The 113,813-nt window shown below is 68.5% G+C and carries 102 protein-coding genes, 2 tRNA genes, 1 pseudogene and 1 riboswitch (1 of these 106 running past the window's edge); of the genes and pseudogenes, 50 read left to right on the top strand and 55 right to left on the bottom strand.

The features are described 5' to 3' along the window. The 5 genes and pseudogenes from IEX50_RS08405 to IEX50_RS08385 all read left to right on the top strand — a co-directional run. Nucleotides 1-553: the 3' portion of a DUF4230 domain-containing protein gene (locus IEX50_RS08405; RefSeq protein ID WP_157174757.1), read on the top strand. The gene continues 167 nt to the left of window position 1, outside the view; the window shows 553 of its 720 coding nt (coding positions 168-720); its start codon lies off the left edge, out of view; its stop codon occupies nt 551-553. A gap of 72 nt (nt 554-625) precedes the next feature. Further along, nucleotides 626-1,627 (top strand): quinolinate synthase NadA, encoded by a 1,002-nt coding sequence (gene nadA / locus IEX50_RS08400; RefSeq protein ID WP_157174758.1) that lies wholly within the window; start codon nt 626-628, stop codon nt 1,625-1,627. A 153-nt stretch (nt 1,628-1,780) separates the two neighbouring features. Continuing rightward, entirely contained in the window at nt 1,781-2,623 is an 843-nt protein-coding gene (gene nadC / locus IEX50_RS08395; protein ID WP_157174759.1) for a carboxylating nicotinate-nucleotide diphosphorylase, read from the top strand. 58 nt (nt 2,624-2,681) lie between these two features. Then, nucleotides 2,682-3,083, top strand: a complete 402-nt coding sequence (locus IEX50_RS08390; protein ID WP_157174760.1) for a hypothetical protein — start codon at nt 2,682-2,684, stop codon at nt 3,081-3,083. Then, a pseudogene (locus IEX50_RS08385) lies at nt 3,083-3,814 on the top strand (ribonuclease T2 family protein). Before IEX50_RS08390 ends, IEX50_RS08385 begins: the two are co-directional and overlap by 1 nt. A 35-nt stretch (nt 3,815-3,849) precedes the next feature. Here the strand turns inward: IEX50_RS08385 and IEX50_RS08380 are convergent. From IEX50_RS08380 to aroA, 9 genes are all read right to left on the bottom strand, one after another. Next, nucleotides 3,850-4,290 (bottom strand): DUF4112 domain-containing protein, encoded by a 441-nt coding sequence (locus tag IEX50_RS08380; protein ID WP_157174761.1) that lies wholly within the window; start codon nt 4,288-4,290, stop codon nt 3,850-3,852. An 8-nt stretch (nt 4,291-4,298) separates the two neighbouring features. After that, entirely contained in the window at nt 4,299-5,780 is a 1,482-nt protein-coding gene (locus IEX50_RS08375; protein WP_157174762.1) for an ABC transporter substrate-binding protein, read from the bottom strand. 184 nt (nt 5,781-5,964) lie between these two features. After that, the gene (locus IEX50_RS08370) at nt 5,965-6,822 is read right to left on the bottom strand and encodes a ferredoxin--NADP reductase (protein WP_157174763.1); all 858 of its coding nucleotides are present in this window, start codon (nt 6,820-6,822) and stop codon (nt 5,965-5,967) included. 337 nt (nt 6,823-7,159) lie between these two features. After that, nucleotides 7,160-7,241: transfer RNA gene (locus IEX50_RS08365), tRNA-Leu, on the bottom strand. 59 nt (nt 7,242-7,300) lie between these two features. After that, on the bottom strand, nt 7,301-7,579 hold the full coding sequence (locus tag IEX50_RS08360) for an integration host factor subunit beta (protein ID WP_157174764.1): 279 nt from the start codon (nt 7,577-7,579) through the stop codon (nt 7,301-7,303). A 215-nt stretch (nt 7,580-7,794) separates the two neighbouring features. Continuing rightward, nucleotides 7,795-9,558 (bottom strand): 30S ribosomal protein S1, encoded by a 1,764-nt coding sequence (gene rpsA, locus IEX50_RS08355; protein ID WP_157174765.1) that lies wholly within the window; start codon nt 9,556-9,558, stop codon nt 7,795-7,797. A 219-nt stretch (nt 9,559-9,777) separates the two neighbouring features. After that, the gene (locus IEX50_RS08350; protein ID WP_157174766.1) at nt 9,778-10,404 is read right to left on the bottom strand and encodes a (d)CMP kinase; all 627 of its coding nucleotides are present in this window, start codon (nt 10,402-10,404) and stop codon (nt 9,778-9,780) included. Next, nucleotides 10,401-11,342, bottom strand: a complete 942-nt coding sequence (locus IEX50_RS08345) for a proline iminopeptidase-family hydrolase (protein WP_157174767.1) — start codon at nt 11,340-11,342, stop codon at nt 10,401-10,403. Before IEX50_RS08345 ends, IEX50_RS08350 begins: the two co-directional genes overlap by 4 nt. Then, nucleotides 11,339-12,709 carry a 3-phosphoshikimate 1-carboxyvinyltransferase gene (aroA, locus tag IEX50_RS08340; RefSeq protein WP_229673822.1) on the bottom strand — a complete coding sequence of 457 codons (1,371 nt, stop codon included), beginning with the start codon at nt 12,707-12,709 and terminating at the stop codon, nt 11,339-11,341. The genes IEX50_RS08345 and aroA overlap by 4 nt, the downstream gene beginning before the upstream one ends. A 106-nt stretch (nt 12,710-12,815) precedes the next feature. Between aroA and IEX50_RS08335 the strand changes: the two genes are divergently transcribed. From IEX50_RS08335 to IEX50_RS08325, 3 genes are all read left to right on the top strand, one after another. Then, a complete protein-coding gene (locus IEX50_RS08335; protein WP_076071971.1) occupies nt 12,816-13,127 on the top strand; it encodes a TIGR02300 family protein in 312 nt (103 codons plus the stop codon). Nucleotides 13,128-13,199: 72 nt separating this feature from the next. Continuing rightward, nucleotides 13,200-13,275: transfer RNA gene (locus IEX50_RS08330), tRNA-Ala, on the top strand. 331 nt (nt 13,276-13,606) lie between these two features. Then, nucleotides 13,607-15,196 (top strand): DUF5597 domain-containing protein, encoded by a 1,590-nt coding sequence (locus tag IEX50_RS08325; protein ID WP_229673821.1) that lies wholly within the window; start codon nt 13,607-13,609, stop codon nt 15,194-15,196. Between the two features lie 5 nt (nt 15,197-15,201). Here the strand turns inward: IEX50_RS08325 and IEX50_RS08320 are convergent, their stop codons facing one another. The 5 genes from IEX50_RS08320 to IEX50_RS08300 all read right to left on the bottom strand — a co-directional run bounded on the left by IEX50_RS08320 (nt 15,202) and on the right by IEX50_RS08300 (nt 19,646). Continuing rightward, the gene (locus IEX50_RS08320; RefSeq protein WP_229673820.1) at nt 15,202-16,458 is read right to left on the bottom strand and encodes a multidrug effflux MFS transporter; all 1,257 of its coding nucleotides are present in this window, start codon (nt 16,456-16,458) and stop codon (nt 15,202-15,204) included. Nucleotides 16,459-16,526: 68 nt separating this feature from the next. Continuing rightward, nucleotides 16,527-16,991, bottom strand: a complete 465-nt coding sequence (locus IEX50_RS08315; RefSeq protein WP_157174770.1) for a hypothetical protein — start codon at nt 16,989-16,991, stop codon at nt 16,527-16,529. Nucleotides 16,992-17,050: 59 nt separating this feature from the next. Then, entirely contained in the window at nt 17,051-18,433 is a 1,383-nt protein-coding gene (pgmG, locus tag IEX50_RS08310) for a phosphoglucomutase/phosphomannomutase PgmG (RefSeq protein ID WP_157175777.1), read from the bottom strand. Beyond that, a complete protein-coding gene (locus IEX50_RS08305; RefSeq protein ID WP_157174771.1) occupies nt 18,430-18,840 on the bottom strand; it encodes a J domain-containing protein in 411 nt (136 codons plus the stop codon). The genes pgmG and IEX50_RS08305 overlap by 4 nt, the downstream gene beginning before the upstream one ends. Next, a complete protein-coding gene (locus tag IEX50_RS08300) occupies nt 18,840-19,646 on the bottom strand; it encodes a division plane positioning ATPase MipZ (RefSeq protein ID WP_157174772.1) in 807 nt (268 codons plus the stop codon). The genes IEX50_RS08305 and IEX50_RS08300 overlap by 1 nt, the downstream gene beginning before the upstream one ends. Before the next feature lie 89 nt (nt 19,647-19,735). Here IEX50_RS08300 and panC point away from each other — a divergent pair, with 89 nt between their 5' ends. Together panC and IEX50_RS08290 are read left to right on the top strand one after the other, a co-directional pair. Next, nucleotides 19,736-20,584, top strand: a complete 849-nt coding sequence (panC, locus tag IEX50_RS08295; protein ID WP_157174773.1) for a pantoate--beta-alanine ligase — start codon at nt 19,736-19,738, stop codon at nt 20,582-20,584. A 99-nt stretch (nt 20,585-20,683) separates the two neighbouring features. After that, a complete protein-coding gene (locus tag IEX50_RS08290) occupies nt 20,684-20,980 on the top strand; it encodes a hypothetical protein (RefSeq protein WP_157174774.1) in 297 nt (98 codons plus the stop codon). Nucleotides 20,981-21,196: 216 nt separating this feature from the next. On the opposite strand, the gene IEX50_RS08285 is transcribed toward IEX50_RS08290, so the two are convergent. From IEX50_RS08285 to IEX50_RS08265, 5 genes are all read right to left on the bottom strand, one after another. Then, nucleotides 21,197-22,333 (bottom strand): GNAT family N-acetyltransferase, encoded by a 1,137-nt coding sequence (locus IEX50_RS08285; protein ID WP_157174775.1) that lies wholly within the window; start codon nt 22,331-22,333, stop codon nt 21,197-21,199. Next, a complete protein-coding gene (locus IEX50_RS08280) occupies nt 22,330-23,058 on the bottom strand; it encodes a glycerophosphodiester phosphodiesterase family protein (RefSeq protein ID WP_229673819.1) in 729 nt (242 codons plus the stop codon). Before IEX50_RS08280 ends, IEX50_RS08285 begins: the two co-directional genes overlap by 4 nt. A gap of 10 nt (nt 23,059-23,068) precedes the next feature. Next, nucleotides 23,069-23,530, bottom strand: a complete 462-nt coding sequence (locus IEX50_RS08275) for a RidA family protein (protein ID WP_157174777.1) — start codon at nt 23,528-23,530, stop codon at nt 23,069-23,071. Nucleotides 23,531-23,723: 193 nt separating this feature from the next. Beyond that, nucleotides 23,724-24,347 carry an HAD family hydrolase gene (locus tag IEX50_RS08270; RefSeq protein WP_157174778.1) on the bottom strand — a complete coding sequence of 208 codons (624 nt, stop codon included), beginning with the start codon at nt 24,345-24,347 and terminating at the stop codon, nt 23,724-23,726. Beyond that, nucleotides 24,344-24,619, bottom strand: a complete 276-nt coding sequence (locus IEX50_RS08265; protein WP_157174779.1) for a DUF3572 domain-containing protein — start codon at nt 24,617-24,619, stop codon at nt 24,344-24,346. Before IEX50_RS08265 ends, IEX50_RS08270 begins: the two co-directional genes overlap by 4 nt. 33 nt (nt 24,620-24,652) lie before the next feature. Here IEX50_RS08265 and IEX50_RS08260 point away from each other — a divergent pair, with 33 nt between their 5' ends. Next, the gene (locus IEX50_RS08260; protein ID WP_157174780.1) at nt 24,653-25,015 is read left to right on the top strand and encodes a response regulator; all 363 of its coding nucleotides are present in this window, start codon (nt 24,653-24,655) and stop codon (nt 25,013-25,015) included. A 153-nt stretch (nt 25,016-25,168) separates the two neighbouring features. Here IEX50_RS08260 and rpmG read toward each other — a convergent pair whose 3' ends face one another. Continuing rightward, complete coding sequence (gene rpmG / locus IEX50_RS08255) at nt 25,169-25,336, bottom strand: 50S ribosomal protein L33 (RefSeq protein WP_157174781.1); 168 nt, start codon at nt 25,334-25,336, stop codon at nt 25,169-25,171. Nucleotides 25,337-25,525: 189 nt separating this feature from the next. On the opposite strand from rpmG, the gene IEX50_RS08250 reads away from it, so the two are divergent. The 8 genes from IEX50_RS08250 to IEX50_RS08215 all read left to right on the top strand — a co-directional run bounded on the left by IEX50_RS08250 (nt 25,526) and on the right by IEX50_RS08215 (nt 31,046). Beyond that, nucleotides 25,526-25,861, top strand: a complete 336-nt coding sequence (locus IEX50_RS08250; protein WP_157174782.1) for a hypothetical protein — start codon at nt 25,526-25,528, stop codon at nt 25,859-25,861. Nucleotides 25,862-25,887: 26 nt separating this feature from the next. Then, nucleotides 25,888-26,457 carry a TMEM165/GDT1 family protein gene (locus tag IEX50_RS08245; RefSeq protein ID WP_157174783.1) on the top strand — a complete coding sequence of 190 codons (570 nt, stop codon included), beginning with the start codon at nt 25,888-25,890 and terminating at the stop codon, nt 26,455-26,457. A gap of 88 nt (nt 26,458-26,545) precedes the next feature. Further along, nucleotides 26,546-27,046 carry a Dps family protein gene (locus IEX50_RS08240; RefSeq protein WP_157174784.1) on the top strand — a complete coding sequence of 167 codons (501 nt, stop codon included), beginning with the start codon at nt 26,546-26,548 and terminating at the stop codon, nt 27,044-27,046. A 97-nt stretch (nt 27,047-27,143) separates the two neighbouring features. Then, on the top strand, nt 27,144-27,806 hold the full coding sequence (hisG, locus tag IEX50_RS08235) for an ATP phosphoribosyltransferase (protein WP_157174785.1): 663 nt from the start codon (nt 27,144-27,146) through the stop codon (nt 27,804-27,806). Between the two features lie 21 nt (nt 27,807-27,827). After that, nucleotides 27,828-29,120 (top strand): histidinol dehydrogenase, encoded by a 1,293-nt coding sequence (hisD, locus tag IEX50_RS08230; RefSeq protein ID WP_157174786.1) that lies wholly within the window; start codon nt 27,828-27,830, stop codon nt 29,118-29,120. Between the two features lie 3 nt (nt 29,121-29,123). Further along, nucleotides 29,124-29,579 (top strand): transcription antitermination factor NusB, encoded by a 456-nt coding sequence (gene nusB / locus IEX50_RS08225; RefSeq protein ID WP_184075128.1) that lies wholly within the window; start codon nt 29,124-29,126, stop codon nt 29,577-29,579. Between the two features lie 152 nt (nt 29,580-29,731). Continuing rightward, the gene (thiL, locus tag IEX50_RS08220; protein WP_157174787.1) at nt 29,732-30,706 is read left to right on the top strand and encodes a thiamine-phosphate kinase; all 975 of its coding nucleotides are present in this window, start codon (nt 29,732-29,734) and stop codon (nt 30,704-30,706) included. Nucleotides 30,707-30,788: 82 nt separating this feature from the next. Beyond that, nucleotides 30,789-31,046 carry a GlsB/YeaQ/YmgE family stress response membrane protein gene (locus IEX50_RS08215; protein ID WP_157174788.1) on the top strand — a complete coding sequence of 86 codons (258 nt, stop codon included), beginning with the start codon at nt 30,789-30,791 and terminating at the stop codon, nt 31,044-31,046. An 84-nt stretch (nt 31,047-31,130) separates the two neighbouring features. Here IEX50_RS08215 and IEX50_RS08210 read toward each other — a convergent pair whose 3' ends face one another. Beyond that, complete coding sequence (locus IEX50_RS08210; RefSeq protein WP_184075131.1) at nt 31,131-31,874, bottom strand: SIMPL domain-containing protein; 744 nt, start codon at nt 31,872-31,874, stop codon at nt 31,131-31,133. Here IEX50_RS08210 and IEX50_RS08205 point away from each other — a divergent pair. The 5 genes from IEX50_RS08205 to IEX50_RS08185 all read left to right on the top strand — a co-directional run bounded on the left by IEX50_RS08205 (nt 31,873) and on the right by IEX50_RS08185 (nt 38,573). Then, nucleotides 31,873-32,043, top strand: a complete 171-nt coding sequence (locus IEX50_RS08205) for a hypothetical protein (protein ID WP_157174789.1) — start codon at nt 31,873-31,875, stop codon at nt 32,041-32,043. The genes IEX50_RS08210 and IEX50_RS08205 overlap by 2 nt on opposite strands. 56 nt (nt 32,044-32,099) lie before the next feature. After that, a complete protein-coding gene (locus IEX50_RS08200) occupies nt 32,100-33,320 on the top strand; it encodes an efflux RND transporter periplasmic adaptor subunit (RefSeq protein WP_157174790.1) in 1,221 nt (406 codons plus the stop codon). A 10-nt stretch (nt 33,321-33,330) separates the two neighbouring features. Continuing rightward, nucleotides 33,331-36,468 carry an efflux RND transporter permease subunit gene (locus IEX50_RS08195; RefSeq protein WP_157174791.1) on the top strand — a complete coding sequence of 1,046 codons (3,138 nt, stop codon included), beginning with the start codon at nt 33,331-33,333 and terminating at the stop codon, nt 36,466-36,468. Nucleotides 36,469-36,776: 308 nt separating this feature from the next. After that, on the top strand, nt 36,777-38,027 hold the full coding sequence (locus IEX50_RS08190; RefSeq protein ID WP_229673817.1) for a DUF445 domain-containing protein: 1,251 nt from the start codon (nt 36,777-36,779) through the stop codon (nt 38,025-38,027). Between the two features lie 72 nt (nt 38,028-38,099). After that, entirely contained in the window at nt 38,100-38,573 is a 474-nt protein-coding gene (locus IEX50_RS08185) for a hypothetical protein (RefSeq protein WP_157174792.1), read from the top strand. Nucleotides 38,574-38,582: 9 nt separating this feature from the next. Here the strand turns inward: IEX50_RS08185 and murA are convergent, their stop codons facing one another. The 4 genes from murA to IEX50_RS08165 form a co-directional block, all read right to left on the bottom strand. Further along, nucleotides 38,583-39,866, bottom strand: coding sequence for a UDP-N-acetylglucosamine 1-carboxyvinyltransferase (murA, locus tag IEX50_RS08180; protein ID WP_157174793.1), 1,284 nt, complete (start codon nt 39,864-39,866; stop codon nt 38,583-38,585). A gap of 314 nt (nt 39,867-40,180) precedes the next feature. After that, nucleotides 40,181-40,510, bottom strand: coding sequence for an ATP-dependent Clp protease adapter ClpS (clpS, locus tag IEX50_RS08175; protein WP_157175781.1), 330 nt, complete (start codon nt 40,508-40,510; stop codon nt 40,181-40,183). A 203-nt stretch (nt 40,511-40,713) separates the two neighbouring features. Then, complete coding sequence (locus IEX50_RS08170) at nt 40,714-41,541, bottom strand: phasin family protein (RefSeq protein ID WP_157174794.1); 828 nt, start codon at nt 41,539-41,541, stop codon at nt 40,714-40,716. An 88-nt stretch (nt 41,542-41,629) separates the two neighbouring features. Then, nucleotides 41,630-43,297: a PHA/PHB synthase family protein gene (locus IEX50_RS08165; protein ID WP_229673897.1), complete on the bottom strand. Its 1,668-nt coding sequence runs from the start codon at nt 43,295-43,297 to the stop codon at nt 41,630-41,632. 302 nt (nt 43,298-43,599) lie between these two features. Here IEX50_RS08165 and IEX50_RS08160 point away from each other — a divergent pair, with 302 nt between their 5' ends. The 5 genes from IEX50_RS08160 to IEX50_RS08140 all read left to right on the top strand — a co-directional run bounded on the left by IEX50_RS08160 (nt 43,600) and on the right by IEX50_RS08140 (nt 49,457). After that, entirely contained in the window at nt 43,600-44,805 is a 1,206-nt protein-coding gene (locus IEX50_RS08160; protein ID WP_157174796.1) for an LL-diaminopimelate aminotransferase, read from the top strand. A gap of 265 nt (nt 44,806-45,070) precedes the next feature. Then, nucleotides 45,071-46,138, top strand: coding sequence for a GDP-mannose 4,6-dehydratase (gene gmd / locus IEX50_RS08155; RefSeq protein ID WP_373285294.1), 1,068 nt, complete (start codon nt 45,071-45,073; stop codon nt 46,136-46,138). Between the two features lie 2 nt (nt 46,139-46,140). Continuing rightward, nucleotides 46,141-47,100: a GDP-L-fucose synthase gene (gene fcl / locus IEX50_RS08150; RefSeq protein ID WP_269769271.1), complete on the top strand. Its 960-nt coding sequence runs from the start codon at nt 46,141-46,143 to the stop codon at nt 47,098-47,100. Nucleotides 47,101-47,205: 105 nt separating this feature from the next. Further along, nucleotides 47,206-48,510, top strand: a complete 1,305-nt coding sequence (locus IEX50_RS08145; RefSeq protein ID WP_157174797.1) for a UDP-glucose dehydrogenase family protein — start codon at nt 47,206-47,208, stop codon at nt 48,508-48,510. A gap of 44 nt (nt 48,511-48,554) precedes the next feature. After that, nucleotides 48,555-49,457, top strand: coding sequence for a glucosamine inositolphosphorylceramide transferase family protein (locus tag IEX50_RS08140; protein ID WP_157174798.1), 903 nt, complete (start codon nt 48,555-48,557; stop codon nt 49,455-49,457). 16 nt (nt 49,458-49,473) lie between these two features. Here the strand turns inward: IEX50_RS08140 and IEX50_RS08135 are convergent, their stop codons facing one another. From IEX50_RS08135 to IEX50_RS08120, 4 genes are all read right to left on the bottom strand, one after another. Continuing rightward, nucleotides 49,474-50,250 carry a WecB/TagA/CpsF family glycosyltransferase gene (locus IEX50_RS08135; RefSeq protein ID WP_198350598.1) on the bottom strand — a complete coding sequence of 259 codons (777 nt, stop codon included), beginning with the start codon at nt 50,248-50,250 and terminating at the stop codon, nt 49,474-49,476. A 202-nt stretch (nt 50,251-50,452) separates the two neighbouring features. Continuing rightward, the gene (locus IEX50_RS08130) at nt 50,453-52,591 is read right to left on the bottom strand and encodes a GumC family protein (protein ID WP_157174799.1); all 2,139 of its coding nucleotides are present in this window, start codon (nt 52,589-52,591) and stop codon (nt 50,453-50,455) included. A gap of 54 nt (nt 52,592-52,645) precedes the next feature. Continuing rightward, nucleotides 52,646-54,082 (bottom strand): outer membrane beta-barrel protein, encoded by a 1,437-nt coding sequence (locus IEX50_RS08125; RefSeq protein ID WP_157174800.1) that lies wholly within the window; start codon nt 54,080-54,082, stop codon nt 52,646-52,648. 94 nt (nt 54,083-54,176) lie between these two features. Further along, nucleotides 54,177-54,737 carry a polysaccharide biosynthesis/export family protein gene (locus tag IEX50_RS08120; RefSeq protein WP_188699447.1) on the bottom strand — a complete coding sequence of 187 codons (561 nt, stop codon included), beginning with the start codon at nt 54,735-54,737 and terminating at the stop codon, nt 54,177-54,179. 274 nt (nt 54,738-55,011) lie between these two features. Between IEX50_RS08120 and IEX50_RS08115 the strand changes: the two genes are divergently transcribed. Both IEX50_RS08115 and IEX50_RS08110 read left to right on the top strand, forming a co-directional pair. Then, entirely contained in the window at nt 55,012-56,301 is a 1,290-nt protein-coding gene (locus tag IEX50_RS08115; protein WP_157174802.1) for a polysaccharide biosynthesis protein, read from the top strand. Further along, a complete protein-coding gene (locus IEX50_RS08110; protein ID WP_157174803.1) occupies nt 56,298-57,299 on the top strand; it encodes a glycosyltransferase family 2 protein in 1,002 nt (333 codons plus the stop codon). Before IEX50_RS08115 ends, IEX50_RS08110 begins: the two co-directional genes overlap by 4 nt. Here the strand turns inward: IEX50_RS08110 and IEX50_RS08105 are convergent. Next, complete coding sequence (locus IEX50_RS08105; protein WP_157174804.1) at nt 57,277-58,362, bottom strand: glycosyltransferase family 4 protein; 1,086 nt, start codon at nt 58,360-58,362, stop codon at nt 57,277-57,279. The genes IEX50_RS08110 and IEX50_RS08105 overlap by 23 nt on opposite strands. An 821-nt stretch (nt 58,363-59,183) precedes the next feature. Here IEX50_RS08105 and IEX50_RS08100 point away from each other — a divergent pair. Beyond that, nucleotides 59,184-59,510, top strand: coding sequence for a hypothetical protein (locus tag IEX50_RS08100; RefSeq protein ID WP_157174805.1), 327 nt, complete (start codon nt 59,184-59,186; stop codon nt 59,508-59,510). On the opposite strand, the gene IEX50_RS08095 is transcribed toward IEX50_RS08100, so the two are convergent. Further along, nucleotides 59,507-61,357, bottom strand: coding sequence for a right-handed parallel beta-helix repeat-containing protein (locus tag IEX50_RS08095; protein ID WP_188699446.1), 1,851 nt, complete (start codon nt 61,355-61,357; stop codon nt 59,507-59,509). The two genes, IEX50_RS08100 and IEX50_RS08095, sit on opposite strands and share 4 nt — an antisense overlap. A 1,322-nt stretch (nt 61,358-62,679) precedes the next feature. Continuing rightward, complete coding sequence (locus IEX50_RS08090) at nt 62,680-64,800, bottom strand: acyltransferase family protein (RefSeq protein WP_157174807.1); 2,121 nt, start codon at nt 64,798-64,800, stop codon at nt 62,680-62,682. Between the two features lie 160 nt (nt 64,801-64,960). Here IEX50_RS08090 and IEX50_RS08085 point away from each other — a divergent pair, with 160 nt between their 5' ends. Together IEX50_RS08085 and IEX50_RS08080 are read left to right on the top strand one after the other, a co-directional pair. Continuing rightward, the gene (locus IEX50_RS08085; protein WP_157174808.1) at nt 64,961-66,457 is read left to right on the top strand and encodes a lipopolysaccharide biosynthesis protein; all 1,497 of its coding nucleotides are present in this window, start codon (nt 64,961-64,963) and stop codon (nt 66,455-66,457) included. Between the two features lie 66 nt (nt 66,458-66,523). Further along, the gene (locus IEX50_RS08080; RefSeq protein ID WP_157174809.1) at nt 66,524-67,813 is read left to right on the top strand and encodes a polysaccharide pyruvyl transferase family protein; all 1,290 of its coding nucleotides are present in this window, start codon (nt 66,524-66,526) and stop codon (nt 67,811-67,813) included. Nucleotides 67,814-67,816: 3 nt separating this feature from the next. Here IEX50_RS08080 and IEX50_RS08075 read toward each other — a convergent pair whose 3' ends face one another. Continuing rightward, nucleotides 67,817-68,701, bottom strand: a complete 885-nt coding sequence (locus IEX50_RS08075; protein WP_157174810.1) for an N-acetylneuraminate synthase family protein — start codon at nt 68,699-68,701, stop codon at nt 67,817-67,819. 144 nt (nt 68,702-68,845) lie between these two features. Between IEX50_RS08075 and IEX50_RS08070 the strand changes: the two genes are divergently transcribed. Further along, on the top strand, nt 68,846-70,075 hold the full coding sequence (locus IEX50_RS08070) for a CDP-glycerol glycerophosphotransferase family protein (protein WP_157174811.1): 1,230 nt from the start codon (nt 68,846-68,848) through the stop codon (nt 70,073-70,075). A 429-nt stretch (nt 70,076-70,504) separates the two neighbouring features. Here IEX50_RS08070 and IEX50_RS08065 read toward each other — a convergent pair whose 3' ends face one another. Both IEX50_RS08065 and IEX50_RS08060 read right to left on the bottom strand, forming a co-directional pair. Next, complete coding sequence (locus IEX50_RS08065; protein WP_184075133.1) at nt 70,505-71,485, bottom strand: hypothetical protein; 981 nt, start codon at nt 71,483-71,485, stop codon at nt 70,505-70,507. Continuing rightward, nucleotides 71,478-72,650, bottom strand: a complete 1,173-nt coding sequence (locus tag IEX50_RS08060) for an acylneuraminate cytidylyltransferase (RefSeq protein ID WP_157174813.1) — start codon at nt 72,648-72,650, stop codon at nt 71,478-71,480. The genes IEX50_RS08065 and IEX50_RS08060 overlap by 8 nt, the downstream gene beginning before the upstream one ends. A gap of 238 nt (nt 72,651-72,888) precedes the next feature. On the opposite strand from IEX50_RS08060, the gene IEX50_RS08055 reads away from it, so the two are divergent. Together IEX50_RS08055 and IEX50_RS08050 are read left to right on the top strand one after the other, a co-directional pair. Beyond that, nucleotides 72,889-73,638, top strand: a complete 750-nt coding sequence (locus IEX50_RS08055) for a polysaccharide biosynthesis/export family protein (protein ID WP_184075135.1) — start codon at nt 72,889-72,891, stop codon at nt 73,636-73,638. A 54-nt stretch (nt 73,639-73,692) separates the two neighbouring features. Beyond that, complete coding sequence (locus IEX50_RS08050; RefSeq protein ID WP_157174815.1) at nt 73,693-75,954, top strand: GumC family protein; 2,262 nt, start codon at nt 73,693-73,695, stop codon at nt 75,952-75,954. 12 nt (nt 75,955-75,966) lie between these two features. Here IEX50_RS08050 and IEX50_RS08045 read toward each other — a convergent pair whose 3' ends face one another. From IEX50_RS08045 to IEX50_RS08035, 3 genes are read right to left on the bottom strand one after another with little or no spacing between them, the layout of a single operon-like run. After that, nucleotides 75,967-77,079: a glycosyltransferase gene (locus tag IEX50_RS08045; protein WP_157174816.1), complete on the bottom strand. Its 1,113-nt coding sequence runs from the start codon at nt 77,077-77,079 to the stop codon at nt 75,967-75,969. A gap of 20 nt (nt 77,080-77,099) precedes the next feature. Beyond that, complete coding sequence (locus IEX50_RS08040; RefSeq protein WP_157174817.1) at nt 77,100-78,311, bottom strand: serine/threonine-protein kinase; 1,212 nt, start codon at nt 78,309-78,311, stop codon at nt 77,100-77,102. Next, nucleotides 78,308-79,681: an O-antigen ligase family protein gene (locus IEX50_RS08035; RefSeq protein ID WP_157174818.1), complete on the bottom strand. Its 1,374-nt coding sequence runs from the start codon at nt 79,679-79,681 to the stop codon at nt 78,308-78,310. Before IEX50_RS08035 ends, IEX50_RS08040 begins: the two co-directional genes overlap by 4 nt. A 154-nt stretch (nt 79,682-79,835) precedes the next feature. Between IEX50_RS08035 and IEX50_RS17450 the strand changes: the two genes are divergently transcribed. Together IEX50_RS17450 and IEX50_RS08020 are read left to right on the top strand one after the other, a co-directional pair. Beyond that, nucleotides 79,836-81,572 carry a DUF6065 family protein gene (locus IEX50_RS17450; protein WP_221237558.1) on the top strand — a complete coding sequence of 579 codons (1,737 nt, stop codon included), beginning with the start codon at nt 79,836-79,838 and terminating at the stop codon, nt 81,570-81,572. A gap of 92 nt (nt 81,573-81,664) precedes the next feature. Beyond that, the gene (locus tag IEX50_RS08020; protein ID WP_157174819.1) at nt 81,665-83,062 is read left to right on the top strand and encodes an exopolysaccharide biosynthesis polyprenyl glycosylphosphotransferase; all 1,398 of its coding nucleotides are present in this window, start codon (nt 81,665-81,667) and stop codon (nt 83,060-83,062) included. A gap of 28 nt (nt 83,063-83,090) precedes the next feature. Here the strand turns inward: IEX50_RS08020 and IEX50_RS08015 are convergent, their stop codons facing one another. The 3 genes from IEX50_RS08015 to IEX50_RS08005 all read right to left on the bottom strand — a co-directional run bounded on the left by IEX50_RS08015 (nt 83,091) and on the right by IEX50_RS08005 (nt 86,309). Further along, entirely contained in the window at nt 83,091-83,858 is a 768-nt protein-coding gene (locus IEX50_RS08015; RefSeq protein WP_229673815.1) for a metallophosphoesterase family protein, read from the bottom strand. 69 nt (nt 83,859-83,927) lie between these two features. Beyond that, complete coding sequence (locus tag IEX50_RS08010) at nt 83,928-85,856, bottom strand: acyltransferase family protein (protein ID WP_268237788.1); 1,929 nt, start codon at nt 85,854-85,856, stop codon at nt 83,928-83,930. 45 nt (nt 85,857-85,901) lie between these two features. Further along, the gene (locus tag IEX50_RS08005) at nt 85,902-86,309 is read right to left on the bottom strand and encodes an SGNH/GDSL hydrolase family protein (RefSeq protein ID WP_188699444.1); all 408 of its coding nucleotides are present in this window, start codon (nt 86,307-86,309) and stop codon (nt 85,902-85,904) included. 24 nt (nt 86,310-86,333) lie between these two features. On the opposite strand from IEX50_RS08005, the gene IEX50_RS08000 reads away from it, so the two are divergent. From IEX50_RS08000 to IEX50_RS07975, 6 genes are all read left to right on the top strand, one after another. Beyond that, nucleotides 86,334-86,687, top strand: a complete 354-nt coding sequence (locus IEX50_RS08000; RefSeq protein WP_157174822.1) for a hypothetical protein — start codon at nt 86,334-86,336, stop codon at nt 86,685-86,687. A 395-nt stretch (nt 86,688-87,082) separates the two neighbouring features. Continuing rightward, nucleotides 87,083-88,522: a lipopolysaccharide biosynthesis protein gene (locus tag IEX50_RS07995; RefSeq protein ID WP_157174823.1), complete on the top strand. Its 1,440-nt coding sequence runs from the start codon at nt 87,083-87,085 to the stop codon at nt 88,520-88,522. Next, on the top strand, nt 88,512-89,123 hold the full coding sequence (locus IEX50_RS17735; protein ID WP_184075137.1) for an acyltransferase: 612 nt from the start codon (nt 88,512-88,514) through the stop codon (nt 89,121-89,123). Before IEX50_RS07995 ends, IEX50_RS17735 begins: the two co-directional genes overlap by 11 nt. Beyond that, a complete protein-coding gene (locus IEX50_RS07985; protein WP_157174825.1) occupies nt 89,120-89,866 on the top strand; it encodes an acyltransferase in 747 nt (248 codons plus the stop codon). The genes IEX50_RS17735 and IEX50_RS07985 overlap by 4 nt, the downstream gene beginning before the upstream one ends. A 35-nt stretch (nt 89,867-89,901) precedes the next feature. Then, nucleotides 89,902-90,798, top strand: a complete 897-nt coding sequence (locus IEX50_RS07980; protein ID WP_221237559.1) for an NAD-dependent epimerase/dehydratase family protein — start codon at nt 89,902-89,904, stop codon at nt 90,796-90,798. Next, nucleotides 90,795-91,964 (top strand): glycosyltransferase family 4 protein, encoded by a 1,170-nt coding sequence (locus IEX50_RS07975; RefSeq protein WP_157174827.1) that lies wholly within the window; start codon nt 90,795-90,797, stop codon nt 91,962-91,964. Before IEX50_RS07980 ends, IEX50_RS07975 begins: the two co-directional genes overlap by 4 nt. 18 nt (nt 91,965-91,982) lie before the next feature. Here the strand turns inward: IEX50_RS07975 and IEX50_RS07970 are convergent, their stop codons facing one another. The 7 genes from IEX50_RS07970 to IEX50_RS07940 all read right to left on the bottom strand — a co-directional run bounded on the left by IEX50_RS07970 (nt 91,983) and on the right by IEX50_RS07940 (nt 98,742). Next, complete coding sequence (locus IEX50_RS07970; RefSeq protein ID WP_157174828.1) at nt 91,983-93,194, bottom strand: SGNH/GDSL hydrolase family protein; 1,212 nt, start codon at nt 93,192-93,194, stop codon at nt 91,983-91,985. Next, entirely contained in the window at nt 93,191-93,619 is a 429-nt protein-coding gene (locus IEX50_RS07965) for a hypothetical protein (RefSeq protein WP_157174829.1), read from the bottom strand. Before IEX50_RS07965 ends, IEX50_RS07970 begins: the two co-directional genes overlap by 4 nt. Before the next feature lie 85 nt (nt 93,620-93,704). Next, on the bottom strand, nt 93,705-94,889 hold the full coding sequence (locus IEX50_RS07960; protein WP_157174830.1) for a glycosyltransferase: 1,185 nt from the start codon (nt 94,887-94,889) through the stop codon (nt 93,705-93,707). Next, the gene (locus IEX50_RS07955) at nt 94,886-95,866 is read right to left on the bottom strand and encodes a glycosyltransferase family 2 protein (protein WP_157174831.1); all 981 of its coding nucleotides are present in this window, start codon (nt 95,864-95,866) and stop codon (nt 94,886-94,888) included. Before IEX50_RS07955 ends, IEX50_RS07960 begins: the two co-directional genes overlap by 4 nt. Before the next feature lie 8 nt (nt 95,867-95,874). Continuing rightward, a complete protein-coding gene (locus IEX50_RS07950) occupies nt 95,875-96,483 on the bottom strand; it encodes a putative colanic acid biosynthesis acetyltransferase (RefSeq protein WP_157174832.1) in 609 nt (202 codons plus the stop codon). Nucleotides 96,484-96,488: 5 nt separating this feature from the next. Beyond that, nucleotides 96,489-97,346, bottom strand: coding sequence for a glycosyltransferase family 2 protein (locus IEX50_RS07945; protein WP_157174833.1), 858 nt, complete (start codon nt 97,344-97,346; stop codon nt 96,489-96,491). A 43-nt stretch (nt 97,347-97,389) separates the two neighbouring features. Next, the gene (locus IEX50_RS07940; protein WP_188699442.1) at nt 97,390-98,742 is read right to left on the bottom strand and encodes an O-antigen ligase family protein; all 1,353 of its coding nucleotides are present in this window, start codon (nt 98,740-98,742) and stop codon (nt 97,390-97,392) included. Between the two features lie 82 nt (nt 98,743-98,824). On the opposite strand from IEX50_RS07940, the gene IEX50_RS07935 reads away from it, so the two are divergent. Further along, entirely contained in the window at nt 98,825-100,780 is a 1,956-nt protein-coding gene (locus IEX50_RS07935; protein WP_157174835.1) for a right-handed parallel beta-helix repeat-containing protein, read from the top strand. A 6-nt stretch (nt 100,781-100,786) separates the two neighbouring features. Here the strand turns inward: IEX50_RS07935 and IEX50_RS07930 are convergent, their stop codons facing one another. Further along, nucleotides 100,787-102,103, bottom strand: a complete 1,317-nt coding sequence (locus tag IEX50_RS07930; RefSeq protein WP_157174836.1) for a WcaI family glycosyltransferase — start codon at nt 102,101-102,103, stop codon at nt 100,787-100,789. Nucleotides 102,104-102,417: 314 nt separating this feature from the next. Here IEX50_RS07930 and IEX50_RS07925 point away from each other — a divergent pair, with 314 nt between their 5' ends. Next, complete coding sequence (locus IEX50_RS07925) at nt 102,418-103,767, top strand: O-antigen ligase family protein (RefSeq protein ID WP_157174837.1); 1,350 nt, start codon at nt 102,418-102,420, stop codon at nt 103,765-103,767. Between the two features lie 8 nt (nt 103,768-103,775). Then, complete coding sequence (locus tag IEX50_RS07920; protein ID WP_184075139.1) at nt 103,776-105,284, top strand: hypothetical protein; 1,509 nt, start codon at nt 103,776-103,778, stop codon at nt 105,282-105,284. Between the two features lie 308 nt (nt 105,285-105,592). On the opposite strand, the gene IEX50_RS07915 is transcribed toward IEX50_RS07920, so the two are convergent. Beyond that, nucleotides 105,593-106,576, bottom strand: coding sequence for a class I SAM-dependent methyltransferase (locus IEX50_RS07915; protein ID WP_157174839.1), 984 nt, complete (start codon nt 106,574-106,576; stop codon nt 105,593-105,595). A 129-nt stretch (nt 106,577-106,705) separates the two neighbouring features. On the opposite strand from IEX50_RS07915, the gene IEX50_RS07910 reads away from it, so the two are divergent. Next, entirely contained in the window at nt 106,706-107,668 is a 963-nt protein-coding gene (locus IEX50_RS07910) for a M48 family metalloprotease (protein ID WP_184075141.1), read from the top strand. Between the two features lie 124 nt (nt 107,669-107,792). Next, nucleotides 107,793-108,410, top strand: coding sequence for a general stress protein (locus IEX50_RS07905; protein ID WP_157174841.1), 618 nt, complete (start codon nt 107,793-107,795; stop codon nt 108,408-108,410). A gap of 391 nt (nt 108,411-108,801) precedes the next feature. Here IEX50_RS07905 and thiC read toward each other — a convergent pair whose 3' ends face one another. The 5 genes from thiC to IEX50_RS07880 form a co-directional block, all read right to left on the bottom strand. Beyond that, nucleotides 108,802-110,685 carry a phosphomethylpyrimidine synthase ThiC gene (gene thiC / locus IEX50_RS07900; protein ID WP_157174842.1) on the bottom strand — a complete coding sequence of 628 codons (1,884 nt, stop codon included), beginning with the start codon at nt 110,683-110,685 and terminating at the stop codon, nt 108,802-108,804. A 42-nt stretch (nt 110,686-110,727) separates the two neighbouring features. Further along, nucleotides 110,728-110,836: riboswitch (TPP riboswitch) on the bottom strand. Nucleotides 110,837-110,862: 26 nt separating this feature from the next. Then, entirely contained in the window at nt 110,863-111,255 is a 393-nt protein-coding gene (locus IEX50_RS07895) for a DUF2141 domain-containing protein (protein WP_308419289.1), read from the bottom strand. Beyond that, on the bottom strand, nt 111,221-112,021 hold the full coding sequence (locus IEX50_RS07890; protein ID WP_157175787.1) for a sterol desaturase family protein: 801 nt from the start codon (nt 112,019-112,021) through the stop codon (nt 111,221-111,223). The genes IEX50_RS07895 and IEX50_RS07890 overlap by 35 nt, the downstream gene beginning before the upstream one ends. Before the next feature lie 37 nt (nt 112,022-112,058). Continuing rightward, a complete protein-coding gene (locus IEX50_RS07885; RefSeq protein WP_157174843.1) occupies nt 112,059-113,114 on the bottom strand; it encodes a hypothetical protein in 1,056 nt (351 codons plus the stop codon). Beyond that, entirely contained in the window at nt 113,111-113,605 is a 495-nt protein-coding gene (locus tag IEX50_RS07880; protein WP_157174844.1) for a glycosyltransferase family protein, read from the bottom strand. Before IEX50_RS07880 ends, IEX50_RS07885 begins: the two co-directional genes overlap by 4 nt. Nucleotides 113,606-113,813: the final 208 nt, after the last annotated feature.

Genomic DNA, 113,813 nt, shown 5'->3' with positions numbered 1-113,813 from the left:
GGTGGTGACGTCGTTCACGCCGATGGGCGACCTGCGCGTGTCGCGGATTGGCGGGATCGCGCAGAGCGTGGCGTCCGATACGCGGATGGGCGGGATGCTGGTGTCGAACCGCGTGATGAAGGCGCCGTTCGAGGCGAGCTACTTCGTCGACCTGTCGCGGCTCGACCGGCGGGATTATCGGTGGGATGCGCGGAGCCGCACGCTGATCGTGACCGTGCCCGACGTGCGGGTCGATGCGGTGAATGTCGACGAATCGCGTATGACGGTGGACCGGACGAGCGGGTTGTTCGTGTCGCGTGCGGCGATGGCGGCGTTGCAGAAGCAGGCATCGGCCGGCGCGCAGGCGGTGGCGCGGCGCGAGGCGAACAAGCCCGAACGGCTGGCGGCGGCGCGGCGCAACGGGCGCGCGCAGATCGCGGCGCTGCTGGTGCGGCCGCTGCGCATCGCGGGCGTCGATGCGACGGTGCGCGTGCGGTACGAGGGCGAGCCGGGCGGGGACGATGCGCAGTTGGACCGGAGCCGGTCCATCGCGGAGATCCTCGCGCTGCCGTGATCGACACGGCGCAATCCGGCACCTGACAAGACCGTTCGGACCTACTATCTGCTTCTCCCGAGGAGAAGCGGGATGAATGCACCGACCACCAGCCTGGCAGGACTGGACCTGCGGGCCGAGATCGATCGGTTGCGCAAGGACCGCAACGCCGTGATCCTGGCGCATTATTACCAGGATCCGGAGATCCAGGACCTGGCGGACTTCGTCGGGGACAGTCTGGACCTGTCGTCCAAGGCGGCGTCGACCGATGCGGACGTCATCGCGTTCTGCGGCGTGCGGTTCATGGCGGAGGTCGCCAAGATCCTGAGCCCGCAGAAGACCGTGATCCTGCCCGACATGGATGCCGGGTGCAGCCTGGAGGACAGCTGCCCGCCCGAGCAGTTCGCGGCGTTCCGCGCGGCGCATCCCGACCATATCGCGCTGACGTACATCAACTGTTCGGCGGCGGTGAAGGCGCACAGCGACATCATCGTGACGTCGTCGTCGGCGGAAAAGATCCTGGCGCAGCTGCCGATGGACCAGAAGATCATCTTCGCGCCCGACAAGAACCTGGGCGCGTATTTCAACCGCAAGACCGGGCGCGACATGCTGTTGTGGCCGGGCGCGTGCATCGTGCACGAGGCGTTTTCCGAGACCGAACTGCTGAAGCTGAAGGCGCTGAACCCCGGTGCGCCGGTGGCGGCGCATCCGGAATGCCCGGCCTATATCCTCGACCATGCCGACCAGGTCGGGTCGACGCGCGCGATCCTGGAGTTCGCGCTGTCGAGCCCGGCGCAGACGATCATCGTCGCGACCGAACCGCATATCATCCACCAGATGCAGAAGGCGGCGCCGCACAAGACGTTCATCGGGGCGCCGGGGGCGGACGGGAACTGCAACTGCAATATGTGCCCGTACATGGCGCTGAATACGCTGGAGAAGCTGTACGTCGCGCTGCGTGACCTTGAGCCGCGGATCGAGATCGACGAGGCGACGCGGTTGCGGGCGAAGGCGCCGCTGGACCGGATGCTGGCGATGGCCGCTGGATCTGTGGGGCGCGGGGATCTGGGGATTGCGCGGGTGACGGGGGACTGAGCGTACCCCCCTCTTTTTCAAGGGAGGGGTTGGGGGTGGGTGGTCGCTGGTCGTTGTCGCGACGTTGCATTTGGGGTGCTGTTGCACCCACCCCCAACCCCCTCCCTTGAAAAGGAGGGGGCTTTTCTGTTCCTCTTGTTGCGGACGTTGCGCATGACCTTTTCCCTTTCCGGTTTCGATCTCGATGCGTTCGTCGCGGCGACGTTGGCGGAGGATGTTGGGTCGGGGGACGTGACGTCGGCGGCGGTGATTCCGGCGGAGGCGCAGTTCTCCGGCGTGATGGCGGCGCGGGATCCGGTCACTGTGGCGGGATTGCCGATCGCGGCGGCGTTTTTCCGGGCGCTGGATCCGGATGTGACGATCGAGATCGTTGCCGAGGAGGGCGCGCAGGTCGAGGCGGGCGCGGTGCTGATGCGGTTGCAGGGCCGTGCGCGGGCGCTGCTGACGGCGGAGCGGGCGGCGTTGAATACGGTGCAGCATCTGTCGGGAATCGCGACGATGACGCGCGGTTATGTCGATGCGATCCGGGGAACCGGCGCGACGTTGCTCGATACGCGCAAGACGATCCCGGGGCTGCGTGTTCTGGAGAAGTACGCGACGCGGACGGGGGGGGCGACCAACCACCGCATGGGCCTGTGGGACGCGGCGATGATCAAGGACAATCATGTCGCGGTGGCGGGCGACATCGGGGAGGCGGTGCGGCGCGCGGTGGCGGCCGGGATCGCGCGGATCATCGTGGAGGTGGACCGCGCCGAGCAGATCGAACCGGCGCTGGCGGCGGGCGCGACGCACCTGCTGCTCGACAATATGGACCCGGCGACGTTGCGCGCGGCGGTGGGGCAGGTGGCAGGGCGCGTGCCCACCGAGGCATCGGGCGGCGTGCGGCTGGACACGATCGCGGCGATCGCGGCGTCGGGCGTCGACTATGTCTCGGTCGGGCGGCTGACGCAGTCGGCACCGGCGGCGGATATCGGGCTGGACTTCACCGCGGTCTGAGCCCCTTGCGGGTGGGGGCGTGTGCGTTAAGCTGCGCCCCGATCCAAGGGGGGAAGACATGCGACCGAAATCCATCGTGCAGTTCGAATATGTGTACATCGCCGCGCTGCTGCTCGGCATCGTGGCGACCTATCTGATGGCGGGGCAGACCGCGGCGTTGATGCAGATGAACGGCATGCCGGTGTCGGAAGGCGCGCTGATCACGATCCAGTGGGTGATGGCCGCGATCCTGGCAGGCATCGCGCTGCTGGCGTCGCGCAAGGCGAGCAACGTGGCGCGCTGGATCGTCATCGTGCTGTGTGGCCTTGCGGTCGTGTCGTTCCTGTTCTCGGTGCAGAACCTGTCGGCGATGGGGTCGGTCTCGATCCTGGCGGTGTCGCAGTTCGTGCTGTCGATCGTGGTGATCTACCTGCTGTTCCGGCCGGATGCGAAGGCGTGGTTTGCGGGCGTGCGCGGGTGATGCGGCGGGCGTTGCTTGCGGTTGCGATCGCCCTGATGCCCGGCGTGGCGGCGGCGCAGGCGGTGTCGTGCCGCGTGCCGGCGGAGGTGGAGACGCCGCGGCCGGACTTGCCATCCGAAAGCCAGCCGCAGCGGCTGCTGCCGATCGCGAGCTATACGCTGGCGATCACCTGGTCGCCGGAATATTGCCGCGCGAAGAAGTCGAGCGCGCGCGATGCGTTCCAGTGTGGGGGCACGCGGCCGAAGTTCGGCTTCACGCTGCACGGCCTGTGGCCGGACGGGGCGGGCAAGGAATGGCCGCAATATTGCCGGGCGACGGCGGTGCTGCCGAAGCCGGTGGTGCGCGCCAACCTGTGCGCGACGCCGTCGGCGCAGCTGTTGCAGCATGAATGAGCCAAGCACGGGACGTGCATGACGACGCGGCCGACGGATTATTTCGCGCAGTCGGGGCGGTTGTACGGCGCGCTGCGCTATCCGGACATGAACGCGCTGTCGCGGCGGAGCCTGACCGCGGGCGGGTTTGCGCAGGCGTTTGCGGCGGTCAATCCGGGGATGCGGGCGGAGATGATGCGCGTGACGGCCACGCGGAACGGGTGGCTGGACGAGGTGTGGATCTGCCTGTCGCGTGCGTACCGGCCGGTGGCGTGTCCGGCGCATCAGGGCGGGCTGGCGATGAACGCGCCGCTGCGGATCTGGCGCGGCGGGGGCGGTAGGGCGCGTCAGGGGGCGTGAGTTCGTACGGGGCGGCTTCGCTGCCCCGGCCCGTGTCAGGATTTCGAAAGCGGCGCTGCGTCGACCACCACGGTGGCCGGGTGATGCTTGTCGAGATGGCGGCGAATGATGGCCAGGTTGCGCGTGTTGGAGCGGAAGGCGAAATCGAACAGGTCGCCGACCACCGGGATCGCGCCGATCGCGGTGTCGAAGCCGACATTGCCCATCATGCGCGCAAGCTGCCATTTCGACATGCCGAGGTTGCGGGCCTCCCACACAATCCAGGCGCCCATCGCAGCGGTGGCGATGTCACCGACGACGGGCACGAGGCCGAGCAGCGCGTCCATGCCGACCTTGCGGTTGATGCCGGGGATGGTGAAGGCGCGTTCGAGCAGATGTTCGAGCGTTTCCACGCGCAATCGGACGGCGGCGGGATCGCGCCCCATGCCGGGCAGGCCGGACGCCAGCTGATCGATCTGTTCGGGCGAAATTCGCATGGGGCGTCCTAGTCCGGGCTGCGCAACGCATCCAGCGCGTGGATGGCGCGCGGATTGTCGCGGTAGCCGTTGAGGTTGGGGGCGACGAGCGCCCAGCGCAAGGGCGAGGCGATCGCGATGAACACCGCGATATCGGCGAGGCTGCGGTCTGCATCGGCCAGCCGGGCGGCGCGCGTGACGGGATCGCGCGCGGCGCGGGCGGCGGCCAGTGCGGCGTCGGCGCGCTCGCTGCACAGGGGGCTGCGGTCACAGGTGAAGCGGTGGAGGTACCACGCCGCGCTGCCCGACGGGGCGACGCGGTCGACCAGCCGCAGGTCGGCGGGGGCGTCGGTGGCGACCGCGATCGTGTCGATTCCGATGCGCCGCCAGTCCTGCGCGGCGAGCGCGAAGAGCATCCGCCCGCCGGGGCCGGCGGGGATGGCGATGCGGAGTGGGACGGGCTGGACGGCGGGGTTCTGTGCACGCCAGCGGGCGATGGTGTCGGTCGCGAACGCGATCCGTTGAGCCAGCGGTGCTGCGGACCAATCGGGTACGACCGGGTCGGGCAGGTCGTCGCTACCGGTCGGCACGATGCCGGTGCGCGCCGTCCAGCCATCCGCGAACAGCCGGACGATGCGGTCGCGATCGAGCGCGACGGCGAGCGCGAGGCGATTTTCCGGCGCGGACAGGATGCCCTGGTTCGAGACGATGGCGAAGCCGAACAGGCCGGTGGTGGGATCGATGTGGAGCGTGGTCGCCGCGCCACCGTCCGCCCGCGCGATGGCGATGTCGGTGAAGCGGCCGCCGAGCACGACGCCGGCACCGCCCGCCTTGAACCGCGCGACCGCCTTTGCCGCGCGTTCGCCGCGGAGCAGGATGTCGGTGGCGGGGTCGTTGGGTTCGGCCGGGACATCGGCGGGGTCATCGTCCGGCGATGCGGGGGCGTCGGCCGGGCGGACGAGGGTGAGGCGGTCGCCGTCGCGGGTGCGGCGCAGGACGCGGAACGGGCCGGTGCCGCCGGGCGCGCCCTTGTCGAACAACGCGAGCGCCGGCTGGGCGAGGAGGAGCAGCAGGTCCGGGCGCGGGGCGGCGAGGCGGATCTCGACGACCTCGTCGGTGACCGCGACGATTTCGGCGATGGCGGTCAGTTCGGACGCGAGCGGGTTGTCGCTGGCGGGCGCGATCGCGGCGCGGAGCCGGCGTGCGACGGCGGCGGCATCGAGCGCGGCGTCGGAATTGATGCGGAAAGTGTAATAAAGCCCGTCGTCCGAAACGTCCCAGCGAATCGCGAGGCCGGGTTCGATCTGACCCGCCGCGTCGAGCCGGACGAGCCCCTGCGCCACCGCGCCGAGCAGGACCGCATCGGGCGGGGTGTAGCCGCGCCGGCTGGGATCGACGAGCCGGGGGCGTGGACCAATGACGCTGACCGCGACGGGTTCGTCATTCGGCACGTCGCCGCTGGTATCGCACGCGGCCGGCAGCAGCAGGAGGAGCAGGGGGAAATACCGCATTGCCGCTTAACCTAGAGCATCCCGCTGATGGGGCTAGGCTTCTTTTGGTCTGCGACTTCGCGGTTCGTCGACGGGCGTGACGCACGGTGTCTCGAAACGCGCCCTCGGTACGCGCCAGGCGGCGCTAATCGGTCGCTACTCAGCACGAACGGGTGTCGGGTGGGAGGGGGGCCCACCCGCATCCTCACCCCACGAAGGCGCGTTCGATGACGTAGTGGCCGGGGGCGGCGTTGGAGCCTTCGGTGAAGCCGAGGCCGTCGAGGAAGCCGGCGAAGTCCTTTATCATCGCCATGCTGCCGCAAAGCATGATGCGATCCTCGGCGGGGTCGAATTCGCGGCCGCCGGTGAGCGGAGGCACGAACAGCTTGCCCGAGGCGACGAGCGCGTCGATGCGGCCGGTGGTGTGGAAGTCCTCACGCGTGACGGTGGGCACGTAGCCGAGCTGGTCCTGCGCCTGTTCGCCGATCAGCGGGTCGTCGGCGAAAGCAGCTTCCAGTTCGGTGCGGTAGGCGAGGTCGGCGACGCGCCGCACGCTGTGGACGATCACGATTTCTTGGAACTGGTCGTAGATGTCGGGATCGCGCGCGACCGACAGGAACGGCGCGAGGCCCGTGCCGGTCGAGATCAGGAACAGCCGGCGGCCGGGGAGCAACGCGTCGGAGACGAGCGTGCCGGTGGGCTTGCGGCCGAGATAGATCTGGTCGCCGGCCTGAACGTGGCGGAGCTGCGACGTCAGCGGGCCGTCCTCGACCGCGATCGAAAGGAATTCGAGCTCGTCGCTATAGGCCGGGCTGGCGATCGAATAGGCGCGGAGCAACGGCTTGCCCTTCGGCCCCGGCAGCCCGATCATCACGAATTCGCCGGAGCGGAAGCGGAAGCTGGCCGGGCGGCTGATCGCGAAGCTGAACAGATGCTCGTTCCAGTGGCGCACCCACAGGATGTTTTCGACCGACAGCGCGGTGGTGGGTTCGAGCCCGGTCGCCGCAGGGGCGGCAGCGGCGGTGGCGAGGGGGATCGCGGACGGGGCCACGGGATCGGTCATGTCGGTCCTTTTGCCGCAGCGGCGGCGTCGATTGGGTTGGTGGTCCCTTAACGGACGATCCGCGCTTTTGCACCCGAGATGAGGTTGGGGTGGGGAAAGCTGGGGCGTTAGTGTTTCGAACGCCTTGCGGTTTTGAGACCGACAGCACCCGCAGCCGTTTGTCCTGAGTAGGGGCTGAGGCTGCCGAAGACCCGTATTGAAGCATCGGTCCGGACCCATGCTTCGATACGAGCCCTCGTTACGCGCCGAGGGGCGCTACTCGGTCTCTACTCGGCACGAACGGGATTTGGTTTGACAGAGTTGTGTCATGCTGGGCTGCAGCCACAAAGACAGAGGGTGCGGACGGCGGGACTCGAACCCGCACTCCCGAAAGAAACGGATTTTAAGTCCGTCGCGGCTACCGGTTTCGCCACGTCCGCCCGGAAACGCTCCGGCCCCTCGCAGGGATGACCGCATCCGGCGGCCGGGGTCAAGCCCGTCAGACGTTGAGGCGGGTGCGCATGTCCTTGCCGGGTTTGAAATAGGGGACGCGTTTGGCGTCGACCTCGACCGCGTCGCCGGTGCGCGGGTTGCGGCCCTGGCGGGCGGCGCGGGCGCGGGTGGAAAAGGTCCCGAACCCGCGCAGTTCGACGCGGCCGCCGGCGGCGAGCTTGTCCACGATGGCGTCGAACACCAACGTCACGATGCGTTCGATCTCCTGCGTTCCCAGATCCGGATTGGCCTCGTGAAGGCGGGCAACAAGTTCGGACCTGATCATGCGATCTCCCTGGGCCGCGCACGGCATGCAGGGATGCGGAGCGGCGGAACGGGCGGTTCGGACCACCCTGTCTACTTGATCCACGTTATGATCGAAGCCCGGAACGGTCAACGCTGCGGGATCATACGGGCATGTTCGATTTGTACGAAAAAACGAAAAGGGGCGCGGACCTTTCGATCCGCGCCCCCGATCCGCCCGTTCGGGCAATGACGCGATCAGCTGTCTTCGTTGCGCGCCTTGAGAGCGGCACCGAGGATGTCGCCGAGCGAGGCACCCGAGTCGGACGACCCGTACTGCGCCACGGCCTGCTTCTCTTCGGCCATCTGCATGGCCTTGATCGAGAAGTTCGGCTTCTTCGACCGGTCGAAACCGATGACCATCGCATCGAACTTCTGCCCGACCTGGAAACGCTCCGGACGCTGCTCGTCGCGGTCGCGACCCAGATCCGTGCGCTTGATGAAGCCGGTGACGCCGTCGTCGCCCATCTGGACTTCGAGACCGCCGTCGCGAACCTCGAGCACCGTGACCGTGGTCACGACGTTCTTGTTCACGCCGCCCTGCGACGAACCGCCGCCGCTGCTGCCCGAAATCGTACCGGCAGCCGCTGCTGCACCGGCAGCACCGCCGACCGCGACACCGCCGCGCTCGAGCTGCTTGATGCCGAGCGAGATGCGCTCCTTCTCCGGATCGATGTCGAGCACGACAGCCTGGATCGTCTCGCCCTTGTGATGAAGCGCGAGCGCCTCTTCGCCGGTGACGCCCCATGCGATGTCGGACATGTGGACCATGCCGTCGACGTCGCCATCGAGGCCGACGAACAGACCGAATTCGGTGGCGTTCTTGACTTCACCCTCGACGGTCGAACCGACGGGGTGCTGTTCCATGAACGCATCCCACGGGTTGTTGATCGCCTGCTTGAGGCCGAGCGAGATGCGCCGCTTGTCCTGATCGACCTCGAGGATGACCACGTCGACTTCCTGGGAGGTCGAGACGATCTTGCCCGGGTGGACGTTCTTCTTGGTCCAGGACATTTCGGACACGTGGACGAGGCCCTCGATGCCCGGCTCCAGCTCGACGAACGCACCATATTCGGTGATGTTCGTGACGCGGCCGGTGAACTTGCCCTCGATCGGGTACTTGGCGGAGGCACCCTCCCACGGATCGCTTTCGAGCTGCTTCATGCCGAGCGAGATGCGCTGCGTGTCCTTGTTGATGCGGATGATCTGGACCTTCAGCGTATCGCCGATGTTGATCATCTCGCTCGGGTGGCCGACGCGCTTGTAGCTGAGATCGGTCACGTGGAGCAGGCCGTCGATGCCGCCGAGGTCGACGAACGCACCGTAATCGGTGATGTTCTTCACGACGCCTTCGATCACCTGACCCTCGGCCAGCGACTGGATGAGGCCGGTGCGCTGTTCGGCGCGGGTCTCTTCCAGGATGGCGCGACGCGACACGACGATGTTGCCGCGGCGACGATCCATCTTGAGGATCTGGAACGGCTGCGGAATGTCCATCAGCGGGGTGACGTCGCGCACGGGGCGGATGTCGACCTGCGAACCGGGCAGGAAGGCCACGGCACCGGACAGGTCGACCGTGAAGCCGCCCTTGACCCGACCGAAGATGACACCTTCGACGCGCGCGGTGGTGGAGAATTCGGCTTCCAGCTTGTCCCAGGCGGCTTCGCGGCGGGCGCGGTCACGCGACAGCATCGCTTCGCCGTGGACGTTCTCGACGCGGTCGACATAGACCTCGACGGTGTCGCCGATCGCGAGTTCGGCCTTCTGGCCCGGTGCGGCGAATTCGCTGAGGCGGACGCGACCTTCGGACTTCAGCCCGACGTCGATGACGGCCATGTCGTTTTCGATGCCGGTGACGGTGCCCTTGACGACGCGGCCTTCGAAGCCTTCGTTCTCGCCGCCGAGCGTTTCGTTGAGGAGCGCCGCGAAATCATCGCGTGTCGGGTTTGCCGCAGTGGCCATAAAGAGGAATTTCCTGAGTCTAGGTTCGGCCGTCCGGGAAGAATCCGGAGGACTTTGGAAGGCCGTATTGCCGCGACGACCCCATGCCGGCACAGCATCCGACGGTCGAGACGTACGCGTGAATGCGGGGAGCCGGAGCGGGGTGGCTCCATGGCAAAAGGGCACGCCAGACGCGCCGGTCCGTGGACCGGAGCCTGGCGCGCCTGTCAGCCGGCGCGCTTAGCGCGCGGCCATCCGGGCATCCACGAGCGCGATCGCCCGCTGGACGGCAGTCTCTATACTCAAAAGGCTGGTATCCAGCAAGTCGGCATCCGCGGCCTGCACCAGCGGGGCGGTATCGCGCGTGCTGTCGCGCCGGTCGCGTTCGCGGATCTCGGCGAGGAGCGTGTCGACCGAGACCTGTTGCCCCATGCCGGCCATCTCCGCATGGCGGCGTTGCGCGCGGACGGTGGGGCTGGCGCGGACGAACAGCTTGGCATCGGCATGCGGCGCGATGACGGTGCCGATGTCGCGCCCGTCGAGGATCGCGCCGCCGGGCCGCGCGGCGAAATCGCGCTGCCGCTCGACCAAGGCTTCACGGACTGCCGGATGCGCGGAGACGATCGAGGCGGTGGCGCCGGCGTCTTCGGAGCGGAGCTTGGGATCGCTGAGCAGCAGATCGTCGAACCGGCAGCCGGCGAGCGCATCGTCGGGATCGGACGGGTTGCCGCCGCCGCGCACGACGTTGAGGCCGACCGCGCGGTAGAGCAGCCCGGTGTCGAGATAGGGTAGCCGGTAATGTGCGGCGAGTGCGCGGGCGATGGTGCCCTTGCCCGATGCGGCGGGGCCGTCGACGGCGATGATCATGCGATGTCTCCGTCGTTCAGGCCGTCATGCAGGCGCATCCAGTCGCGCAGATGCATCAGGAACAGGTCGGGCCGGTCGTTCTGCAGACGGTGGGCGGCGCCGGCCACGACGATGGTGGTGCCGCGGTTGTGCGGGACCATGGCGGCGAACTTCAGCGCGGTGGGTTCGGTCACCTCGTCCGAGTCGCCGATCAGGAACAGCGTGGGCGCTTGTAGCTGAGCAAGGAGCGGCGTGCCGTCATAGTCCGCGAGCGTGCCGGTCGCACTGAACTCGCTGGTGCCCCACATCGCCTCGTACATCGCGGGCGTGAAGCAGCGTGGCATCGCCGATGCGTAGGCGGTCACGACCGGGTCGGGATCGCGCGAGCACCAGTAGCGGTCGTAATAGGCGCGGGTCGCGGCGCGGCAGGCCTCCGCGGCAGGCGGGTTCGGCCCCTCGCAGGCGATGAGCGTCGCCTGGACGTCGGCAGGCAACCGCGTGCGGAGCGTGGCGGCGTCGGCGAGCCAGGCGGCGGTCGAGACGAGCGGGCCCATCAGGACGAGGCTGGCGATGCCGGTTGTGCGGGCGGCATGTTCGAGCGCGAGCGTGGCGCCCCAGCTGTGGCCGAACAGGTGGACGCGGTCGAGCCCGAGCGCGGTGCGGATCGCGGCGATCTCGGACGCGAATCGGTCGACGGTCCAGTTCGCGGGGTCGCCGGGGTGGTCCGATCGACCGCAATCGAGCTGGTCGTAGAAGATGACCGCGCGGTCGGTGGCGAGCGGTGCGGCCGGGATTAGCCCGGCATGCGAGCCGCCGGGGCCGCCATGGACGAGCAGCAGCGGGGTGCGGCCGCTGGTGAGGTCGCCGTCGATCCGGACGTGGAGCGTGCCGCCCTCGACCGCCACGCGCTGCGTGCGGGTCGCGGGTGCGGCGACGGCGGTGCTGCCGAGGGGGGTCATGGGGCGGGGGCCGAGCGCGCGCCGAGCGTGGCGAGCAGCGTGGGGAAGGTCGGGAAGCTGGTCGCGATCGGGCTGGTGTCGTCGATCGTGACCGGGCCGGTGGCGGCGAGGCCGGCGACCGCGAAGCTCATCGCGATGCGGTGGTCGAGATGCGTCCGGACGGGCGCCGAGCCGGCGGGGAGGCCGGGGAAGGGGACGCCGTCGCGGCCGTCGATGATGAGGCCGTCGGGCAGTTCCTCGACCACGGCACCGATCGCGCGGAGGCCGGTGGCCATGACGGCGATGCGGTCCGATTCCTTGACGCGCAGCTCCTCCAGCCCGCGTAACGTCGTGCGGCCGCGGGCGAGGGCGGCGGCAACGAACAGGACGGGATATTCGTCGATCATTGACGGAGCGGTCTCGGTCGGAACCTCGATCCCGTGGAGGGTCGATCCGCGCACGACGAGGTCGGCCACCGGTTCGCCGCCGACTTGGCGCTGGTCGTGGAAGGTCAGGTCCGCGCCCATCGCCTGGAGCACGCCGAACAGGCCGGCGCGGGTCGGGTTGATGCCGACATTCTCGATGCGGACCTCCGACCCCGGCACGATCAGCGCGGCGACGACGAGGAATGCGGCGGAGGAGGGGTCGCCGGGGACGTCGATATGCTGCGGCTTGAGGTCCGCCGGGCCGTGGATCGCGATGGTGCGCGTGCCGTCGGCGTCCATGGTGACGTCGACGGTCGCGCCGAAGCCGGCGAGCATCCGTTCGCTATGGTCGCGGGTCGGCACCGGTTCGATCACGCGGGTGATGCCGGGGGTGTTGAGCCCGGCGAGCAGAACCGCGGACTTCACCTGCGCCGAGGCGACGGGGAGCCGGTAGTCGAGCGGGACCGCGGGGTTGAGGCCGCGGACCATGAGCGGGAGCCGGCCGCCGGGGCTGGCGGTGATGTCCGCGCCCATCGCCGACAGCGGATCGATGACGCGCCCCATCGGCCGCTTGCTGAGCGAGGCGTCGCCGGTGAAGGTCGCGGTGATCGGGTGGCTGGCGACGAGGCCCATCAGCAGGCGGGTCGACGTGCCGCTGTTGCCCATGTCGAGCGCAATGGCGGGTTGCAGCAGGCCGCCGACCCCGACGCCGTCGACCGTCCAGCGGCCGTCGTCGGATCGGACGATGGTGGCGCCCATCGCGCGCAGTGCGCCGGCGGTGGCGTGGACGTCCTCGCCCTCCAGCAGGCCGTCGATCGTGCTGCGGCCGACCGCGAGCGCGGACAGCATCAGCGCGCGGTGCGAGATCGACTTGTCGCCCGGCACGCGGACCCGGCCGGACAGCGGGCCGGCGGTGGTGAAGGTGGTGGGGGTCGGGGCGGGCCGAAGGGATGGAGCGTGCATGGGGCGCGGCTTTGACAGGGGCATGGGGCTGTGGCAAGGCGCGCGGCAATTCGCGTCGACGGCTCCCGGCTTTCGGCGCGCTTCCCCTTTTGCGGAGCAACCATCCATGACGAAGCCTGAATGGGGCGCCAAGCGGACCTGCCCGAAGTGCGGCACGCGGTTCTACGACCTGGGCAAGGACGATCCCGTCACGTGCGTCGAGTGCGCGACGCAGTTCGAACCGGAAAGCGTGCTGAAGTCCAAGCAGCCGCTGTCCTATGACGCGCCGAAGAAGGTCGTCGAGGAAAAGGACGATTCGGACCTGAGCGAGGACCTCGAAGTCGACGAGGACGCCGAGCCGAGCCCCGACGACGATGTCGACCTGGGCGGCGACGACGATATCGGTGTGGCCGCACCGGCGGACGAAGACGAGAATTAATGCTTGCAGGGGCGCGCCGGCTTTCGTAGAGCGCGCCTCACCCCGCCGGTTCCCAGCCGGCGGTCAGGGTATGGGGCCGTAGCTCAGCTGGGAGAGCGTCGCGATGGCATTGCGAAGGTCTGGGGTTCGATCCCCCACGGCTCCACCAACCCCCCTAAAAAAGCCCGCAGCGATGCGGGCTTTTTTGCGTTTGGGGTCGGGCGGCATCGCTGCGGCGGCCCATTGCGGTCTGGAATGGGGGCGTCCGTTCGAACCTCGTCTGTCGATCGTCATGCAGGCGGTCTTTAGATCGGCGGTTCCGGTCCGTCGCTCCGGCCCCGGTTCGCGCTCTTGATCAGCAGTATTCATTGCCACGCGTTGGCTCTGGTCCACCCCCGCCATTCGCCGTAGATGCTTGGCCTGCGACGCCGTCACGTGAATGACGGCGCGGGTCGGGGACGAAAATGCCAGCTATTGCACGACGGATTCTCCCCCTGGCGATGGCCGCCGCCATGGCGATCAGCGGCGTCGCATCGGCGAGCGACCTTCCGCGGCTCGTCACGAAGGATGGCCGGCATGCGCTGATGGTCGATGGGGCGCCGTTCCTGATGCTTGGCGTGCAGGCGAATAACTCGGCGAACTACGCCTCGCAGCTTCCGACGGTCTGGCCGGCCGTGAAGGCTGCGTCTGCCAACACGCTGGAAATGCCGATCGCGTGGGAGCAGATCGAACCGGTCGAGGGGCAGTTCGATTTCTCCTTCGTCGACGAATTGCTGACGCAGGCGCGTGCGAACGACGTCAGGCTGGTCCTGCTGTGGTTCGGAACCTGGAAGAACAACAATCCGGATTATGCGCCGGAATGGGTCAAGCTGAACAACAGGCGCTTTCCACGGGTCGTCAATGCGAAGGGCGAGGTGAAGAACTCGCTCTCACCCCATTTCCGCGCGACGCTGGAGGCGGACAAGCGCGCGTTCGTGGCGCTCATGCGGCACCTGAAGGCGGCCGATCCGGATCACAGCGTCATCATGGTCCAGGTCGAGAACGAGGTGGACACGTACAGTGCGGTGCGCGATTTCTCGCCGACGGCCCAGCGGCTGTTCGAACAGCCGGTGCCGGCCGAACTGATCAGGGCGATGCGCGCGAAGCCCGGCACCTGGAAAGCCGCGTTCGGCAAGGATGCCGACGAGTATTTCCATGCCTGGCATATCGCCCGGTACGTGGACGAGATCACGGTGGCCGGCAAACGCGAGCTGGCGCTGCCGATGTATGTCAACGCGGCTTTGCGCGACCCGTTCAAGTATCAGGATCCGTTCACCTATTCCTCGGGCGGGCCGACGTGGAACGTCCTGGACGTGTGGAAGACGGGGGCGCCGGCGGTCGATGCGATCGCGCCGGACATCTATGATCGCGACAGTGCGCGGGTCCGCAAGACGCTGGATCAATATGGGCGGGCGGACAATGCGTTGTTCGTTCCGGAGATCGGCAGCGACAAGGGCTATGCGCGGCACTTCTATGACGTGCTGGGGCGGCAGGGGATCGGTTTTGCGCCGTTCGGCCTCGATTACTCCGGCTTCTCGAATTATCCACTGGGTGCGCGGCAGGTGAACGCCCAGACGGTCGAGACCTTCGCGGTTCATTACCGGCGATTTGCCCCGATGGCGCGGGACTGGGCCAGGCTCTCGTTCGAGAACGAGGTCTGGGGCGCGGGCGAGGCGGACGATCGGAAGCCCGAGACGCTGAAGCTTGGCGATCGCTGGACGGCGACGCTGACCTACGGCGAATGGCAGATGGGGACCGTCGGCGACAGCTGGCTGGGGAAGGCCGACCCGGTGCCCGATCGCGACGTGCCCGACGGCGGGGCGACGATCGCGCAACTGTCGCCGAACGAGTTCCTGCTCGTCGGGCATCGGGTGCGCGTGCGGTTCGATTCGGCGAAGGGCGAGCGGTTCATGATGGCCCGGGTCGAGGAAGGGCATTTCCATGACGGCAAATGGGTCTTCGAGCGCGTCTGGAACGGCGACCAGACCGGCAGCGGGCTCAATCTGACGACGTTGCCGCAGGTCCTGAAGGTGAAGCTGGCGCCTTACTGAACCGGTCAGGCAGGCACCGCGACCGGGGCGTTGCGGGCCTGGAAGAGTTTGCCGCGTTCCACGAGCAACACCATGGCGAGCGACCCGACGCCGGTGAGGAAGAAGCCGGCGGCGACCGGGATCGTGGTGCCGTTGAAGCTCTGCCCGATCAGCAGGCCGACCAGCGCGCCGCCCGTTGTCGACAGGAAGCCCTGGATCGACGAGGCGGTTCCGGCGATGTGGCCGACCGGCTCCATCGCCATCGAGTTGAAGTTGGACGCGGCGAGCGCGAAGCAGCCCATGGTCGCGGCAAGCAGGACGGCAAAGCTCAGCACGGTTTCGTAGCCGGCCGCGGCGACCGCCAGATGGACGCCGCTGATCGCGATGAAGCCGAGCAAAGCGGTGTGCGAGACGAGGCGCGTGCCGAGCCGTTCGACGATCCGCGAGTTGAAGAACGAACCGATCGCCATCGTGCCGGCGGTCGCGGCGAACACGGTGGTGAAGATCGCCGGGCGCTGGAACACGTCGGCGAAGATCTGCTGCACCGAGTTGATGTAGCCCATCAGCCCGCCGAACAGCAGCGAGGTGGCGAGCGTGTAGCCGAGTGCATAGCGGTTGGTGACGACTTCGCGTGCCGCGGACAGGATCGAGGCGACCGAGATCGGGCGGCGATAATCCTCGTGCAGCGTCTCGGGCAGCTTGAACCAGCCCCAGGTGACCACCGCGATTGCGAAGGCGGCGAGGAAGTAGAAGATCCAGGGCCACGGCCCGGCCATCAGGATGAGCTGGCCGATGCTGGGCGCGAGGATCGGCACCGCGAGGAACACGATGAAGCTGAGCGACATGACGCGCGCCATCTGGCGGCCGGAGTAGCAGTCGCGCACGATCGAGACCGCAAGCACGCGCGACGAGGCAGCGACGACCCCCTGGAGCAGGCGGGCGGCGACGATGGTCGTGAAGTCGGTCGAGAAGGTGGCGGCGATGCTGGCGACCGCGAACAGCGAGAGGCTGACGAGCAGGACGGGCTTTCGACCGACGCGGTCGGAGAGCGGGCCGTAGAACAGCTGAGCCGCGCCGAAGCCGAGGACGTAGGCGGCGATGATGAACTGGCGCTGGTTCTCGACCGTGATGCCGAGCGCGCTGGACATGGCCGGGAGCGCGGGCAGCATGATGTCGATGCCGAGCGCGTTGATCGCCATCATCGCGGCGATGAACGCAACGAACTGGCGGAAGCCCATGCCGGGGTGGGCAGGGCCGCCGTGACGGGTGGTGGCTTCGATCATGTCCGGACTTTCGCTGCGTTGCAGCAAGATGGGGCGACCGCGGCGCTACGGCAACCCCCGTTTGGGTGTCAGTTCCCCGAACCGAGCGGCGTGCCGGTGGGCTGACCGGCGTTCGACAGGGTCGTGCCGCCCGACAGGCCGCTGACCGCATTGTTGCCGTTCGAGACGCCGCTGGCGCCCGAACCGGTGTAGCCGGCGCTGCCGGTCGAGAGCCGGTTGTTGAGCCGCGACGCGCTGCTCAAGCCGGCCTGCGCGTTGACGCGCGCGCTGAGCGACGAGTTCGATCCGAGCGGGGTGCCGGGCTGGCCGTAGCCGGTGCCGGCGACGTCGGGGATCGAGCCGGTGGCGGTGGTCGAGGTGCTGCCCGAAAGCGAGCCGCTGCCCAGACCGATGCCGAGGCTGCTGCTCGACGAGCCGGAACCGGTGGTGTTGGACGAAACGCTGCCAGTCGAGGCGGAGTTGCCGGTCGTCAGCTGGGCTGCGGCCGGGGCGGCGACGAGGGCGATGAGGGCGAGGGCGGCGGTGGGACGCATGGTTGGTCTCCGAGTGAGTTGCCGGTGTAACCCGGCGGGACAGGCGGGGGTTCCGCGGGTCAGGTGGCGGGGCTGGCGTTGCTGAGCACGAGTTGCGTGTTGAGTGCGGCGATGAGGCGGTCGCAGCCGGGCTGGTCGCGACCCTCGGCCCGCGCAACGAGCAGGTCCTGTGTGTTGGACGCGCGGAGCAGCCACCAGCCGTCGGGCATGGTGACGCGGACGCCGTCGGTGGTGTCGACGGTGGCGCCAGCTGCAGCAAGCCGGGCGGCGACCTCTGCCACGACGTCGAACTTGCGGTCCTCGGTGGAGGCGAAGCGCAGTTCTGGGGTGGCGGTGCGGGCGGGGAGCGCGTCGGCGAGGTCGGCAAGGGGTTTGTCGGTGAGCGTGCGGATCAGGCGGAGCGCGGCGTAGAGTGCGTCGTCGTAGCCGAGATAGTCGTCGGCGAAGAAGATGTGGCCACTCTGTTCGCCGGCAAGCAGCGCGCCGGTGTCGCGCATCGCGTCCTTCATCGGGGCGTGGCCGGCGCGGCCCATGACGGGGGTGCCGCCGAGTGCGGCGATCCGGTCGAACAGGATCTGCGACATCTTCACGTCGCCGATGATCGTCGCGCCGGGGTGGGCGGCCAGCACCGGTTCGGCGAGGATTGCGAGCAGCCGGTCGGCGGGCAAAGTGCGGCCGCGGTGGTCGATCACGCCGATCCGGTCGCCGTCGCCGTCGAACGCGATGCCCAGGTCGAGTTCCTCACGCAGGACGAGTGCGCGGAGATCGGCGAGGTTGGCGTCGATGGTGGGGTCGGGGTGGTGGTTGGGGAAGCTGCCGTCGATCGCGGTGAACAGCAGATGGTGTTCGCCGGGAAGGCGGGCGGTGAGCTGTTTGACGATCGCGCCGGCCGCGCCGTTGCCGGCGTCCCAGCCAATGCGGAGCGGGGGCAGGTCGGGGCCTTCGATTAGGCGGTCGACGTAGCGGGTGGCGCTGTCGAGGTCGGACACTTGGCCGGGGTGGGGTGCGTCGGTCCAGTCGCCGGCGGCTGCAAGTGCCCCGAGGTCCGTGATCTGGTCGGCGTAGAAGGGGCGGTGGGCGTGGACGAGCTTGAAGCCGTTGTACGAGGGCGGGTTGTGGCTGCCGGTGACCATGACCGCGGCGTCGACGCCGAGCACGGCCTCCGTAAAATAGAGCATCGGGGTGGGGCCGACGCCGATACGCACGACGTCGCAGCCGGCCGCGGTGAGGCCGGTGACGAGCGCGTCCTGGAGCGCCGCGCTATGTGTGCGCCCGTCGCGGCCGACCGCGATGCGGGTGCTGCCGGCGCGGGTGACGAGGGTGGCGAAGGCGCGGCCGACCGCAGTGGCATCGGCCGGGTGGAGCGTGTCGCCGACGATGCCGCGAATGTCGTATTCGCGCAGGATCGATGGCGCGAAGCGGTGTGGCGCTGGCCGGGTCAGCGGTCGATCGGGCGCGACGGGGTGACGGCGAGCAGCGTGTCGCGCGCGAGGTTCACGCGGCGAGCGAGATCGGCAGTGCCGCCGGCGTCGGGGTGGACGCGGGCGATGAGTCGGCGGTGCGCCGCGCGGATCCGGTCGGCATCGGCACCGATCGGCAGTTCGAGCAGGGCGAGCGCCTCGGTCTCGGTCATCAGCGGGCGAGCGGGGACCTGCTTGCGGAACCAGACCCAGGTGCCGGCACCGCCCAGGGCCACGATGCCGAGCGTGGGATTGCCCTTGAACAGCAGGCTGAGCCCGATCAGCGCCGCGACGCCGGCGGCGACATCGGCATAGCGCAGCGTCTTGAGCGAGCCGTCCTTGTACGCCCAATATCCGACCGCGGCGGCGGCAAGGAGCAGCAGGAGCATCAGGCGGCGGCCATCGTCGATGCGGGGGCCGGTTCGGGCTTGCGATCGGGGAGCGCCAGGCCGGCGATCATTTCGCGCAGTTCCTGGCGCGCGGCGATGTGCGCGATGCCGGCGTCGGCACCGATCGCCTTCAGGTCGAGCAGCGTCAGCCCCTTCGGAAACAGTTCGCGGAAGATGACGCGTTCGGACAGGCCGGGGATGACGCGGAAGCCGACCCGCTTGCTGAGTTCGGCGAGGGCGGCGGCGACGCGTTTCATGTTGCGTGCCTCGATATGCTGCAACCGGTTGCGCAGCACGACCCAGTCGACGGTGCCGCCGTCGGTCTTGGCGCGGACCTTGCGCGCGTCCCACACGATCTCCGCGTAGAAGCTGGGGCGCTTGATCTTGTAGCTGTCCGGATCGACCTGCCCGATCAGGTCGAGATCGATGAAGCTGTCGTTGATCGGGGTGACTAGCGTGTCGGCGCGTTCGATCGCGGCGCGGGCCGGACCGTCGTCGCGGCCGGGCGTGTCAACGACGATGATGTCGACCTCAGACCGGAGCGCGTCGATCCGTTCGCCGACCTGCGGGCCCTTGGCGGGATCGAGCGTTTCGACGTGCGGCAGGGGCAGATCGACGCCGAGCCGCTCCATCGTGGCGGTGCGGTTCTCCAGATAACGGGCGAGCGTGCGCTGGCGGTGGTCGAGGTCGATCGTCGCGACCCGGCGGCCGGCCGCGGCCAGCGCGACCGCGGTATGGACCGCGGTGGTGGACTTGCCCGAACCGCCTTTTTCATTGGCGAAGACGATGAGATGCGCTGTCTGCAAAAGCCCTTTGCGGGTATGCCCCGCCCCCTTGAACTCGTCCGGCGCGCCCCCCAAAGACGCTGTTCAGCCCTATCGGAGGCCACCCCAAGGTGCAAATCATTCGTACTGTCGGCGCGTTGCGCGCCATCGTCCGCGCCTGGCGCGCGGCGGGGGAGAGCGTGGCGCTGGTGCCGACGATGGGGGCGCTGCATGCCGGGCACATGGCGCTGGTCGCGGCCGCCCGGTTGCGCGCGGACCATGTGGTGGCGTCGATCTTCGTCAATCCGACGCAGTTCGGGCCGAACGAGGATCTGGTGGCGTACCCCAGGCGCGAGGCGGCGGATGCGGCGATGCTGGATGCGGGCGGCGTGGACGTGCTGTGGGCGCCGGACGTGGCGGCGATGTATCCGGAGGGGTACGCGAGCAACCTGTCGGTCGCCGGGGTGAGCGAGGGGCTTTGCGGTGCGGCGCGGCCGGGCCATTTCGACGGGGTGGCGACGGTGGTCGCCAAGCTACTGAACCAGGTGCAGCCGGACGTCGCGCTGTTCGGCGAGAAGGACTGGCAGCAGCTGGCAGTGATCCGGCGGATGGTGGCGGATATGGATTTCGCGGTCGAGATCGTCGGTGTGCCGACACAGCGTGAGGATGACGGCTTGGCGCTGTCGTCGCGCAACGCCTATCTCGACGACGAGCAGCGGGCGGCGGCGCGGGCGATGCCGCGCGCACTGGGCGAGGCGGCGGCGGCGATCGCGCGCGGCGACGACGTGGCGGGCGTGCTGGCGGCAGCGGAGCGGCGGCTGATCGACGCGGGGTTCGCGAGCGTGGACTATGTGGCGCTGAGCGATGCGGAGAGTTTGGTGCCGGTTGGCGTGGTGGGGGATCGGCCGATGCGGTTGCTGGCGGCCGCGCGGCTGGGGACGACGCGGTTGATCGACAATGTGCCGGTGGTGGTGGGCTGAGGGTTCGACGTCCCTTGGTCGACGACGTTAACCATTTATACTCGCTTGGGGCCCCATCTTTCCAGTCCTGACGACTCGCGTCGGAACAGGGAATGGACCATGGGACAGCAACTTCGTACCGCCGGCAGCATCATCGACGATCGGATCGCGGAGGCGACCCGGGGGGATGTCGACGCACTGCTCGATCTTGGGATGGCCTATTCGTCGGGTGGCGGGGGGATCGGGCTCGATCTGGTCGAGGCGCATAAGTGGTTCAATCTGGCGGCGCTGAACGGCAGCGAGCGCGGGCAGCAGTGTCGCGCGGAGATCGCCGAGGACATGACCGCGCGCGAGATCGCGAACGCGCAGAAGGCGGCGCGGGCTTGGTTGGGGGTGACGGTGCGGGTTGCTGCTTGAGGGAATTGACCACCCACCTCCGTTCGGTTCGAGCTTGTCGAGAACCCTGGCTGGGTTGTGTAGGGGTCTCGACAGGCTCGAACCAAACGGAGTTTGGGGTTCCGAAAGGGATTCTCGACAGGCTCGAACCGAACGGAGTTTGCGGGGTGCTGTTGGCTTCTCGGCTGCGCTCGAAGGGTCCCTCGACTTCGCTCGGGATGGGCGGGGGCTTGAGGCCTACCCCTTCTTGAACGGGGTCATTTCGTCGAGTTCCTCGATGTCCTCGGCCACGGCGGCACGTTCGGCCTCGAGATAGTCGGCGACGGCGCGGCGGAAGGCGGGGTCGGGGATGTAGTGGGCGGACCAGGTGACGGCGGGGGCGTAGCCGCGGGCGAGCTTGTGGGAGCCCTGCGCGCCGGCTTCGACGCGGGAAAGGCCGCGGGCGATGGCGGCGTCGATCGCCTGGTAATAACAGAGTTCGAAATGGAGGAAGGGGACGTCCTCGGTCGAACCCCAGTAGCGGCCGTAGAGCGTGTCGGCGCCGATCAGGTTGAGCGCGCCGGCGATCGGCACGCCGTCGCGCAGCGCGAGCATCAGCAGGACGCGGTTGCCGAGCCGTTCGGACAGGAGCGAGAAGAAGCGCCGGTTGAGGTAGGGGCGGCCCCACTTCCGCGCGCCGGTGTCCTGGTAGAACAGCCAGAACGCGTCCCAGTGCGCCTCGGTGATCTGATCGCCGGTCAGGTGGACGATGTCGAGTCCCTGGACCGCGGCGGCGCGTTCCTTGCGGATCACCTTGCGCTTGCGGCTGGCGAGGGCCGCCAAAAAATCGTCGAAGCTGCCGTAGCCGTCGTTGGTCCAGTGGAACTGGCGGTCGGCGCGGATCAGCCAGCCGGCCGCTTCGAACACTTCGACCTCGTCCTCCGCCACGAAGGTGGCGTGCGCGGAGGAGAGGCCGAGCCGGTCGACGACCGCGGCGATGGCGTTGACCAGCGGCACGCGGAGTGCGGGGTCGCGGGTGAGCAGGCGCGGGCCGGGAACGGGGCTGAACGGGACGGCGATCTGGAGCTTCGGGTAATATTGCCCGCCGGCGCGCTCGAACGCGTCGGCCCAGCCATGGTCGAAGACATATTCGCCCTGGCTGTGGCTCTTGGCATAGGCTGGCGCGATCGCGGCGGGGCGGCCGTCGGGACCGTCGATGACGATCGGCACGGGCTGCCAACCAGCGCGGGGCTGCGCGCAGCCGGCATCCTCCAGCGCGGACAGGAAGGCGTGGCCGACGAACGGGTTGTCGGTGCCGGCGCAGGCGTCCCAGTCCGCCGCGCTGAAATCGGCGAGGCCGCCGGCCATGCGGGCGGTGAGGCCGGAATCGCTCATCGGTGCGCGCCTTCGAAGATCACTTCGTCCGCATGGGCGGCGGCGATCCGTTCGGCGGCGGCATCGCGCACGGTCCAGGTCAAGACGGGCATCCCGCGGGCGCGGAACCGCGCGGCGAACGGGCTGGGCAGGCTGCGGATATCATAGGCCAGGAAGTCGGGTTTCGCATGGGCCAGCGCAAGGGTGCGGCGGGCGTCGTGCGTCGGTCCGTGGCGGTCTTCCTCGCTGACGATCAGCCCGCGCGGGATGGCGGGGACGTTGCGGCGGAACCAGCGCGCGACGCCGGGGTGGAACGACATGACGGCGGCCGGCCCGCGATACCCGTCCAACTCGCGCGCGACGGCCCGGCAGATGGGCAGGATGTCGGTCGCGGGCGTCTTGACCTCGATCAGCAGGGGGACGCGGCCGAGCGTGCGGGCGAGCAGCTGGAACAGCGTGGGGATCGTCTCGTCCGTGCCGGTCAGGCGGATGCCGTCGAGTGCCGCGGCGTCGCGCGCGGCAAGCGGGCCGGTCTGGTCGGTCAGCCGGTCGAGATCGGCGTCGTGGAAGACGAACGCCTCGCCGTCGCGGCTGGCCTGGACGTCGCATTCTATGCCGTAGCCCGCGGCGATCGCGGCGACGAACGCGGCGCGGCTGTTTTCCAGTCGGCCGTCGCCGTGGAGGCCGCGGTGCGCGAAAGGTTGCGCGCGGAGAAAGGCGGTGCGCGCCGGATCTGGGGCGGGCACCGCTTTAGGGTCAGGCCTGGCGGACGGCGAAGACCGCGTCGATTTCGACGACCGCGCCGAGCGGCAGGACGGGCACGCCGACCGCGGAACGCGCATGGCGGCCGGCATCGCCGAACACCGCGACCATCAGTTCGGACGCGCCGTTGGCGACCGCGGGCTGGCCGGTGAAGGCGGGGTCGGACGAGACGAACACGCCGAGCTTCACGACGCGCTCCACACGGTCGAGCGTGCCGAGCGCCTTCTTGACCTGGGCCAGCACCATGACGGCGCAGCGTTCGGCGGCTTTCTTGCCATAGTCCGCGTCGCGGTTGCCGCCGACATAGCCGGTCATCAGTGCGCCGTCGTCGAACGGCAGCTGCCCCGACAAGTGCAGCAGGCCGCCGGCCTCGACCGCGGGGACATAGGCCGCGACGGGCGCGGCGGCTTCGGGAAGGGCGATGCCCAGTTCGGTGAGGCGGGTTTCGATGCTCATGCTGTGGTCTTTCGGATGGGGCGCGGGGTGGGTCAAGGGGGATTGGGTTGTAGTGCTTCTGGCCCCCCTCCCTTTCAAGGGAGGGGTTGGGGGTGGGTGGTACCTGTTCGTTTATTAAGACGCTGTGGGTGTGGAGCTGTTGCACCCACCCCCAACCCCTCCCTTGAAAGGGAGGGGGCTTTTCTGATGTGCCCTACCTCCGCGGTCCCTCTTCGAACCGCGCGAGAATCCAGTCCTTGGCTTCGCGCCAGTCGTCGATGCGGGCGTCGGCCTCGGGCGCCGGGGCGACGTCGGGGGCGAGGGTGGGTTCGGAGACCATGTGGAGGCGCCAGACCTCGGGCGTGTGTTCGGCGAGCGATGCGTGGTGGACGGCGAGGTCGTCGACGAACACCGCGGCGGAGGGGGCGAATTCCTCGATCAGCGTGCGCGCGGGGGTGCCCTTGCCGCCCTGGTTGCAGACGACGCGGTGGCGGATGCCGTGCGCGGCGAGTTGCGCGACCCGGCCCGCATGCCAGTCAGGCATGATGTTGGTGAGCACGACGATGTCGGCGACCTCACCGATCTCTGCCAGTGCCTCGGCCGCGTGGGGGACGAGCGTCTGGCGGTGCATCTGCGTTTCGAAGAAGCCGTTGAGCAGCGGCCAGAGCTGTTCGTCGGGGAACAGCGTGCCGTCGCTGCGGCGGCGCGTGCTGGAGGTGAAGTGACCGCCGCGCGGCTGGAAATCGAGCTGATGTTCCGCATCAAGCCAGGCCCCGAAATGGGTGACCATGTGGAGCAGCACCTCGTCGCAGTCGGTGATGAGCAGCGGGCGGCTCATGCGGAGAGCAATGCGTTGGCGCGGACCAGCCGGTCGGGCGCGACGTCGAGGTCGGCGGCGCAGGCGATCAGGTCCGGTTCGTGCGATTCGAGGAAGCCGAGGACCGCGCCGAGCACCGCCGGATCGTTCGCGCGGGTGCGCAGGTCGGTGGGGTCGAGGCCGGTCAGCGCGAGCAGCCGATCGGCGCGCGACGGTTCGCCCAGCGTCCAGACGAGCGCGTTCAACGCGAGGGCTGCGGCGCCGTCCGCGTTCATTGTATCCTTGGCCGCCATCCTCTACTCCCGTGCCAGATGCGAGAGGGTGCGGTGGCGAAGAAAGTCCTGATTGTCGAGGACAACGAGCTTAATCTCAAGCTGTTCTGCGACCTTTTGCGCGCGCACGACTATGATGCGCGGGGCGTCAGCGACGGGCGCGAGGCGCTGGCGACGGCGCGGGAGTTCGCGCCCGACCTGGTCATCATGGACATCCAGTTGCCGCATGTGAGCGGGCTGGACCTGATCGCGGCGATGCGCGCGGACGATGCGTTGCGGGAGATCCCGGTGATGGCGGTGACGGCCTATGCCGCACACGGCGACGAGGCGCGGATCCGCGCGGCAGGGGCGCAGGCCTATGTGTCGAAACCGATTTCGGTGATGCGGTTCGTGGGGTCTGTGGAGGCTTTGCTTTAGGGGCGGTCAGAGCGGTCGTGCCTGGTACGGCGGGGGCTCGACATTCAAAACCCGCAGGGTCTGCGCTCGTGACGAGCGTGGACCCTGCGGGTTTTTTGCTGGATCCCCGCCTGCGCGGGGATAATCTCGGTCCGCCGCCTGGGCGGACCTAGATCACTTGATCTTGGCTTCCTTGAACTCGACATGCTTGCGCACGACGGGGTCGTACTTGCGGAAGGTGAACTTTTCCGTCTGCGTGCGGGGGTTCTTCTTCGTGACGTAGAAGAAACCCGTGTCGGCGGTGCTGACGAGCTTGATCTTGACGGTGGTCGGCTTTGCCATGACCCGGAACCTTTGCGAACGCGAAAAAAAAGAAGGCGACGTTGCCGCCGCCTGTATGCCGGGTCCTTTGAGCGACGCGAGGAGGAGAGTCAAGCCCGTGGACCGTTCTGTCGCCGGCAATGTCGCGGACGCGTCTTAATCGGTGGATAAGGAATGCGGGCGCACAAGGTCGCAAGGGGAGGACGCAAGATGGCGACCGCTTACAGACAGGACGACGAGAACGACATGGCCGCGGCGACCCGCCTGTGCGGGCGGATCGCGGTGCTGGAGGCGGATTTGCCGACGCTGTCGCTCGACCGGCTGATGCAGCGGGTGGTCGAGATTCGCGGAACGGCGCGGTTGCACGGGCTGTCCGCGGTCGTGGGCATCGCCGCCGAACTGGCGACCGCGATCGGGCGTGACGGGCGCGCGGCGTTGATCCGGCCCTATCTGGCGGGTCTGCGCGAGGCGTGCGGGTGCGCGCCGGGCGACGATCATGCGGTCCATGCGTTGCTGGCGTCGATCAGCGTCCGGTTTGCGGACTGATCCTACGCGTGGGGTTCGCTGAATAGATGGATGCATTGCTGAGTGCGTTCGTGGCGTGCGGGCTGGCCGAGATCGGCGACCGCAGCCAGTTGCTGGTCATCCTGCTCTGCCTGAAGTTTCCGGACAGGACCGGCCGCGTGCTGGCTGCGGCGGGGTTGGCGGCGCTGGTCAGCACTGGGATCGGCGCGGCGGGCGGTGCTGTGGTGCATGGTACGGTGCCGTTCCGTGCGCTGTCGCTGATGGCGGCGCTGGCGCTGCTGTCCGCGGGAATCGGGTCGCTTGCGCGGCCCAAGACGCCGAAGCTGACGGTGTCGCCGCGGCTGGGGGCGTTCGGTGGGAGTTTCGGCGTGCTGCTGGCGGCGGGCCTCGGTGACAAGACGCAGTTCCTGGCGTTCGCGCTGTCGGCGCGGACCGCGGCGCCGGTGCTGGCGGCGATCGGCGCGACGCTGGGCGTGCTGGCGGCGGCGGTGCCCGCGGCGATGCTGGGGCGGCGGTTCGTGACGGTGATGCCGCTACGCGCCGTGCGGATCGGGATCGGGGTGGTGTTCATTCTGGTCGCGCTCGGGTTCGGGCTCGATGCCTTGCGGTTGCTCTAGCGTCCGGCGCGAAAATTCTGTGGGCGGGGATGCGACCGAGGCGGGTCTGGGTCGTTGAGGACCCGAACCAAATATCCGGAGACGCATCATGGCCGACACCCCGCAGCCCGAACTGGCAACCCCGACCGATATCGCGACGACCAACGCCAAGACCGTCGCCGACGCGCTGAACGGCGTGCTGGCGGACAGCTTCGCGCTGTACCTGAAGACCAAGAATTTCCATTGGCACGTGTCGGGGCCGCATTTCCGCGACTATCACCTGATGCTCGACGATCAGGCCGCGCAGATCCTGGGCACGACCGACGCGATCGCAGAGCGCGTGCGCAAGACTGGCAACGTCACGCTGCGGTCGATCGGCGACATTTCGCGCCGCCAGACGATTCAGGACAACGACAAGCCGTTCGTGAGTGCGGACGACATGCTGGTCGAGCTGCGCGAGGACAATCTGCATCTGGTGCAGGCGCTGCGCGAGGCAAAGGACATCGTCGACGAAGCCAAGGACAATGCGACCAGCGGCATTCTGGACGACTGGACCGACCAGGCCGAAGAGCGTGCGTGGTTCCTGTTCGAGGCCAGCCGCAAGGTGTGATGCTGTGGGGGCCGGGCGACCGGCCCCGCAATCGCCCCGAGACGTGGGGCAAAGTGGTTTCTTGTGAGGCGTCGGTTGGGCGCGTAAGGCGCGCGGCATGATCGAACCCGTCACCCTGGCCATTCCAAAGGGCCGTATCCTCGACGAAGTGCTGCCGATGCTGGCGCAGGTCGGGATCGTGCCGGAAGCGGCGTTCTCCGACCCGGCGAGCCGCGCGCTGATGTTCGCGACCAGCGATCCCGGCGTGCGGATCATCCGGGTACGGGCGTTCGACGTCGCGACGTTTGTGGCGCACGGCGCGGCGCAGGTCGGTGTCGTCGGGTCCGACGTGCTGATGGAGTTCGACTATTCCGAACTTTACGCGCCGGTCGATCTGGACGTCGGGCATTGCCGGTTGTCGGTGGCGGAACCGGTGGCACTGGCGGCAGGCGACGACCCGCGCGAATGGAGCCACGTCCGTGTGGCGACGAAATATCCGAACATCACGCGGCGCCATTTCGAGGCGCGCGGCGTGCAGGCGGAATGCGTGAAGCTGAACGGCGCGATGGAAATCGCGCCGGTGCTGGGGCTGGCCGACCGGATCGTCGATCTGGTGTCGAGCGGGCGGACGCTGGTCGAGAACGGGCTGGCCGAGGTCGAGGTGATCGCACAGGTGTCGGCCCGGCTGATCGTCAACCGCGCGGCGTTCAAGACGCGCAGCGGGCAGATCGCGGCGCTGATCGACGGGTTCCGGATGGCGGGGGCGCAGCGTGCGGCCTGATTTTACGAGCGGAGGCGGGCGATGACCCAGCGGCTGGATGCGACCGACGCGGGCTTTGCTGCGGCGTTCGAAACCCTGGTGAATGCGCGGCGCGAGTCGGATGCGGGCGTGCGCGAATCGGTCGCGGCGATCGTCGCGGACGTGCGCGCGCGCGGCGATGTGGCGGTGGCCGAACTGACCGCGCGGTTCGACGGGCATGAGCTGGCAACGACCGGGTGGGAGGTGCCGCGGGCGGAGCGGCGTGCGGCGCTGGACGGGTTGGGGAGCGACCTGCGCGATGCGCTGGAACTGGCGGCGGAACGGATCCGGCTGTTCCATGCGGCGCAGGTGCCGGCTGATCGCGATGCGGTCGATGCGCAGGGTGTGCGGCTGGGGTCGCGCTGGCGCGCGGTCGAGGCGGCGGGGCTGTATGTGCCGGGTGGGCGCGCGGCCTATCCGTCGTCGGTGCTCATGAACGCCTTGCCGGCGCGCGCCGCGGGCGTTGATCGGTTGACGATGGTGACGCCGACCCCGAACGGCGAGGTCAATCCGCTGGTGCTGGCCGCGGCGGAGATCGCCGGCGTCGATCAGGTGTTCCGCATCGGCGGGGCGCAAGCGATCGCGGCGCTGGCGTACGGGACGGAGCGGATTGCGGCGACCGACGTGATCGTGGGCCCGGGCAATGCCTGGGTCGCGGAGGCCAAGCGCCAGCTGTACGGCGTGGTGGGGATCGACATGGTCGCCGGCCCGTCCGAGATCGTGGTGGTGGCCGACGGCGCCAACGACCCGGACTGGATCGCGATCGACCTGCTGAGCCAGGCGGAGCATGACCCGGTCAGCCAGTCGATCCTGATCACCGACGACGCGGCGTTCGGCGACGCGGTGATGGCAGCGGTCGAGGCGCGGCTGACGACGCTGGCGACCGAGCGCGTGGCGCGGGCGAGCTGGGCCGATTATGGCGCGATCATCGTGGTGCCGACGCTGGATGCGGCGATCCCGTTGGTAGACCGGCTGGCGCCCGAGCATCTGGAGATCGCGACGGACGATCCGGATGCGATCTTTGCGCGCGTCCGGCATGCCGGGTCGGTGTTCCTGGGGCGGCACACGCCCGAGGCGGTCGGCGACTATGTCGCGGGGCCGAACCATGTGTTGCCGACCGGGCGGCGCGCGCGTTTTTCATCGGGACTGTCGGTCCTGGATTTCATGAAGCGGACCAGTTTCCTGGCGCTGGACCCCGTGTCGCTGCGTGCGATCGGGCCGGCGGCAGTGACGCTGGCGACGGCCGAGGGGTTGCCGGCACATGCGGCGTCGGTCGCGGTCCGGCTGGGGAGTTAATAGATGGCCAAGATCAACGAACGTTCGCGATCGCGCAGTGCCGCGCGGCTGGCAGCGGTGCAGGCGCTGTACCAGCAGGAGATGGAGACGATCACGCTGCCGCGGCTGCTCGACGAATTCCATCGTCACCGGCTGGGCGCGACCGTCGACGATGTCGAATATGCCGATGCGGAGGTCGATTTCTTCGACGATCTGGTGCGCGGCGTGGATGCGCGGCGCGACGAGGTCGATGCGGCGATTTCGGACAAGCTGGCCGCAGGCTGGTCGATGGCGCGGCTGGACAAGCCGATGCGGCAGATCCTGCGCGCGGGCACGTACGAGCTGATCGCGCGGCCGGATGTGCCGACGGGGAGCGTGATTTCCGAGTATGTCGATGTGGCGGCGGCGTTCTACGACAAGCGTGAGAAGGGATTCGTGAACGGGCTTCTCGACGCGGTTGCGAAGGCTGTGCGGGTCTAGTGTTCTTCTAGCCCCCCTCCCTTTCAAGGGAGGGGTTGGGAGTGGGTGGTACCTGCTCGCTATTGCGACGTTGAATTTGGGACGCTGTTGCACCCACCCCCAACCCCCTCCCTTAAAAGGGAGGGGGCGTTTTTTCTGGCTGGAGGGCAGCTGTGTCCGACGAGGCAGCGTTTATCGAGTTGCTGAAGGGCGTCGCGACCGGTGTGGGGGCGCGGGGGTTGCTGGATGATGCGGCTTTGTTCGTGCCGCCTGCCGGGCGAGTGCTGGTCCTCACGCACGACATGCTGGTCGAGGGCGTGCATTATCTGCCCGGCGATCCGCCCGAGGATGTCGCCTGGAAGCTCGTTGCGGTGAACCTGTCCGATCTGGCTGGGAAGGGCGCGCGGCCGGAGGGGGTGTTGCTGGGCTATACGCTGAGCGGCGATCGCGGGTGGGATGCGCGGTTCGTGGCCGGATTGGCGGAGGTCTGTGACGTCTATGCCGTGCCGTTGCTCGGGGGCGATACCGTCGCGGGGCGGGGTGCGCGGACGCTGGGGCTGACGGCGATCGGATCGGTGGCGCCGGGTGGGGCGCCGTCGCGGACCGGGGCGCGGCCGGGGGACGGGTTGTGGGTCACCGGGACGATCGGTGATGCCGGCCTGGGGCTGGAGATCGCGCGCGGGGCGATGGCGGGTTCGGCCGAATTGCTGGCGGCATATCGGCGGCCGCGGGCGCAGGTCGCGGCGGGGCAGGCGCTGGTGCCGTTTGTGCGGGCGTCGGCGGATGTTTCCGACGGGGTGCTGATCGATGCCGGGCGGATCGCGGCCGCCAGCGGGTGTGCGGTGGCTATTACGCTGGATGCCCTGCCGTTGTCCGATGCGCTGATCGCGGCGGCGGGGGGCGATACGCTGGACGTGCGGATCGCGGCGGCGACCGCGGGCGACGATTACCAACTCTTAATGGCGGTGCCGCCGGATGCGGCCGCGGAGATGCAGGCGCGGGCGGCGGCGATCGGCGTGCGGATCGGCCGGATCGGGGCGTTTTCGGCCGGTTCGGGGCTGAGCCTGACTTATCAGGGGGCCGCGGTGCCAGTGCCGGGGCGCACCGGATACCAGCATGGTGCAACCGAAAAGGACCTCGCGCCGTAGGAACCGTATCGTTCCCGGTGCGTATCAACATCCTACTCGACGCAAGGGCTGCACAGGCCATCGTCAAAACAGGGAGGTCGTTATGGGTTTGATCATGTGGTTGATCGTGGGTGGTGTCATCGGCTGGCTGGCGAGCATCATCATGCGCACCGACGCGCAGCAGGGCATCCTGCTCAACATCGTCGTCGGCATCGTGGGTGCCTTCATCGGCGGCCTGATCATCACGGGTGGCTCGATCAACAACGCGCCGCTCAATCTGACGACGTTCCTCGTTTCGCTGCTGGGTGCGATCATCCTGCTCGCGATCGTGAACCTGTTCCGCCGCGGTCGCGTCCGCTAATCGCGACGCACTTCGGTGTAGATTGAGGCCGCCCCGGGAGACCGGGGCGGCCTTTTCTTTGTCTTCGCGGCGGGCGCGGTGCCCTTACTGGAGTTCGAACGTGACGCGGACGGTGACGCCGAGCGTCTGCTCGCCGGCCTGGACGGGGGTCGCGTCCTTTTCCATGCGCGACAGCGCCATGGACACCATCATCGGGCGCGGTTGATTGGTCTGTTCGCCTTCCTCACTGATCGCGACGATGCGGCGGACGGTCATGCCGGCGGCGCGCGCGTAGAGATCCGCCCGGGTGCGGGCGAGCGCCATGGCGGCGGTGCGCGCCTCGTCGAGCGCGGCGGCCGGCTTGTCGAGCGAGAAGGCGGGGCCGTTGATCTGGTTCGCGCCGGCCTGGACCAGTGCGTCGAGGATCGTGCCGGCGCGCTTGATCTCGCGGAACCGGATCGTGACCTGGTTCGACGCCTGGTAGCCTGTCAGCACGGGCGGGACGTTCTCGCCGTAGCGATATTGCGGGCTGAGGTTGATCGCGGCACTCTGGATATCGCGTTCGGCGACGCCGGCGCGGCGCAGCGCGGCGATCGTGGCGGTCATGCGCGTCGCGTTTTCGGCAAGCGCGGCCGACGCGGTCGGCGCCTGCGTCACCACGCCGGCGAAGATGGTGGCGATGTCGGGTGCGCGCGCGACCTCGCCCGTCGCGACGATGTCGAGCCGCGTGCCGCCGAGCGTGGCGACCGGCAGCGGGGCGACCTGCGCCGCGGCGATGGCAGGCATCGCGGCGGCGGTGAACAGCGCGGCAAGCGGGAGGGCGCGGCGGAGCGGATGAAGCGATTGCATGGGTGATCCTCCTGTTGTCGGTGGAGGGCAGGTAAAGCCCGAGCACTGCACGGCGGCTGAACGCGGCTTTATCGATGTGCAAGACGCTTTCGTCGCGCGGCACGAACTTGCCGTCGCCAAAACATGCTACGTCGCGGACAAGGAATCGCGCTTGAGTGAAGTGGTTTAGTTGGATAACACAGCGTCGCCGGGTCGCCCGGTCCCGTACTGAGAGGCACACACCCGATGAAGATGCAGTCCCCCGACACCGACCGATCGTTCGCGATGGCCGATGCGGCGGATGCCCGTCCCCGCAGCCGACGCTGGTTGGTGATTGGGATCGTGCTGATCGTCGTGGCAGTGGGTGCCGCGCTGTTCTTCATGAAGAGCGGTGCCAGCAAGACGGCCGCCGCGACCCAGGCGACGGCCGCGACCGGCAAGGGTACGGCGCAGCGCGTGACGGTCATCGTGCCCGGCCGCAGCGCGTCCTCCTCGACCATCTCGGCCACCGGCACGCTGGCCGCCCGGCGCGACATGCCGGTCGGCGTGGCGGGCGAAGGCGGGCGGGTGACCGCGGTGCTGGCCGAGCAGGGCCAGTGGGTGAAGGCTGGTCAGACGCTGGTCGTGATCGACCGTTCCGTCCAGACGCAGCAGGCGGCGCAGTTGCGCGCTTCGATCACCGTGGCGCAGGCAGATGCCGCGCTGGCGCAGTCCAACCTGGACCGCGCGCGCAGCTTGGTCGGGCGCGGTTTCGTATCGAAGGCGGACCTGGACAGCCGGATCGCGACGCGCGACGCGGCGGTGGCGCGGGTCGCGGTCGCGCGGGCGCAGTTGAACGAATCGCAGGCGCTGATCGGGCGGCTGGACGTGCGCGCGCCGGCCTCGGGGCTGGTGCTGGCGCGGTCGGTCGAAGCCGGGCAGATCGTGAGCGGCGGTGGCGGGACCCCGCTGTTCCGCATCGCGCGCGAAGGGGAGCTGGAATTGCAGGCGCGGCTGGCGGAGCAGGACCTGACCAGCCTGTCGGTCGGTCGTCCGGCGCAGGTGACGCCGGTGGGCGGCACGCGGACGTTCAACGGCCGGATCTGGCAATTGTCGCCGATCATCGACCCGACATCGCGTCAGGGGCTGGTGCGGATTGCCCTCCCATATGATCCCGCACTGCGCCCGGGCGGGTTCGCCAGCGTGGTGATCACCAGCGGGTCGGTCGACCAGCCGTTGCTGCCGCAGTCGGCGGTGCTGGCCGACGGCAAGACCAATTTCGTCTACATCATCGGGCCGGACAATGTGGTGGTGCGCCGCGTCGTGACGGTGGGCGAGGTGACCGACGGCGGCGTTTCGATCGCATCGGGCTTGAACGGCACCGAGCAGGTCGTGGTGTCGGCCGGCGCGTTCCTGAACCCCGGCGACAAGGTGATCCCCGAACGGCGTTCCGCCGCGGCCGCCGCCGCCGCCGCGTCGGCACGCTGAAGGACCGCGCATGCGTAACATCTCCGCCTGGTCGATCCGCAACCCCATACCCGCGCTGGTGCTGTTCGCGGCGCTGACGCTGGCGGGCATCATCTCGTTCATGCGGATGGACGTGAACCAGCAGCCGGACATCGCGTTTCCGGGCGCGAACATCATCGTGTCGCAGCCGGGCGCCGCGCCCAGCGAGATGGAAACGCAAGTCACGCAGCGGATCGAGGCGGCGGTTCGCGGCATCAACGGGATCGACGAGATCCAGTCGACCGTGACCGAAGGCAGTTCGCAGACCTTCGTCCAGTTCGTGCTCGGCACGCCGATCGATCGCGCGGTCACCGACGTGCGCGAGGCGGTGCAGCGGGTGCGCAGCGACCTGCCCGAAGGGATCCAGGAGCCGCAGGTGACGCGGATCGACATCGATGGCGATGCGATCGTGTCCTATTCGGTCGCCGCGACCGACATGACGCTGGAACAGCTGAGCTGGTTCGTCGACAACCAGGTGACCAAACGGTTGCTCGCCGTATCGGGCGTGGCGTCGGTCGAGCGCGAAGGCGGCGTGACGCGCGAGATCCGCGTGATCCTCGACCCCGCGCGGATGCAGGCGCAGGGGGTCACCGCCAACCAGATCAACGCGCAGCTGCGATCGACCAACCTGAACGCAGCCGGCGGGCGCGCGGAGATTGCGGGCGCGGAGCAGTCGGTCCGCATCTTGGGCAATGCGGCGGACGCCTATGCGCTGGGTCAGAAGCAGATTTCGGTCGGGAACGGTCGCGCGGTGAAGCTCGCCGATATCGCGCGGGTCGAGGACGGCTATGCGGAACAGCGCCGGCTGGCGCGGATGAACGGGCGCGAGGTCGTGAGTTTCGACCTGTACAAGGCCAAGGGCTTCTCCGACGTCACCGTGTATCACGAGACGCAAAAGGCGATCGAGACGCTGCGCAAGGAGAACCCCGGTGTGCGGTTCCAGCAGCTCTATACCAGCGTCGACTATACCGAGGCGCAGTACGAGTCCGCGATCGAGGCGATGATCCTGGGTGCGGTGCTGGCCGTCATCGTGGTGTTCCTGTTCCTGCGCGACTGGCGTGCGACGGTCATTTCCGCGCTGGCGATCCCGCTGTCGGCGATCCCGACATTCTGGGCGATGGACCTGATCGGGTTCACGCTGAACAGCATGACGCTGCTCGCGCTCAGCCTGGTGGCGGGTGTGCTGGTCGACGATGCGATCGTCGAGATCGAGAATATCGTGCGGCATATCCGGATGGGCAAATCCGTGTGGCAAGCCTCGATCGACGCGGCGGACGAGATCGGGTTGGCGGTGGTCGCGACGACATTCTCGATCGTGGCGGTGTTCTTCCCGGTCAGCGTGATGCCGGGGATTGCCGGGCAGTTCTTCAAGAATTTCGGGTTCACGGTCGTCGTCGCGGTGCTGATGAGCCTTGCGGTCGCGCGGCTGATCACGCCGATGATCGCGGCGTATTTCCTGCGCCCGCACGGTGAGCGAGACCATGGCGGCGGCCGGGTGATGCTGATGTACCAGTCGGTGCTGCGCTGGACGCTGGACCGTAGCTCGGCCGATGCGGCGCGTGCCCGTGGCGGCATCGGGCGGCGGTTCGCCTGGCTCCGTGACCATCGCTGGTGGACGATGGGGTTCGGCCTGCTGGCGTTCATCGCCACGATCATTTCGTTCGCGACGCTGCCGCAGACATTCTTCCCGGTCGGCGACACGGACTACAGCCAGTTGCGCATCCAGCTGGTCCCCGGATCGACGTTGCAGCAGACCGAGGCGGTGGCCGACCGCGCGGCGCGCTTGCTCGACGCCCAGCCGGAGGTGCAGTCCGCCTACACCACGGTGCAGGTCGGCACGGCGCGTGTGCTGATCACGCTGCGCAAGGATCGGAAGCGGACCAGCACCGAGTTCGAACGCGAGTTGCAGCCGCAGATGAACCGCATTGCAGACGCGCGGATCAATTTCCAGGCGCAGAACGGCGGCGGCGGGCGTGACATCGCGATCGTTCTGGCGAGCGACGATCCAGTGAAGCTGGACGCCGCGGCGCAGACGGTGGTCGATCAGATGGCCAGGCTGCCCAAGATCCGTGCACCGCGAACCGAAGGCGACCTGCCGCGGCCGGAGATCGTGATCCGTCCGCGAATCGATCTGGCCGCCGACATGGGCGTCACGACGCAGGCGCTGTCGACCGCGATCCGCATCGCGACGCTGGGCGATATCGACCAGAATGTCGCGAAATTCTCGCTGAGCGATCGGCAGATCCCGATCCGCGTGGCGATCGACGAGGGATCGCGTCGCAACCTGTCGACGATCCGCAACCTGCCCGTGCCCACCACGGCCGGCGGATCGGTGCCGCTGTCGGTGGTGGCTGACATCGGGTTCGGCGAGGGGCCGTCGCAGGTCCGGCGCCTGAACCAGGTGCGCCGCCTGCTGATCGGGGCCGACCTGGCGCCGGGCGCGATTGACGGGGAGGAGCGTGCCAAGATCCTGGCGTTGCCGGCGATGAAGAACCTGCCGGCGGGCGTCGAATATGTGACGTCGGGGCAGAGCAAGTCGCAGGAGGAGATGATCAGCAACTTCATCACCGCGGTGTTCGCCGGCGTCCTGCTCGTGCTGGCGGTGCTGATCCTGCTGTACAAGCGGGTGGTGCCGCCGTTCGTGAACCTGGGGTCCTTCCTGCTCGCGCCGCTGGGCGGGCTGATCGCGCTGCACATCGCCGGCATGCCGGTTTCGCTGCCGGTGTATATCGGGTTGCTGATGCTGCTGGGGATCGTCGCGAAGAACTCGATCCTGCTGATCGATTTCACGATCGAGGAGATGGACCGCGGCGTGCCGAAGTATGAGGCGATCCTGGAGGCAGGGCACAAGCGTGCGCAGCCGATCGTGATGACGACGGTGGCGATGGTCGCCGGCATGATCCCGATCGCACTGTCGATCGGCGGCGACGGCAGCTTCAATCAGCCAATGGCCGTTGTCGTGATCGGCGGCCTGATCGCGTCGACGCTGCTGACGCTGCTGATCGTGCCGGCAGGGTTCAGTCTGGCCGATGGCTTCGAACGCCGGGTGGGCCCGTTCCTTCGCCGGACGCTGACGAACGGGGGCGAGGCGAAGGGCGGCGGCAGCGGCGTGACGCAGCCTGCGGAGTGAGGGTGTGGGGTGCGCTTGCTTAAGGGGCGAGGGCGGCACTTAGCGTTATCGGTAGGTGCTTCCCTCACGCCGTTTGGTTCGGGCCGGTCGAGAACGCAACGCGGAGTTCTCGACAGGCTCGAACCGAACGGCAGTCGGGGGTTGGTTCTCGGTGTTCGTCGAGCGTCGTGACGGGGTGTTGAAGGCGTTCGGGCTTCCTTTGAATGGGTCTTGTGACTGCGCTCGGAACAAGCGGGGGCGGGGAGCTACGCCTCCGTCTGCCGAAACGGGATTGAACCATCCGGGGTTGCGGTCATTCTAGCGGGATGATGCCCTCTTCCCTCGCCGCGCCCGCCAATGGTGGCCCGCGTACCATGCGGATCGTCGCGACCGGGCTGCTGGTGGTGATGGCGGCGCTCTACGTGCTGTCGCGCTTCATGGAGCCGCGCCATTCGGGGTGGGGCTTCGTCCGCGCTTTTGCGGAAGCGGCGATGGTCGGCGGGCTGGCCGACTGGTTCGCGGTGACCGCGCTGTTCCGCCATCCGCTGGGGCTGCCGATCCCGCATACCGCGATCATCCCGCGCAACAAGGACCGGATCGGCGCGACGCTGGCGTCGTTTCTGAAGGACAATTTCCTGACACCGCGGGTGGTGGCGCGGCGGATGCGGCGGATGGACGTTGCGAACGCCGCGGGCCGTTTCCTGGCGACGCCGACCGAGGGCGGGCGGTTGCGTGCCGGCGCATCGCGACTGGCGGCGAACGTGCTCGAGTCGCTCGATCAGGACCGGCTGGGCGGGATGGTTAAGGGTGCGATCGCGGGTCGGCTGCGCGCGCTGAACGCCGCGCCGCTGATCGGGCAGGCGATCGCGGCGGCCATGCAGAACAAGCGGCATCTGCCGGTGATGGACGCGCTGATCCAGTGGGGCAGCAAGGTGCTGCTGCGCAACGAGGCCACGGTGCGCGCGATGGTCAGCCAGCGGTCGGGGTCGATCCTGCGCTGGACGGGGCTGGACGAGCGGATCGGGCAGGCGGTGATCGACGGGCTGTACAAGCTGCTCGACGACATGGCGACGGACCCGGACCATCCGCTGCGGATCAAGGCGGAGGAGGGGCTGGCGCAGCTGGCCTACGACCTGCAGCGCGACCCGGACATGCAGGCGCGGGTCGACCGGATCCGCGACGAGCTGCTCGACAACCCGGCGATCGCGCTGTGGATCGACGGACTGTGGGAGAGTGCGCGAGCCGGCATGCTTCGCGCGGTGCGCGATCCGCAGGCGGCACTGGCCGGCAAGCTAGGCGAGATGCTGCGCCAGCTTGGTGGGACGTTGCAGCAGGACGCGCGGCTGGCGAAGACGATCAACAGTTTTGTGCGGCGTGCGGTGGTGGGCGCGGTCGCGACTTATGGGGATCAGATCGTCACGCTGGTGTCGGAGACGATCCGCGGGTGGGATGCGCGGACGATCACCGGTCGGTTGGAGAATGCGGTGGGGCGCGATCTGCAGTATATTCGGGTGAATGGGACTGTGGTTGGCGGTTTGGTGGGGGTGTTGATCCATTTGATCGACAGGGCGGTTGGTTAAAGACGTACTCTCCCGCTATGATCCCGGAAGGCAGCCGAATAGATGAGTTTCGACTGAAGGGGGAGTTTAAGGATGTCAGTAAGACAGAGAACGGGTCTTGCGTTTTTTATTATGTTGTCGTTGGCGGCGCCTGCCGGTGCCAGCGTCTATAGCGATGATTTTGGTAAGTGTCTGGTGAAGGCCACGACGGATACCGACAAGGCTTCGCTCGTGAAATGGATATTTGCGGCTTTTTCTGCCGGGCCGGTGGTCGCGTCCATGTCGAAAATCACGGTGGCCGAGCGTCAGGGCTATAATCGCGCTATCGGGAAATTGATGGACCGCCTTGTCCTGTCGGACTGCCGGCAGGCCGCAATCGATGCGGTAAAGGCAGATGGGCCAGGTGCCTTCCAAACGAGCTTCGAGTTGCTGGGCGCCGTTGCGGCCCGGCAACTGATTAGCGATCCGGTGGTCGGTGCCGAGATGCAGTCTCTGAGTGAGAACGTCGACAAAAGTGGCTGGGCTGACCTGATGAAAGCGGCCGGGGTGGCGGCACCGGCCAAGTAGGCGCCGCCCTCAATCCCCGCCGGCGCGCTCGATCTCGGCTCCGACGGCGGCCAGCTTGTCTTCGAGCCGTTCGTAGCCGCGGTCGAGATGGTAGATGCGGTGGACGCGGGTTTCGCCTTCGGCGGCGAGGCCGGCGAGGATGAGGCTCATCGAGGCGCGCAGGTCGGTGGCCATGACTTCGGCACCGACGAGGCGGTCGACGCCGCGGACGATGGCCGTGCGGCCTTGGACCAGGATGTCCGCGCCCATGCGCGCCAGTTCAGGGACGTGCATGTAGCGGTTTTCGAAGATCGATTCGGTCAGCACACTTGCCCCGTCAGCGAGCGCCAGCATGGCCATGAACTGCGCCTGCATGTCCGTGGGGAAGGCGGGGAAGGGGGCGGTCGAGATGGTGAGCGCGCGCAGCTTGGTGGGCGCTTCGATGCGGATCGCGTCGGGTATTTCGGTGGCGGTGACGCCGGCTTCGCGCAGGCCGTCGAGAATGGCGATCATGTCCGCGCTGCGCGCGCCGACGAGATCGAGCGAGCCGCCGGTGATGGCGGCAGCGCAGGCGTAGCTGCCGGCCTCGATGCGGTCGGGCATGACCTCGTGCGTGGCGCCGTGGAGGCGGGGCTTGCCCTGGATGGTCAGCCGTTCGGTGCCGATGCCGGCGATTTCCGCGCCCATCGCGACGAGGCAGCGGCAGAGATCGGCAATTTCCGGTTCGCGCGCGGCGTTGTCGATCACGGTTTCGCCGGTGGCCAGGACCGCAGCCATGACGACATTTTCGGTGGCGCCGACCGAGACGACGGGGAAGCGATACTGCCCGCCGCGCAGACCGCCGTCGGGGGCGGTCGCCTTCACATAGCCGGCGGCGATTTCGATGTGCGCGCCGAGCGCCTCGAGCGCGCGGAGGTGGAGGTCGATCGGACGGTTGCCGATCGCGCAGCCGCCGGGGAGCGAGACGGTCGCCTCACCCGCGCGGGCGAGGAGGGGGCCCAGCACCAGGATCGAGGCGCGCATCTTGCGGACGATGTCGTAGGGCGCGACGGTGGACGCAATGCGTTGCGCGTGGAGCGTCATGATGCGGCCGAATTCGGCACCGCGCGCGCCGGCGACCTGCGTCGAGGCGCCGAGTTCGTTCAGCAGATGGCCGAAGCCGTCGACGTCCGCGAGCCGCGGCAGGTTGCGCAGCATCAGCGGTTCGTCGGTCAGCAGCGCGCACGGCATGAGCGTGAGCGCGGCGTTCTTCGCGCCGGAGATGGGCACGCGGCCCGAAAGGCGGTTGCCGCCGCGGATGATGATCCTGTCCATAGGGACAGCGCCTAACGCGATTTGTGTGTGACGCCAAGGCGGGAGGGGCGCGTGTTTGGGTGTTGGGGTGGGTTGTGCCCCGGCGTAGGCTGGGGCCTAGGTGGATGGTCGACGCGGTTTGGGCGTGGCCGCTGGTGCTCAAGCCGTTGGTCGAGAGCCACGAGCCCGTCACTTGGGTCCCCGGATCCCGGATCAAGTCCGGGATACGGGTGGGGCGAGCTGGCGTGCTCGTTTAGCTGCGTCGGGGTTGTGTCTAGGCCCCGGCCTTCGCCGGGGAACTGTTCGGGCCGTTCAGTGCGAGAGCCGTCGCTCGTTCAGGCTTTTTCCAGCGTGCACTGGAGCGGGTGCTGGTTTTCGCGGGCGAAGTCGGTGACCTGACTCACCTTGGTTTCGGCGACTTCGTAGCTGAAGATGCCGCAGACGCCGACGCCGCGCTGGTGGACGTGGAGCATGACGCGGGTGGCGTCTTCCATGCCCATGCGGAAGAAGCGTTGCAGGCAAAGGACGACGAATTCCATCGGGGTATAGTCGTCGTTGAGCATCAGCACCTTGTAGGGCGACGGCTTCTTCGTGCGGGTCAGCGTGCGCGTGGCGAGGCCGGCGCCGGTGTCGTCGTCGTTGTCGACGTCCTTGCGATTCGCCATGGCGATGATCGCGGACGCATCAGCGTCGCCGACCGGGGGGGATATCATGGGCGAAATCCTGTGTGGACGCGTCGGGTTCTGCATCCGCAGAATATGGGAGAGCGGCGGGTGAGAGCAAGCCCCGATGAACGCAGACGAAACGCGAAACGGCCGCCCCCCGTCATTGGGGAGCGGCCGTCGCGTAGTCAAAAAGGATCAGCCGATCAGAGAGCGGCCGACTTCACCTTTTCCGATGCCAGCGCGACGCGGTTGGACAGCGGCTGGGCGACGTCGCCCATGAACTTCATCATCTGTTCCGATGCCTTCGACGCGTTGGCGACGAGCTGGTCGAACGCGGTCTTGGCGTAGTCGGACTGGAGCTGGAACAGCTCGGTCGGCGACTTGACCTGCGTGAAGGACTTCATCGCGTTCTGGGCCTGTTCGAAACCCGACTTGGCAGTTTCGGTGGCGTCATGCGCCATGGCTTCGATGCCCTTGGCGGCAACGCGGCCCGACTCGACGATCGCCTGGACGTTGCCCTTGGTGAACTCGGTCATGTCCTCGGCGAACTTGACGCCCTTTTCCATGGCGCCCTTCGCCTTGGAGGACATGTCGCCCATCATGCCGTGGGTCTTGGTGGTGTCGAATGCGGTTGCCATGATGTGCGGTCCTTCTGCGAGAGCGGAGACGGTTTCCCGGGTTTGAGCGGCGACGGTCTCCACGGTCCGCTCGGTCTGTGTCTCGACCTGCTCGGCGACGTCGGTCGCGGGCGGGGCCGGGGTTTCGTGCGCCTCCGCGGCCACGATCGGCGCGGGGTCCGCGATCATAGGGGCGGCGGCGGGTTCGGTCGCGGCGATCAGCGCTTCGGCATCGACCATCGGCGCCGCGGCGGGCGGCGTGGGGATGGATGCCGCGGCCGCGGGCTTCGGCGAGAAGGTGGCGGTGCCGGACACGAAGGGCGTCGACGGCGCGGCGGAGGCCATAGCAGGGTTGGCGAGGATCGCGGGGGCAGGCTTGGCGCGTTTCACCCGCGGCTTGATCGGACTTGCCATGATCGGTCCTCTGCTATGTTGCACTGCGCCAATAGCGCGGGTTTCCTGCGCTTTCAAGACATTTTGTGCAGTGCAGCATGAGCCCCGATCAGCGCGTCCGGACGTAGCGGCCGGGGGCATCCTCGATCGCGGGCAGCTTGCCCTCGCCCGGGATGCGCGCGCCGTCGACCGCGACCGTTTCACCGTCCAGCGCGGCGATCCAGCGGCGCCAGTCGGGCCACCAGCTGCCCTTCGTCTCGGTCGCATCCGCCACGAAGGCGTCAAGCGTGTCGACCTTCGCCTCGTTGACCCAATATTGGTATTTGGTGGCGGACGGCGGGTTGACGACGCCGGCGATGTGGCCCGAGCCGGCGAGCACGAAGCGCACCGGGCCGCTCAGGTGGCGGGTCAGCTTGAACACGCTTTCGACCGGCGCGATGTGATCCTCGCGTCCCGCCTGGATGTAGGCGGGGGTGTGGATGACGGACAGGTCGATCGGCGTGCCGTCGATGACATATTCGCCGGCGCGGGCGAGTTTGTTGTCGCGGTAGAGGTCGGTCAGATAGGCCTGATGCCATTTGGCGGGCAGGTTGGTGGTGTCGCCGTTCCAGTGGAGCAGGTCAAACGGCGGATAATCCTGACCCAGCAGGTAGTTGTTGACGACATAGTTCCAGATCAGGTCGCGCCCGCGCAGCAGGTTGAACGTCAGCGCCATGTAGCGCCCGTCGAGATAGCCGGTTTCGGCGGACAGCTTGCCGAGCATCGCAAGCTGTTCGTCGTCGATGAACATCGTCAGTTCGCCTGCCTGGTCAAAATCGACCTGTGCTGTGAAGAAGGTGGCCGAGGCGACCTTGTCCGCCTGCCCCCGTTCGGTAAGGATGGCGAGCGTGCAGGCGAGCGCGGTGCCCGCGACGCAGTAGCCGATGGTGTGGACGGCGGGGACGTCGAGCAGATCGCGCACCGTGTCGATCGCGTCGACCTGCCCGCGCAGGATATAGTCGTCCATCGTGACGTCGACCATCGTCGCGTCGGCGGATTTCCACGACACGACGAACACGGTCAGCCCCTGTTCGACCGCCCAGCGGATGAAGCTTTTTTCCGGGTTGAGATCGAGGATGTAGAAGCGGTTGATCCACGGCGGGAAGATGACGAGCGGGATCGCGCCCACCTTCTCCGTCGCAGGCGTATATTGGATGAGCTGGTAGAGCGGCGTTTCGCGGACGACCTTGCCGGGCGTCATCGCCAGGTTGCGGCCGATTTCGAACGCGGTGGGATCGGTATGGGTCAGCTGCCCGCGGCCGATGTCGGCGAGCATGTGTTCGAGGCCCTTGACCAGATTCTGGCCGCGCGTCTCGACCGTCTTTTCCAGCACGAGCGGGTTGGTGAGCGCGAAGTTGGTCGGGCTCATCGCATCGGCAAAGGCGGTGGTGGCGAAGCGCAGTTTTTCGCGCTGGCGATCGTCGAGGCCGCTGAGCTGGTCGACACCCTTGAGCAGATGGTCGGTGACCATGAGGTAGCTTTGCCGGATCATGTCGAACACGGGGTTGTCGCGCCACTGCGGCGCGGCGAAGCGGCGGTCGCCGGTCTTGGGCGGGGGCGATGCTTCGGCCGCGGGGGCGGGGGTGGCGGGGGTGAGGAAACGCTGCCAGAGCGCCATGCTGTCCTGCCAGAACTCGGCCTGGGCGCGGAGAAAGACGGCGGGGTCCTGCATCGGGAAGGTCTTGGCCGGGGCGGTATCGGCGGCGGCGGTGAGCGCGCCGGCCATATGCTCCATCATCTGCTGCTGCGCCTGGCCGACGATGCCGGTCCAGTGCTGAATATCCTCCAGCGAGGGTGCGGCGGACGCCGGGGCCGGATCGGGCTTCGGTTCGGGGGCCGGGTCTTGCGCCGGATCGCGCGGCGGTTTCGTGCCCTTGGATTTGGCCATGACGATCCTCTCCCGGTCGCCGTCCCCGATCCGACGATCGGCGGATAACCGAGCCTGTCGCGGGACGCTGTTCCAGCCTATAGTGCCATTTGTCCGATCATGCGACAGCTGGTCGGCCAAACCCAAGGCCCATATCCCGAGGACTGGACCCGATGAACGACGACTTCTACCGCATCCGCCGGCTGCCGCCCTATGTCATCAGCGAAGTCAACGCGATGCGGGCAGCGGCGCGCGCACGCGGCGAGGACGTCATCGACCTGGGCATGGGCAATCCCGACCTGCCGCCGCCGCCGCACGTGATCGCGAAGCTGGCCGAGGTCGCCGCGAATCCGGGGTCGCACGGCTACTCCGCGTCGAAGGGCATCCCCGGGCTGCGGAAGGCGCAGGCCGGCTATTACAAGCGGCGGTTCGGGGTCGATGTCGATCCCGAGACCGAGGTGGTGGTGACTTTGGGGTCGAAGGAGGGGCTGGCCAACCTGGCGCAGGCGATCACCGCGCCGGGCGACGTGGTGCTGGCGCCCAACCCGTCCTATCCGATCCACACGTTCGGGTTCATCATCGCGGGGGCCACGATCCGGTCGATCCCGACAACGCCCGACGAGCGGTTCTTCGAGTCGCTGGAGCGCGCGGTGAAGTTCACGGTGCCCAAGCCCAGCGTGATGGTGATCGGCTACCCATCCAACCCCACCGCCGAAGTCGTGGACCTGAAGTTCTACGAACGGGTCGTGGCGTTCGCGAAGGAGCACAGCATCTGGGTGCTGTCCGACCTGGCCTATTCCGAACTGTACTATGACGACCAGCCGACGCCGTCGATTCTGCAGGTGCCGGGCGGCAAGGACGTGGCGGTCGAGTTCACGTCGCTGAGTAAGACATACAGCATGGCGGGCTGGCGGATCGGATTCGCGGTGGGCAACCCGGTGCTGATCGCCGCGCTGACGCGGGTGAAGAGCTACCTCGATTATGGCGCGTTCACGCCGATCCAGGCGGCGGCGGTGGCGGCGATCAACGGGCCGCAGGACATCGTCGAGCAGAACCGCCAGCTGTACAAGCGGCGCCGCGACGTGATGGTCGAGAGCTTCGGCCGCGCGGGCTGGGCGATCCCGTCGCCGCGCGCGAGCATGTTCGCCTGGGCTCCGCTGCCGCCGGCGCTGGCGCATCTCGGCAGCCTGGAGTTTTCCAAGCAGTTGCTGACCCATGCCGGCGTCGCGGTGGCGCCGGGTGTCGGGTACGGCGAGGAGGGCGAGGGGTTCGTCAGGATCGCGATGGTCGAGAACGAACAGCGCATCCGGCAGGCGGCGCGGCAGATCAAACGATATCTGCAATCGATGGGCGTGAACGCGGCGGGTGCCGCAATCTGATCGGCCACGGAAAAAGCCGAGCGTCATCATCGACTTGGCCCGCGGGGCGGGCAGATCATAGCCGAAGGACCGCGCCGACGCAGCCATGCCGTAGCGGAAACCATGGTTAACAACGTCCAAGATTGTGCAGTGCAACTTGTTCTGACGGCGGGCTGCTGTTAACGCACTGCCGTGCTTGGGGGAGCACGTCGCGGCGGGGTGGGGTCGACCTTAGTCTAACGCCCAAAACCGCGACGGCGCTTCCGAAACTTGTAGGGTTGGAGCGATGACCATGGGCAAGACTGCGTTGATTACCGGCATCACCGGGCAAGATGGCGCCTATCTGGCGCAGCTCCTCCTAGAGAAGGGCTACCGCGTCCACGGCCTGAAGCGCCGCTCCTCGTCGTTCAACACCGGCCGGATCGAGGATATCTACGAGGATCCGCACACCACCGATCCCAAATTCTCGCTGCATTACGGCGACATGACCGATTCGACGAACCTGATCCGCCTGGTGCAGGAAACGCAGCCGGACGAAATCTACAACCTGGCCGCGCAGAGCCATGTGCAGGTGAGTTTCGAGACGCCGGAATATACCGCCAACGCGGACGGCATCGGCGTGCTGCGCCTGCTGGAGGCGATCCGCATCCTGGGGCGAGAGAAGACGACGCGCTTCTACCAGGCATCGACGTCCGAACTGTACGGTCTGGTGCAGGAAGTGCCGCAGAGCGAGACGACGCCGTTCTACCCGCGGTCGCCATATGGCGCGGCGAAGCTCTACGCCTACTGGATCGTGGTGAATTACCGCGAGGCGTACGGCATGCATGCGTCGAACGGCATCCTGTTCAACCATGAAAGCCCGCTGCGCGGCGAGACGTTCGTGACGCGCAAGATCACCCGCGCCGCCGCGGCGATCAGCCTGAACCGGCAGGAGAAGCTGTACCTGGGCAACCTGGACGCCAAGCGCGACTGGGGTCATGCGAAGGAATATGTGCGCGGCATGTGGATGATGCTGCAGCAAGACGAGCCCGACGATTACGTGCTGGCGACCGGCGAGACGGTGATGGTGCGGTCGTTCGTCGAATGGGCGTTCGAGGATGTCGGCATCAAGCTGGAATGGAAGGGCTCGGGCGTCGACGAGAAGGGCTACTGCGTCGAAACCGGTCGCTGCCTGATCGAGATCGACCCGCGTTATTTCCGCCCGACCGAAGTCGAGCTGCTGATCGGCGACCCGACCAAGGCGCACACCAAGCTCGGCTGGAAGCACACGACCAGTTCGCGCGAACTGGCGCGCGAAATGGTGCAGGCCGATCTGAAGGTCATGCAGAACGCGCCGATCGGCAAGGGGGCCTGACCGTGGCGGACCCGATCTATGCGCTGGCGGGCAAGCGCGTCTATGTGGCGGGCCATCGCGGCATGGTCGGGTCCGCCATCGTGCGGCGGCTGGGGCAGGAGGGCTGCGAGGTCCTGACCACCGACCGTAAGACGGTCGACCTGCGCGATCAGGCCGCGGTGCGCGGCTGGTTCGATGCGGAACGGCCCGACGCGGTGTTCCTGGCGGCGGCAAAGGTCGGCGGGATCCTGGCGAACGACACCTATCCGGCCGATTTCCTTTACGAAAACCTGATGATCGAGGCGAACATCATCGAGGCGGCGCACCGCACCGATGTGAGCAAGCTGCTGTTCCTGGGGTCGAGCTGCATCTACCCCAAGGAAGCGGCCCAGCCGATCGTCGAGGAATCACTGCTGACCGGCCCGCTGGAGCCGACGAACGAATGGTATGCGATCGCCAAGATCGCGGGGATCAAGCTGGCGCACGCCTACCGTCGCCAGCATGGGCGCGATTACATCAGCGCGATGCCGACCAACCTGTACGGGCCGGGTGACAATTTCGACCTGAAGAACAGCCATGTCCTGCCCGCGCTGATCCGCAAGGCGCATGACGCCAAGGCGGCGGGGGCGGACGCGATGGGGATCTGGGGCACGGGCACGCCGCGCCGCGAATTCCTGCACGTTGACGACCTGGCCGATGCGTGCGTGTTCCTGATGACGCATTATTCGGGGGATGGGCACATCAACGTCGGCTACGGCGACGACGTGACGATCCGCGAACTGACCGAGCTGGTGTGCGACATCGTCGGGTTCGACGGAAAGATCGAAACCGATCCAAGCAAGCCCGACGGGACGATGCGCAAGCTGATGGACAGCGGCAAGCTGCACGCGATGGGCTGGTCCCCGCGGATCGCCCTGCGTGACGGGATTGCCGGCGTCTATGCCGGGTTCGTCGCCGATCCGGATGGGCAGCGCGCCGTCTGATACTGCCATCCCGCCGCGCCCCCTGGCCTTAGGGGGTTGCGGCTGGTGCAGATCCCTGACTAACCGGTTTGCAGCACTCTGCCGGACCGAACACATGGAGCTCCTATGCGTATCACGATGATCGGAACCGGGTATGTCGGGCTGGTATCGGGGGCGTGCTTCGCCGATTTCGGGCACGAGGTCGTCTGCGTCGACAAGGACGCCGCCAAGATCGCGGCGCTGGACGACGGGATCATGCCGATCTTCGAACCGGGCCTGAAGGAACTGGTGGCGACGAACGTGGCAGCGAAGCGACTGTCGTTCACGACCGACCTGACCGCCGGCGTGGCGGATGCCGATGCGGTGTTCATCGCGGTGGGCACGCCGTCGCGCCGCGGGGACGGGCACGCCGACCTCGGCTATGTCCATGCCGCGACGCGCGAGATCGCGGCCGCGCTGACCAAGCCGACGGTGATCGTGACCAAGTCGACCGTGCCGGTGGGGACGGGCGACGAGGTGGAGCGCATCATCGCGGAGGTCGCTCCGAACGCGAAAGCATGGGTCGTGTCGAACCCGGAATTTCTGCGTGAAGGGGCGGCGATCGCCGACTTCAAGCGGCCCGACCGCGTGGTGGTGGGCACCGAGGACCCGGACGCGATCGCGGTGATGGAGGCGATCTACCGCCCGCTCTACCTCAACCGGTCCGCGCTGATGTTCACCGGGCGGCGGACGGCGGAGCTGATCAAATATGCCGCCAACGCGTTCCTGGCGACAAAGATCACGTTCATTAACGAAATCGCCGACCTGTGCGAGGTCGTGGGCGCGGACGTGAAGGACGTGTCGCGCGGGATCGGGATGGACAACCGGATCGGCTCCAAGTTCCTGCACGCCGGCCCCGGTTATGGCGGGTCGTGTTTCCCCAAGGATACGCTGGCGCTGCTGAAGACGGCGGAGGACCATGACGTGCCGGTCCGGATCGTCGAGGCGGTGGTGCAGGTGAACGATAGCCGCAAGCGCGCGATGGGCCGCAAGGTGTTGCGCGCGATGGGCGGCGACCCGCGCGGTCGGCGGGTCGGCGTGCTGGGCCTGACGTTCAAGCCCGATACGGACGACATGCGCGATGCGCCGTCGCTGTCGCTGATCCAGGCGTTGCAGGATGCCGGCGCGATCGTGCGGGCGTACGACCCGGAAGGGCATGAGCAGGCGTCGAAGATGCTGAAGGACGTCGAGTTCGCCGAGGACGCCTATGCGGTGGCGGAAGGTGCCGACGCGCTGGTGATCGTGACCGAGTGGAACGCGTTCCGCGCGCTAGACCTGGAACGGATCGCGGCGGCGATGAACACGCCGCTGCTCGTCGACCTGCGCAACGTGTATCATCGTCGCGACGTGGAGGCGGCGGGCCTGCGCTACCAGGGTATCGGGCGCGGCTGAGGCTCCGGCTGCGGCGCGGTCTGGCCTGACGGAGGGGACGCGTGGTGCAGCTGGCGAAGGATCTGTGGCGCTGCGTGATCGTGCCGGCGCCGATGGCGGAGATTATCGGGCGCGGTAGCGTCGAGGGGTATCCGCTCCACTGGCTGCCGATGCCGGCGGGGCTGGCGTATCTGGCCGATCCGTTCGGATATTGGCGCGACGGTCGGTTGTATGTGTTCGTCGAGGCGTTCGATTACCGGACGGCGGTCGGGACGATCGCGGTGCTGGTCTATGACGCGCAGTACCGGCTGATCGACCAGCGGCCGGTGCTGGCCGAGCCGTGGCACCTGTCCTACCCGATCGTGTTCGACGCGGACGGCGCGACGTGGATGCTGCCCGAGGCGCACCAGTCCGGCGGGCTGACATTGTACCGCGCGGAGGCGTTCCCGGATCGCTGGGTGCGCGAGTGCGTGATCCAGCTCGACCATGTCGCGATCGATGCGACGCCGTTGTTCCATGATGGGCTGTGGTGGCTGTTCTATGCATCGGCGGACCGGCCGGAGGATCATCTGGCGAGCCTGCATGTCGCCTATGCCGAGCGGATCACCGGGCCGTGGACGCCGCATCCGGCCAATCCGGTGCGGCAGGACATCGCCGGGTCGCGGCCGGGCGGCAGCGCGATCGTGGTGGACGGCGTCGTGCAGCTGCCGGTGCAGGACTGTGCGCGGACTTATGGTGGGGCGATCCGGATGCTGGCGTTTCCGACGCTGGATCGGGAACGGTGCGTTATCGCACCGGGGGCGCGGATCGTGGCGCCGGAGAGTGCGGCGCCGTGTACGGAAGGATTTCATACGCTGTCCGCAGCGGGGCCGGCGACGCTGGTCGATGTGAAGCGGACGTCGGTGTCGCTGGGCGGGCTGACGATGCGACCGTTGCGCGAGCTGGATCGGTTGCGCGCGCGGCGTTGAGCCCCGTCTGCGGAGATCAGTCGCGGGTCTTGGTGAGCAGGTGGTAGAGCGCCGCCGGGTTGGTGTACATGTAGCGCAGGCCAAGCCGGGCCGGTTCGCGCATCGCGCGGTAAAGCCATTCGAGGCCGGCCGATTGCAGCCACATCGGCGCGCGCGGGATGTTGCCGCCATAATGATCGAAGAGGCCGCCGGAGGTCCGGATCCAAGCAAGCCCGGCGAGTTGCTCGCGATATTCGATCGCGAACTGTTCCTGCTTGGGCACGCCGAGCCCGAGCCAGAGGATGTCGGTGCCGGCGTCGACGATCTGTCGGACGATAGCCGGCGCCTCCGCGTCGGCAAAGTAACCGTCGCGGGTGCCGGCGATGATCAGGCCGGGGTAGAGCGCGCGGAACGTGTCCGCTGCGCGTTCGGCGACGCCGGGCTTGGCGCCCAGGAAGAAGAACCGGACGCCCGCGGGCGCGGCGGCGGCGCAGGCGTCATGGATGAAATCGGTGGTGGCGACCCGTTCGCGTAGCGGTTGGCGGCAGAGCAGGCGAGTCGCGAAGACGAGCGGCATGCCGTCGACATCGACGAGATCCGCCTCGTCGAAGATCGCGCGGAATGCCGGGTCGGCATGATATTTGGCGAGGATGTGACCGTTGAGCGAGGTGACGATGCGTGGCACCGCAAGTTCGCCGCGGTGCGCGCGGGCGGTGTCGGCGACCATGCGTTCGGCGAGTTCACGGCGCGACGTGCGGGATGCGGTGACCCCCCCGACGACGATCGTGCCGACAGTTTCCGTGTCCTGCCGCATCACCGACCGGACAGGCCCGGTCGCATCCGATCGCAATGACCGGTGGCGGTGGCGGCGACGGGGGGCGATGCGGCCGACCGGCGGTGACCCGCCCGGCGAGCGGCCGTTCCCTGCGATACCATCATGCTACCCCGTGTCATGGCGCTCATCGGATGCGATGGGACGGACGCGGCCCGGATCGGCCGGCTGTCCCGCTGCGCGGTCATTCGGCGTTGTAGTATTTCGAATAATTCTTCGCGTAATATTTCGAATAATAGAGCCCGCCCATGACCTCCGCCGATGAATCGACCATCGTGTAGATCACCCCGACGGTATTGCCGCCGTCGTTGCGGAGCAGCGAATGGGCCGCCTTTGCCGCGGCGGCGGGCGTGACGCCCCACCGCACGATCAGCACGACCGCATCGGCCAGGACCGAGATGAACCGGCCGTCGGCCAGCCCGAGGATCGGCGGAAGATCGAGCACGATATGGGTATATTGCGCGCGGACGGCATCGAGGATCTGGCGCATCTCCTCCCCACCGAACAGATCCTCGGCACTGTAGAACGGGACCGACACGAGCAGTTGGTCGAGGTTGGGGACGTCGGACGGGACGATTCCCTCTGTCAGCGTCGCCTTGCCCTGCAGGACCTCGACCAGACCCGTGCTGGTGGCGGGTGTGCGGACCAGGTGGCGCATTGCGGCGCGGCGGACATCGCACTCAATCAGCAGCGTCTTCGCGTCCGCCGCCGCGAGCGTGCGGGCGAAGGCGAGCGCAGTGGTGGTCTTGCCCTCGCTCGGCAGCGCCGAGGTGATGGCGATGACCTGTGGCGGCGCCTGATCGCGGACGCCGAGGATACTGGCGCGCGCGATGCGCAGCGATTCCGCGAAGAAGGACGTCGGCCGATCGATCAGGATGTCCGCAGGGTTGCGTGCCTTCTCGTTCGGGATTGCGGCGAGGACCGGGACGCCAAGCTGCGCCTGGACCTCCTCCGACGTGCGCAGCCCGCCCGCCATTGCTTCCTGCACGCCGATCGTGCCCGCGCCGGCGACCAGCGCCACGATGGCGGCGAGCGCCAGCAGCAGCGGACGGTTGGGCGAGGTGGGATGGGTGGGGACGTCCGCCCGGTCGATGATCGCGGCCTGCGAGAGCGAGACCTGGGCGGCCTGCGTGCTGCCGAGCGACAACTGCGACATGCGTTCGTACAGCGCGCGCTTGGCCGCCGCCTCGCGCTCGTAGCTGGAGGCGAGGGCGGCGGCGCGCGAGTCCCGTTCGCGCTGCGTCTGGAGGTTGTTGAGCGACCCGCGCAGGCTGCTCGCACGCGCTTCCGCCGCGGCGGCGGTCGCCTGGAGCGAGTTCACGACGCGGCGCGATTCAGCCTGGATCTGGCTGTCGAGCGAGGTGAGCTGATCGCGGACGCGGATGCTTTCGGGGTGCTTCGGACCGAATTTCGCCTCGACCACTGCGGTGTCGCGCAGGACCTCCGCGCGCTGGCGGCGGAGGTCGGCGATGACCGGCGAGTTCAGCACTTCGGACACGGCGTCGAGACCGCCGCGCGATACCTGGGCCCGCGCGGCGCCGAGGTTCGAGCGGGCGGCGGCGGCATCCGATTCGGCGTTGGCGAGCGTGCCCGTCAGCGGTGCGATCTGCTGATCGACAATCGTGCCGCCCTCACCCAACGGGTCGCTGCCGACGATGCCGGCCTGCGCGCGGAACTGCGCCACGCGGGCGTCGGCGGCCATGACCTGTTCGCCCAGATCGGCAAGCCGCTTGTCGAACCATTCGCCCTGCCGGCTGGCGGTGCCGGCCTTATCGGCGACGCGCGATTCGATGTAGGATTCAGCGAAGGCGTTGGCGATCCGCGCCGCAGCGACCGGGTTCGGCGAGCGGTACTGGACGTCGAGCACGTAGGTCAGCTTTTCGCGCGCAACGGAGAGTCCGGCGAGCAGACTGCCGGCGATCGCGGATTCGCGGCCGGCGGCGGTCGACATCGCCGCGGCATTGCCGGTCTTCAGCGCGCCGTTGAATTCGGGGTTGTCGGCCAGTTTCAGCTTGCGGGCCACGGTGCGCGCCAGTTCGACCGAGTTCATCGCCGAGGCTTCGGTATCAATCGTCGACGAGGATGGCTCCGCACTGGCACCGGTGGCGGTGTTGGCGAGCGGGTTGCGCGACGGATCGATCCGCATCCGGGCGGTCGCCTGGAAGATCGGCGTCAGGCGCATTATGTAGATCGCGGCCGGCACGAACACGACCGCGGTCACGATCAGCAGAGTCAGCCAGCGGCGACGGACCGTTTCACGGACGATCGCGAAAATATCGGCGAGCTTGGCCTCGCGCTCGTCGGCATCATGTCGGATTTCCATCGCGTTGGTCAGTCCTGCTTATGGCTTCTCGACACTCGTCGCTTGCTTCGGCGGTTAACGCTGGAGCACGATCCCGAACTGCCCCCGAAGCTCGCCCACCCTGTTACCCATGGTCCCGCCCTGTGTCGAGCGATTGGAATAGCGCACCGTCATGTCCAGTCGGAACCGCCTGGTTGACAGATAGCGTGCGCCAGCCGCAAATTGATAACCGTTCGTGTCGCGGATTTCTGCCGCCTGATAGTTCTGCTTGGCGTAGCTGGCAGAGAGATTTCCGATCAGGTTCCGGCGCAGTTCACGGTCGAGCTGCAAAGTAACGCGACTGTCGAAATAAGGATTGCCGTTGCTGAACACGGAATCCTCGATCGATCGCCGGACGGTGAGCGAATAGGTCGACAGGTCGGTCGGAAACAGTTCGACCTTGGCCTCGACCGAAACGCCGCTGACCGACTTGTAGGTTGGCGAATCGAAGTCGCGGCGGGAATAGCCCGCGCCGATCGATCCGCGCGCGCGGCCGGCGAGATCGAAGTTCATGCCGCCGATCAGGCGATACTCGACCGAATCGCGATCCGCCGTTCCGGGCGTCAGCGGGCGGATGAAGGCGTTGCGCGCGCCGCCGGTCTGGACGAACAATGACACGCTGGGCGTGCGGGCGAAATCGAGCTGCCCCGTCAGGCGCGTCACGCCGCGGTCCCGGCCGGTCAGGTCGAGCGCCGAGCCGTCCTGGAACCGGATCTGGCCGTAGCGCGTGTCGGTATGATCGACCGAGACGATCGCGCGGGTCCGGCCGGCGGTGTAAGTGCCGCGCACGACGCCATAATATGTGTTGTAGCGCGAGAGGGCCGCGATGTTGGCCGCAACGTCGCCCGAGAAGAAATCCTCGACGCTGCGCGCGGCCAGCAGCTGGCTGTCGATCGTGACGAACGAGCCGAATTCGACCCGGCCGGCCAGGTTCGCGTTCCACGTATTCTCGTTGCGCGGGCTCTGATCGGCGTAGCGCACGAAGCGGCCCCGTGCGCTGAACTGCAGCCGGTGCCGCGACCAGAGCGATGTGGCGGCGATGGCCGGCGCGATGTAGCCGAGTGCCGAGGCGCGCGGATTGTTCGCTTCGTTGTAGGTGTTGCTCGTGCCGCCGACCCCGAGTTCCAGCGTGGGCTGGACCAGGAAGGATCGGACCCGGATACCCAGTGGGTCGAAATCGGTACGTTGTCTTTCGGTGACCGAGATGTTGCGGCCGCGGTCGAACCCGCCCGGGATGGCGGGCTGGACCAGTAGACCCTCACCAAGCTGTGCGGTGGCGGTCGCCGACCAGAGCGCCGGGACCGCGACGATGATGCCGCGACTAAGCAGGATGCCGCGGCGCGTGGCCGGGCGATCGTTCGCCCGACCGGGCGCGGCGGGAGCGGGGGCGGGCAGCCAGGGATCGTTCCAGCCCTGGCACCGATCCGCCCGGGCGAGATCGCAGCCGCGCCGAACCCGGATACGGCGGTCCACGCCGGACCCGCCGGTCACACCGAACCGTCGGGCAGCGTGGCACGGCCGTGCACGGCCGGGGCGGTGGCCGGTCCCATGCGCACGGCGCGGATCATCAGAAGAACCGTTCCTGCACGCGCACCGTATCGCCCGGATAGATGCGCAGTTCCGGGGTGACCTTGTAGATCTTTTCCTCCGCCTCCCCGCTGCGGCGAATGCCGATCACGCCGCGATCGGACCGCGGGGTGAAGCCGTGCGCCACGGCGATGGCGTTCAGCGCGGTGAGGCCGACGGTGTAGGGGTAGGGCCCGGGCTGCGTCACCTCGCCCAGGATGAAGAAGGGGCGAAAGGTGATGACCTCCATGCCGACGCGCGGATCGCGGAGATAGCCGTCGCCGAACAGGCGCTGCGCCTCTGCGGCAATTTCGGAAACGGTCTTGCCCGACGCCGGCACGCGGCCGATGAGCGGCAAGGCCAGCGCGCCGTCGGCGCCGACCGCGAACTCGCCCGAAACCTCCGGCTGGTTAAACACCGTCATGCGGACCCGGTCGTCGATGCCGAGCCGGTAATCCTCCAGCGCAACATCGGGGGCGGCATAGCGCGACCCCGACGAGACGAGTTCCTTGTCCCCGGAGGCGCAGGCCGACAGAAGTGCGAGACCGCACATCAAGATCATCGCTCCGAAGCGCATCTGGCTTACCCCCTCGATCGCGCTGGCGCGCGGCATCGTTCGGTCAAGCGCATGGCATAGCGGCATGGCCGTGGCAATCGCGATCGGGGCGGGTGGGCGCTGGCGCGCGGCGGGCGCACGGACCGCTTTATCGACGTGCGCGACGCGCTGTCTTATGGCACGCAGGGTGGCCACAGATCGGTCGCGGGCAGCAGGTAAGCGGAGAGCGGCGATCCTACCACCGTCACCATCCGATGCCGGGCCGGACGTCCGAGCCGCCGTGCTGCCCGGGACGCCGGTCCTGCGCGATCTGATGCGGTACGGCATGGCGCTGGTCGGGCCGGTGGGCGTGGCGGGGACGCAATTTCTGCTATCGATCGTGCTGCTGCGCACGCTGGAGCCCGCAACGTTCGGGCGTTATTCGTTCCTGCTGATCGTGGCGCAAATGAGCTGGGCGTTGTGGTCCGCGCTGTTCTGCGCGCCGTTGCCGTTGTTGCTGGCGGGCGGGCCGCTGCCGTCCGAAGGCCGGCCTGATGATCCGCGCGAAGCGATGCTGCGGTCGCTGACGGCGGCGAGTCTGCTGGGTGCGGTGGCGGCGATGCCGGTGTTCGCGGCGCTGGCCTGGATGCTGGGTGACGGGTGGCGGACGGCGTTGCTGTTCGGCGCGTTCGGCGGGCTGGCGATCGTGCGGTTCTTCGGCCGCGCGCTGGCCTATGCCGTTCACCGGCCGTTGCGCGCGATGGCGTCCGACATCGCCTATGGCCTGGGCCTGCTCGGCGGGATCGGGGTGATCTGGTTCGAGCATGCGCCCGCGGCGGATACCGCTTACGCCGCGCTGGCGGTGGCGGCGGGGGCGGGGCTGCTGCCGTTCGTGCGCGGCGACCCGCGGCGGATCCGCCAGCTGGCCGATCCGCGCCGGCTGGTGGCCTATCCGACGGTGTGGCGCGAGCATGGCCGCTGGTCCCTGCTGGGCGTCGCCACGACGGAGATGACCGCGAACGTCCACGCGTATCTGATCACGCTGTTCCTGGGGCCGGGCGCGTTCGCGCCGCTGGCGGCCAGCGCGCTGCTGATCCGGCCGATCGCGGTCGCGACCAACGCGATCGTCGAATATGAACGGCCGCGGCTGACGCAGGCGTTGCAGCCGGGGCAGCGGGTCGCGACGCAGCGCGCGACGCGGCTGTTCCGCGCGATCCTGATCGCCGGATGGGTGGCGGTGGCGGCGGCGAATGCGGCGATCCTGGTGGTGTCGCCGGGGCTGATCTATCCGGGCAGCTACGACCGGGCGCATCTGGCGGTGGCGACGACATTGTGGCTGGCGACCGCGTTGCTGCGCATCCTGTCGGTGCCGGAGGGGACGTTGTTGCAGGCGATCGGCCGGTTCCGGCCGTTGGCGATGGCCAGCCTGTGGTCCTCGGCGGTTTCACTGGCGTCGGTTGCGCTGTTGCTGATCGTCGCGGCGCCGATATGGTCGATCCTGGGGATTTTGGCGGGGGAAGCGGTGGTGACGATCCTGGTCCTGCGCGAGGGGCGCCGTGCGTTGCTGCCGGCGAGCGGGACTGCCGCATGACGATCACAGTGGGCATCAAGGCGCTGAACGAGGCGGCGCATATCGCGGCGGCGATCGACAGCGCGTGCGCGGCGGTGGCGCCGTTCGGTGGCCGCGTCGTGCTGGCCGACAGCGGATCGAGCGACGCGACCGTGGCGATCGGCCGGGCACGCGCGGCGCAGGGCGTGCGGACGGTGCAGCTGGCCGACCCGGGCGACCGGTCATGCGGGGCGGGCGCGCAGCTGGCGTGGCAATATGCCGAGGGCGCGTATTTCTGTCTGATCGACGGGGACATGACGTTGCAGCCCGGTTTCGTCGCGGCGGCGATGGCGTATCTGGCGGCGCATCCGGACGTGGCGGGGGTGGGCGGCCGCGTGATCGAGCGCAACCTGGAAACCGCGGAGTTCCAGATCCGCGCGAAGGCGGCGGAGGGCGAGTCGCATCGCCGCGCCGGGCCGGTCGACCGGCTGGACGGCGGCGGCGTGTACCGGGTGTCGGCGATCCGCCGCGTCGGTTATTTCGCGGACCGCAACCTGCACGCGTTCGAGGAACTGGACCTGGCGGTGCGGCTGGCGTTGCAGGGCGGGACGCTGGTCCGGCTCGACACGCCGGCGGTCGACCATCACGGCCACAGCGGGAGCGGGTACCGGTTGCTGCTCCGCCGGCTGGTGTCGGGCTATGCCAGCGGGGCGGGCGAGGTGCTGCGCGGGGCGCTGGGGCGGCCGCACCTGCCGCTGGTGCTGCGTCGGCTGGGGCATCTGCGCCACGGGCTGGTGATCCTGCTGTGGTGGGCGGCGCTGATCGCGGCGGGGGTCGCGTTGCCGATCGCGCTGCCGGTGCTGCTGCTGGCGCCGCTCGGCTATCTGTCGGTGCGGCGCGGCGGGATCGCGCTGGGGCTGTATTCGCTGTGCCAGTGGAACGTGATCGCGGTGGGGCTGATCCGCGGGCTGTGCCGGTCGCGCGTGCCGCCGATGCGACCGTTGCCGGCGGTGGAGTTCAGCCCCGCCGATCGCGAATGAGCGCGACCGCGTCGGCGAGTGTTGCGACGCAGGCCGGCCAGTCATAGTCGGTCCGCACGCGGTGGCCGAGCGCAACGCCGCGGCGGCGGAGCGCGACCGGATCCTGCGTGCAGAGCCAGTCCGCGGCGGCGGTGACGGCATGCTCCGCGGGGACGACATGGCCGTCGCCGTGCGCGACCATCGCCGCCATGCCGGCCATGTCGGTGACCAGCGGGAGCGCGCCGGACGCCATGGCTTCGAGGACGATGAGGGGGTAGCTGTCGAGTACAGACAGGTGGACGAGCACGTCGGTGGCGCGGAGCTGTTCGAGCAACGGGGCCTCCGCCATCCAACCTTCCCAGGTGAAGGCGGGGCCAAGATCAGCGGCGGCGATGTCGGCGCGGAGGCGCGCGGTGGTCGGCTCGTCCGCAGTGCCGACGAGCTGCGCGGTGAAGGGCAGGCCGCGGCGCTTCAGTTCGACGCAGAGCGCGATGAAGCGGAAGCTGCCCTTGCCGTCCGACAGCCGTGCCGCGTGGATCAGGCGGATCGCCGGGCCGCGGTCGGGCATGGGGGCGGCGGGGCGCAGTGCATCGCGCGGCAGCAGGGTGCGGATCACCGAGCGCGGAACGTGCGGGGGCAGCGCGATTTCACGGTCCTGCCCGTCGAACAGCAGGGCCAGCCGGTCCGCCCGGCCGAGCAGATGGCGGAGCGCGTGGCGGAGCGTGGCGGTGCGTTGCAACTGGCTGTTCGCGCCGAGGTGCGGGGTGACGAGGACGCGCACGCGGAGCAGTCGGGCGAGGAGCAGGTATACGAGGTCGGGCAGATTGCACGCCTGGAGCCAGAGCAGATCGACCCGGTCGCGGCGCGCGGCGCGACCGAATGCAGTGAGCGCGCGCAGGAAGCCGGGAAACCGGGCGGGGCGGAGGAACGCGGTTTGCGCGGGGAGGGTCGTCAGTCGCCAGTCGGGACGGCAGAGCGCGACCGCCGCATTCGCCCGTTCGGTAAAGATTTCGACCCCGCCACGCGATGTGGGTGTGCCGCCGACGATGCAGAGGTGGAAGGGGCCGTCGGGGCGCGCGATCAAGACTTGTCTCCATCGCGGCCGCGCAGGGTCGACGCGCTCGATATGGCTGGTCCGCGACCCGCGCTGCCTCGCTCAGCGGGGTCTTAGCGCGGACCCTGTGCCGGTCGCAACGGCGACGCCCCGCCCGGATCGCCTGCAATCTCTGCCCGGAGTGGCTCCGGGTTAGGCCGGGCTGATTGGCGTTGGCGTGGGAGTCGGTGTTGGCGTCGGAGTAGGTGTCGGCGTTGGCGTCGGAGTAGGTGTCGGCGTTGGGGTCGGTGTCGGCGTTGGAGTTGGAGTAGGTGTCGGCGTTGGAGTAGGCGTCGGTGTTGGGGTCGGCGTTGGCGTATCGGAATCGTTGTCGCCGTTGGCGGATGCGACGATGATCGCGAGGAGCGCGAATGCGGAGACGCCGAGCAGGACGAACAACCACGAGCTCGAGCCGAACAGGCCATTCTCGTCCTGGACGACGGTTCCGGCGCGGCGGGTGAGGCCGCTGCTCGCGAGCGAGTCCTTGCGGACCTCGGACACGCGAGACGCGAACGGGCGTTCCGTCAGGGTGCGTGTGGGAGCGGGCTGAACCGCGGCAATCGCGGTCGCGGAGACAACAAGGGACGCTGCCGCGGCGCCGAGCATGAGCTTCCTGAACGTCACGGCAAAATTCCCTTGGAACCTAAGTTTTCCAAGTCAAACCTTGCCTGAAAAATGCGTTCGACACAATATTTTAGTCTAATTCCGTGTGGGACAGCTTGACACCGTAACAGCTTATCGATCCGCGTTGGACGGATGGGCTCAATATCAATGGGATAGGTTGAATTCACCACGGCTTTCAGGGACTATCCATGACCAACATGATTAATATCTGGGAAGCCATCAAGGCGGTGATCGTGCCATCGGGGGCTGCCGAACGCTCGCTGATCCATGTCCATGGCGGCATGATGGTGTTTGTTTTCGCCGTTTTATGTGTGCCTGGGCGACTCAGGTCGGTCTGGCCGCCAGTGATCGTGACCCTACTGGTCTTGGTTAACGAACTGTTCGATCTGTCGCACCACTGGCCGATGGTTCCGGCCTGGCTATGGCGCGACTCGGGAAAAGACGTCCTGCACACGATCGTGTGGCCGTGGGTGATCTGGATCGTCGCAACGCAGAGTGGGCGTCGGGCGGCTTAGCCTGTCGGATCGTCGGACGGCGCGTCCGCCCGGGGCTCTTTCGATGGCGGCGCGGGCGGCGGATCGGCCGGCTGATACTCGGAGGGCAGCGGTTGGACGCGGACCGGCGCGCCGCCAGCGGTGACGTTGCGATCGCCGCGGATGGCGGCAGGGCGGGCGGCGTAGAGCGCGTCGGTGCGATTGCCGGCGACGATCGCGGTTGCGGGCGACGGGGACTGAACGACGATCGGCAGACTGCCGGATGCGGCGGCGACGCGGTTGCCGCTGACCTCCAGCCCTTCGAGCGGCAGGGTTTCGCGGATTAGGATCGCGGCGGTGCCGATCGGTTGCGCTACCGTCGCGCGGATGTCGTTGCCCGCGATCATGGTGCGCAGCGCGCCGCCGCCGAGCAGCGCGGCCGGGGCGTCACCCGCCCGGTCGAACCGGAGCAGGTTGTCGCGGAGCGCCAGCAAGCGCGTGCGGCCGTAGGACAGGTCGCAATTGACGTTTTCGAAGATGTTGCCTTCGACCCGCAGCCGATCGAAATAGCTCGGCAGGCAGGTGCCAAACCCGGTCGCCCCGGTCCAGCGGAAGCGGTTGCGGACGAACGCCACGTCGACCGCCCCGTCCCCGCGCGAGAAGCCGGCGCTGCGCAGCGCGAACAGCGCGCGGCCTGTGCTCTTGCCGTAGCCTCGCGTGGCCCAGGCGGCGGCGAGCCCGGCGGCCGATCCGTCCTGCACGCCGATATTGTCGCGGAACAGTATGTTGCGCGCGGCATAGAAGGTGGCGAAGCAGAAGTTGCCGGCGTTGGTGACGCTGTTGTTCTCCGCGACCGCATTGAAGCAGCCTTCGAAATCGATCCCGACATCGAGCATGTCGCGCACGTCGTTGCGGACGACGAGGATGCCGTCGCCATTGTTGCCGTAGACGCCGCCATTGGCGCCCGACAGCCGGTTGTCCGCGACGTAGATGTCGCGTGCGCGGCGCAAGAAGCCGATGGCGCCGCCCTGGTTCCAGCGCGCGGCGCCGCCCCACCAGCTGATGTTCGCGAAACGGCCAATATTGCCGACGACCGCAACACGCGACGCGAAATTGAACCGCACGACCTTCGACGCGTAGCTGCCGGCGTCGACGCGGTTGTCATAGACGAAGATGCGGTCGGACAGATCGTCGGTCCGGGTGGCGGAGAAGCCGGCGGCGACGGCAGGATCGACGTCCGGCTTGGCCGCGCGATAATCGATCAGACGCAGTTTTTCGCGCAGATGCTGGACCGTCAGCGTGCCCATCCGCCGCGTGGTGCAGCGCGTGACCGATACATCGCGCAGATTATAGCCTTGGAGCAGCACGCCGAGCGGCTTGAAGGGCGGCGGCCGTTCGATCGCGAGATTGTCGATGTGGACGCCGGTGAGGAAGCGGGCGGGATCGTCGCCCTGCGGCATTGCGAGGAAGGCGTGCGGCACGCGGCCTTCGTAGCGGATCAGCGAGCTTGGCCCTTCGCCCAAGATCGCGACGGGACGGTCGATCCGGATCTGGCGGGTGAGGCGGAGCGCGGCCCCGGCGGGCAGCGCGGGCAGGCGGATGGCGGCGGCACCGGAGGCGAGAGCGCGTTCGACCGCGTCGCTGTCGTCCGCGCGGCCGTCCATCACCGCGCCGAAACTGCGCAGGTCGCGGCCCTTCGCTTGCCCGAGTTGCGCCAGGCGGGCGTAGAGTTGCGTTCGGGGCGGCGCCCAGGCGGGCCAGTCGGCATTCTCGTCCGTGGCGGCGGCGAGCGGGGCGGGGAGCAGCGCCAGCGTGCCGGCCCCGGTGGCCAGCGCCAGCAGGCTACGCCGGTCAATGTCTGGACTGAGGTCGGGGGGGACGTCGTGCATCATGCGCTTCCCTTCGGTCGCGGTCGCCGGACTATGTGCCAGGATATCGCGCTCGTCGTCGCGCGATAGCAGGCGGGCGCCGGATCGGGGCAGGGTGACCGATCGCCGCGCCCGCCTGCTTGCCCCCCCCAGGCCGGGGAAGGCGCTGGCGCGGCGTGGCGTGATGGATTAGTCCGCCTGAAACCGCCGGAGACCGCAGCAGGTGGCAAGCTTCTATCCCGAGTATCGGCAGACCCTGGATCCGCGCGACTGGCGTGCGCCGGGAGCGGCGGCGGTGCCGGCCGCGGGGCATCCGCTGATCTTTGCGGGGTTCTTGCTGCTGATGCTGTTCAACGTCGCGCTGCCGAAGGGCGGGATCGCGGCGGGCGACGTGCCACTGACGTTCGGCTATATGCTGGTCGGGCTGATCGCGCCGCTCGGGTTGATCGGGCTGATCCGCCGGCCGGCGATTTCCCCGGTGGCGGTGTTCCATTTCCTGGCGTTGTTCCTGCCGCTCGGGCTGTTCACGCTGTACCGCATCCAGAGCGGCGCCGGTGCGCCGGTCGTGCTCCTGACCTATAGCGCGCTGTTCCTGATCCTGCCGCTGGTCACGCTGATCGTGTTTTCGAGCTATCTGGAGGCGCTGACCGAGCGGCAGATCGCGACCGTGCTGAAATGGTGCGTCGTGTTCGTGCTCGGCTGGGGGATCCTGAATTTCCTGTCTTATGCGCTGTTCACGCATTTCATCGAGGTCCCGTACCTGACGATCAACGCGGCCGATTCGGGCGAGATCCTCGGCAAGAACAACCGGCGCGGCAGCCTGATGAAGCTGGTGTCGACGTATAACAACGGCAATGTCTGCGGCGTCTGCCTGCTGATGCTGATGCCGCTGTTCGTGCATGTGACGAAGTCGCGGATGTGGACGGTGCTGATGTGCCTGGCGATCATCCTGACGCTGAGCCGGACGGCGTGGTTCGGGCTGGTCTGCGTGCTCGGCATCATGATGGCGTTGCGGCTGATCCGGGTCACCAACATCTTCGGCTGGACGGTGGGGATCGCGCTGGCCGGGGTGCTGATCCTGCTGCTGCCGGCGATCGGCTGGACACCGGACCGGTTGATCGATCCGACGCTGGGCCACCGCGATTATCAGTGGCTGGGGTTGCAGATCACGCTGTTCGGATCGGGCGAGGTGCGGGTCCACGAGATCCTGTATCTAGGGCTGTTGCAGAGCCTGGGCGTGATCGGTCTGTTGCTGGCGCTGGCGGTGCTGTTCTTTCCGGTCGGGTACGGGCTGGCGTCGCTGTCGCGGCTGTCCGCGCTGCGGCGATCCGCGCTGGCGGGGATCATCGCCTATCTGGTGGTGGCGTGCCTGGATGCGGCGCTGATCTATCCGCCGGTGTTCCTGCAGTTCTTGTTCCTGGTCGCGCTGCTGTACCGGCGGGGTTTTGCCGGCGCGCGCGAGGCGGGCTGACGGGCAGGACAAAGCCGCGCAACGCGACCGCGCTGCCGACGCGGGTGAGGTGGTCGTAGTCGTAGGTGAGCAGGCGGCCCGCGGCGAATGGGGTGCAGCTTGGTGTGCAGAGCCGCGGGAGCGGATCGTAGACCGTGGCGCGCGGCGAGGTAGCCAGCGCGGCGTTGAAGATGTGCGCGACGGGCGCGCGGAATGCGCGCTGTTCGGCGGCATCGGACCCGCAGGCGGCGGCGGACCGGTCGTGCCATAGCGCGCGGGCGACGCAGGGCCGGGCGGCGCGGGCATAGCGCGGCGGTTCGGTCACGAAGACGGTCGGGACGCCGCGGCGGTCCATGTCGGCCGCGATCCCGCCCAACGATGACGACAGGGCTCGGACCGTCGCATCGAGGCTGCGTGTGTCCGATCCGTGGACCAGCAGGAAGCGCGCGGTGGGATCGCGCACGTCGCCGGGGAAGCGGATGCCGGCCAGGTTGGACCAGCGGCCCGCCACGATGAGCCCGCGCAGCCCGGGCATCCGCGCGAGTTCCGTCGCGACGCGGTTCGAGAAATCGGCGCAGCGCGTGTCGACCCGCCCCTGCCCGAAGGTGGCGTCTACCCCCGGCGTCGGCAGGCAGCCTGTGGCGATGAAGCTGACCGGCACCAGCCCGGCGGCGCGGATGCGGGCGGACAGGACGTCGATATGCTGGCGTGCGAACGAATCGCCCCACAGGACGATCTTGTCGTGCGGATCGCGTCGGACGCGGTCGAAGCAGCGCGTGACCGCGTCGCCGCGGACCTCGCCCTGGAACAGGCAGCCGAGCTGGATGGTCGGTTTTTCCGAATGTTGCGCATCGACGATCCGCGCAGCCGGCGGGAGGCGTTGCGGCAGGCCGCGCAGCGCGTTCACGGCGAGGCCGGCGCCCGCGGTGACGAGCAGCGCGGCGCCCGATGCGACGAGCACTATCGTCGTGCGACGCGGTGCTCCATCGGCCGCGGGTCGGCGGAACGGCCGTTCGATGAAGCGCCACGACAACCAGGCGAGTAGGACGGACAGCGCGAGCATCGCGATGCTTTCCGACGTGGTCGCGTCGCGCTGGGTCGCGAGGAAGTGGAGCGAGAAGATCGGCCAGTGCCAGAGATAGAGCGAATAGGAGATGAGGCCGACGAACAGGACAGGCGGGAGCGAGAGCAGGCGGTGCGTGCGGCTCGGGACCGACTGGCCGATGTGGATGAGCAGCGCGGTGCCGAGGACGGGCGGGACGGCGCTCAGCCCCGGAAAGCGGATCGTTTCGGTGTAGAGAAAGATCGGCGCGAGGATGAGCGCGAGTCCCACTGCTGACAGCGCTTCTGCCGACGCGCGGCGCCGGACCGCGGGGAGGTCCCCGGTGGCGATGAGCGCGCCGGCGAGCAGTTCCCAGGCGCGCATCGGCAGCATGTAGAAAGTGGTCTTGGGTGAGTAGCTCAGCATCACCTCGGCCGCGGCGAGCGACAGGGTGATCGCGACGACGATAAGCGGCGTGCGCCACCGTTTGAGCCCGAACCGGTAGAGCAGCAGCACCACGATCGGCCAGACGAGGTAATATTGCTCCTCCACCGCCAGCGACCACATGTGCAGCAGTGGTTTCGACAACGGTACGCCACCGAAATAATTCTGGGTCGCGTGAAAATAGAAATTCGCACCGAACAGCGCGGAGGCGACGATGCTCTTGCCGAGGCCGATCAGTTCGGACGGCAGCAGGACGAACGTTCCGACGACCAGCGTGGCGAGCATGACCACCAGCAGCGCGGGCAGGATGCGGCGGAAGCGCCGTTCGTAGAAGCGTGCGATGGAGAGGCGGCCCGCGTCGGCATCGGCGAACAGCGCACGGCCGATTAGGTAGCCCGAGATGACGAAGAAGACATCCACCCCAACGAAGCCGCCGGAAAAGGCCGTGAAGCCCGCGTGGAACAACAGCACCGCACCGACCGCGACGGCGCGGAGACCATCGATGTCGGGGCGGTATTTAATATGCATCCAGTCTCCGGATCAGTGTCCGGGTTCTACACGCGGCACGCGCGCCATCAAGAGCCCGGCCCTGGACGTGCGACCGCCGGAGCGACGGCGCTGCTGGACGACGCGGAACCGCGCGCATAGGGAACGGGACGCCTGATCCAGCCGGGAGGATGCAGCCGCCATGATCGACCGTGCCCCGGCCCGCGTGCGGCAGGCGATCGGTCGCCTGCGTCGCAGCCGGCTGGCGTCGAACAGTTCGGTCTATCTGGGTGGCACGCTGCTCAACCGGCTGTTCCCGTTTTTCCTGACCCCACTCTACACCCGGACGATGACCCCCCATGAATTCGGGATCTGGGGGTTCTGCATGACGGTGCTGAACGCGTTGCTGATCGTCGGGGACCTGGGGATCGGGAGTGCGACGACTCGGCTGTACTGGGATCATGCCGGCAGCGACGGGATCGGGCGGTTCCTGACGGTCGGGTTCCTGACGCGGATCGGGGTGGCGTTCGGCGTGTCGCTGGGGCTGGCGTGGCCGCTGATGGCCGCGTGGCAGTGGCTGGGTGCGGGGATGGTGCCGACATGGCCGTTCGTGCCGTTGCTGCTCGGCTGTTCCGCGGTGCAGGCGATCGTGGCGTTCAACCTGGAGATCGCGCGGTCGACGCATAACCCGATCCTGTTTTCCAAGATCCAGATCGGCCAGACGATCCTGCAATCGGCGGTCGGCGCGGCGTTGGTCCTGATGGGATCGGGCGCGGTCGGGCCGATCATCGGGTATCTGGCAGGAGCGGTGATCACTGCCATCATCGGCGCGACCGCATTCGTGCGGCGGTACGGGACGCTGACCGGGCTCGACTGGAGCATCAGCCGGGCGTCGTTGCGTTACGGCATTGCGAGCATCCCGATCAGCGCGTCGACCTGGCTCCGGCGGATGGCGGACCGGATCATGGTGGGCCGCGCGATATCGATGTCGAACCTGGCGATCTACCAAGTCGCGGCGAGTGGCCTCGCGCCGCTGACGATCCTGATGGGGAGCATCAATTCGGCCTACCTCCCTTATTATTACGAGCAGCGGAAGCGCGGCGATGCGGTGTTGCCGCGGCTGGTGGCGATGGACAGCCTGATCACCGCCGGGCTGGCGGCGATCTCGCTCGCGACTATCGCGGTGGTGCCGGAGCTGATCTACATCCTAGCCCCGCCAAGCTATGCGCCGGCCGCGGGGCTTGCGTCGTGGTTCGTGCTGATCGCGTTCTTCGGCGGGCTGACGCTGCAGTTCACCAAGGAGCTGCAATATCTGAAGCGGCCCGAGCTGGCCGGGGCGATCACGATGATCCCGTCGCTGTGCGGCGTGGCGGCGAACCTGGTGGTGATCCCGCGGCTGGGGGCGATGGGTGCGACGATGGTGGGGACGGTCGTGAGCATCGTGATTTTCGTGTCGAGCATCCTGATGACGCAGCGGATCGAGCGGACCGGGCATAAGCTGGTGCGGCTGGGGGCGGCGTGCGCGGTCGTGACGGCGTTCGCGGTGCTGTTCGCGCAGGAGCGGTTCGTGCCGTTCGCGCTGCTGTCGCTGGCGCTGCGGCTGGGGGTGGCGTTGCTGGGGCTGGCGGCGGTGCTGGCGATCCTGGACGTGCAGGGGGCGTGGCGGCGTGTGACGGGGGCTGTGACCGGCGGCGCGTGAGGACTTGGACTTCCGCCGGGGTTTGCGGGTAGGGACGGGCTCCTCTTGCGGGCCGGGAGCGCTGCCATGCGGCTGACCATCGTTGCGGACAACTCGACCGAGGTGAACTGGGGGTGCCGCGCCACGAGCATCGCGCTGCGCCAGCTGCTGTCGCGCGATCACGAGATCGTCGGGACGATCACGCGCGACCTGCTGAAGGCGCCGCTGACCTCGTCGCGGCGCGCGACGGAGGATCTGCACTGGGGGCTGACGCGGCGGTTGCGGCGGCCGAAGCTGCTGCGTGCGCCGGTGGCGGGGCGGATCGCGACGGCGGTGATGGATGCGGGTGGCCGCTATCATGCGCCGACCGACGATGCGGTGCGGGATGGCGAGCTGCTGTGGACGCTGCGCGAGACGTCGCCCAAGGCGCGGCGGATCGTGGCGGCGATCGCGGGCTGCGATGCGATCGTGGTGAACGGCGAGGGGGAGATGATCTTCAGCACGCCGCCGCGGCCGACATTGCGCCAGACGCTGGCGATCTGCGCGCTGGCCGGGCGGATGGGCAAGCGGGTGTTCTACGTCAACGGCATGATCTCGCGCCCGCCGGACGGGCGGGTCGATGCGGCGACGGTCGCCGCGGCGGCGGGTGTGCTGGCGGGGGCGCAGGTCGCGGTGCGCGATCATCATTCGGTGGATGTGGCCGCTGAACTGTTGCCTGGGATCGCGCCGCCGTTCTTTGCCGATTCGCTGTTCACGTGGCGGCGGCATTTCGCGGAGACGGCGACTGCGCGCTACGATGCGTCGCGGGTATCGTCTTGGTTCGAGCGGACCGGGACGGCGATGCCCGCGGTGTGCAACACGTCGTTCGTGGCAATTTCGGGCAGCTCGTCCGCGGCACCGCGGCCGGTGGAGGCGGCGGCGCGCTACACCGAACTGGTCGGTGCGTTAAAGGCGTTGGGGTTGCCGATGCTGCTAATGCCGACGTGCCTTGGCGATAATTTCCTGCACCGGGTCGCGCGGCGGACGGGCGTGCCGATCATGCCGGCGGACGCGCCGATCATGGCGTGCGCCGCGGTTGCCGCGAACGCCCAACTGCTGGTAAGCGGGCGGTGGCATCCGTCGATCATGGCGGCGCTGGGCGGCACGCCGTGCGTGTTCCTGGGATCCAATTCGCACAAGACACTGAGCATCCAGCATCTGCTGCGCTACGACGATCCGGTCGAATATGGCGCGTTGCCGAGCGCGGAGGACATCGCTCAGGTGGTGCTGCGCGCGCGGGGCCTGCTGAAGGGCGGGATGGGCGCGCGCGCGCGGGTGTCGGAGGCGGCCGCCGCGATGGAGGCGAGCGCCGGCGGGTTGCAGGGGTTCGTTCGCTAGCGCTCAGGCGGCGGCGACGGACTTCGGCTTGGCGCGCCACTTGAGCTTGTCGCGCTGGACCTGTTCGACGGGGAGGATCTCGCTTGCCTTGTACTTGAGCGAGCCTTCGACGGCGCGGAGGTCGCGGACGAGCCGGCGGAGGCCGTCGGGTTCGAGCGAGGCGGCGTGGTCGGTCCCCTTCCACGTGCGGTCGAGCGTGAAGTGCCGTTCGACCCACTGCGCGCCGAGCGCCAGGGCGGCGACGTCGGCTGCGATACCGAGATGGTGGCCGGAGAAGGCGATCGACTTCACCCGATCGCCAAACCGGTCCTTCAGTCGCGTGATTTCGAGCAGGCAGATATCGTCGAACGCGACCGGATAGCCCGAGGTGCAGGCGTAGAGCACGACGTCCTTGGCTCGGCCGCGTGCCTCGAAGAAGTCGACGATCTGCGCTTCCTCGTCCTGCGTCGTCATACCGAGCGAGCAGTGGATTTCGCCCGCGTAATCACGCGCCAGCACGTCCAGCATCTCGAAATGGAGGTTGCAGGCGGAGGGGATCTTGAGCAGCGCGGGCTTGAGCGAGGCCATTTCGACCGCGGACGTGACGTCCCACACCGAAGTGGAATAGCCGATGCCGTTGAGCGCGCATTCGGCCATCAGCTCGGCATGCTGCGCGACGTCGAATTCCAGGAATTCGCGGTGCGCGCCGTAGGTGTCGCCATAGGCATTGGCGGGGTTCGGATGCGGCGTGCGATACTGTTCGTCGGTCAGCAGTTCGCGGTTTTTGCGCTTCTGGAATTTCACCACGTCGGCGCGGGCATAGACGGCCGCGGTGCGGATCATGTCCTTGGCGATCTGCATATCACCCTTGTGGTTGCAGCCGACTTCCGCGATCACCCGAATACCCATGACTATCCCCGTCACCGCCAACAAAACCGCCCGCGCCGTAGCAGATTTCTACCCGTCGAAACAGTGGACCCGATGGGCGACCCCGTTCGGGATCGGGACAAACGGGGCGAAATGGACGAATGGGGCGACCGGAGGGCGGGGCGCATGACGGGACGGTCGATCGCACTGGTGGGCAGCGGCGGATCGTCCGGACGGACGCTCGCGATCGTCGAGGCGGCGTTGCGCGCGCGGCTGGGCGATATCGCGGTCCGGTTCATCGATACGCAGCCGTTCAACCTGCGCACCGGCGGGCGGACCGCCTATGACGGCGGCGGCGAGGTGCGGGTGGCGTCGATGGCGGCGGCCGGGCTGCGGCGGTACACGGGCAGCTGGTCGACGAACATGCTGCTGAACGGCGGGCCGATGATGACGCGGCGGCTGGCGCGCCATGCGCGCGACCTGCTCGGCGGGCGGCACGACGCGATGATCCTATGCCACGACCGGATCTATATCGAGACCGCGCTGATCGGGGCCGCGCGGGCGAGCGGCACGCCGACCGTGCTGGTGCAGGAAGGCCCGTTCTGCGCGATCGGTAGTCCGGCGCCGCAGACATGGCGGTTGCGTGCGAAGGCGGCGCTGGCGCCGATCGTGACCGCGACGGGGCTGCTGCCGGTCATGCCGGACTATGGCTGTGCCGGGCACGAGCTGATCACCGCGGTGTCGGATGCGTACCGCGCGCGCTGGATCGCGGCGGGGGTGCCGGGCGAGCGGATCGCGGTGACGGGGGTGCCGCGTTACGACCGGCTGGCGGGGTTGCGGGGCGAGTTCTCCGGGACGGGGGACGTGCTGCGGCTGTTGTATATCGTCCAGCCGTTTGCGGCGCATGGGAAGGTTGATGGGCAGGAGGCGGCGCGGTTGCAGGCGGTGCTGGCCGACGGGATCAACCGGGCGGCGACCGAGCGCCCGATCGCGGTGACGGTGCGGATGCATCCGCGATCGGGCGGGGCGGATGCGGCGGTGCTGACCGGCGGGCTGGCCGGGGCCTATGTGGTGGATGACGGCGCGGCGCCGCTAGAGGACGCGGTGATGCGCCATGATCTGATCGTCGGGCATTATTCGAGCGGCCTGCTGGAGAGTGTTCTGCTGGGGCGGCCGGTGCTGTGTTTGCCGGTGGCGGCTGCGGCGTTCGCGGAAGCGTCCGAGGCGGAGAAGCAGGCCTGGCTGGTGCGGACCGGGGTGGCGGTGGCCGATACGGCCGAGCGGGTTGCGGCGGTGTTGATGGGCGGTGTGCGGGGGGTGATCGACCGGGCGCTGATCGCGGAGGAGACGGGGGTTGTGGATGGTGGTGCGGCGGCGCGGTGTGCGGAGGCTGTTGCTGGAGTGATGGTGGCCTAGTTCCGAGGGTGACTGTGCTGGGCGAACGGTGCTGGCGTTACTCAACCGTTTATCCTGAGTTGGAGCTGAGCCTGTCGAAGACCCGTATCGAAGGATGGGTGCTGGCGTGGTACGGGTGCTTCGATACGAGCCCTCGATACGCGCTCCGCGCTACTCGGTCTCTACTCAGCACGAACGGGTTTAGGATTGAGGAGGTGTTGGCCGTCTCGGCTGCGCTCGACGGGGCCCTCGACTGCACTCGGGATGGACGGGTTTTGGGGTTTGGCCTGCCTTCCTTTCCCTTCCCCTTCCGTTTGGTTCGAGCTTGTCGAGAACGGCGCTTGGTTCTCGACGACCTCGAACCGAACGGAGGTTTGCGTTTGGGGCTGTTCTCGACAGGCTCGAACCGAACGGAGTTTTGGGGCGGGTGCGTTGCGTGTTTCGAAAGGGTTACGCTGGGGTGCTTGGCTCCAGCGCCATCAACACGCTCTGGAGCTCTTCCCCGGTCTCAACCACCCGAACCGGGTTCGCCTCCCATTGGCGAAGCGTGCGCGCCATGCCGTTCAGGCCGAATAGCGCGGGGATGAAGAGGCTGCGATCCGCGCGGTCGAGGTCGAGGAGGCCGGTGGAGACGGCGGCGGCGTAGGCGGCGTAGCCGTAGCGGGCGGCGTGGGTCATGAGCCCGGCGGCGTCTGGTTCCACGATCACCTGCGCGAGCGGGGCGAGATCGGTGGCGAGGCGGGTGCGGTCTTCGCGCGGGTGGGGGAGGTAGCGGACCGGCCAGGGGCTGGCGGCGGCGACCGAAGCCAGGCCGCGGACGAAGCGCGGGCGGGCGATGAGGCGGTCCTCGACCAGCGGCGAGCCAATCAGCAGCAGTTCGGCGCGGTGCCCGGCCGGCGGGGGCGGGGGGAGGAGGCGGAGGTTGCGCGCGGCGAATCGGTCGCGGACCAGCACGCGGCTGCGGTCGATCCGGCGGTGGAGGATGCTCCGTGCGTAGAAGCCGGCCGCGGCCTGTACCGCCCCGCGCGCGGCGTACCAGAGCGGGTCGGTGAGATCGACATAGTGGGACAGGCCGTCCTCCCATAGCTCGACCCGGTCGATCGTGGGGAGGGTGAGGAGGAAGCGTTCGAGCGGTTCACCCTCTAGGAACAGGATGAGGCGGCGGATGCCGGCTTGTTCGATCAGCGCGCGGACATGGGGGTAGTAGGCGCGGTTCGCGCGGCGGGCGGCGAGGAGGCTGGCGGGGGTGCGGCCGGGGAGCTGTTCGCGGCCGAGATCGAGCGTTCGGCCGGGGAAGGCTGCGTCGAGGGGCGCGCGCATCGCGGGATCGCGGAACAGCACGATGTCGGGCGCGGCGTCGTTGTCGATCAGGAAGCGGAGGTGGAGCAGCGACCGCGGCAGCGCGGCGGTTATGCCGGTGGGGTCAGCCATGGTCGAGCAGCAGGTCGGCCAGCCGCCGGAGCGCGCCGCGGCCGCCGTCGGCATCGAGCACCACGTCGGCGATGCGCAGGACGGACGCATGAGCATCGCGCGGGGCGATGGCGCAGCCGACGAAGGTCATGCAGGCGATGTCGTTGATATCGTTGCCCACGTAGATCGTGCGGGCGGGGTCGTGGCTCTCCGCTTGGAGCCAGTCGCGGACCAGCGGCAGCTTGTCGTCGACCCCGTGATGATAGGGCAGGCGCAGCTTGCGGCAGCGTGCGGCGACGACGGGGTTGGCTTCCTTCGACACGACCATCATCGCGATGCCCGCGCGGCGGAGGCGTTCGATGCCCATCCCGTCGCTGCGCGAACAGGCGACGGTTTCGCGGCCGTCCTGGTCGGTGAAGACGCGGTCGTCGGTGAAGACGCCGTCGAAATCCATGACGATCGCCGCCGGGGGGGTGGGGAGTGCGGCGGCGCTGCGATCGCGCGCCAGCCGGGCGATGCGGTCCTCCGCCATGCGGAAATCCTCCGGATCGTCAATTTCCAGCCGGCGTTCGGGCAGCGTTTCGAACAGCGCGGTCTGGCCGAAGAAGCGATGGCGGGCGGCGAGGAACCCGGCGGTCCGCATGACGTAGACCGCGCCGGTCTCGAGATATTCGGGGTCGCGCTGCTGCCGCATCGGGCGGATCGCTTTGTCGTGATTGACGCCGACCGCGGCGCCCGACGCGTCGTGGTGCCAGAGGAAATAGTGGAAGGCGGTGACCGCCACCGCGGTATCGGCACCCGAATCAAGCAACGCGGCGACCGTGCCGTCGATGTCGGCCGGCGCCGTGAGCGGCGATGTGCATTGCAGGAAGACGGTGAGGTCGGGGCGGTAGCCTTCGGTCGCGGCGAGGTGGCCCAGGACGTGGAGCAGTGCATCCTCCGACTTCGCGATGTCGCCGGCGATCGCGGCGGGCCGGTCGACGACCTCGGTCCCGTAGGCGCGGGCGACGGCGGCGATTTCGGCGTCGTCGGTGGAGACGACCACGCGGGTGACCGACGTGGCGGCGCGGGCCGCGGCGATGCTGTGCGCGATCAGCGGGATGCCGCCGAGCGGCAGGACATTCTTGCGTGGCAGGCCCTTGGATCCGCCGCGCGCAGGGATGATCGCCAGAACGTCCATGGTCATGCCGGCCCCTCGTCGCTGCGTGCCACGGGACCTAGACGGGGCGGACGCGCGCTGTCGAGCCCGACGATGGCGGGCGGCGCACCTGTACGGAAAATCATTTGACCCGGTCGGTGCGCACCGTCAAAGCTCAAGCCCGGGGGGTGACACGGGGTGGACGACCTGCCGATGGCAGGCGGCGAAACCCCTGGTCGATCCTTTTGGCGGAACGTGCCCGTCCGGGAAACCCGGGGCTCGACGATTGGCAAAGGGGGTCCGCATTTCCAGTATCCGTCTCCGATCGCGCCGCTGCGCCGCATCCGGGCTGGCCCTGCTGCTGGCGGGGTGCGCCACGCATAATGCGATCGAGGAAGGCACCGCCACCGCGGTGACGCCGACCACGACGCTGCCCGTGCCGGACCCGCGGACGCTCGCGATCCCGCTGGAGAAGGCCTATTATATCGGGCCGCACGACAAGCTGGACGTGTCGGTCTACCAGTTGCCCGACGCCACCCGCACGGTGGAGGTCGATACGGCGGGGCAGGTGAACCTGCCGTTCGCCGGAACGGTGCAGGCGGCGGGCCGGACCGCGACCGAGGTGCGCGACGACATCGCCGCACGGCTCGGCCAGCGATACCTGCAGAACCCGCAGGTGACCGTGGCGGTCAGCCTGGTCGCCAGCCAGCGGATCACGGTCGAGGGCGCGGTGACGCAGCCCGGGCTGTTCCCGGTCACCGGGCAGCTGACGTTGCTCCAGGCGATCGCGCTGGCCAGCGGGACCAACACGGTGGCGAACGAGCATGTCGTCGCGATCTTCCGCACCGTGAAGGGCCAGCGGATGGCCGCGGTGTTCGACCTGGAGAAGATCCGGCAGGGCGAGCTGGTCGATCCGACGATCTACGGCAACGACATCGTCGTGGTCGAACGGTCGCGCGGCAAGGTGATCCTGCGCGACGTCGTCAGCGTGCTGCCCGTGCTGGGCGTGTTCCGGACCATCGACTATGCCTTCTGATCGGCGCGCGCCGACCGGTGTCGGCATCCGTTCGATCCAACATGGTGTGACGTCATGAACGAGCAGCCACACCCCCCCGTCTACCGGCCCGGCGACGATGCGGCGATGCCCGCGGGCGACGCGTGGGTCGGCAGCGCATTGGGTGGCGGCGGGGCCGGGCGCCCGGGCGGGCCGGACGGCGACGGCGGCAGCGACCTGTTGCGCGGATATGCCGCGGCGCTGCGCAAGCGCCGGCTGCTGATCCTGGGCATCACGGCGGCGGCGCTGGCGCTGGCGCTCGTGCTGACGCTGCTGTCGGGCCGCGTCTACGTGGCGCGCGCGACGTTCGAGGTGCAGCGCGAGGCGTTGCGCGTGCTGGACCGCGACGAGGCGTCGGTCGAAAACGACCCGGCATCGAGCGAAGAATTGTTCATGCAGACGCAGTTCGCGCTGCTGAAGAGCCGGTCGCTGGCCGAGGGGCTGGTGCGCCGGCTGCGGCTCGACACGCGTCCCGATTTCGGGATCGCCGAGGCGATGCCGGCGGCGAGCGGGGCCGGTACGATCCCGCCAGCGGCGCTCGCCCGGCTGCGGTTCGACGCGGCGGTGAACAAGGTGATGGGGCTGATTTCGGCGGCACCGCTCGGCACGTCGTCGGTCATCGAATTGCAGGCGGAAAGCGACAATCCGCAGCTTGCGGCGGCGATCGCCAATGGCGCGGTCGATGAATTCACCGAAAGTTCGATGCAGCGTCGGTACGCCGCGTCCAACTATGCCCGCGGGTTCCTGGCGCGCCGGCTGAACGAGATCAAGCAACGGCTGGAAGTGTCGGAACGCCAGCTGGTGCAATATGCCGAGCAGCAGCGCATCCTGCCGCTGTCGGATGCGCGCGTCGGCGTGACGGGCGCGTCCGGCGGCGGGCAGTCGCTCGATTCCGCGTCGCTCGGCACGCTGAATCAGGCGCTGAGCGAGGCGCGGTCGGCGCGAATCCTGGCGGAGGCGAATTACCGCCAGGCGGCGCGCGGCGGCGTCAACGCGATGCCGCAGGCCGAGAGCAATCCGGAACTGGTCGCACTGCGCGGTCAACTGGCGCAGGCGCAGGCCGATTACGACCAGCGATTGCCGACGTTCAAGCCGACATTCCCCGACATGGTGGCGCTGGCCGCGCGGATCAGCCGGTTGCGCGCGCAGATCGGGGCGGCCGACACGCAGTCGGTCGCCGGGACGCGCAACGCCTACACGCTGGCGCGCGACCAGGAAGTGGCGTTGCAGCGCGAGGTCGACGGGCTGAAGGGCACGGTGCTGCAACTGCAGAACCGGAGCATCCAGTACACCATCCTGCAGCGCGAGGTGGACACCAACCGCGCGCTGTATGACGCGCTGCTGCAACGCTACAAGGAGATCGGCGTTTCGGGCGGCAGCGGATCGAACAACGTGTCGGTCATCGACCGGGCGCGGGCGCCCGGGGCACCGGCGCGTCCGATCCTGTGGCTGAACCTGTTGCTGGCGCTGGTCGCCGGGCTGGGCCTTGGCGTCGCGATCGCCCTGATCCTGGAATATCTGGACGACACGTTCAAGCAGCCGGACGATGTGGAGCGCAAGCTGCACCTGCCGCTGCTAGGGATGACGCCGAAGCTGGCGGATGGCGACACGCCGGTCGCGGCGCTGACCGAGCGGCGGTCGACGCTGTCCGAATCCTACCAGTCGATCCGGACGGCGATCGAACTGTCGAGCGCGAACGGCGTGCCGCAGATCCTGTGCGTCACCAGTTCGGGGATTTCGGAGGGCAAGTCGACGACCTCGCTGGCGCTGGCCAAGAGCTTCGCCGATCAGGACAAGCGCGTCCTGCTGGTCGATTCGGATCTGCGCAAGCCGACCATCCACCGGATGCTGGGCCTGCCCAACACGGTCGGTTTCTCCAACGTGCTGGCCGGCGAAGTGCCGTTCGCAAGCGCGGTGCAGCATGTCGCGTCGCTGGGGATCGACGTGATCCCGTGCGGGCCGACGCCGCCCAACCCGGCGCTGCTGCTGACGACCGGTCTGCGCGCGCGGTTCGCGGACCTGCGCGGGGCCTACGACATCGTGCTGGTCGACGGGCCGCCGGTGATCGGGCTGGCTGATGCGCCGTTGCTGTGCGACGCCGCGGACGGCGCGGTGATGGTGGTGGAGGCCAATGTGCAGCGCCGCAACGCCGTGCGTGCCGCACTGCGCCGGCTCAGCCGGTCGCGCACCAACTTGCTGGGCGTCATCCTGACCAAGTTCGACCCGAAGAAGGCCGGGCATGGCGATGCCGAAAGCTACATGACCTATTACTACAAATACGGCGCCGACCGGCCGTAACGGGCGCAGGACTCAGTCGTCCGCGTCGTCGCGGAACGGCGTGCCGGCGAGCAGTGCTGCGTAGAGCGCCAGGATGCGGGCATTCATCCGTTCGGCGGTGAAGCGTTCGCGGAACAGCGCGTGCGCCGTCGGGCCGAGCCGGCGGAGCGTTGCGCGGTCGAGGCCGGCGAGCCGGTCGGTCAGCGCATCGACGTCGCCGGGCGGAACGAGGTAGCCCGAGACGCCGTCGCAGACCAGTTCGGGCAGGCCGTCGACCGCGCTGGCGATGACCGGGCGGCCCTGGCGCATCGCTTCGGCCGCGGCGAGGCCGAACCCCTCCCATAGCGACGGCACGACGACCGCGTCGACCGCGGCGATGAAGCCGGGGACGGCATCGCGCGCCTGCCAGCCATGATGGGTGATGTTGGGGAGCGGCGGGGGCGCGGCGTCGCCCGACACGACCGCGGCGCCGACGCAGTGCAGGTGGATCGGGCGCCCGGACAGCCGGCGCATCGCGGCGTGGAGGACGGCAAACCCCTTCTGCGTATCGAGCCGGCCGATGAACAGCAGGTTGAGGCAGGCCGGGTCCATGAGCGCCGAGCGGTCGGGCACGGCGTCGGGATCGGCGCGGACGCCGTTGTGGATCGTGACGAGCCGGTCGGCGCGCAGGCCGCGGGCGAGCGCGTCGCGGCGTTCGGCGTGCGAGATGCAGATGACGGCGTCGCTGGCCGGGGTGAGCAACCGTTCGATCCGGGCGTAGGCGGCGCGTTTCCAGGCTGCGACGCGCATGTTGAACGACCAGCCATGCGCGCAATAGACGATCTTGGGCCGCGGTGCGGGCAGCGGCATCGACCGGACGGCCATGCCCGCGAAGCTGCTGTGCAGATGGACGATGTCGGGTCGTTCGCGGATGATCGCCAGGCGCGCGGCGCGGGCGAAGCGGAGCAGGTCGCGCGGGGAGCGGCGCGACGAGGGGAAGGTGCGGAAGACGCCGGGTGGCGCGTCGGGGAAATAGGCGCGCTGGTCCGCCGCCGCCAGCATGACGACATTGTCGGCCCCGAGTGCCGCGACCTGTGCGGGCACGACCTCGGTCAGATAGGCCCCGACGCCGCCTTGGAGAATCTGTGCGACGTGCAGGATCTTCATGGACGCGACCCTAACCGGGTTCAGCGCGCGGGCGCCACCCGGAACGCGTCGAACGTCGCCTGTGCGCCGTCGCTGCTGGCGCTGCCGGCGAGGATCGCGAGCGTCTGGCTGGGGCAGGCCGGCGGTATGGCGAACATGACCTGCTGGCGGGACGCGTTTGGATCGACGGCCGCGCGGGGGCGGAGCGGGACCGCGGCGCCGCGCCCGGTGCAACGCAGTTCGATGGTGAAACGCGACGGTTCACCGCGATCGATGCGGCCCGTGAACGAGAGGGTGTAGCGGCCGGGGCGGAGGGCGAGCAACTGGGTGAGCGCAAGGCGGGCGTCGGCACCGAAGGCTTCGATCGTGACCGCCGGGTCTGCGCCGTCCGGGGCCTGCGGCGTGAACGAGAGGGTCGCCTGGCTGCGCGGCGGGACCTGCCACCCGAACGGGGCGGATACGGGCGGCCCGGCGGCGAGTCGGTCGAAACCGCCGTCGACGATGGCGGTGCGTGGATCGCCGGCCGCCGGATCGACGGCGCGCCACTGCGTCACCAGCGGATCGACCTGCCCGTCGGCGAGCATCGCGGTGGCGCCGACGGCAGGGTCATAGCCGGCCGGCAGGGCATTCCGCGCGGCCAGCCGGCGGAGCAGATCGGCGAACCCGGCGCGGTCGGCGCGCGTGGTCGGTTCGCTACGCAGGAAGCCGGGCGCCCAGTCGGGGGCGAGCGCGATCCGGTCGGCGAGCGCCGCGCGGCCGCCGTCCCTGGCGAGCAGGCGGCCGAGCCCCGCAGTGCCGGCGGCGCGGTCGCTGTCCGTGCGGAGCAGCGCGTCGGCCGCCCGGACCGCGGTCGGCCAGTCGCGATCGAAGAGTGCGCGTTCGAGGACCCAGCGCTGAACCGCCGCGTCGCGCCAGCCGGTTTGCGCGGCCAGCACCATGATGCGGTCGGCCACCGCACGGTCGCCGGCGGCGAAGGCGAGCGTGGATGCGACGTAGAGTGCGCGCGGGTCCTCCGGTCGCAGCGCCAGCGCTTCCGCCAGATAGGCCGCGGCGCAGGGATCGCCGGCTTGCAGCGCAGCCTCCGCCAGGCGCGTGGCGGCATGGGGGGTGGCGGACCAGATGCGGTGCGCGTCGCCGGGGTGGTCGGCGGCCATCATGCGGGTGGCGAAGGCGGTGCCGACGATCAGCCAGCCGATCGCCAGCGCGACGACGCCGATCGCGTAGCGGCCCACGCGGCGCCGGGAGCGGGTCATGCGTCGGGCTCCGCGTCGTGAGCTGGCGGGGGGACGAGCAGGGCGAGCAGCAGGCCGGCGCCGGTCAGGTGGGCGGAGGTCCGGAGCGGGAAGTCGACCAGTGAGTGGAGCGCGAGCACCGCGATCATCAGCAGCGCGGCAAAGGCGAACCGGTTGGTCGGGCTTCCGGCGTGTTGGCGGAGGGCGCGCCAGCCGCGGTGCGCGACGAACCAGGCCAGCAATGCGATCTGCGCCAGGCCGGCGACGCCGCTTTCGATCAGGATTTCGAGATATTCGTTGTGCGCGCGGTTGATGGTGAAGCGGTTGATCGTGGCGAGCGCCTCGGTGCTTTCATAAGCGCGGACGAAATTGCCGAGGCCGGCGCCGAACGGGAAGAATGTCCGCGCGGTGTAGACGACGTCGGGCCAGAAGATCAGCCGGCCTTCGCTCGCGCGGTCGGCGAAGCGGGCGAGCGAACTTCGCACCACGCCGGACAGCGGCAGGAGGAGTGCCACGACGACGACCGCGCCGAGCCCGAGCAGCAGTTGCCGGCGGGTGGGGCGCAGGCCGGTGAGCGGCAGCAGCGCGTAAAGCAGCGGCACGACGAGGAGCACCATGCCGGCGCGCGATGCGGTGCCGAACACGCAGGCCGCGAAGATCAGCGCGAGCGCGGGCAGCGCGATCTGCCCCTGCGCGCGGAACGGCGGAACGTGGCGGAGCGCGAGCGCGGCGATCGCGGCCTCCACCATGAACACCGCCTGGTGGTTGCGGTTGGAGAACAGCCCGGTCGGCAGGCGGATCGGTTGCAGCGTGGGGAACAGGTAGAAGCCGTCGGCGGTGGCGACCTGGACCAGGCCGAGCAGGAAGCTGAGAAGCGCCAGCGCCACGAACAGGGCGAGCAGGAGTGCGCGGCGGTGCGCGTCGAGCCGCACGGCGAGCAGGAACATCGCGACGGGGGCGAGGATCGCCAGCCAGGCGATGAGCGTGGCACCGGGATCGATGCTGATCGGTCGCCACAGGTCGGGCAGCAGCAGGCGGGCGATATCGGCCCCGACGGCGCGGCCCGGCATGGCCCACCAGAGCGACGGCGGCAGCGGGATAAGCTGGAGCAGCGGCAGCAGCACCGCGAACAGGATCAGCGCGGCGGCCAGCCGGGGGGCATTGGTGGGCCGGCGATCGAGGAGCGCGACGACGATGCCGGCCAGCGCGATCAGTTCGATGACCATACCGCGCATCGGGATGCTGCCACTGGTGCCGCCGAGCAGGAAGGCGCCGGCGAGCAGCGCGACGGCGAGCGGGAAGGGGAGGCGATCTTCTGGGGCGTTCGTGGTCAGGCGGGCATCGCTGCGGATCGGCCGGCGGGCGGGTGCGGTCGCATCATGATCCGCCATCGCGACGCCCCCCTGTCATCGGCGGGTCGGATGCCGCGCCGCCCGGTTTCGGTGCGGCACTATGCGCGCGGACGCGTGCCGGTCAATCGCGGCACGCGGGGGGTCGTTTTGGCGATAGTGACAGGCGGGGCGGCACGCGCCATACTCCGCGGCGATGGAACTGACCTTCTATACCTATCCGGGCTGGAACCCGCGGATTCGCGCGGCGTCGCACAAGCGCGAATGGATGGACGCGAGTTCCGAACAGTTCGCCTATCGTTGCCTGCCGCTGGCGATGGCGAACAGCCATGGCTGGGAAATCCTGTCGCCATGCGGGTTCAAGGCGCGGTGGAACGGGCGGCCGGGGCCGGACGGGGTGGAGGTCGTGCTCGATCCGGGCAGCGATGCCGGGACCGCGCCGGTTTCGCTGTTCGGTGCGGGCACGGTGACGTTCCATGTCGAGGCGCTGGTCCAGACCGCGCCGGGCTGGAACATCTGGCTGGGCGGATCGCCGAATGCGGCGAAGGACGGGATTGCGCCGCTGGGCGGGCTGATCGAAACCGACTGGTCGCCGTACAGCTTCACGATGAACTGGCGCTTCACGCGAGCCGACCACTGGGTGCGGTTCGAGGAAGGCGAGCCCTTCTGTTTCCTGTTCCCGGTCGAGCGCAAGGCGATCCTGGACGTGCAGCCGGTGATCCGTCCGATCGACGAGGCGCCGGAATTGAAGGCGGCGTTCGAGAAATGGAGTGAATCGCGCAATGCGTTCCATGCCTGGGTCAAGGAGACCAACCCCGTTGCGCCGTCCGACAAGTGGCAGAAGCTGTATTATCGCGGCGTCAATCCGGACGGCAGCCCGGGGCCGGCGGACCATGCCAGCAAGCTGCGCCTGCCGCAGCCGCAGGTCGGCACGGGGACGGTTGTGACCGGCGCGGCGGCGGTGTGCCCGATGGGCGGGACGGGAGTGCGCGAGGCGGCGCATGAGGCGGCGCCGGCACCGGCGGTGCTTGGGTCGGTGATCACCGCGATGCGCGCGGGGGCCGGGACGGAGGCTGAAACGGTGGCGTCGACAGAGCCGGTGGCGGACGTGGTGACGGCGGATGTCGCGCTGAAGCGCCGCGAGTGGATCCTTAACCAGATGGAGACGCAGCGCGCGCTGTCGCCGGTGGCGGCGGGTATTCCGCGAGTGCAGGGCCTGACGTCCGACGAGTTTCTCGACCATTTCTATGCGCCCAGCCGGCCGGTGGTGATGACCGGCGCGATGGATCATTGGCCCGCGCGGCACTGGACCCCCGAGACGCTGGCTTTGAAGGTCGGCGCGCGCGAGATCGAGTATCAGGGCGGGCGTACCGACGCCGCGGATTACGAGCTGTACAAGGACAACCATACGCGGCGGATGCCGTTCGACCGCTTCATCCGCGAGGTGACGGGCGCGAACCAGGGGAACGACGCGTATATCACCGCGTACAACAGCGCGGTGAATCGCGAGGCGTTGCAGCCGTTGCAGGCCGATCTCGGGCGGTTCGACACGTTGCTGACCGATGCGCCGGGCATGATGTGGATCGGGCCGCTGGGCACGTTCACGCCGCTGCATTTCGACCTGACCAACAACCTGCTCGCGCAGGTGACGGGGGCGAAGCGCATCCTGCTGCTGCCGCCGTCCGAGACGGGCAAGCTGTACAACAGCAAACATGTGTTCAGCGACGTCCACGACATCGCGGACGAGGCGATGCTCGCACGCTATCCGCTGGCGCGCGACGCGCGGGTGTTCGAAGTGGACCTGATGGCGGGCGAGCTGCTGTATATTCCGGTCGGCTGGTGGCACCAGGTGACGTCGCTCGATTTCAGCGTGATGCTGACCTACACGAACTTCATATGGACGAACGATCCGTATCGCAGCTTTCCGGGGTGACGGATGCGTCCGCCACCGTCGATCGCGACAGGGAGCGCGATGATGACCGTGATGCGGATTCCGATGGACCGAACCGAGATGGGACAGACACGGTGAGCGGCCCGGTCAGGTTCGACGCCGTGCCTGCGGGCACCGGCGCGGTGCACGGCGCGAGCGAGCCGTTGCCGCGCCGGTCGGGGTTGCGGCTGCGGTTGCACCTGGCGTTGATCGGGCTGGATGCGGCGTGCGTGGTATGCGCGTTTTTCCTGGCGCTGATGATGTTTCCGGAGCCCGGGCAGCTCCACTGGTTTTCGACCGCGTCGGCGGTGCTGCCGGTGTATCTGGGCGCGGCGTTCCTGGGTGGTGCCTATTCGGTGCAGGTGTTGCAGGACCATGCGCTGGGCGTGAAACGCGCACTGCACGCCTTCTGCCTGGCGACCGCGGCGGTGATCTTCGTCGCGTTCTATTTCAAGGCGAGCAACCAGTTTTCGCGCGTCACATTCGCCGCCGGGTTCGTCGACGGCGTGCTGTTGCTGGCGATCGCGCGGTCCGGTTTCCTGCGGCGGGTCGACCGGTTGCTGGGCGGGAACCCGTACAGTGTCGTGCTGATCGCGGAAGCCGGCTGCGCGCGCCCGACCGGGTCGTTTTCGCGCGTGCTGGACGGCGCCAGCTTCGGCGCGGGGGAGGATCACCCCGAAATGTACGACCGGCTGGCGCGCGGTGTGGCGCATGCCGACCGCATCGTGGTGGCATGTTCGCCGGCGAACCGCCTCAAATGGGTGGGCATGTTACAGGGGCTGAACGTGCGGGCGGAGATCGCGACGCCCGAACTGGACGCGATGGGGACGCTGTCGCTGGCGCGGTGCGGCGACACGCCGACGCTGGTGGTGGCGCGGGGACCGCTGGGCTTTTCCAACCGGGTCATCAAGCGCGCGCTGGACATCGCGGTGGCGGCGACCGCGCTGCTCGTCTGCCTGCCGCTGATGCTAGTCGTGGCGATCGCGGTGGCGCTGGACAGTCCGGGCGGGGTGTTCTTCGTGCAGACCCGGATCGGCCACGGCAACCGCCAGTTCCGGATGCTGAAGTTCCGCACGATGCGGGTGGAGGCGCGCGATGCCCGCGGCGACCGGCTGACGACGCGCGACGACGACCGCGTCAGCCGGGTTGGGCGGCTGCTGCGCCGGACGAGCATCGACGAGCTGCCGCAGCTGCTGAACGTGCTGATCGGTGACATGAGCATCGTCGGGCCGCGGCCGCATGCGGTGGGCGCGCGCGCGGCGGACAAGCTGTATTGGGAGGTGGACAGCCGGTACTGGCACCGCCACGCGGCCAAGCCGGGGCTGACCGGGCTGGCGCAGGTGCGCGGTTATCGCGGCAGTACGGAGGCGGAGCAGGACCTGACAAACCGGCTGCACGCCGACCTGGAATATCTGAACGATTGGTCGATCTGGCGCGACCTGCACATCATCCTGCTGACGTTCGGCGTGCTGACGCATCGGAATGCGTTCTAGCGTCAGGATCCGGGGTGGACGGTCGGGTTTAGGCCGCGTCTTCCGATGTGGTGGCGATGACGAGTCGGTCGGTGCCTTCGAGGTAGAGCGCGGTCAGGATGTCGCTGTCATAGGCGCCGGTGTCGATGCCGATGCGGTTTTCGAGCATTTCGACCTCCGGGCTGATGCTGTGGCCGTGGACGATGACCGCGCCGTGATCGCGCGTGTCGCTCAGGAAATCCTCGCGGATCCAGAGCAGGTCCTGGCGGTTCTGGCGCTTCAGCGGCACACCCGGGCGGATGCCGGCGTGGCAGAAGAAATAGTCGCCCGACTGTGCGGTGCAGGGCAGTTGCCGGATCCATTCAACCCAGGCGGCCGGCACGTCGCGGCGCATCTGCATCACATAATCGAAATCGTCGGCGTCGCGGCCGAGCGGCGGCATGCCGAAGCTGGCCAGCGTCTCGCGCCCGCCGACGCCGAGCCAGGGGCGCAGGACCTGAAGCTGCGCATCATAGGCGCGGAGCATCATCTCCTCATGATTGCCCTGCAGCACGATCAGGTCGGGTGCGCGCTGTTGCAGGTCGTGGAGATGTTCGACGACGCGCGCGCTGTCCGGTCCGCGATCGACCATGTCGCCCAGCTGGATGATATGTTGTGACTGCGCGGGCGGGAGCGATGCGGAATGGGCGGCGATCCGGTCGAGCAGCACGCGCAGCAGATCGTAGCGGCCATGGACGTCGCCGATCGCGTAGATCCGTTCGCCGGCGGTGGTCGACGGCGGGCCCTTGCGGGACCGCCAGGGCAGTACGAAGGCCAAGGACGATATCTCCAGTCGCGGATCGGGGCGGTCGCCCGCGAAGATCCGCTGTACCGGGATCGACGCCGGTCAGGAAGAGGGCTGTTCGGCCGGGTTCGCGCCGCGCGCCACGATCGGTGCGAACAGCGGCACGAGCCGCTCGTTGCCATATTCGCTGAGATGATGCGCGTCGCGCACGATCGCGCGGTGGCCGCTCGACCCCTGGCACACCCCGCCCGGACAGAGATAGGGGGCGGGATCGAGCAGCCTGACGCCGCAGGACCGCGCCGCTTGTTCGAAATAGGGTATGAGCGTCCGGTTGCGGGCCGCGACGTCGGCCAGCGGCATCGTGACCTCCGGCGCGTGCGGGTCGGCAACCAGCGCGCTTTGTAGCGTTGTGCCGACCTGGACCGGGAAAGTCGGGGTGGGCAGCAGCATGTAGGTGGTTCCGCCCTTGGCCAGCGCGCAGGCGGTGCGGACGATCTGGCGACCGAGGCCGTGCGCATCGGCGGGTCCGGCATCGCCGTCGAACCGCATCGTGGGCGTTTCAGCATAGGCGTCCCACGCCGCGATCAGCACGACCGGGGTGGCCCGCGGGCGGGTGAGCGGCGGCAGGTAGCGCGCGATGAAGCCCGCGCACCGGCTGTCCGGATCGGTCGAGCGGCCGCCGAGCAGCGGCGCGCAGGAGGCGTAGCCATTGAACGCGACCCCGCCCTGCGCATCGGCGGGGAGGCTGGCGACGACCGCGCTGACGGTCGCGTCGGCATGGCTGTCGCCGATCACGGTGACGAGCGCGCGATCCTTGCGCGGGCCGACGATGCACGGGCACGGGACCGCCGCGACGATCGAGAAACAGCCGCTGGAATAGGGTGAGCCTGGCATCAGGTCCTGTTGCAAGGCCTGGACCTCCGGCGAGAAACGTTGCGGAAAGCCGCGCGCCTTCCACACGCCGGCGCCCGCCCCGGCGATGACGAACACCATGACGGCGAAGGCGAGGTGCGGCCGGAGGCGGTCCTGCAACGGGGCGGTGTGGATGTAGGGCGCCGCCTTCGTCCGCGCGCCGCCGCGTTCGACGACGCGGTAGGACAGGTGGCCGAGCACGAACGACGCTGCGAAGGCCGCCGCCATCCAGCGCCAGTCGCCGGCATGGCCGCCGCGCCGCAGGATCACGGCAAGCGGCCAGTGCCAGAGGTAGATCGAATAGGAATTGAGCCCGACCCAGGTCGCGACCGGGTTGCCGGTGATCCGACTGTCGCGCCGGGCCGCCAGGATGACCAGCGCGGTGCCGAGCACGGGCGCGATCGTCCAGATGTTGGGCCAGCCGGCGTCGGTGACGAGGAGCAGCGCGCCGGCGATCAGGGCGAGGCTGGCCAGTTGCGCCGCCCGCATCAGGCGCGGCGGCACAGCTGGCGCGAGATAGACGAGGCCGCCGGCCAGCATTTCCCACCCGCGCGGCGGCAGAAGGAAGAAGCCGGAGCGCGGCGAACTCTGTCTGAGCCATAGCATCAGCGCGAGGCTGGCGGCACCCGCGATCGCCAGCGCGACCCACAGCCGGTGGCGGGGCAGAAGGCGCACGAACGCCAGCAGGACGAACGGGTAAAGCAGGTAGAATTGCCATTCGACCGAGAGCGACCAGGTGTGGAGCAGCCACTTCCCCTCCGCCGTGGGATCGAAATAGCCGGCCTCGCGCCAGTAGACCATGTTGGACAGGAACAGCACGCTGGCCGCGGCATGCTTGGCGTAGACGAAATAGTCGGACGGCATCAGGAACAGCGCGCCGAGCAGCAGGCCGGTGCCGAGCAGGACGGCGAGCGCGGGGATGATGCGCCGCGCCCGATCGAGGAAGAAGCCGGGGATCGAGAAACTGCCGCGGTCGAGCCGGCCGAGCACGATGCCGGTCATCAGGAAGCCGGAGATGACAAAGAAGATATCAACCCCGATGAACGTCCCGCGCAGGCCCGGCACGCCGAAATGGAAGGCGAGGACCGCAAGCACCGCAATGGCGCGCAAACCGTTGATATCGGCGCGGAAGCCCCCCCCTCGTCACGCGAGTGTCGGCGTTCGTCATGGTTTCCCCCCCTGGAACCAGCCCTTGCGGCGAATATGCTCGGTGACGGCATCGGCCCAGATGCGGGCGCCGGCCGGGTTGTAGTGGATCAGGTCCGCGCGCAGCGAGCGGGGCGGCGTGTCGCGCGCCATGTCCGCCCGGTCGTCGGCACGGCGCGGATCGCCAGCGCGGTTGTAGGCCGCGCGGATATCCAGGAAGAGATCGGGGTAGCGTTCGGCGAGCCGGCGGTTGAGCGCCACGATCCGGTCATAGCCGGGCGTGCCGCGCGCCTCCCCGGGGTCGGCCGCGTTCGGGATGCCGAGCAGGACGATGTGGTCCGCACGCGACCGGGCCAGCGCGATGATCGCATCGACCAGCGCCATGAACCGGGCGGATCGGCGGTGCCGCCGTTCCGCCCGACGCACAGCAGCAGCAGGTCGTAACGCGTGGTGTCCGCCCCCACCGTGATCCGCGTGCCGTTCGGGACGGGGCGCGGCAGTTTCTGGCCCGGATCGGGGACGAAGCTGGTCCGGTCGGCCCCGGCGGCATCGACCGCGCGGAGCAGCGTGCCCGAAACGCCCGCGATGCGCGCCGGCATCGTGCGCGCGTCCTTGTTCGAGCTGCGCCGCAGTTCCGGCGCGATCGTGGTGAGCGCGTTGGCGCCCGGCATCAGCCGCCCGCCGGCCACGACGACCGTGACGGGGGCGGCGCCGTATCGCGCGGCGACCTGCAACGTCGATTGCCCGCCGAGGCCGGCATTGACCATCGTCGCGCCGAACCGGGCGGCGACGATGTCGGGATAGCCGCCGGCGGTCAGGCTGTCGCCGAGTGCCATGAAACGCGGTGGGGGGGCGGCGGACGCCCCGGTCGATACGGTTGCGGCCCATGCCGCCGCGAACAGCAGGCAGACCCGCATCGGCCCGCGACCGATGCCGCGGGGCATGCGGCGTCGCGCGCGATCCTGCGTGCCTGTTGCGTCGGCCAACCGTCCCGTTCCCCATTCCGGTGGCCGACCGCAGCCCAACTTCTGCTTGCAGCAGCCGAGCGATCCCGGATATCCCGCGCACGCTGCATCGCGTCAATAGCTGCTGTCGCCGCCCGGGGGGGCAGACGCCATCGCCTGAACAAGGGGTATCCGCATGGATCGAACGACGCCTTCGCCGACCCTGCGGGCCAGCCGCGCCGGCGCCGTATCGCGATGACGGCCGCCGCGACATTGCGGCGGATCGGCAGCGTGCCGCTGGCGCTGCTGAACGATCTGCGTGGGCCGACGGGCGATCTGGAGTCGCCGGAAGGGCGCGCGCGCGAACGGCGGCGGCGGGTGATGATGTCCGCGATGATGTCGATGGCGGCCAAGATCGTGTCGGTCGGCACCGCGCTGATTACCGTGCCGATCACGCTCCATTATCTCGGCACCGAACGCTACGGCATGTGGATGATCATGAGTTCGCTGGTCGCGATGCTCTCGTTCGCCGACCTCGGTATGGGCAACGGCATCCTGAACATGGTCGCCACCGCTTATGGCCGCAACGACATGGGCGCGGTCCGGCGGATCGTGTCGAGCGGGCTGATGATGCTGACGCTGGTCGCGATCGTCGTGATGACGGGGTTCGCGATCGCATACCCCCATGTCGAATGGTTCAAGCTGTTCAACGTGGCGTCGCCGCTGGGGCGGTCGGAGGCGGGGCCGGCGATCGCGGTGTTCGTCGCGGGCTTCGCGCTCGCTATCCCGACCGGGATCATCCAGCGCGTGCAGATGGGGCTGCAGAACGGGTTCGTCGCCAGCATGTGGCTGTGCGGCGGCAGCGTGCTGGCGCTGGCGAGCGTGCTGCTGGCGGTGCATTACGAGGCGAGCCTGCCGTGGCTGGTCGCGGCATTCCTGGGCGGGCCGATCGTCGCCAACGTGCTCAATACGCTCGTCTACTTTAGCGGTGCCCGCCGCGACGCGCGCCCCGCGATCAGTGCGGCGAGTTGGGAGACGGGCCGGCTGGTGCTGCGCGGCGGGATGCTGTTCCTGGTGCTGCAGGTGGCCGCCGCCGTCACCTATAACTCGCACAACATCATCATCGCGCAGATCCTGGGCGCGAGCAGCGTGGCGACCTTCGCGGTCCCGGAACGGCTGTTCAGCCTCGTCACGATGACGGCATCGATGGCGCTGGCGCCTTTGTGGCCGGCGTATCGCGAGTCGATCGAGCGTGGCGACAGCGAATGGGCACGGCTGACGCTGTTGCGATCGATCAAGGTCGCGCTGGGCTATGCCGCCACCCTGTCCATTCCGCTGGTCTTCATCAGCCCGTGGATCATCCACTACTGGGTCGCCGGCGCGGTCCGGCCGCCGTTCGCGCTGCTGCTGGGGCTGGGCCTCTGGAAGATCGCGGAGGCTGGCGGACTGGCGCTGGGCATGTTCCTGAACGGTGCGCACGTCATCAAGCCGCAGGTGGTGTTCGCCAGCGTGACTGCCGCGGCCTCGATCGCGCTGGAGCTGTTCCTGGTCCGCAAGATCGGTGTGGCGGGTTCGGTCTGGGCGACGCTGACCGCCTTCACGCTGTTCACGATCGTGCCCTATGCGTTCATCACGCCGCGCATCCTGCGGGGACTGCGGACGTCGAACGACAAGGCATCCCACCATGGCAGCTAAGCTCATCGGCAGACTCGCACGCCTGCCCGCCGCCATCCCGCGAAAGGCGCTGCGTGCCCTGCGCGTGCGGCAGAAGCGGGCGCGGTGCGACGCCCATGCCCTCGCGGTCCTGCATGATGATTGTCGCATCAACAACCACCGCGATCGGAGCGATATCCGGATCGGGCGGGGGACGCATGTCCTGTCGACGATCCAGACGTTGGAACATGGCGGCCGGGTCGAGATTGGCGAATATTGCTACCTGGGCGAGCGGAGCTACATCTGGTCGTCGGAGCGCATCGTGATCGGCGATCGGGTCATGATCTCGCATGGCGTGAACATCCACGACAACATCTCCCACCCGATTTCCGCACAGGCGCGGCACGAACATTACAGAGGCATGATCGAGGGGGCGGACCTCAGCAATCTCAAGGGGGTCGCGTCTGCCCCGGTCACGATCGGCGACGATGCCTGGATCGGATTCAACGCGACGATCCTAAAGGGCGTAACGATCGGGCGGGGTGCGATCGTCGGTGCCTGCTCGCTTGTCACGGAGGATGTTCCCGACTGGACCATCGTCGTGGGCAGCCCGGCACGCGAGATCGGAAAGTCCGAACCATGAGCAACCAGACGTTGAAGGCGTTCGCCAAAAAGGCCGTGCCGAAGATCCTGCTGCGGAACCTGCGCGCGGCGATCGACTATCCGCAGCGCCAGCTGGCACGGCGTCGGAACATGGCGAAGGGCAGCTACGTCCCAACGAACGCGCATGTGCTGGGCTGGCGATCCGTGCGGGTGGGGCGGAACTCGGTGATCGGCGATGGGGCCATCCTGAACGTCAACCACCGCAATCGGCCGATCGTGCAGATCTCGATCGGCCATTCGACCTTCGTCGGCGCGCGGTCGTTCTTCAGCCCGGCGGAGCTGATCGAGATCGGGGACTATGGCCTGGTCGGGATCGACTGCAAGTTCCTGGGCAGCGGACACATCTTCTCCGATCCGTTCAAGCCGTACATCAGCACCGGGACCGGGTCCGAGGGTCGCATGATCATCGGGACGAACTGCTGGATCGGCGTCGGCGTGACGATCCTGGGATCGGTGACCGTGGGCCATGGGTCGGTCATCGGGGCCGGCAGCTTCGTGCGGTCCGACATCCCGCCGTTCAGCATCGCGATCGGCAATCCTGCGCGCGTCCTGCGGCGCTACGATCCGATCGGGCAGGACTGGGTCGCGGCGGCGGACTTCACCGACGCGATGGCGGCGGCGTTGCCCGATGCGGCAAGTTACCTGGCGACGCTGGAGCGGGCGTACCCGAATATCTCGGTCCCGGTTCGGGCGGCCGGCAAATCACAGGGCGATCTGGCATGAACGATCCACGACCATTTTCCCGGGGGCGGGCGCTCGTGACCGGGGCGTACGGCTTTGTCGGGCGGCATGTCGCGCGGCGGCTGGCGGCGGATGGCTATCATGTCACCGGGCTGGGCCACGGCAACTGGGTGGGTGAGGATCCGGTGAGCTGGGGCATCGCATCCTGGCATTCGGCGGACGTCGATGGCGAAACGCTAGCCGAGCATGGCGGTACGCCCGACCTGATCGCGCATTGCGCCGGGTCCGGATCGGTCGCCTATTCGCTGGAACGGCCGCGCGAGGATTTCCGCCGGACGGTGGACGCGACGCTGGCGGTGCTGGACTTCGTGCGGATGCACAGGCCGGACGCGCGCGTGGTGCTGCCGTCGAGTGCGGCGGTGTATGGGCTGGCCGAGACGTTGCCGATCGCGGTCGATGCGCCGTTGCGCCCGCTGTCGCCCTACGGTGTCCACAAGAAGATGGCGGAGGATCTGGCGCGGTCCTACGCGACGCATTTCGGCGTGCGGGTCGCGATCGTGCGGTTGTTCAGCGTCTATGGTCCCGGGCTGCGCAAGCAGTTGCTGTGGGATGCGTGTCGCAAGATCGCCGCGGGGCCGGCCGGGTTCGGCGGCGACGGCGAGGAAACGCGCGACTGGTTGCATGTCGAGGATGCCGCGACGTTGCTGGCCGCTGCGGCGCAGGCGGCGTCGACCGAATGCCCGGTGGTGAACGGCGGGATCGGCGAGGCGGTGACGGTGCGCGCGGTGGTCGATCGGCTGGCGGACCGGCTGGGCGGTGGACCGGTGTCGTTCACCGGCACGATCCGGCCGGGCGATCCGCGCCATTTCCTGGCGGATGTTGACGGATCGCTGGCGCTCGGCTGGCGGCCGATGCGCGCGCTGGACGACGGGCTGGATGCCTATGCCGCCTGGTACCGGGAGCAGGCGGCATGATCCGCGTCGGCTTCGTGCTCGCCAACAGCGCAAGCTGGACGGGCGGGCTGATCTACCTGCGCAACCTGATCACGACGGTCATGGCGTTGCCGGACCGGCAGATCGAGCCGGTGCTGATCACCACGCCCGAAACGCCCGATGCGGACCTGCTGGGGTTCGAGGCGATCACCGTGCTGCGCACGCCGCTGGTCGGGCAGGGCCGCGGGCCGCGCGTGTTGCGCAAGGCGTCCGCGGTGCTGCTCGGCCGCAACCTGCCGCTGGAGCGGTTCCTGCGGCGCAACCGGATCAGCGTGCTGTCGCATTCGGGCATCCTGGGCGCGAAGGCGACGGTGCCGTCGATCGCGTGGCTGCCCGATTTCCAGCATGTGCGGATGCCGGAATTCTTCCAGCCGGCCGAGGTGGAGGCGCGTGACCGCGGTTATGCGCGGATCGCGGCGGAGGCGGACCTGATCCTGCTGTCGAGCGAGGATGCGAAGCGCGACCTAACCAAGTTCGCGCCGGAGGTGCTGGGCAAGAGCCGGATCCTGCATTTCACGGCGGGCATGGTGCGCGCCGACGATGCGCGCGGGGCGCCGTTCCTGGCCGAAACATACGGGCTGGACCGGCCGTTCTTCTACCTCCCCAACCAATTCTGGAAGCACAAGAATCACGGGCTGGTGATCGATGCGCTGGCGCTGCTGGCCAAGGACGGCGATGCGCCGCTGGTGGTGAGCACGGGGAAGGCGGAGGACCGTCGCAACCCGACCTACTTCACCGAACTGATGGCGCATGCCGCCGCGCTGGGCGTGGGCGACAATTTCCGGGTGCTGGGGCTGGTGCCGTACGACCACCTGTCGGTGCTGTCGCGCGAGGCCGTGGCGCTGATCAACCCGTCGCATTTCGAAGGGTGGAGCACGACGGTCGAGGAAGCCAAGTCGATGGGCAAGGCGATCATCCTGTCCGACATTCCGGTGCACCGCGAACAGGCGCCCGAACGCGGCGTGTATGTGCCGACGGACGACCCCGCCGCGATGGCGACGGCGATGCGGTCGGTGCTGGCCGGCTGGTCGCGCGCGGCGGACGAGGTGGCGATGGCCGCGGCAACGGCGGCGCTGCCCGCACGCCGCCGCGCCTTTGGCGAAACCTACCAGCGGATCGTGCTGGAGGCGGTGGCCCGCGACGCGTGATGCGCGCGGGCCGGTCGGTCACGCCCAGTTGAGCGCGGTCATCCTGGCATGGATCGCCTGCATGACGGCGGTGTAGCCGGCATTGCTCAGGTGGATGGCGTCGACCATGCTGGCCGACGGCAGCTTCCCATTCTCGGTCGCGAGCGCCGTGAACAGATCGACGACCCGCCCGCCATAGGCGGCCGCCAGCCCGGCGTTCACCTGCTGCATGGCGACATAGTTGACGTCGCCGACCGCCCAGCCCGCGCGCGGGTACATGTTGCAGACGAGCGTGTTCGGGTTGGTCCAATAGGCGAGCGCACGATCGACCTGCGCCCGGATCGTGGCGAGCCAGCCCGGACCGTTGCCGACATTGTCGTCGAAGTCGTTCGCGCCGATCCACAGGACGGCGTTCCACTGCCGCCCCGCGACCTGGTCGGCGATCAGCCGATCGACGATCGCGGCCGACTTCCGACCACCCAGCCCCTTGGCCGCCACCGGCCAGCCGGGCCGCTGACGACGTAGCTGCGCGGTGACGTCCATCGGCACGCCGCTGACCGGCACCTGCCCCGTGCCTTCGGTCAGGCTGTCGCCCCAGATCGCGGTCGCACGCGGGTTGGCGACGTTGAGCGGGACGGTGCCGGTCGCCAGCATCTCCAGCGAGGAGCCCAGGATCTCCATCGTGTCGCCGTTCACCGCCCGCACGTCCAGCGACAGGGTGACGGGCTGCGTGAAGTCGACCAGCACCGCTTCGACCGTCGGCGGGGCCGAGTTGGTGACGAAGTTGATGTAGTTGGCCGGCTGGTGCACGCCGAGACTGGCGGTCGAGCCCGCCTTCGCACCGGTCGAGGCGAAGGTGCCGGCGGACAGCGACGAGTTATCGAGCGTGTTGGCATTGTAGACGAACGCGGACTTGCGATCGTTCGCGATGCGGATCAGCTGCTCGGTTTCGACGGTGGCGAGCGATGCGCCGATGTCGTTCTGCGCCACCACCAGATTGCCGATCCGCAGGCGCCAGTTATGGCCGCCGCCGAACGGCGCGTACTTCGCGATCAGCAGCCGGAGCCGCAACGTGGCGCCGCCGACGATCGTGTCGGGCGGCAGCGTGACGCTCTGCACCGTGACGAACGCGGCACCGGCCGGGCCGTAGATCGGGCCGGACTGTCCCGCCGCCATCAGCACGCGCGTGCGCGTGGCGGCATCGGTGCGGGCGCGGACGGCAAGACCGCGCGCGACGGTATCGAGGCTCACTGCGACACCTGATAGGTCAGCGTGCCGCCGTTGAGCGTGACCGCGAGCCAGTAGCCGGCGCCCGTGCTGCTTTCCTCGCCGATCGCTTCCTGTGCGTTGGCGGTGAAGGTCGCCCAGCTCTGACCCGCGACGGTGAGCGGCAGGCGCGTCGTGCCGCCGTCGGTCGAGCGCAGGACCTGCACCGTGCCGGTCCAGCTGCCGGACAGCTGGGCCGAGATGGGCCAGGCGAGATCGGGCACGAACGGGCCAACCACGGCCGAGACGTTGGTCGTGCCCACCAGCGGGGCCGCGGCGATCGCATCGCGCACCGCGACGACGGGCAGCGGATGTTCACCGTTCACCGGGACGGCCGGCGCACCGACACCCCCGAACGCAAGACCGAACAGCGGGACGAAACCCGCCGGTTCCTGAATGATACCAGCCACAATATTCTCCCTCGTTCTTGATTTGTTCCAGACGAGAAGAGGTCCCACGCGGTTCCCTACATTGCAATCATTTAACCGTATCGGTTCAGGAGCGCAGCTCGGCCTTGCGTTTCTCGATGAACGCCATCAGGCCGCGCGCCGCCTGTTCGACGTGGAAGCGGCTGAGGAAGCTGGTGCGGGCCGTGGTCCCCATCGCGGCGCGTTCGGCCGGCGAAAGTGCGACGAAGCGCGACAGGAACGCGCGGGTACCGTCCAGCGTATCGGGTTCGACCAGTCCGGCGCCGTCCGCCACGACCTCCCGCCAGATGTTCACCTTGTCGCTGATCAGCACGGGCGTGCCGCAGGCCATCGCCTCGGCGACCACGATGCCGAAATTCTCCTGATGCGACGGCAGGACGAAGGCATCGGCCGCGCGGAACGCGCCGGTCTTGATATCGCCCTTCAGCATGCCGGGGAAATGGATGCGTGTGCCGATGCCCAGCGCGTCGGCCCGCGCCTGGAACCCGGCGACGAGGCCGACCTGGTCTGGTCCGGCGATGACCAGGTCGAGCGTCGGATCCTTGGCCGCTACGTCAGCGAACGCCTCGACCAGCAGGTCGCAGCCCTTTTTCGGGTGGATGCGGCTGAGGAACAGCAGGAAGCGCCGGTCGCCGAGTGCGGGCAACGCAGCGCGGAAGGCGGCGATCTGCGCCGCGGGATCGCCGGACACGTCGGCCGTGCCGTAACCGACGACGGCACCGTTCAGGCGGTAGGGCCAGAACGCCTTGTCCGCGAGGATCATCTCCTCCTCGGTCGTGAACAGGACGTTGGCGGCGTGGCGAGTCAGCGGTCCCTCGGCCCACCACCAGGACAGTTGCTTGCCCCAATTCTTGGCGGGGGCGCTCTGCTTGAACCACGGGTCCAGCATGCCGTGGGTGAACACGAAATAGGGCACCGGTCCGCCGGCGAGCGCCTTCATCGCGCCGCGCGCCATGTAGCGCCACAGGCCGGAGACGATCACCGCGTCATAGCTTCCGACATTCGCCTTCAGCCAGGGGACCATGTCCGGCGCGTAGCGATAGCGGTTCAGCAGCGAGCGGCCGCGCGGCGGGCCTACGGAGAATATCTCGCCGGGATAGTCGGTCAGGAAGCGTTCCCCCGGCGCGTCGAGCGTCAGCAGGTCCTGGCGGTGGCCGTCGCGCGCCCACACCTCGGCAAAGCGCCGCGCGCCTTCGATCGGGCCGCCGCCGTGGAGGTCGGCGCTGGTGATGATGCGGAGGATGCGGGTCATGACGGTGCTCCGAGCGAGAGGCCGGTCAGCGATTTTAACCGGGCGATCCGTGCGGCGTTCGTGGTGCAGTCGCGCATCGCCTCCTCAAGCTCGACGACCTTCGCGCCGACCAGGAAGCGATACCAGAAGCCTTGCAGGAAATGGTAGATCAGCCCCGGCCGCCCATCGAGGAAGCCGAGCTGTCCGATGTAACGGTAGAGGAAATAGCCGGTCGGGCCGACCCAGAAGGGCAGCTTGTTGTAGAGCGCCTCCTTCAGCCAGCGCTTGGTGCCCGCCTGGCCCGCGACCGCGTCCGCCGCATGCGCATCGTCGCGCGCGAACAGGCCGTAGCGCTGGCTCAGCTGCTCGATCGCCTCACGCGTCGCATATTTGTTGTGCTTGTCGGTGAAGAAGGTCAGGTCGTTCAGGTTGATGTCGGCAAAACCGCCCTTCAGCGTCACCGTCTTGCCGCCCCACACGACGACATGTTCGTCCATCCAGCGGTCCTCGACCCGGCCCTGGTTGGTCCGGAAGACGCGGAGCAGGCGCAGCGGATAGCGCCCGCCATGGCGGATCCAGCGGCCCATGAAGATGTGCTTGCGATCGAAATTCATCCCCGCGACGTCGGCCGGCATGTCCGGAAGGCGGCGCGCCAGTTCGGCGGCCAGATCCGGTTCGATGACCTCGTCCGCGTCGAGCCGCATGATCCAAGCGGAGGCGATATCGCCATGTTCGAGGCCCCACTGGAACTGCCGCGCCTGGTTGACGAAGCGGTTCTGGAGCACGCGCGCCCCGGCGCGGCGGGCGCGTTCGACCGTGTCGTCGGTCGAGAAACTGTCGATCACCAGCACGTCGCGCGCGATCGTCGCGACGCTGGCGATCGACCGTTCGATATGATGCGCTTCGTTAAAGGTCAGGATGACGACGGTGAGGTCGGGCGTGGCACGGTCACGGTCGGCGACCGGGTTGGGCGCCACCGGGGTGAGGGTCGGTTCCATCGGGACGTTCACTCCGGATTCGGTGGGGACGCGGGACCGCCATCGTCGAAGCGCAGCCGGCGGGCGCGGATCGGGGCGGCGGGGTTGCCGCTGTAGACCGTCCACGGATCGAGGTTCCGCATCGCGCAGCCGCGCGCGCCCAGCACGGCGCCGTCGCCGACGGTGACGCCGGGGCCGACGAACGCCTCCGCCGCGATCCAGGCGCGGGCGCCGATGTGGATCGGGCGGGACCGCAGCTGGAAATCAGCGTCTTCGATATCGTGCGTGCCCGCGCAGAGATGCGCTCCCTGCGACACGATGGCGTAGGGGCCGATCCGGATCGGCGCCATCGCGTAGATCGTCGCGCGGGGGCCGATCGCGGCATAATCATCCATGATCAGGTTCGCCGGCGACCAGATCCGCGCGCTGCCATACACGTTGGCGGTCGGCGCGAGCGTGGCGCCGAAGCGGCGCAGCAGCCAGCGCCGCCAGCCCCGCAGCGGCGGCGGCGTCCAGGCGGCGAGCAGCGCCCAAGTGATGCCGAACGCGAGGCGGTAAAGCCGGTTGGCGCGCGAGAAGCTCGCGCCGCCTTCCCAGGCACGCGACTGCGCAGCGTCGAGAGGGGGCAGAGCGGCCATGTCCGTCAGCGCGCCGGAAGCGCGATCTTGAGGTAGCGCGACGCGAAGTTCAGCGGCCACAGCGGCCCGCCATGCCGGCGGCAGAAGTGCAGCCATTCGCCGACCGGCAGCCCCTTCGGATCACGCAACATGAACTTGCGGTTCTGCCACGTCAGCCGGGCCAGCTTGGCATGGGCGGCGTGGTTATAAGGCGTCCGGCCCACCGGTTCGCGCGACTGGAACAGCTTGTAGCCCGCATCCCGCGCGCGCAGGCCGTAGTCGATGTCGCCGGTATGATGGCGGTAGCGATCTGACAGCAGGCCGACATCGTCCACCGCGATCGCCGGCACCAGCACGCAGTTGCCGTTCATCGTGTCGCACGGCGCGCCATCGTCGGGCGCGCGTAGGAAGCGCAGCCGCGACAGGCCGGGCGCGACGCGGTAGCCGCCATAGGTGATCTTATCCGTTTCGGCGTCCAGCACTTTGCCGATGCTGATGACTTTCGGCCCGTGGGCGGCCTCCATCGACTTCTGGAAGCGGAAGAGCCGCGTGATGCTTTCGGGTTCGAGTTCGAGATCGTCGTTGAACAGCATGTAGTAGCGCGCGCCGGTCTGCACCGCGGTGCGCCACGCCTTCAGCATGCCGCCGTTCCAGTAGAGCGAGCCGTCGCCCTGGATCACGGTCGCTTCCGGAAAGTCGCGCCGGACGGCGTCGCCGGTGCCGTCGGTCGACCCGTCGTCCACCAGATAGACATGATAGTCGATGCCCGCAGCTGCGCCGCGAAGCGCCTGCAAGCCGCGCACGGTGGTGTCGCGTCGGTTAAAACAGGTCGCGAGCACCGCGACCTCGCTGACCCTCGCCTGACCCGTTTGCTGCATGTCCATATGCGTATCCCTCCGCCGTCGGACCTGATCGCTCGTTCCGTCCTTACCGACCGATCTGGACCGGTCGTGCCCCACCCGCCAGACGACCGGTTCCGCCCCCCACGGTCGGCGGCGGTTCGGATGCCACCCCTGGCTCCGCCCGCCGATCACGCAGCATTCGGACATCCGGTTTCCGGATGGCCACCGAGGCCGCAACGACGAGGCAGATAACAGCGAGCTTATCGATTGCCAAGAAGGCCCCGTTGAAGAGCATGCAGCAGGCGATGTACAGATTGATGACAACGTCCCGCCGCCAAAGCAGCACGATCAGCAGAACCAGGCCGAAGAACCCATATTCGAAAAACAGGTTGAACATGCCGTTCATCAGATATTGTTCGGGCTCGACCCCGGTCGGAGCGGCGTAAGGTTGCAGCACGTCGGGCAGCGTCGAGATCGGCGCGCCGAACGGATGTTCCATCAGATAATCGGGCAAAATCAGCAGCGGGCCGACGATGCGGGCGAAGATCGACGAGTCGCCCGTGGCGCTGGTTCCCGCCTGGACGCGGCCGAGCGTGCCGCTGCCGCTGCCCAGGATCAGCAGGAACGTGGCGGCGACCGGGATGATCACCAGTGCGGCGACCCTGGCCCCGCCGCGCAGCGTCCGGACGAGGAAGACGACGCCGATCAGCGCGGCGAACAGCACGAAACTGGCCGCCTGCGACAGGATGCCGGTGACCAGCACCATCGCCGCCAGCAGGACGCCCTTGCGGTCATAATCGAACCGCGCCGCCGCGATCATCATGATCGACAGCAGGATGAACGCAAAATAGCTGGGTTCGGAGAAAGTGCCGGCGGCGCGGATGTTGGAATAATAGAGGTCGAGTTCACCGGGGATCGTGCCCTGGCCGAACGCGAACATTTCGCGCGGGAAGCCGAGATAGGACCGCGACCGCAGCGCATAGACCTGGAGGATCGTGAGCAGGAATAGCCCACCGGCCAATACGGTCATGACCTGCACGAACCGTTTGCGGTTGATGCGGATCGGCCGCAGCGTGGCGCCGGCCAGCACGAGAATCATCAGGATCGCCATCAACGCTTCCCGCAGGACGCGGAGCAAATCCTGGGTCTGATCGGTGCCGGTTTCCGACAGGACAGACAGCAGCATCGGCAAGGGCAGCAGCAGGGCCCAGAAACGTGTCCGCAACCCGGCGAACAACTGGCGCCGCAGCCGGATCATGACCAAGACGGTCGTCAACCCCGCGACGGACAGCCAGTAGGAATAGCCAAGCTGAATGAACGCAAACAAAGCGACGAGGATCGCATCCCCAGCCCATGGCGCCCGGCGCGGACGGGCATAGGCCGCGTCGTCCGCAGGGATCGTCGGGGCGACATCATGGGTTGCAGCCAGGATCGACACTCCGGGTTGGGCCAGCGGGTCGCCGGGTTGAAAGCTCGCCCTCAACGGGCCTATCTTCTGGACCGAAGCCACGGGAGCGTCAATGCAGTCCGTATCCTTTTCGACCCTGCGCCGGGTCGCCCTGCCGGGCCTGGCCGTAGCGTCCATCGCGACGGCTTTGCCGATCAGCGCCGCCTTCGCCCGGGTCCTGAACGTCGGCGGGCCGGGCTATCCGACCTTGGAAAGCGCGGTTGCAGCGGTGCCATCGGTGCGGCGCGGGCTGAAGCCGAACGAGCCGATCGAGATCGTGCTGCCGCCCGGCCCGACGCGGTTGCGCGCGCCGGTGACGATCGATGCGGCGCATGGTGGAACGGACGGTTCGCGGCTGATCCTGCGCGGCAACCGCGATGGGACGTCCTATATTTCGGGCGCCGTGGCGATTTCCGCGCGCCCCGCCCGTGCCGCCGACATGGCGGGCATCACGCTACCGCCCGGAACGCTCCTGCTCGATCTGAAGGGGTTGCCGGAGGTCGCGCAACTGGACCGCCGTGGTCCGGGCACGCCGCCGGCATCGAGCATCCAGCTGTTCCAGGGGGGGGCATGGCTGATGCCCAGCCGGTGGCCCGTCAAAGGCTTCACCACCGCTCCTGCGATCGGCACCAACCGCGATGGGCCAACGGTGTCCGTACCGCCTGCAATGGCCGCGATATGGCGCGCCGAACCGGCATTGTGGGCAGCGGGCCAGTGGGGGGCGGATTGGGAGTATGAGCGCGTCCCGGTGGCAAGCTTGTCCGGCGCTGCGCTGCGTCTGATGCCGCTGGACGCCAAGCAGCCGGTGCGCCCGACGGTGAAGTATCGGATCGAGAACGCCGTCTCCGCGCTCACGCCCGGCCATGTCGCGTTCGTGCCGGCCCGGCGGATCGCGTTCGTACTGCCGAACGCCGGCGCGAAGCGGTTCGAGGCGACCGTGGCGGGGCAATTGTTGCGGCTCGACCGGGCGTCCCACGTCACGATATCCGGGCTGCGGTTCGAACGCAGCGGCGGCGACGCAGTCCGCGTGACGAACGGCACCGACATCGCGATCGAAGACGGCGTCGTCCGGCAGGCGGCTGGGAACGGGATCGCGGTAATCGGCGGCGAACGCGTGGCGATCCGCCGGATGATCGTGGCGGAGACTGGCGAACGCGGCGTGATCCTGGGCGGCGGCGCGCGGGTCAGCCTCACGCCGGCACATCATGCGTTCGTCGACGGGCTGGTGTCCGACTTCGGCCTGCTCAGCCCAAGTTACCGCCCCGGCGTCGACATCTGGGGCGTGGGCAACATCGTGTCCGGTTCGGTCATCCAGCGCGGCGACCATGCCGGGGTTCTGGTGAGCGGCAACGACCACGTCGTGGCGGACAACGAAATCCGGCAGGTGCTGCGCGATACCGAGGACGCCGGCGCGGTGTATATGGGGGCGGACTGGTCGCAGCGCGGGAACCGAATTACGGGGAACTACATCCACGATCTCGGTACCCCGGGGCGCAAGACGACGTTCCTGAACGGCGTGTATCTGGACGATCAGAACAGCGGCACGCAGGTGATTGGCAATTTGGTGGTCGGCGGCGAGTTCGGCGTGACGATCGGCGGCGGGCGCGACAACCGGGTGGCGGGCAATGTTTTCGCGTTCCAGACGCGGGGCGGCCTGTTCTTCGATGCGCGCGGGATGGACAAGCAGCGTCCGATGATGCCGACGTTCGTTCGCAAGCTGCAGGCGATGCCGACCACCAGCGAATCGTGGCGATCGCATTATCCCGCCTTGGCGGCGCTGACTCCCGCCCAGTACGGCGTGCCCGACGGCAATGTGGTGGCGGGCAACCGCGTGATTGGGCCTGTCGGACCGCCATGCGCCGGCCCGCGGATTATCGCCGGGCCGCAGCCCGTGCTGCACTATCTCAGGCTGGACGCAAATGTCGCTGTTTGCGCAGCACCGGACCGCGTGGCGGGGTTCGAGAAGGTCCGGCGCAAACGGGTCGCGGTGTTGCAGGATCGGCTGGCCGCGCTGTCGGGACAGGATTGAACCGCGTCAGGCGGGGCGGCAGCTGGCGCGCAGTTCCGTTTCGAACCGGGCGAGGATGCGGTCCTTGCTCCAGCGTTCCTCGGCGCGCACCCGCGCCTCCACGGCATAGCGCTCACGCAGGGCGTCATCCTCCAGCAGGCGGCGGATCGCGGCCGCCATCGCCGGTGCGTCGCCGGGCGGGGTGACGAGGCCGCAGCCCTCCACCTCGCGCGCCAGGCCCGTCTCCGGCGGGGCGGTCGCGACGACGGCGCGGCCAGACGCGAGCATGTTGGTCAGCTTGGACGGCAGGACGAGGTCGGCGGCACCCTCGATCTGGGGCAGCAGGTGGATTGATGCGAGGCCGAGCAGGTCGGACAGCCGGTCCATCGGCTGGAGATCGAAGAAGCGGATGTTGCCGAGCCCGGCGGCGCGCGCCATCAGCGCCTCGCGGTTCGGGCCGTTGCCGCAGACCACGAACGTCAGGTCGGTGCGGTCGGCCAGCAGGCGCGCGACCTCCACGACGATGTCGATGCCCTGCTTGTTCGCGATGTTGCCGGAATAAAGCGCGACGTGCGGTGTGGTGATGCCCCATTCGGCGCGGTAGCTGGACGGTTCCACCAGCGGCTTCACCTTGTCGATGCTCGCCCAGTTGCGGAATTCGACGATCTTGTCGGGCGCGATCCCGCTTGCGGCCAGCTTCGCGCACATCGGCAGCGAGATCGAACTGATCCGGTCGGCGTCCAGGCTCCACGTCTCGAACCAGCGCGCCATCTTGCCGGACCGGCCTTCGCCGTTCAGCAGGCCGGTGGCGAAGGCGGCTTCGACCTCGAAATCCTGGACGTGGATCCAGAGCTTCGCGCCGAACAGCCGGGCGATCGTCCGTGCGGCGACCAGCGAGATTAGCGAGGGGGCGATGCCGATCACGACATCGGGACGCAGCCGGCGCGCCTCCAAGAGCATCCGGACCTGTGCGGAGGCCGCGAAACTGGCGTGATGGACGAGCCGCCGCCCGCCGCTGGGCACCGCGGGGACATAGATCGGCAATCGGACGACCGTGACGCCGTTTTCGACCGATCGGCGCGCGCCGCCGCCGGCATAGGCCGGATCGACCTTCCATGCGGGGTAATAGGGCTTGCCGCAGACGACCGTGACGCTGTGGCCCGCGGCGACCAGCGCTTCGGCCATACCGGTGGTGTAGGGGCCGATGCCGATCGGTTCGGGGGCGTAGTTCAGACCGAGGATCAGGACCCTGAGCGGGCGGCCGTCGGTCGCGTCCGAGACATCCTGCGCCACGCCCGGCGTGTGGGCGGTCGGGGAGCGGGAGAGCGACGTCGGTTTGGCCATGCGATTATGATGTCCTCAGACAGGCTCCGGTCCGACGGAGCGGATCACGTCCGTTCGGCCCGTGCAAGGTGATCCGTACGGCGACGCCTATCAAAAACCCGACCGGACTGCCGTAACGGCATGCCGCCGCCCTTGCGAGCGCCGTTCGGATAATGGCCCCGACTGGAACTGGCAAGCCTCGCCCCCTGGGCAGGACCAAGAAACCGCGGTGATCGGGTTCGGGTGGCAGGCCGCTTGACCGTGCGCGCGGGCGGAGGCTAGGTCGGCTCCGGTCGGACGATGGTCGGCACGGGCCTGGTGGACGGAGCGACGTCGTGAAGCTGCTTCAGCGTAACGGAAGGCCGCAGACCCGGGCCGCTACGGGGCAGCCCGTACTGGCGATGCTCGCCCTGCTGGCGCTGCTGCTGCTCACGCTGGCCGGGCCAATCATGACGATGAACGGCGGCGATGTCGAAGGGCAGGGGCGGGTGTACCGCCAGCTCGGCTACTTCCTGATCGCCGGTCTCGCGTTCATCTCGGTCAATCCGCTGCGCCATCCGGAGCGCGTGCTGGCCGTTGCGATTCCGCTCGTCGTCGCGCTTGCGTGGTGCTGGATCAGCCTGACCTGGGCGCTGTATCCCGAGATCGCCGTCCGGCGGCTGGTGCTCACCACGATCGTGCTCTGGTCGGTCTTCGTGCTGGTCCGGCAGCTTGGCTACGACAGGACGCTGGCGATCGTGCGGATCGCGCTGCTCGCCGCGCTGATCGCCAATTTCACCGCGGTTTTGATCGACCCGCTGTTCGCGATCCACGGGTCGGAAGAGGGGCTGGCCGGCGACTGGCGCGGGGTGATGATGCACAAGAACATCGCCGGCCAGGCCTGCGCGCTGACCGCGATCTTCTTCGCGTTCGACCGGCAGAAATTGCCATTGGCGGCGCAGCTCGGCGTGATCGGGGCGGCGGTGATGTTCCTGGTGCTGTCCAATTCAAAGACGGCGATGGCGGCGTGCGCGATCGCGATTCCGGCCGGGTTCCTGTTCCTGCGGTTCTTCCCCGTGCTGCAGCGGGCGGCAGACCGGATCGGGCGGCGGCGCCACGCGCGTTGGATCGCGATTCTAGTGCCGGTGGCGATCCTGACCGCCGCGCTGTTCCTCTACCGCGACTCCGCGCTGTCGGTGCTGAACGATCCGGCGGCGTTCACCGGGCGGACGCTGATCTGGCGCGCTCTGTTCCTGTCGTTTCTGGAGAATCCGGTGCTGGGTGTCGGCTACGGGTCGTACTGGAATGTCGGTCCGGCGGGGCCAATCTACCGCTATGCCAACTTCGCGTGGGTGGAGGGGGTGAGCCAGGGGCATAACGGCTATCTCGACCTGCTCGTTCAGATCGGGCTGCCGGGGCTGTTGCTGGTCCTGTTCGCGGTGGTGGTGTGGCCGGTGCGGCGGATGCTCGGCACGCCGGATCTGCCGCCCGCCACCGCCGGGCTGATCGGTGCGGTGATCCTGTTCTGCCTGATCCACAACGGGTCCGAGTCGACGCTGTTCGACCGCGATACGATCGGTCAGGTGTTCTTGATGGTCGTACTGGCGCTGGCACACGCCGGCCGCGTATCGGTCGTGCGGACCGGATCAAGGGCGGCCCCGGTGGCACTCGACCTGCCGAAGCGCGAGAGTCGCCTGCGGCTGTGACCCGGCCGGTGTCAGGCGAGGCGCCGGGCTGGCACGCGGCGGCGATGGCGCGTCACCTGATCTGCATCCTGGCGCTGATGTGGACGGCGCTGGTGAACGGGCAGCCGTTCTTCTTCGACGATACGACCAACTATATCCGCGCGGCCGATTCGGCGGTCTTCGTCGCGTCCGGACACCGAATTTCGACGGCTTGGACCGAGCGGTATCGTGATGCTGTTGTCCCTTCGCCTGCGGCGGCGAGCGAGCAGGCCGGATCGACGACGCCGAACGATGTCAGCAGCGGGACGATCATGGCGGGGCGGTCGCCCTATTTCGGCGCGGTGCTATGGCTGGGCTATGTGATCGGCGATTTCTGGCCGTTCGTCGTGATGCAGGCGGTGTTCTGTTACCTGCTGATGCTGCTAGCGCTGCGGCGGTTCGGGATCGAGCGTCCGCGGACCATCCTGCTGACCGTGGTCGGCATCGCCGCGACGACCGCGCTGCCGACGTATAACGGCCTGTTGCTGGCCGATGCGTTTGCTGGGTTCGGGGTGATCGCGTTCCTGCTGCTGGCGACGCCGGGGCGGCTGACGCAGGTCGAGACGGCGTTCCTGGTCGGCGTCGTCCTGTTGTCCACGATGTTCCACCTGACCCATATCGCGATGCTGGCGGGTATGGTCGGCGCGATGATTTTGCTGGTGGTGTTCAGGGTGGGGCCGCCGCCGCCGCGCCGGGCGTGGCTGACGGGGGTCGCGGGGATCGTGATCGGGCTGCTGTCGGTGCAGGCGACCGCGCTAGTGGCGCAGGCTGCGTTCGGGAAGGCGCCGCAACTGCTGCCGCTGCTGACCGCGCGGTTCTATATGGACGGGCCGGGGCGGCGGTTCATCGAATCGGGCTGCGACGGGCGGCGGTTCACGGTGTGCCGGATCGCGATCGGCGCGGTGCCGACCAACCCGGCGTTCCTGTTTTCCACCGACCCGCGCGAGGGCGCGTTCATGATCGCGACCCCGGCGGACCGGGAGCGGATGGGGGCGGAGGACACCGCGTTCGCGCTGGCGGTGTTGCGCCACGATCCGCTGGGGCAAACCGCGAAGATCGGCGAGAACATGCTGCGCCAGCTCGCCTGGATCGATTATGACGGGCTGAACACCGGATGTTTCGCGCAGACCGATTGCTGGTCGTCGTTGCCGCCGAAGGTGCGGGCGACGTTGCGCGCGAGCCCGAGCGGCCGGAATGCCTGGCCGGTCGGGATGATGAACGCGCTGCTCTACGTGGTCGTGATCGCATCGCTGGCGGTGATCGCGTGGGTTGCGCGGCGGTCGTGGCGGAGCGAGGCGGTGGTGGCGAAGATGTTGCGGACCTGGGTGCTGCTCGGCGGTGCTGCGTTGCTTACCAATGCGTTCTTCGGCGGAGCGGTCGCCGATCCGCAATATCGGTACCAGGGGCGGATGATCTGGCTGGTCGTGCTGCTTGCCGCAATGCTGCTGCCGCACATGCGCGGGGTCCGGAAAACACCGGACGGAATCGTCCCAGGTTGAGACACTGGATTGCGTATTGCAATTCGGTACGCCGGAGTAACGATTGATCAATATTCCAAGACGCGTCCCCGTGATAGCGAGAGCCCGTCACGACTCGGGTGGGGATCAGAGATGACGGTCGTTCGCTTTATTCAGCGCATATTATGTTTGTTCGATTATCACCGCCGCGATCGGCGAAGAACACGGGCGGACGGCAGCCTGCGCGTCAGCCCGTGCCTGGGATGCGGACGGCGCATGGTGCGGCGCCGGCACGGCTGGCGGATGGAACGCAGCGCGCCGCTCGATTGGGACCGGCAGGACTGATCCGGTCAGTCGCGATTGCGTCGAGCCGCGCGGGCAAGCGCGGGTTGCGCGGCATAGAACGGGACCAGTGCGTCGAGCGCGAGCGGACGATCGGCCTTGCGCCCGTAGAAGAACAGTGCGCTGGCGCCGTCGAGCCCGCGGCGGCCGTCGCACCAGCGATCGAGCAGCCGGAGCCAGACGAATGGGAAAGCCGCGATCTGGCCGAGCTTGGTACTGCGCAACAGCGACTGGGCGAGGTAGCGGATCGCGAGCGCCGCGGTGGTGCCGGGGCCGGACGAATAGCCGACCGACAGGACATCGAAATCGCGGAACAGCCAGCGCAGGCCGCTGGTGGTGAAGCGGATGAAATCATAGGCATGTTCGCACACCGGCCAGAGGAAGGCGGTGTTGGCGAACACCAGTCCGCCGGGGCGCAGCACGCGGGTCATCTCCGCCACGATCGCGAACGGATCGACGGTATGTTCCAGCACCGCCTGGACCCAGACCGCATCGACGCTGCTGTCCTGCAACGGGATGGCATGACCGTCCGCCACGAAGGTGATGTGGGGCGAAACGTAGATATCGAACGCGACGAGATCGACATCGGGCGAGGCGTAGAGCGGCTCGGCGCCGCTGCCGATCGCGCCGCCGCCGACGACCAGGATGACCGGCCGCCGGGCGCCGTTCGATGCAGCAAGTTCGGCGATCATCGTGCGGGCATAGTGTGCGGAGAAATGGTTGCGGCCGTCGACGACGCGCGACAGGACCTGCCGCCAGCGGTCGCGGCCGAGCACGCTGGCGCCGCCGGTGGCGAGCATCGCGTCGCGATCGAGGATGCTGCGGTTGAAATCGACGAGCACGGCCTTGCCGTCGATCCGGTCGAGGGGAACGCCGTGGCGGTCGCAATCGGGGGTGCGGCAGGAGGGATTGTCCGGGGTGCCGGTGAGCGCGCCGTTACAGGCGGGGCAGGCGAGCAGTACGGCGATCGCAGCGGCATTGTGTACGAGCATGATCGATGGCCCCCGTCCGTCATCGCGCGCGGCCGGATCGTGCGGCGGCGCTGTGCTGTCGTTCTATGGGACGCGGGGGGCAGCGTCGAGGGACGTGGGCCGGGTCCCTCGTGGCGGCGCTTCGTGCGGGTGGCTGGGTTGGCGTTGGTGGTGGTGGCGTGCCCGGTCGCGGCGTCGCCGGGCGAGGACGCGATGTTCGCGCGGTTGCGCGGGCTGGACCGGCGGGTGGCGATCGTCGCGGATCGGCTGCTGATCGCCAATGCAACGCTGTGCCGGCGGACTGAGCCGGCGTTCGGCATGGTGCTGCACGCGATCGATCAATATCCCCTGAAGGCAAGGCCGGGGGCGCGGGCGGCGTTCGGGTTCGGCGCGCCGGTGGCGGTCGAAGCGGTGGTGCCGGGGGCGGCGGCGGACCTGGTCGGTGTGCGGGCCGACGATGGGGTGGTGGCGATCGCTGGTTTGCCGGTGGCGGGCGGTGCGAAGGCGGTGAGTACGGGCGCGCGGGATGCGGTGCTGGACCGGTTGGCGGGCATGCCGGTTGGCGCGGAGGTCGCGGTGACGTTACTGCGCGATGGCACGGCGCGGGAGGTGCGCATCGTGCCGGTCGCGGCGTGTGCGGTTCGGGTTGAGCTGTCGATGGAGCGCGGGGCGGAGGCGGTCGCGGACGATGCGACGATCTTGGTCGGCAGCGATCTGGTGGAGCGGATCGACGAGGACGGGCTGGCGGTCGTGCTGGCGCATGAGCTGGCGCATGTCGTGCTGAACCATCGTGCGCGGCTGGCGGCGGCGGGGGTGCGGCGCGGACTGGGCGGCGAGTTCGGGCGCAGCCGGCGGCTGATGCGCGCGACGGAGGACGAGGCGGACCGGCTGTCGATCTATCTGCTCGTCAATGCGGGGCATGATGCCGCGCTGGCGCCGGCGTTCTGGCGGGCGGCGGGGGCTGGCCTTGAGGGGGTGATCCGCAGCCGGACGCATGGCGCGGCGGCGGCGCGGGCGCGTTTGCTGTCGGACGAGGCGGCGTTGCTGGGGGCGATGCCAGAGCGACCGATCCGCCCGGCGCTGCTCGATCGGCGGGACGCGGCGCTGCGCTGATCGGGGCGGAGGTCTTTGTAAAGTCTTGCTTCTGTCATGCGGGTGTCGACGGGCAGGCGCAGCTTTCAGGTGGACCCGATTGCGAAACACCCGCGTTGAACGGGCCGACACTAGGAGAGAACATATGACCACGACCATTACGCGACTGTTCGACAGCCACTCCGATGCCAAGCACGCCGTGACCGAACTGGAGGCACTCGGTGTGCCGCATAGCGACATCAGCATTCTGGGCAACGATCCGGACCATGTCGGCGATCATGACGACGGCGTCGACCATGCCGGCGATGTCGATCGCGGTGTGAAGACGGGTGCGGCGATCGGTGGCGTCGGTGGTTTGCTCGCGGGTCTTGGCCTGCTCGCGATCCCGGGCATCGGGCCGATCGTGGCGGCGGGCTGGCTCGCGACGACGCTGGCGGGTGCCGGTCTCGGCGCGGCCGGTGGTGCGGCGACGGGTACGATCGTCGGGGCACTGACCGATGCGGGCCACAGCAGCGACGACGCCGGCGTCTATGCCGAGGGCGTCCGCCGCGGCAGCACGCTGGTCAGCGCGCGTGTTGCGGACGCGCATGCCGATGCGGCCGAAGTGGTGCTGAACAAATATGGCGCAGTGACCGCGACCGACCGTGGTCGTGATTACGCGTCGAATGGCTGGTCGGGGTACGATGCTTCGGCACCGGCCTACACGCTCGACGAGATGCAGGCCGAGCGTTCGCGTTATGGTCGTCGTACCGACGAGATTTGATCTGAAGGGCGGGGGGCGGTTTTCGGACCGTTCCCCGCTTTTGTTTGATGAGTACGGCAGCGAACGCTGCCGTATAGCACCCGCCCGCTCGCCCGGAGGTTGGAGTGCGTTCGTTACGAAAGACGGTTCCGCCCCGTAGAGGCCGGGATTGGATTGTCGCTTGGATCTGGACTCCCGGCTTTGCGGAGGTACGGTTTTGGGGCGAAGTTGTATCTAGGCCCCGGCCTGCGCCGGGGAACCGCAGGTTCGTTGCGAAGTACCGTATCGCCCCGAAGGCGGGATCCAGGTCGACTTGCTCGTTGAGAAACCCCGTCGGTCCGAGCCTGTCGAGAACTCCCCCAAGGGTCCTCGACAGGCTCGAACCGATCGGAGTTGTGGGTAACCCCCGCGTTCAGCTCGTCGGCAGGTACAGTTCGCTGCCGCTCAGGCGGAACTTCTCCTTCATTTCCGCCATGCCGCGTTCGGCTTCGGTTTCCGAGGTTGCGGCAATGAAGGTGTCGGCGGGGGCGTTCTGTTTGGCGGCGAAGTCACGGACCTCCTGCGTGATCTTCATCGAGCAGAATTTGGGGCCGCACATAGAGCAGAAGTGCGCGGTTTTTGCGCCTTCGGCGGGCAAAGTCTGGTCGTGGTACGATTCCGCGGTGTCGGGATCGAGCGACAGGTTGAACTGGTCGCGCCAGCGGAATTCGAAGCGGGCGCGGCTGAGGGCGTCGTCGCGGAGCTGCGCGGCGGGGTGGCCCTTGGCGAGATCGGCGGCGTGGGCGGCGAGCTTGTAGGTGACGACGCCGACCTTCACGTCGTCGCGGTCGGGCAGGCCCAGATGCTCCTTGGGCGTGACGTAGCAGAGCATCGCGCAGCCGAACCAGCCGATCATGGCGGCGCCGATGCCGCTGGTGATGTGATCGTAGCCGGGCGCGATGTCGGTGGTGAGGGGCCCGAGCGTGTAGAAGGGCGCTTCGCCGCACGCTTCGAGCTGCTTTTCCATGTTCACCTTGATCTTGTGCATCGGCACGTGGCCGGGGCCTTCGATCATGACCTGGATGTCGTGCTTCCACGCGATCTGCGTCAGTTCGCCGAGCGTCGCGAGCTCGCTGAACTGCGCTTCGTCGTTGGCGTCCGCGATCGAACCGGGGCGCAGGCCGTCGCCGAGCGAGAAGGCGACGTCATATGCCTTCATGATTTCACAGATCTCCTCGAACCGTTCGTAGAGGAAGCTCTCCTTGTGGTGACTGAGGCACCATTTCGCCATGATCGAGCCGCCGCGCGAGACGATGCCGGTCACGCGCTTGGCGGTCATCGGGATGTAGGCGAGCCGGACGCCGGCGTGGATCGTGAAATAGTCGACGCCCTGTTCGGCCTGTTCGATCAGCGTGTCGCGGAAGATCTCCCACGTCAGGTCCTCGGCGATGCCGTTCACCTTTTCGAGCGCCTGGTAGATCGGCACGGTCCCGATCGGGACGGGGGAGTTGCGCATGATCCATTCGCGCGTGTCGTGAATGTTGCGGCCGGTGCTCAGGTCCATGACGGTGTCCGCGCCCCAGCGGATTGACCAGACGAGCTTATCGACCTCGGCCGCCACGTCGGATGCGACCGCGCTGTTGCCGATGTTGGCGTTGATCTTGACCAGGAAATTGCGGCCGATCGCCATCGGTTCGGATTCGGGGTGGTTGATGTTGTTCGGGATGATCGCGCGGCCGCGGGCGACCTCGTCCCGCACGAATTCGGGCGTGACATAGTCGGGGATCGAGGCGCCGAAATCCTGTCCGTCGCGCGCCGCCCTCTCGCGCAGTTCGGCGCGGCCGACATTTTCGCGGATGGCGACATATTCCATCTCGGGCGTGATGATCCCGCGTCGGGCGTAGTGCATCTGGCTGACGTTCGCGCCGGGCTTTGCGCGCAGGACGCGGCGGCGCACGTTGGGGAAGGGTTCAACGCCGCCGGAGCGGTCGGGGCCGTTGAGGCCGTTGTCCTCGGGACGGACCTCGCGCTGGTTCACTTCCTCCACGTCGCCGCGGGCGCGGATCCAGTCGCTGCGGATTTCGGGCAGGCCGGCGGCGATGTCGATGGTCGCCGCGGCGTCGGTGTAGGGGCCGGACGGGTCATAGACGCGGAGGGGAGCCTCGCCGCACGACGGATCGAGCATGATTTCGCGCATCGCGACCTTCAGCGGGCCGACATGGATCTTGCGGCTGCCGCGGATCGGGCCGGTGGTGACCGTCATCGCCGTGCCACGGGGCATGTCGGACGATTCGGTACGGGCGATGATATCGGCCATGGGGACGCTCTCCGTTTTGGCTGGACGGAGAGGGGGTGCGGAAGTGAAGTGCCGCTCCCTCCCTACGCCGGTGTCAGCCGGATCAGGTTCAACGGGTCGCGGCCGGACAGCCACCTCTCAACCGCTGCGTGCGGTCCCCCGGGGAATGTCGTCAGGATAGGCGCAAGGCGCGCGGCGTCAAAGCAGATATTTGACCTTCACGCGTTCGGCGACGGGGCCGCCGGCGACCGCGAAGCGCGCAGACGAGAAGCGTGGCGGGCCGAAGCGGATGGCGGGGTTGCGCGAGAAGCCGAACCCTTCGCGCGGCATGCCGACGAAGGTGTCGAGTTTGCCGTTGCCGTTTTCGTCGTGGACCATCGCGACGGCATAGTCCGCGGACGGCAGCCAATCGAAGCGCAGCGCGGCGGCGGTGGCGGCCGGGACGGTGGTTTTCCGCGCGGCCGGATCGTTCTGGCAGTCCGGGAAATGAGTGGGCGCCGTGGTCAGGCAGACCATGACGTTGCCCTTGGTCGACCGCAGACCCGCGATCCCGAGGTCAACCCGCCCGGCTGGGCTCGCCCCCGGCAGCAACGCCAGGGTCGCCAGCAGCAGCGCGGGCTTTGGCAGATTTCGCAGGCTTTGCGGTGAAGTCGCCCAAGCCGCGGTCGGTGCCGCACAACCTGTCCCAGAAACGGAAGTAGAGACCATAGTTGCACCTATATTGCGCGTGGTGGCGTTCATGATGGCTGGCGGTGATCAGCCAGCGACCGGCGGGCCCGTTGACGAGGCGGCGCGGGAACATCTCCCACCCCATGTGATTGGTCACACCCATAAGCGTCATGACCGACAGCACAACGCCGAGTGCGATGGGATGCATGGGAATGACGAAGACCAGTGTCGGAATTACCACGGCACCGGTCAGCGCCTCGATTGGGTGGAAGCTCATCGCCGCCCAGGCCGTCGGCGGGCGGCTGGCATGGTGGACGGCGTGGGCCAGCTTGAACGGTTTCGGCCGGTGCATCCAGCGATGCGTCCAGTAGAACCAGGCATCGTGCGCGACCAGGCAGAGCAGGATCGACACGGGCAGCCACCAGAGCGGATAGGCGTGGAGATCGGTGTAGACCTTCGTCCAGCCATGTTCGCGCCAGCCCCAGGCGACGATGCCGGCGGGCACGCCGTAGATCGCGGCGGACACCAGCGACCAGAACAGTTCGCTGCGGATCTGGACGTCCTGCCCCGCATAGAGGCCGGGCGCGTGCGCACGGGTGGCGAGCGCGAAGCCGCCCGACACGATGAGATAACGCACCGCGACGATCAGCGTCATCGCCAGGGCGGACAGGAACAGGCCGAGCAACATCGTCATGCGTCCTCAATAGCATGGTTCGATGAACATGTCAGAAATCGCTGGCAAGTGTGAGCGCGATGCCGTTGCCGGGGCGAGCGCGGCCGGCGACGCGGAGCCGCCCCTCGACCGCGAGCGTGACGGGCAGGCGCGCGGTGCGGGTGGTGACGGCGAGGCGCGGGCCGATGTCGAGCCGGGCGGCACCGGGCTGGGCCGCGCCCCAAGCGCCGGCGCCGAGCCGGAGGTCGGTGGTCGCGCCGATCGCGGTACGGTGGTGGATGCGGAGCGCGCCGTCACCGAACAGGTCGCGGCGACGCACTCCGACGATGCCGGCCTGGGCGTAGCCGTCGAGTTCGAGTCGCGGGGCGATCGCGCGGTAGAGGCCACCCGCGGCGTAGGCGGCGAATGCGTCGCGCCCGTCGCGGCCGATCGCGATGCGGCGCTCGACCGAGATGCGCAGGTTGGGGAGGGGGAGGAGGTCGAGCCCGGCGGCGACCTCCGCCTGGCGCGTCTCGCGGAGCGGGGTGGCGATGCGGGCGGCGAGGGCGATGGGGGTGTCGGGTAGGCGGTAGGCGATGCGGGCGGCGGCCTGCGATCCGCCGATCTGGCCGGCGGGGGCGAGTGTTGCGGGGCCGGTGCGGTCGGTGCGGTGGAAGAGGTAGGCGTAGCCGGACCAGTTTGACGCGAAGCGGATGTTTGGGGAAGCGAGGCCCAACGGTGCCTGGGACGGCGGCGAAGCGAGTTCGACTGGTGCTTTTGGACGATCCGATGCCGACGTGCGGCCGACCGGCGTCGGCACGGCGCGCGAGGCTGTGACGGGGGGTGGGGCTGCGGCATTCGTCAGAGGATGGGCGATCGCGAGACGCCAGGATTGGGCCGGACGGGTTTGGGTTTCGGCGAGCAGCAGCGTTGGTGTGACCCGAGCCGGCTTGGTAACCAGGAGGTTCGGCACCGCTGCGTCACGCCGGGTTTGCGCCAATGTCCGCGCCGCCGCGACCGTCACGATCGGGGCCGGGTGCAGGTCGGGTGTCCAGAGGATCGCGGTCCGCACGCCGGCGTAGCCGAGCAGCGCCAGGACGAAGCCGCGGACCGACCGCGAGCCGTTCATCGCGGTGCGTCGTCGGGCAGCGTGTGGACGGTCGCGTCCCAGCGCGGCGGTGCGCCGGCGACGTAGCACCACAAGGCGCGCGCCGACGCAGCGATGGCGACAAGGTTGCTGACCACGATCCGCGGGACCGAGCGCAGCGCCTCGCCCGGACCGTAGAGCCGGCCGACGAGCAGCGCGCGCATCGCGAGGCGCCAGATGAGCAGCAGGAACAGGAGGTGGGCGATCGGCGTATCGATCTCCGCCAATATCGGCGCAGGTCGCCCCGCCGCCCAGGCGAACGGCGTTTCGATCAGCGCCAGCAGGATCGCTGTATAGCCCGCCGCCAGGACCGCCGCGGCGAGCGGCGCCGACCGGTCGCGCAGCCGCATCCAGCGTTCGAGCCCGCCGCCCTGCCATCCGAGCCGGTCCCACCCGGCCAGCGCGATGCCGGTCACCCAGCGCGCCTTCTGCCGGACCGCAGCATAGCCGTGATGCGGGAAATAGGCTTCCACCGCGACCAGTTCGCCGCCCGGCCGGTCGAACAGCCGCGCCAGGATGCCGCGACCGTCAAGCCGGTCGATGCGCAGGCCGAGTTCGTATTATGCGGCTAACATTATTATACCGGAATTTTTCCGATCGCGGGCCACTGGCCGGAAAATAAGCGATTCCAGTCAATATAAAAATTCCAACATCACGAAAAGATGGGCGCGTATGCGCAGG

Source organism: Sphingomonas prati, assembly GCF_014643515.1.
Classification (GTDB): Bacteria; Pseudomonadota; Alphaproteobacteria; order Sphingomonadales; family Sphingomonadaceae; genus Sphingomonas_R; species Sphingomonas_R prati.
Note: the sequence above shows the minus strand (reverse complement) of the source record. Positions and strands in the feature narration are given on the sequence as shown.

Coding starts and splice junctions, on each gene's coding strand:
- nadA (WP_157174758.1), top strand. CDS start 626: ATGAATGCACCGACCACCAGCCTGGCAGGACTGGACCTGCGGGCCGAG.
- nadC (WP_157174759.1), top strand. CDS start 1,781: ATGACCTTTTCCCTTTCCGGTTTCGATCTCGATGCGTTCGTCGCGGCG.
- IEX50_RS08390 (WP_157174760.1), top strand. CDS start 2,682: ATGCGACCGAAATCCATCGTGCAGTTCGAATATGTGTACATCGCCGCG.
- IEX50_RS08380 (WP_157174761.1), bottom strand. CDS start 4,290: ATGCGAATTTCGCCCGAACAGATCGATCAGCTGGCGTCCGGCCTGCCC.
- IEX50_RS08375 (WP_157174762.1), bottom strand. CDS start 5,780: ATGCGGTATTTCCCCCTGCTCCTCCTGCTGCTGCCGGCCGCGTGCGAT.
- IEX50_RS08370 (WP_157174763.1), bottom strand. CDS start 6,822: ATGACCGATCCCGTGGCCCCGTCCGCGATCCCCCTCGCCACCGCCGCT.
- IEX50_RS08360 (WP_157174764.1), bottom strand. CDS start 7,579: ATGATCAGGTCCGAACTTGTTGCCCGCCTTCACGAGGCCAATCCGGAT.
- rpsA (WP_157174765.1), bottom strand. CDS start 9,558: ATGGCCACTGCGGCAAACCCGACACGCGATGATTTCGCGGCGCTCCTC.
- IEX50_RS08350 (WP_157174766.1), bottom strand. CDS start 10,404: ATGATCATCGCCGTCGACGGCCCCGCCGCATCGGGCAAGGGCACCATC.
- IEX50_RS08345 (WP_157174767.1), bottom strand. CDS start 11,342: ATGACCCCCCTCGGCAGCACCGCCGTCGCCGCACCCGCGACCCGCACG.
- aroA (WP_229673822.1), bottom strand. CDS start 12,709: ATGCACGCTCCATCCCTTCGGCCCGCCCCGACCCCCACCACCTTCACC.
- IEX50_RS08335 (WP_076071971.1), top strand. CDS start 12,816: ATGACGAAGCCTGAATGGGGCGCCAAGCGGACCTGCCCGAAGTGCGGC.
- IEX50_RS08325 (WP_229673821.1), top strand. CDS start 13,607: ATGGCCGCCGCCATGGCGATCAGCGGCGTCGCATCGGCGAGCGACCTT.
- IEX50_RS08320 (WP_229673820.1), bottom strand. CDS start 16,458: ATGATCGAAGCCACCACCCGTCACGGCGGCCCTGCCCACCCCGGCATG.
- IEX50_RS08315 (WP_157174770.1), bottom strand. CDS start 16,991: ATGCGTCCCACCGCCGCCCTCGCCCTCATCGCCCTCGTCGCCGCCCCG.
- IEX50_RS08305 (WP_157174771.1), bottom strand. CDS start 18,840: ATGCTCCTGCTGCTCCTTGCCGCCGCCGCGGTCGGATATTGGGCGTAC.
- IEX50_RS08290 (WP_157174774.1), top strand. CDS start 20,684: ATGGGACAGCAACTTCGTACCGCCGGCAGCATCATCGACGATCGGATC.
- IEX50_RS08285 (WP_157174775.1), bottom strand. CDS start 22,333: ATGAGCGATTCCGGCCTCACCGCCCGCATGGCCGGCGGCCTCGCCGAT.
- IEX50_RS08275 (WP_157174777.1), bottom strand. CDS start 23,530: ATGAGCATCGAAACCCGCCTCACCGAACTGGGCATCGCCCTTCCCGAA.
- IEX50_RS08270 (WP_157174778.1), bottom strand. CDS start 24,347: ATGAGCCGCCCGCTGCTCATCACCGACTGCGACGAGGTGCTGCTCCAC.
- IEX50_RS08265 (WP_157174779.1), bottom strand. CDS start 24,619: ATGGCGGCCAAGGATACAATGAACGCGGACGGCGCCGCAGCCCTCGCG.
- rpmG (WP_157174781.1), bottom strand. CDS start 25,336: ATGGCAAAGCCGACCACCGTCAAGATCAAGCTCGTCAGCACCGCCGAC.
- IEX50_RS08250 (WP_157174782.1), top strand. CDS start 25,526: ATGGCGACCGCTTACAGACAGGACGACGAGAACGACATGGCCGCGGCG.
- IEX50_RS08245 (WP_157174783.1), top strand. CDS start 25,888: ATGGATGCATTGCTGAGTGCGTTCGTGGCGTGCGGGCTGGCCGAGATC.
- IEX50_RS08240 (WP_157174784.1), top strand. CDS start 26,546: ATGGCCGACACCCCGCAGCCCGAACTGGCAACCCCGACCGATATCGCG.
- hisG (WP_157174785.1), top strand. CDS start 27,144: ATGATCGAACCCGTCACCCTGGCCATTCCAAAGGGCCGTATCCTCGAC.
- hisD (WP_157174786.1), top strand. CDS start 27,828: ATGACCCAGCGGCTGGATGCGACCGACGCGGGCTTTGCTGCGGCGTTC.
- nusB (WP_184075128.1), top strand. CDS start 29,124: ATGGCCAAGATCAACGAACGTTCGCGATCGCGCAGTGCCGCGCGGCTG.
- IEX50_RS08215 (WP_157174788.1), top strand. CDS start 30,789: ATGGGTTTGATCATGTGGTTGATCGTGGGTGGTGTCATCGGCTGGCTG.
- IEX50_RS08205 (WP_157174789.1), top strand. CDS start 31,873: ATGGGTGATCCTCCTGTTGTCGGTGGAGGGCAGGTAAAGCCCGAGCAC.
- IEX50_RS08210 (WP_184075131.1), bottom strand. CDS start 31,874: ATGCAATCGCTTCATCCGCTCCGCCGCGCCCTCCCGCTTGCCGCGCTG.
- IEX50_RS08200 (WP_157174790.1), top strand. CDS start 32,100: ATGAAGATGCAGTCCCCCGACACCGACCGATCGTTCGCGATGGCCGAT.
- IEX50_RS08195 (WP_157174791.1), top strand. CDS start 33,331: ATGCGTAACATCTCCGCCTGGTCGATCCGCAACCCCATACCCGCGCTG.
- IEX50_RS08190 (WP_229673817.1), top strand. CDS start 36,777: ATGCCCTCTTCCCTCGCCGCGCCCGCCAATGGTGGCCCGCGTACCATG.
- IEX50_RS08185 (WP_157174792.1), top strand. CDS start 38,100: ATGTCAGTAAGACAGAGAACGGGTCTTGCGTTTTTTATTATGTTGTCG.
- murA (WP_157174793.1), bottom strand. CDS start 39,866: ATGGACAGGATCATCATCCGCGGCGGCAACCGCCTTTCGGGCCGCGTG.
- clpS (WP_157175781.1), bottom strand. CDS start 40,510: ATGGCGAATCGCAAGGACGTCGACAACGACGACGACACCGGCGCCGGC.
- IEX50_RS08170 (WP_157174794.1), bottom strand. CDS start 41,541: ATGGCAAGTCCGATCAAGCCGCGGGTGAAACGCGCCAAGCCTGCCCCC.
- IEX50_RS08165 (WP_229673897.1), bottom strand. CDS start 43,297: ATGATGGAGCATATGGCCGGCGCGCTCACCGCCGCCGCCGATACCGCC.
- IEX50_RS08160 (WP_157174796.1), top strand. CDS start 43,600: ATGAACGACGACTTCTACCGCATCCGCCGGCTGCCGCCCTATGTCATC.
- gmd (WP_373285294.1), top strand. CDS start 45,071: ATGACCATGGGCAAGACTGCGTTGATTACCGGCATCACCGGGCAAGAT.
- IEX50_RS08145 (WP_157174797.1), top strand. CDS start 47,206: ATGCGTATCACGATGATCGGAACCGGGTATGTCGGGCTGGTATCGGGG.
- IEX50_RS08135 (WP_198350598.1), bottom strand. CDS start 50,250: ATGCGGCAGGACACGGAAACTGTCGGCACGATCGTCGTCGGGGGGGTC.
- IEX50_RS08130 (WP_157174799.1), bottom strand. CDS start 52,591: ATGGAAATCCGACATGATGCCGACGAGCGCGAGGCCAAGCTCGCCGAT.
- IEX50_RS08120 (WP_188699447.1), bottom strand. CDS start 54,737: ATGATCTTGATGTGCGGTCTCGCACTTCTGTCGGCCTGCGCCTCCGGG.
- IEX50_RS08110 (WP_157174803.1), top strand. CDS start 56,298: ATGACGATCACAGTGGGCATCAAGGCGCTGAACGAGGCGGCGCATATC.
- IEX50_RS08100 (WP_157174805.1), top strand. CDS start 59,184: ATGACCAACATGATTAATATCTGGGAAGCCATCAAGGCGGTGATCGTG.
- IEX50_RS08095 (WP_188699446.1), bottom strand. CDS start 61,357: ATGCACGACGTCCCCCCCGACCTCAGTCCAGACATTGACCGGCGTAGC.
- IEX50_RS08090 (WP_157174807.1), bottom strand. CDS start 64,800: ATGCATATTAAATACCGCCCCGACATCGATGGTCTCCGCGCCGTCGCG.
- IEX50_RS08085 (WP_157174808.1), top strand. CDS start 64,961: ATGATCGACCGTGCCCCGGCCCGCGTGCGGCAGGCGATCGGTCGCCTG.
- IEX50_RS08080 (WP_157174809.1), top strand. CDS start 66,524: ATGCGGCTGACCATCGTTGCGGACAACTCGACCGAGGTGAACTGGGGG.
- IEX50_RS08075 (WP_157174810.1), bottom strand. CDS start 68,701: ATGGGTATTCGGGTGATCGCGGAAGTCGGCTGCAACCACAAGGGTGAT.
- IEX50_RS08070 (WP_157174811.1), top strand. CDS start 68,846: ATGACGGGACGGTCGATCGCACTGGTGGGCAGCGGCGGATCGTCCGGA.
- IEX50_RS08065 (WP_184075133.1), bottom strand. CDS start 71,485: ATGGCTGACCCCACCGGCATAACCGCCGCGCTGCCGCGGTCGCTGCTC.
- IEX50_RS08060 (WP_157174813.1), bottom strand. CDS start 72,650: ATGACCATGGACGTTCTGGCGATCATCCCTGCGCGCGGCGGATCCAAG.
- IEX50_RS08050 (WP_157174815.1), top strand. CDS start 73,693: ATGAACGAGCAGCCACACCCCCCCGTCTACCGGCCCGGCGACGATGCG.
- IEX50_RS08045 (WP_157174816.1), bottom strand. CDS start 77,079: ATGAAGATCCTGCACGTCGCACAGATTCTCCAAGGCGGCGTCGGGGCC.
- IEX50_RS08040 (WP_157174817.1), bottom strand. CDS start 78,311: ATGACCCGCTCCCGGCGCCGCGTGGGCCGCTACGCGATCGGCGTCGTC.
- IEX50_RS08035 (WP_157174818.1), bottom strand. CDS start 79,681: ATGGCGGATCATGATGCGACCGCACCCGCCCGCCGGCCGATCCGCAGC.
- IEX50_RS17450 (WP_221237558.1), top strand. CDS start 79,836: ATGGAACTGACCTTCTATACCTATCCGGGCTGGAACCCGCGGATTCGC.
- IEX50_RS07995 (WP_157174823.1), top strand. CDS start 87,083: ATGACGGCCGCCGCGACATTGCGGCGGATCGGCAGCGTGCCGCTGGCG.
- IEX50_RS17735 (WP_184075137.1), top strand. CDS start 88,512: ATGGCAGCTAAGCTCATCGGCAGACTCGCACGCCTGCCCGCCGCCATC.
- IEX50_RS07985 (WP_157174825.1), top strand. CDS start 89,120: ATGAGCAACCAGACGTTGAAGGCGTTCGCCAAAAAGGCCGTGCCGAAG.
- IEX50_RS07975 (WP_157174827.1), top strand. CDS start 90,795: ATGATCCGCGTCGGCTTCGTGCTCGCCAACAGCGCAAGCTGGACGGGC.
- IEX50_RS07960 (WP_157174830.1), bottom strand. CDS start 94,889: ATGACCCGCATCCTCCGCATCATCACCAGCGCCGACCTCCACGGCGGC.
- IEX50_RS07955 (WP_157174831.1), bottom strand. CDS start 95,866: ATGGAACCGACCCTCACCCCGGTGGCGCCCAACCCGGTCGCCGACCGT.
- IEX50_RS07950 (WP_157174832.1), bottom strand. CDS start 96,483: ATGGCCGCTCTGCCCCCTCTCGACGCTGCGCAGTCGCGTGCCTGGGAA.
- IEX50_RS07945 (WP_157174833.1), bottom strand. CDS start 97,346: ATGGACATGCAGCAAACGGGTCAGGCGAGGGTCAGCGAGGTCGCGGTG.
- IEX50_RS07935 (WP_157174835.1), top strand. CDS start 98,825: ATGCAGTCCGTATCCTTTTCGACCCTGCGCCGGGTCGCCCTGCCGGGC.
- IEX50_RS07930 (WP_157174836.1), bottom strand. CDS start 102,103: ATGGCCAAACCGACGTCGCTCTCCCGCTCCCCGACCGCCCACACGCCG.
- IEX50_RS07915 (WP_157174839.1), bottom strand. CDS start 106,576: ATGCTCGTACACAATGCCGCTGCGATCGCCGTACTGCTCGCCTGCCCC.
- IEX50_RS07905 (WP_157174841.1), top strand. CDS start 107,793: ATGACCACGACCATTACGCGACTGTTCGACAGCCACTCCGATGCCAAG.
- thiC (WP_157174842.1), bottom strand. CDS start 110,685: ATGGCCGATATCATCGCCCGTACCGAATCGTCCGACATGCCCCGTGGC.
- IEX50_RS07890 (WP_157175787.1), bottom strand. CDS start 112,021: ATGTTGCTCGGCCTGTTCCTGTCCGCCCTGGCGATGACGCTGATCGTC.
- IEX50_RS07885 (WP_157174843.1), bottom strand. CDS start 113,114: ATGAACGGCTCGCGGTCGGTCCGCGGCTTCGTCCTGGCGCTGCTCGGC.